General features: G+C 70.7%; 86 protein-coding genes, 1 tRNA gene, 2 rRNA genes and 4 pseudogenes. 62 read left to right on the forward strand and 31 right to left on the reverse strand.

The features are described from left to right. The 4 genes from CW359_RS30585 to CW359_RS30600 form a co-directional block, all read left to right on the forward strand. Window positions 1-232, forward strand: a 23S ribosomal RNA gene (locus tag CW359_RS30585); the annotation flags it as partial. Window positions 233-324: 92 nt separating this feature from the next. Continuing rightward, window positions 325-441, forward strand: a 5S ribosomal RNA gene (gene rrf / locus CW359_RS30590). A 114-nt stretch (window positions 442-555) separates the two neighbouring features. Continuing rightward, window positions 556-1218, forward strand: coding sequence for a DegT/DnrJ/EryC1/StrS family aminotransferase (locus CW359_RS30595; protein ID WP_105973432.1), 663 nt, complete (start codon window positions 556-558; stop codon window positions 1216-1218). A gap of 94 nt (window positions 1219-1312) precedes the next feature. Next, a tRNA-Thr gene (locus CW359_RS30600) sits at window positions 1313-1388 on the forward strand. A 55-nt stretch (window positions 1389-1443) separates the two neighbouring features. Here CW359_RS30600 and CW359_RS30605 read toward each other — a convergent pair. Next, on the reverse strand, window positions 1444-4191 hold the full coding sequence (locus tag CW359_RS30605; RefSeq protein ID WP_105973433.1) for a SpoIIE family protein phosphatase: 2748 nt from the start codon (window positions 4189-4191) through the stop codon (window positions 1444-1446). A gap of 316 nt (window positions 4192-4507) precedes the next feature. Between CW359_RS30605 and CW359_RS30615 the strand changes: the two genes are divergently transcribed. From CW359_RS30615 to CW359_RS30650, 8 genes and pseudogenes are all read left to right on the forward strand, one after another. Next, on the forward strand, window positions 4508-9982 hold the full coding sequence (locus tag CW359_RS30615) for a HAMP domain-containing protein (protein WP_105973434.1): 5475 nt from the start codon (window positions 4508-4510) through the stop codon (window positions 9980-9982). Between the two features lie 307 nt (window positions 9983-10289). After that, window positions 10290-10977 (forward strand): annotated as a pseudogene (locus CW359_RS30620) (response regulator). A gap of 123 nt (window positions 10978-11100) precedes the next feature. Then, on the forward strand, window positions 11101-13818 hold the full coding sequence (locus tag CW359_RS30625; RefSeq protein WP_105973509.1) for a DNA translocase FtsK: 2718 nt from the start codon (window positions 11101-11103) through the stop codon (window positions 13816-13818). A gap of 274 nt (window positions 13819-14092) precedes the next feature. After that, window positions 14093-14947: a helix-turn-helix domain-containing protein gene (locus tag CW359_RS30630; protein WP_105973435.1), complete on the forward strand. Its 855-nt coding sequence runs from the start codon at window positions 14093-14095 to the stop codon at window positions 14945-14947. 102 nt (window positions 14948-15049) lie between these two features. Further along, window positions 15050-16615 carry a 30S ribosomal protein S12 methylthiotransferase RimO gene (rimO, locus tag CW359_RS30635; RefSeq protein WP_105973436.1) on the forward strand — a complete coding sequence of 522 codons (1566 nt, stop codon included), beginning with the start codon at window positions 15050-15052 and terminating at the stop codon, window positions 16613-16615. Then, a complete protein-coding gene (pgsA, locus tag CW359_RS30640) occupies window positions 16612-17457 on the forward strand; it encodes a CDP-diacylglycerol--glycerol-3-phosphate 3-phosphatidyltransferase (protein WP_105973437.1) in 846 nt (281 codons plus the stop codon). The genes rimO and pgsA overlap by 4 nt, the downstream gene beginning before the upstream one ends. Further along, complete coding sequence (locus CW359_RS30645; RefSeq protein ID WP_105973438.1) at window positions 17454-17999, forward strand: CinA family protein; 546 nt, start codon at window positions 17454-17456, stop codon at window positions 17997-17999. The genes pgsA and CW359_RS30645 overlap by 4 nt, the downstream gene beginning before the upstream one ends. Before the next feature lie 109 nt (window positions 18000-18108). Continuing rightward, the gene (locus tag CW359_RS30650; RefSeq protein WP_105973439.1) at window positions 18109-18483 is read left to right on the forward strand and encodes a helix-turn-helix domain-containing protein; all 375 of its coding nucleotides are present in this window, start codon (window positions 18109-18111) and stop codon (window positions 18481-18483) included. A gap of 625 nt (window positions 18484-19108) precedes the next feature. On the opposite strand, the gene CW359_RS30660 is transcribed toward CW359_RS30650, so the two are convergent. The 3 genes from CW359_RS30660 to CW359_RS30670 all read right to left on the reverse strand — a co-directional run bounded on the left by CW359_RS30660 (window position 19109) and on the right by CW359_RS30670 (window position 25766). Further along, complete coding sequence (locus CW359_RS30660; RefSeq protein WP_105973441.1) at window positions 19109-19873, reverse strand: SDR family NAD(P)-dependent oxidoreductase; 765 nt, start codon at window positions 19871-19873, stop codon at window positions 19109-19111. A gap of 115 nt (window positions 19874-19988) precedes the next feature. Continuing rightward, entirely contained in the window at window positions 19989-20843 is an 855-nt protein-coding gene (locus CW359_RS30665) for an Fpg/Nei family DNA glycosylase (RefSeq protein WP_105973442.1), read from the reverse strand. A gap of 51 nt (window positions 20844-20894) precedes the next feature. After that, entirely contained in the window at window positions 20895-25766 is a 4872-nt protein-coding gene (locus CW359_RS30670) for an ATP-dependent helicase (RefSeq protein WP_105973443.1), read from the reverse strand. A gap of 136 nt (window positions 25767-25902) precedes the next feature. On the opposite strand from CW359_RS30670, the pseudogene CW359_RS30675 reads away from it, so the two are divergent. The 3 genes and pseudogenes from CW359_RS30675 to CW359_RS30685 form a co-directional block, all read left to right on the forward strand. Further along, window positions 25903-26652, forward strand: a pseudogene (locus CW359_RS30675) (AraC family ligand binding domain-containing protein); the annotation flags it as partial. 113 nt (window positions 26653-26765) lie between these two features. Next, the gene (locus CW359_RS30680) at window positions 26766-27503 is read left to right on the forward strand and encodes an AzlC family ABC transporter permease (RefSeq protein WP_105973444.1); all 738 of its coding nucleotides are present in this window, start codon (window positions 26766-26768) and stop codon (window positions 27501-27503) included. Further along, on the forward strand, window positions 27500-27808 hold the full coding sequence (locus tag CW359_RS30685) for an AzlD domain-containing protein (protein WP_105973445.1): 309 nt from the start codon (window positions 27500-27502) through the stop codon (window positions 27806-27808). Before CW359_RS30680 ends, CW359_RS30685 begins: the two co-directional genes overlap by 4 nt. Before the next feature lie 24 nt (window positions 27809-27832). Here the strand turns inward: CW359_RS30685 and CW359_RS30690 are convergent, their stop codons facing one another. After that, the gene (locus CW359_RS30690) at window positions 27833-28777 is read right to left on the reverse strand and encodes a prenyltransferase/squalene oxidase repeat-containing protein (protein WP_105973446.1); all 945 of its coding nucleotides are present in this window, start codon (window positions 28775-28777) and stop codon (window positions 27833-27835) included. An 80-nt stretch (window positions 28778-28857) separates the two neighbouring features. On the opposite strand from CW359_RS30690, the gene CW359_RS30695 reads away from it, so the two are divergent. From CW359_RS30695 to recX, 4 genes are all read left to right on the forward strand, one after another. Then, the gene (locus tag CW359_RS30695; RefSeq protein WP_105973447.1) at window positions 28858-29052 is read left to right on the forward strand and encodes a DUF3046 domain-containing protein; all 195 of its coding nucleotides are present in this window, start codon (window positions 28858-28860) and stop codon (window positions 29050-29052) included. Window positions 29053-29134: 82 nt separating this feature from the next. Continuing rightward, entirely contained in the window at window positions 29135-30427 is a 1293-nt protein-coding gene (locus tag CW359_RS30700) for an AI-2E family transporter (protein WP_105973448.1), read from the forward strand. 295 nt (window positions 30428-30722) lie between these two features. Further along, a complete protein-coding gene (recA, locus tag CW359_RS30705) occupies window positions 30723-31865 on the forward strand; it encodes a recombinase RecA (protein WP_105973449.1) in 1143 nt (380 codons plus the stop codon). Between the two features lie 3 nt (window positions 31866-31868). Beyond that, entirely contained in the window at window positions 31869-32792 is a 924-nt protein-coding gene (recX, locus tag CW359_RS30710; protein ID WP_105973450.1) for a recombination regulator RecX, read from the forward strand. A gap of 156 nt (window positions 32793-32948) precedes the next feature. Here the strand turns inward: recX and CW359_RS30715 are convergent, their stop codons facing one another. From CW359_RS30715 to CW359_RS30745, 8 genes are all read right to left on the reverse strand, one after another. Next, the gene (locus CW359_RS30715; protein WP_105973451.1) at window positions 32949-33347 is read right to left on the reverse strand and encodes a rhodanese-like domain-containing protein; all 399 of its coding nucleotides are present in this window, start codon (window positions 33345-33347) and stop codon (window positions 32949-32951) included. Further along, on the reverse strand, window positions 33338-33883 hold the full coding sequence (locus CW359_RS30720) for a cupin domain-containing protein (protein ID WP_105973452.1): 546 nt from the start codon (window positions 33881-33883) through the stop codon (window positions 33338-33340). Before CW359_RS30720 ends, CW359_RS30715 begins: the two co-directional genes overlap by 10 nt. Window positions 33884-33965: 82 nt before the next feature. After that, complete coding sequence (locus CW359_RS47640) at window positions 33966-34154, reverse strand: putative leader peptide (RefSeq protein WP_408647537.1); 189 nt, start codon at window positions 34152-34154, stop codon at window positions 33966-33968. Between the two features lie 394 nt (window positions 34155-34548). Continuing rightward, window positions 34549-36336, reverse strand: a complete 1788-nt coding sequence (locus CW359_RS30725) for an FAD-dependent monooxygenase (protein WP_105973453.1) — start codon at window positions 36334-36336, stop codon at window positions 34549-34551. A gap of 177 nt (window positions 36337-36513) precedes the next feature. Next, window positions 36514-37416: an amino acid ABC transporter permease gene (locus CW359_RS30730; RefSeq protein WP_105973454.1), complete on the reverse strand. Its 903-nt coding sequence runs from the start codon at window positions 37414-37416 to the stop codon at window positions 36514-36516. Then, entirely contained in the window at window positions 37413-38081 is a 669-nt protein-coding gene (locus CW359_RS30735) for an amino acid ABC transporter permease (protein ID WP_105973455.1), read from the reverse strand. Before CW359_RS30735 ends, CW359_RS30730 begins: the two co-directional genes overlap by 4 nt. Window positions 38082-38155: 74 nt before the next feature. Further along, window positions 38156-38995 (reverse strand): glutamate ABC transporter substrate-binding protein, encoded by an 840-nt coding sequence (locus CW359_RS30740; RefSeq protein ID WP_105973456.1) that lies wholly within the window; start codon window positions 38993-38995, stop codon window positions 38156-38158. Window positions 38996-39083: 88 nt separating this feature from the next. Beyond that, window positions 39084-39860, reverse strand: a complete 777-nt coding sequence (locus tag CW359_RS30745; RefSeq protein WP_105973457.1) for an amino acid ABC transporter ATP-binding protein — start codon at window positions 39858-39860, stop codon at window positions 39084-39086. Between the two features lie 276 nt (window positions 39861-40136). On the opposite strand from CW359_RS30745, the gene CW359_RS30750 reads away from it, so the two are divergent. After that, window positions 40137-40823: a response regulator transcription factor gene (locus CW359_RS30750; RefSeq protein WP_105973458.1), complete on the forward strand. Its 687-nt coding sequence runs from the start codon at window positions 40137-40139 to the stop codon at window positions 40821-40823. Window positions 40824-40838: 15 nt separating this feature from the next. Further along, window positions 40839-42251: a sensor histidine kinase gene (locus CW359_RS30755; protein ID WP_105973459.1), complete on the forward strand. Its 1413-nt coding sequence runs from the start codon at window positions 40839-40841 to the stop codon at window positions 42249-42251. Window positions 42252-42258: 7 nt separating this feature from the next. Here the strand turns inward: CW359_RS30755 and CW359_RS30760 are convergent, their stop codons facing one another. After that, window positions 42259-43257, reverse strand: a complete 999-nt coding sequence (locus CW359_RS30760; RefSeq protein WP_105973460.1) for a TAXI family TRAP transporter solute-binding subunit — start codon at window positions 43255-43257, stop codon at window positions 42259-42261. 83 nt (window positions 43258-43340) lie between these two features. Between CW359_RS30760 and CW359_RS30765 the strand changes: the two genes are divergently transcribed. Genes CW359_RS30765 through CW359_RS30780 form a run of 4 tightly spaced genes read left to right on the forward strand, consistent with a single transcriptional unit; the run spans window position 43341 to window position 46372 of the window. Further along, the gene (locus CW359_RS30765; RefSeq protein ID WP_105973461.1) at window positions 43341-43763 is read left to right on the forward strand and encodes a pyrophosphohydrolase domain-containing protein; all 423 of its coding nucleotides are present in this window, start codon (window positions 43341-43343) and stop codon (window positions 43761-43763) included. Window positions 43764-43803: 40 nt separating this feature from the next. After that, window positions 43804-45321, forward strand: a complete 1518-nt coding sequence (miaB, locus tag CW359_RS30770) for a tRNA (N6-isopentenyl adenosine(37)-C2)-methylthiotransferase MiaB (protein ID WP_105973462.1) — start codon at window positions 43804-43806, stop codon at window positions 45319-45321. Between the two features lie 36 nt (window positions 45322-45357). Then, the gene (locus tag CW359_RS30775) at window positions 45358-45627 is read left to right on the forward strand and encodes a hypothetical protein (RefSeq protein ID WP_105973463.1); all 270 of its coding nucleotides are present in this window, start codon (window positions 45358-45360) and stop codon (window positions 45625-45627) included. 34 nt (window positions 45628-45661) lie between these two features. Beyond that, window positions 45662-46372: a class III extradiol dioxygenase subunit B-like domain-containing protein gene (locus CW359_RS30780; protein WP_105973464.1), complete on the forward strand. Its 711-nt coding sequence runs from the start codon at window positions 45662-45664 to the stop codon at window positions 46370-46372. 79 nt (window positions 46373-46451) lie between these two features. Here CW359_RS30780 and CW359_RS30785 read toward each other — a convergent pair whose 3' ends face one another. Beyond that, window positions 46452-46727: an antitoxin gene (locus CW359_RS30785; protein WP_105973465.1), complete on the reverse strand. Its 276-nt coding sequence runs from the start codon at window positions 46725-46727 to the stop codon at window positions 46452-46454. A gap of 23 nt (window positions 46728-46750) precedes the next feature. Continuing rightward, a complete protein-coding gene (locus tag CW359_RS30790; protein ID WP_105973466.1) occupies window positions 46751-47026 on the reverse strand; it encodes a hypothetical protein in 276 nt (91 codons plus the stop codon). 181 nt (window positions 47027-47207) lie between these two features. Between CW359_RS30790 and miaA the strand changes: the two genes are divergently transcribed. The 6 genes from miaA to hflX all read left to right on the forward strand — a co-directional run bounded on the left by miaA (window position 47208) and on the right by hflX (window position 55386). Continuing rightward, window positions 47208-48146 carry a tRNA (adenosine(37)-N6)-dimethylallyltransferase MiaA gene (gene miaA, locus CW359_RS30795; RefSeq protein ID WP_105973467.1) on the forward strand — a complete coding sequence of 313 codons (939 nt, stop codon included), beginning with the start codon at window positions 47208-47210 and terminating at the stop codon, window positions 48144-48146. Window positions 48147-48254: 108 nt separating this feature from the next. Continuing rightward, on the forward strand, window positions 48255-48746 hold the full coding sequence (locus CW359_RS30800; protein ID WP_105973468.1) for a DUF1129 domain-containing protein: 492 nt from the start codon (window positions 48255-48257) through the stop codon (window positions 48744-48746). 38 nt (window positions 48747-48784) lie between these two features. Further along, on the forward strand, window positions 48785-49654 hold the full coding sequence (gene dapF / locus CW359_RS30805) for a diaminopimelate epimerase (RefSeq protein WP_105973469.1): 870 nt from the start codon (window positions 48785-48787) through the stop codon (window positions 49652-49654). A 297-nt stretch (window positions 49655-49951) separates the two neighbouring features. Continuing rightward, complete coding sequence (locus CW359_RS30810) at window positions 49952-52186, forward strand: RelA/SpoT family protein (protein WP_105973470.1); 2235 nt, start codon at window positions 49952-49954, stop codon at window positions 52184-52186. A gap of 69 nt (window positions 52187-52255) precedes the next feature. Further along, window positions 52256-53722 carry a M1 family metallopeptidase gene (locus tag CW359_RS30815; protein WP_105973471.1) on the forward strand — a complete coding sequence of 489 codons (1467 nt, stop codon included), beginning with the start codon at window positions 52256-52258 and terminating at the stop codon, window positions 53720-53722. 167 nt (window positions 53723-53889) lie between these two features. Further along, window positions 53890-55386, forward strand: a complete 1497-nt coding sequence (gene hflX / locus CW359_RS30820; protein WP_105973472.1) for a GTPase HflX — start codon at window positions 53890-53892, stop codon at window positions 55384-55386. Window positions 55387-55522: 136 nt separating this feature from the next. Here the strand turns inward: hflX and CW359_RS30825 are convergent, their stop codons facing one another. Next, window positions 55523-56749, reverse strand: a complete 1227-nt coding sequence (locus tag CW359_RS30825; RefSeq protein ID WP_198655449.1) for a trypsin-like serine peptidase — start codon at window positions 56747-56749, stop codon at window positions 55523-55525. 459 nt (window positions 56750-57208) lie between these two features. On the opposite strand from CW359_RS30825, the gene CW359_RS30830 reads away from it, so the two are divergent. The 4 genes from CW359_RS30830 to CW359_RS30845 all read left to right on the forward strand — a co-directional run bounded on the left by CW359_RS30830 (window position 57209) and on the right by CW359_RS30845 (window position 63648). Further along, the gene (locus CW359_RS30830) at window positions 57209-58630 is read left to right on the forward strand and encodes a diaminobutyrate--2-oxoglutarate transaminase family protein (RefSeq protein ID WP_105973512.1); all 1422 of its coding nucleotides are present in this window, start codon (window positions 57209-57211) and stop codon (window positions 58628-58630) included. A gap of 78 nt (window positions 58631-58708) precedes the next feature. Then, window positions 58709-60736: an IucA/IucC family protein gene (locus CW359_RS30835; protein ID WP_408647538.1), complete on the forward strand. Its 2028-nt coding sequence runs from the start codon at window positions 58709-58711 to the stop codon at window positions 60734-60736. Window positions 60737-60813: 77 nt separating this feature from the next. After that, entirely contained in the window at window positions 60814-61494 is a 681-nt protein-coding gene (locus CW359_RS30840; RefSeq protein ID WP_105973473.1) for a GNAT family N-acetyltransferase, read from the forward strand. Window positions 61495-61593: 99 nt separating this feature from the next. Beyond that, on the forward strand, window positions 61594-63648 hold the full coding sequence (locus tag CW359_RS30845; protein WP_105973474.1) for an ATP-dependent DNA helicase: 2055 nt from the start codon (window positions 61594-61596) through the stop codon (window positions 63646-63648). Between the two features lie 186 nt (window positions 63649-63834). On the opposite strand, the gene lexA is transcribed toward CW359_RS30845, so the two are convergent. Further along, a complete protein-coding gene (gene lexA, locus CW359_RS30850) occupies window positions 63835-64614 on the reverse strand; it encodes a transcriptional repressor LexA (protein WP_105973475.1) in 780 nt (259 codons plus the stop codon). A gap of 474 nt (window positions 64615-65088) precedes the next feature. Between lexA and nrdR the strand changes: the two genes are divergently transcribed. The 3 genes from nrdR (at window position 65089) to CW359_RS30865 (ending at window position 69647) form a co-directional block, all read left to right on the forward strand. After that, complete coding sequence (nrdR, locus tag CW359_RS30855) at window positions 65089-65640, forward strand: transcriptional regulator NrdR (RefSeq protein ID WP_105973513.1); 552 nt, start codon at window positions 65089-65091, stop codon at window positions 65638-65640. A 165-nt stretch (window positions 65641-65805) separates the two neighbouring features. Next, complete coding sequence (locus CW359_RS30860; protein WP_105973476.1) at window positions 65806-68703, forward strand: vitamin B12-dependent ribonucleotide reductase; 2898 nt, start codon at window positions 65806-65808, stop codon at window positions 68701-68703. Between the two features lie 98 nt (window positions 68704-68801). Further along, window positions 68802-69647, forward strand: a complete 846-nt coding sequence (locus tag CW359_RS30865) for a DUF2785 domain-containing protein (RefSeq protein ID WP_105973477.1) — start codon at window positions 68802-68804, stop codon at window positions 69645-69647. On the opposite strand, the gene CW359_RS30870 is transcribed toward CW359_RS30865, so the two are convergent. After that, window positions 69638-70171 carry a TerD family protein gene (locus CW359_RS30870; RefSeq protein WP_105973478.1) on the reverse strand — a complete coding sequence of 178 codons (534 nt, stop codon included), beginning with the start codon at window positions 70169-70171 and terminating at the stop codon, window positions 69638-69640. The genes CW359_RS30865 and CW359_RS30870 overlap by 10 nt on opposite strands. A gap of 154 nt (window positions 70172-70325) precedes the next feature. On the opposite strand from CW359_RS30870, the gene CW359_RS30875 reads away from it, so the two are divergent. From CW359_RS30875 to CW359_RS30885, 3 genes are all read left to right on the forward strand, one after another. Continuing rightward, window positions 70326-70931, forward strand: a complete 606-nt coding sequence (locus CW359_RS30875) for a YdbC family protein (RefSeq protein WP_105973479.1) — start codon at window positions 70326-70328, stop codon at window positions 70929-70931. 132 nt (window positions 70932-71063) lie between these two features. Beyond that, window positions 71064-71723, forward strand: coding sequence for a histidine phosphatase family protein (locus CW359_RS30880; RefSeq protein WP_105973480.1), 660 nt, complete (start codon window positions 71064-71066; stop codon window positions 71721-71723). Window positions 71724-71734: 11 nt separating this feature from the next. Continuing rightward, complete coding sequence (locus CW359_RS30885; RefSeq protein ID WP_105973481.1) at window positions 71735-72658, forward strand: ADP-ribosylglycohydrolase family protein; 924 nt, start codon at window positions 71735-71737, stop codon at window positions 72656-72658. A gap of 720 nt (window positions 72659-73378) precedes the next feature. Here the strand turns inward: CW359_RS30885 and CW359_RS30890 are convergent. Further along, window positions 73379-74935: an MFS transporter gene (locus CW359_RS30890; protein WP_105973482.1), complete on the reverse strand. Its 1557-nt coding sequence runs from the start codon at window positions 74933-74935 to the stop codon at window positions 73379-73381. A gap of 225 nt (window positions 74936-75160) precedes the next feature. Between CW359_RS30890 and CW359_RS30895 the strand changes: the two genes are divergently transcribed. The 3 genes from CW359_RS30895 (at window position 75161) to CW359_RS30905 (ending at window position 77303) form a co-directional block, all read left to right on the forward strand. Beyond that, window positions 75161-75784: a TetR/AcrR family transcriptional regulator gene (locus CW359_RS30895; protein WP_105973483.1), complete on the forward strand. Its 624-nt coding sequence runs from the start codon at window positions 75161-75163 to the stop codon at window positions 75782-75784. A 59-nt stretch (window positions 75785-75843) separates the two neighbouring features. Next, a complete protein-coding gene (locus CW359_RS30900) occupies window positions 75844-76545 on the forward strand; it encodes a ribonuclease HII (protein ID WP_105973484.1) in 702 nt (233 codons plus the stop codon). Window positions 76546-76613: 68 nt separating this feature from the next. Then, window positions 76614-77303: a hypothetical protein gene (locus CW359_RS30905; RefSeq protein ID WP_105973485.1), complete on the forward strand. Its 690-nt coding sequence runs from the start codon at window positions 76614-76616 to the stop codon at window positions 77301-77303. A gap of 476 nt (window positions 77304-77779) precedes the next feature. Here the strand turns inward: CW359_RS30905 and CW359_RS30910 are convergent, their stop codons facing one another. Together CW359_RS30910 and CW359_RS30915 are read right to left on the reverse strand one after the other, a co-directional pair. Further along, window positions 77780-78421 (reverse strand): hypothetical protein, encoded by a 642-nt coding sequence (locus tag CW359_RS30910; protein WP_105973486.1) that lies wholly within the window; start codon window positions 78419-78421, stop codon window positions 77780-77782. A 278-nt stretch (window positions 78422-78699) separates the two neighbouring features. Next, on the reverse strand, window positions 78700-80865 hold the full coding sequence (locus tag CW359_RS30915) for a RecQ family ATP-dependent DNA helicase (protein WP_105973487.1): 2166 nt from the start codon (window positions 80863-80865) through the stop codon (window positions 78700-78702). A gap of 356 nt (window positions 80866-81221) precedes the next feature. Between CW359_RS30915 and CW359_RS45480 the strand changes: the two genes are divergently transcribed. Further along, entirely contained in the window at window positions 81222-81695 is a 474-nt protein-coding gene (locus CW359_RS45480) for a hypothetical protein (protein ID WP_157968665.1), read from the forward strand. 424 nt (window positions 81696-82119) lie between these two features. Then, the gene (locus tag CW359_RS30930; RefSeq protein ID WP_105973490.1) at window positions 82120-82890 is read left to right on the forward strand and encodes a hypothetical protein; all 771 of its coding nucleotides are present in this window, start codon (window positions 82120-82122) and stop codon (window positions 82888-82890) included. A 347-nt stretch (window positions 82891-83237) separates the two neighbouring features. On the opposite strand, the gene CW359_RS30935 is transcribed toward CW359_RS30930, so the two are convergent. After that, window positions 83238-83564, reverse strand: a complete 327-nt coding sequence (locus tag CW359_RS30935) for a hypothetical protein (RefSeq protein WP_105973491.1) — start codon at window positions 83562-83564, stop codon at window positions 83238-83240. Further along, complete coding sequence (locus CW359_RS30940; protein ID WP_198655450.1) at window positions 83561-83905, reverse strand: hypothetical protein; 345 nt, start codon at window positions 83903-83905, stop codon at window positions 83561-83563. Before CW359_RS30940 ends, CW359_RS30935 begins: the two co-directional genes overlap by 4 nt. 892 nt (window positions 83906-84797) lie before the next feature. Between CW359_RS30940 and CW359_RS30945 the strand changes: the two genes are divergently transcribed. Beyond that, on the forward strand, window positions 84798-85268 hold the full coding sequence (locus CW359_RS30945) for a hypothetical protein (protein WP_105973515.1): 471 nt from the start codon (window positions 84798-84800) through the stop codon (window positions 85266-85268). Window positions 85269-85477: 209 nt separating this feature from the next. Then, window positions 85478-87499 carry a tetratricopeptide repeat protein gene (locus CW359_RS46760; RefSeq protein ID WP_232838677.1) on the forward strand — a complete coding sequence of 674 codons (2022 nt, stop codon included), beginning with the start codon at window positions 85478-85480 and terminating at the stop codon, window positions 87497-87499. 11 nt (window positions 87500-87510) lie between these two features. On the opposite strand, the pseudogene CW359_RS30955 reads toward CW359_RS46760, so the two are convergent. The 3 genes and pseudogenes from CW359_RS30955 to CW359_RS30965 all read right to left on the reverse strand — a co-directional run. Beyond that, a pseudogene (locus CW359_RS30955) lies at window positions 87511-87894 on the reverse strand (IS30 family transposase); the annotation flags it as partial. Between the two features lie 137 nt (window positions 87895-88031). Then, window positions 88032-88472: pseudogene (locus CW359_RS47645) on the reverse strand (zeta toxin family protein); the annotation flags it as partial. Further along, the gene (locus CW359_RS30965; protein WP_105973493.1) at window positions 88469-89257 is read right to left on the reverse strand and encodes a hypothetical protein; all 789 of its coding nucleotides are present in this window, start codon (window positions 89255-89257) and stop codon (window positions 88469-88471) included. The gene CW359_RS30965 and the pseudogene CW359_RS47645, both read right to left, overlap by 4 nt. A gap of 257 nt (window positions 89258-89514) precedes the next feature. Here CW359_RS30965 and CW359_RS30970 point away from each other — a divergent pair, with 257 nt between their 5' ends. Further along, window positions 89515-90549 (forward strand): hypothetical protein, encoded by a 1035-nt coding sequence (locus tag CW359_RS30970; RefSeq protein WP_105973494.1) that lies wholly within the window; start codon window positions 89515-89517, stop codon window positions 90547-90549. A gap of 137 nt (window positions 90550-90686) precedes the next feature. Here CW359_RS30970 and CW359_RS30975 read toward each other — a convergent pair whose 3' ends face one another. Continuing rightward, window positions 90687-91067: a hypothetical protein gene (locus tag CW359_RS30975; protein ID WP_105973495.1), complete on the reverse strand. Its 381-nt coding sequence runs from the start codon at window positions 91065-91067 to the stop codon at window positions 90687-90689. Between the two features lie 112 nt (window positions 91068-91179). Here CW359_RS30975 and CW359_RS30980 point away from each other — a divergent pair, with 112 nt between their 5' ends. Next, window positions 91180-92148, forward strand: coding sequence for a helix-turn-helix domain-containing protein (locus CW359_RS30980; protein ID WP_105973496.1), 969 nt, complete (start codon window positions 91180-91182; stop codon window positions 92146-92148). Next, window positions 92145-93254 (forward strand): tyrosine-type recombinase/integrase, encoded by a 1110-nt coding sequence (locus CW359_RS30985; protein ID WP_105973497.1) that lies wholly within the window; start codon window positions 92145-92147, stop codon window positions 93252-93254. The genes CW359_RS30980 and CW359_RS30985 overlap by 4 nt, the downstream gene beginning before the upstream one ends. Here the strand turns inward: CW359_RS30985 and CW359_RS45485 are convergent. After that, entirely contained in the window at window positions 93203-93949 is a 747-nt protein-coding gene (locus CW359_RS45485) for a hypothetical protein (RefSeq protein ID WP_157968666.1), read from the reverse strand. The two genes, CW359_RS30985 and CW359_RS45485, sit on opposite strands and share 52 nt — an antisense overlap. A gap of 250 nt (window positions 93950-94199) precedes the next feature. On the opposite strand from CW359_RS45485, the gene CW359_RS30995 reads away from it, so the two are divergent. The 5 genes from CW359_RS30995 to CW359_RS31015 all read left to right on the forward strand — a co-directional run bounded on the left by CW359_RS30995 (window position 94200) and on the right by CW359_RS31015 (window position 96902). After that, window positions 94200-94682, forward strand: coding sequence for a hypothetical protein (locus tag CW359_RS30995; RefSeq protein WP_105973498.1), 483 nt, complete (start codon window positions 94200-94202; stop codon window positions 94680-94682). 144 nt (window positions 94683-94826) lie between these two features. Then, window positions 94827-95456, forward strand: coding sequence for an RNA polymerase sigma factor (locus CW359_RS31000; RefSeq protein ID WP_105973499.1), 630 nt, complete (start codon window positions 94827-94829; stop codon window positions 95454-95456). Window positions 95457-95552: 96 nt separating this feature from the next. Further along, window positions 95553-95786, forward strand: a complete 234-nt coding sequence (locus CW359_RS31005; RefSeq protein ID WP_105973500.1) for a hypothetical protein — start codon at window positions 95553-95555, stop codon at window positions 95784-95786. A 151-nt stretch (window positions 95787-95937) separates the two neighbouring features. Beyond that, window positions 95938-96240, forward strand: a complete 303-nt coding sequence (locus CW359_RS31010; RefSeq protein ID WP_105973501.1) for a hypothetical protein — start codon at window positions 95938-95940, stop codon at window positions 96238-96240. Window positions 96241-96338: 98 nt separating this feature from the next. Next, the gene (locus CW359_RS31015; RefSeq protein WP_157968667.1) at window positions 96339-96902 is read left to right on the forward strand and encodes a hypothetical protein; all 564 of its coding nucleotides are present in this window, start codon (window positions 96339-96341) and stop codon (window positions 96900-96902) included. 76 nt (window positions 96903-96978) lie between these two features. Here CW359_RS31015 and CW359_RS31020 read toward each other — a convergent pair whose 3' ends face one another. After that, window positions 96979-98343: an NsdA family TPR-like regulatory protein gene (locus CW359_RS31020; protein ID WP_105973503.1), complete on the reverse strand. Its 1365-nt coding sequence runs from the start codon at window positions 98341-98343 to the stop codon at window positions 96979-96981. Between the two features lie 170 nt (window positions 98344-98513). Here CW359_RS31020 and CW359_RS31025 point away from each other — a divergent pair, with 170 nt between their 5' ends. Genes CW359_RS31025 through CW359_RS31040 form a run of 4 tightly spaced genes read left to right on the forward strand, consistent with a single transcriptional unit; the run spans window position 98514 to window position 102557 of the window. Further along, window positions 98514-99737 carry a glycosyltransferase family protein gene (locus CW359_RS31025; RefSeq protein WP_232838678.1) on the forward strand — a complete coding sequence of 408 codons (1224 nt, stop codon included), beginning with the start codon at window positions 98514-98516 and terminating at the stop codon, window positions 99735-99737. Beyond that, complete coding sequence (locus CW359_RS31030; protein WP_105973504.1) at window positions 99734-100441, forward strand: hypothetical protein; 708 nt, start codon at window positions 99734-99736, stop codon at window positions 100439-100441. Before CW359_RS31025 ends, CW359_RS31030 begins: the two co-directional genes overlap by 4 nt. Beyond that, on the forward strand, window positions 100438-101655 hold the full coding sequence (locus tag CW359_RS31035) for a glycosyltransferase family protein (protein WP_105973505.1): 1218 nt from the start codon (window positions 100438-100440) through the stop codon (window positions 101653-101655). Before CW359_RS31030 ends, CW359_RS31035 begins: the two co-directional genes overlap by 4 nt. Then, a complete protein-coding gene (locus CW359_RS31040) occupies window positions 101655-102557 on the forward strand; it encodes a glycosyltransferase family protein (protein WP_105973506.1) in 903 nt (300 codons plus the stop codon). Before CW359_RS31035 ends, CW359_RS31040 begins: the two co-directional genes overlap by 1 nt. Here the strand turns inward: CW359_RS31040 and CW359_RS31045 are convergent. Beyond that, window positions 102512-103045, reverse strand: a complete 534-nt coding sequence (locus CW359_RS31045) for a P-loop nucleotide/nucleoside kinase family protein (RefSeq protein WP_232838679.1) — start codon at window positions 103043-103045, stop codon at window positions 102512-102514. The two genes, CW359_RS31040 and CW359_RS31045, sit on opposite strands and share 46 nt — an antisense overlap. Before the next feature lie 89 nt (window positions 103046-103134). Between CW359_RS31045 and CW359_RS31050 the strand changes: the two genes are divergently transcribed. Then, window positions 103135-104067, forward strand: a complete 933-nt coding sequence (locus CW359_RS31050; RefSeq protein WP_232838680.1) for an FkbM family methyltransferase — start codon at window positions 103135-103137, stop codon at window positions 104065-104067. Window positions 104068-104727: 660 nt separating this feature from the next. Continuing rightward, window positions 104728-106212: a pentapeptide repeat-containing protein gene (locus CW359_RS31060; RefSeq protein WP_105973508.1), complete on the forward strand. Its 1485-nt coding sequence runs from the start codon at window positions 104728-104730 to the stop codon at window positions 106210-106212. Window positions 106213-106327 lie beyond the last annotated feature (115 nt).

Here is a 106327-nt window from a genome sequence, read left to right on the forward strand (position 1 = left end):
GACGGACGAACCTCTGGTGTGCCAGTTGTTCTGCCAAGGGCATGGCTGGTTGGCTACGTTCGGGAGGGATAACCGCTGAAAGCATCTAAGCGGGAAGCCTGCTTCGAGATGAGTGTTCCCACCCCCTTTGAGGGGTTAAGGCTCCCAGTAGACGACTGGGTTGATAGGCCAGATCTGGAAGCCCGGTAACGGGTGGAGGTGACTGGTACTAATAGGCCGAGGGCTTGTCCTCAGTTGCTCGCGTCCACTGTGTTGGTTCTGAAACCACGAACAACCCCACACCCAGGTCACGGGTGATGGTGCGGTTGATGTGTTTCATAGTGTTTCGGTGGTCATAGCGTGAGGGAAACGCCCGGTTACATTCCGAACCCGGAAGCTAAGCCTTACAGCGCCGATGGTACTGCAGGGGGGACCCTGTGGGAGAGTAGGACACCGCCGAACAAATATTGAAAGGGTTGGATCCTGAACTTCGGTTCGGGGTCCAACCCTTTTTTGTTGTGTGTCACTTGACGTTCACGTCGCGCGGCAACCATCCAGAGCATGGGTACTGCTGCAATGCTCAGGGCCGCCGGCGTCGGAGTCGGTGACGAGGTCGTCGTGTCGGCCTTCGGGAACGTCGAAGTCGCCGAGGCCGTCATCCAGGCCGGTGCGCTGCCGGTGTTCGCCGACATAGATCCGGTGACGTACTGCCTCGACGCGTCGGCTGTCGAGGCGGCCACAACTCCGCGTACGGCGGCTGTCGTTGTCGTACACCGCTTCGGGCGGCCGGCCGACATGGGGCGCATGCTCGACGTCGGGCAGCGGCACGGGCTGCTGGTGTTGCAGCACGGGGAGTCCGAGGCGCCGTACGACGAGATCGCTCAGCGGCGGCAGCGGGCGGCGTTTCTCGATCTCAAGTTGCGGGGTGTGCGCACGCCCGACGACGGGGACGGGCACACCTATCAGCAGTACGTAGTGCGGGTGCCCGGCAATGGGCGGCCCGATCGGGATGCCTTCGCTCGGGCCTTGCGGGCCAGGGGAGTTGACTGCCGGGTGCCCGTCAAGGCGCCGGTGCATCGTATGGCCGCGTTCCGGCGTTGTGTCTCGCTGCCCGAGACCGAGCTGGCCGCTTTCGAGACGCTCGCGCTGCCCGTGGACGCCTCGTTGACCAAGCGGGACATGCAGCGGATCGTGTCCGCGTGCAACTCGCTCGGGGGGCTGTTGCAGCCCGCGTTCTGATCTTTCGGGCGTCGGGCGGGCGTAGTTGGGAGCACGGCGCTGTTCGGGGTATGATCTATTTCGTTGCCGCGAGGGAAACCTCGTAAAGCAGCTGGCCCCCCTAGCTCAGTCGGCAGAGCGTCTCCATGGTAAGGAGAAGGTCAACGGTTCGATTCCGTTGGGGGGCTCCACGCAGAAGGCCCCGCCCAATTGGGCGGGGCCTTCTTTCTGTCTGCCGCTCTGTCGTCAGTCCTTCTGCAGGCCCGGGACACGCATTGCCAGGATTGCCATGTCGTCGGACGGGGCGTCGGAGGCGAAGCGTTCGACCGCGCGCATGATGCGGGCCGCCACTGCCCCGGCCGTGAGGCCCGTGCATGTCCTCAGGACGTCCGTCAGGCCGTCGTCGCCCAGCATGCGGGTGCCCTCGCGGCGTTCCGTGACGCCGTCCGTGACGCACAGGAGGACGTCGCCGGGGTCGAGGGTGATCGTCTGCTCGTACAGCTCCAGGTCCTCCAGGACGCCCAGGAGGGGCTGGGGTTCGGCTGCGGCTTCCACCGTGCCGTCCTGGCGCAGGCGGAGCGGGAGGGGGTGGCCGGCGCAGACCACCTTCAGTACGGCGCTGCCGTCCTCCTGCGGCCACAACTCGCCGTACAGGAGGGTCAGGAAGCGGCTGCGGGCGCCCTCGTCGAGGATCGCCGAGTTGAGGCGCTCCAGGACCGCCGGGCCACCGAAGCCCTCTCTCGCCAGCAGGCGCAGGGCGTGGCGGGCCAGGCCCGTCACCGCCGCCGCCTCCGGGCCCGTACCGCAGACGTCGCCGATGGCGAAGCCGTAGGCGCCGTCGCGGATGGGGAAGAGGTCGTAGAAGTCGCCGCCGACCTCGTTGCCCTCGCCGGCCGCGCGGTAGATGACCTCCACCTCCACTCCGTCGATCTCCGGCAACTCCGGGGGGAGGAGGCTGCGTTGGAGGGCCCGGCTGATGGCGGTGCGTTCCGAGTAGAGGCGGGCGTTGTCCAGGGCCAGGGCGGCCCGGCGGCTCAAGTCCTCGGCCAGTTCCAGGATTTCCTGGCGGAAGTGTTCGTCCGTCGGCTTGCCGAGGGTGAGCATGCCGATCACGCGGTTGCGGGCGACCAGCGGGAGGACGACCGTCTCGCCGCCGACTGCCGCCGCTGTGGCGAGAGTTGTGCCGATGCCCGAGCTGACCGTGGTGGGCGCGTTGAGGCCCAGGCTGCGCATGGAGGTGCGCAGGGCCGCATGGTGCGCCGCCTGCGCGGGGGCCGACCAGACGCGGGCGCCTGGCGTCGGGACCGGGTCCGGCGGGGAGATCTTCGAGAGCAGGGCCTTGAGGCCGTCGATGCGGTCCTCGTCCTCGTGCAGGACGTACGAGAGGTACGGCTCCGAGGCCTGGTCGGCGATCGTGTAGACCGCGCACCAGGTGGCCAGGGTCGGGACCGTCATCTGGGCCATCAGGGCCAGGGTTTGATCGCGGTCCAGGGTTCCGGCCAACAGGTCGGAGGCCTCCACCAGGAAGCTCAGTGAGCCTCGGCGCAGGCGTTCCAGTTCGCCGAGGCGGGCCGACTCCACCGCCAACGCGATGCGGTCGGCGGCGAATTGGAGGCGCAGGGCCTCTTCGTTCGTGTAGCGGCCGGGGGATTCGGCCGCGACGCCCAGCGAGCCGGTGAGGCGGCCCTCCACCTTCAGGGGGACCGTGACGACCGAGCGCATGCCCGTGCCGCTGAGGAGGGGGACCGCGCCCGGGACTGCCGAGAGGTCGTCGTGGACGGCCGGCATACGGGCCGAGCCGTAGCGGCCGGGACCCGCCTCTACGGGGACGCGGGCGAAGCGCTGGCGGGCGGAGGGGAGGCCGGTCGAGGCCCGTACCTCCAACTCCGTTTCGTCGTCCGTGGCGAGGAGGAGGAAGGCGGAGTCCGCGTCGAGCATGTCGCGGGCGCGTTCCACCGTGCGCTGGAGGAGGCCGTCGAGGTCGTCCGGGGCCGGGGAGCCGATGAACACCTCGAAGGGGTCGGTGTTCTGGCCCTCCGAGGACGAGTTGCTGTCGGAGGAGCTGCCGCGCAACGGGGTCTGCAGGACCGCCCGTTCGTGGTCGCGGACGAGGAGACAGACCGTCGAGGGCTCGCCGTCCGTGTCGCGGACGCGGAGGTGGGAGGCGTACACCGGCGTGACGCGGCCGTTGGCGCCCCTTATGCCGTAACTGCCTTCCCAGCGGGAGAGTTGGAGGGCCTCGACGACGCCGGTGCTGGTGCCCGGGGTGTGCGGCCAGGCGGCGAGGTCGGTGAGGGGCTTGCCGATGACCGACTCGGGGGCGTAGCCGAAGAGTTCGTCGGCGTCCTCGTTCCACGCCGCGATGGAACCGGCGCGGTCGATCTGGATGACCGCGACCCGGACCCGGCCGTCGGCCAGCGGGAGTAGGTCGGCGGGGAGGGACGGGCCCGCGGAGCGGGTGCCCACCGCGCGCTCGGGCAGCTCCAGTTGGAACCAGACCTGCTTCTGCGTGGGCGTGTACTCGACGCCCCAGCGGCGGGCGAGCGCCGCGCACAGCTGGAGGCCGCGGCCTCCCTCGCGGTCGGGGCTGCCCATGTTGGCGGGGGAGCCCTGGAGGGGGATCTCGCGCTCGGGGTAGCGGTCGGCCACCTCGATCCGGACGCCGTCGTCACTGCGTAGACACAGGACGTCCGCGGAGGTGCCCGCGTGGATCACCGCGTTGGTGACCAGCTCGCTCGTGAGGACCACGGCGTCGTCGACGATGTCCGCGAAGCCCCAGCCCTGGAGGGTGTCGCGGACGAAGGATCGGGCGGTCGCGACCGATCGCCCGACGGGGTCGAAGGTGGCTGCCGCGCGCGCGGTGATCACAGAACTCCTCGTCCGGTTGTCGGAGTGCGGCGTGCCGGGGGCGATCCGCTCCTGCCGGGGCAGGGTCTGGTTCCCCGTCGGCCGGGGATCCTGGGGTGTCTCCCCGGGATGCAGTCCGGTGGTCATGGTGCGGTGCCCCTCCGATGCCTGCCCGCTCGTGGTCGTGCCACCGCCCAGACCGGACGGGCCGGTGTGGCTGGACAGCCGCATGCAAGGTTACTTACCTTCGCGGTCCATGCGGATGCAGGTCTGCAGTGTTTACGTCCCCAGAGTGTGCGGACGGTGTGCGAAGCTGCCGAACTGTTATGGCCGGGTTCGGACAGGGTGAAACACTGGGCAGGCTCCAGGAGAAGGTCTACGCACGGCTGGCAGTATCCGGGTACGCCCGAGTGATGACAGAGCACGCAGAGCAGAAACGGTCGACCCCTTCGGGAGGGACACAGTGGAGTCTGGCGCAGCGACGCGGGGCACGAAAACGCGCGCGAAAGGCGGACAGTCCCTGAGTAACCGGCGCAAACCGCGCAATGGCACGACCGAGGTCGACACGGCCGCCCTGGACAAGCTGCTGTCGGCGCTGGAGTCGATGCGGGACGGCAACTTCCGCAAGCGGCTCACGGTGTCCGGCGACGGCGTCATGTCGGAGATCGCGGCCGTCTTCAACGAGGTGGCCGACCGTAATCTTCACTTGACGGGTGAATTGTCGCGCGTACGGCGCGTGGTGGGGCGCGAGGGGAAGCTGACCGAGCGGCTTGAGTCGGGCGCCAGCGAGGGCTCGTGGGCCGCGGCGATCGACGCCTCGAACGCGCTCGTCGACGATCTCGTACGGCCGGTCTCCGAGGTCGGCCGGGTGCTCAGCGCGGTCGCGGAGGGCGATCTGTCGCCCCGGATGGAGCTGCGGGCGCAGGCCGCCGACGGCAACGGGCATCCGCTGCGCGGGGAGTTCCTCAAGGTCGGGCGCACGGTCAACAATCTCGTCGACCAGTTGTCGACGTTCACCGACGAGGTCACGCGCGTGGCCAGCGAGGTCGGTACGGAGGGCAAGCTGGGCGGTCAGGCCCAGGTGCGCGGGATGTCCGGTTCGTGGCGTGACCTCACGGACTCGGTCAACACCATGGCGTACCGGCTGACCGCGCAGGTGCGGGACATCGCGCTGGTCACGACCGCCGTGGCCAAGGGTGACCTGTCGCGGAAGGTCACGGTTCACGTGGCCGGCGAGATGCTTGAGCTGAAGAACACCGTCAACACGATGGTCGATCAGCTGTCCTCTTTCTCCTCCGAGGTGACGCGAGTCGCGCGCGAGGTGGGTACCGAGGGCGAGCTGGGTGGCCAGGCACAGGTGCCCGGTGTGGCGGGAGTGTGGAAAGACCTCACGGATTCCGTGAATCTTATGGCCGGCAACCTGACGGCCCAGGTGCGCGGGATCGCACAGGTGACGACCGCGGTCGCCAACGGTGATCTGTCACAGAAGGTGACGGTTTCGGCGCGGGGTGAGGTCGCCCAGCTCGCCGAGACGATCAACCAGATGACGGAGACGCTGCGGACGTTCGCGGACGAGGTCACCCGCGTCGCCAACGAGGTCGGTGGCGAGGGGCGGCTCGGCGGGCAGGCGAACGTGCCGGGGGCGGCGGGGACCTGGAAGGACCTGACGGACTCCGTCAACACGGTCTTCCGGAACCTGACCACGCAGGTGCGGGACATCGCCGCCGTGACGACGGCTGTGGCCAGCGGTGATCTGTCGCAGAAGGTCAGCGTCGAGGTCGCGGGCGAGATGCTGGAGCTGAAGAACACCGTCAACGGGATGGTTGATCAACTGTCCGCGTTCGGTGCCGAGGTGACCCGGGTGGCCCGGGAGATCGGTGTCGAGGGTGAGCTGGGCGGCCAGGCGGAGGTGCCGGGGGCGGCCGGTACGTGGAAGGACCTGACGGACTCCGTCAACACGGCGTTCCGGAACCTCACCGGACAGGTGAGGAACATCGCCCAGGTGACGACCGCGGTGGCCAACGGCGACCTGTCGCAGAAGGTCACCGTCGATGTCTCCGGCGAGATGCTCCAGCTGAAGAACACCGTGAACACGATGGTGGACCAGCTGTCGAGCTTCGCCGACCAGGTGACGCGGATGGCGCGTGACGTGGGTACGGAGGGCCGGCTCGGCGGTCAGGCGCGCGTGGACGGCGTGTCCGGTACGTGGAAGGAACTCACCGACTCCGTCAACTTCATGGGTGGCAACCTCACCTCGCAGGTGCGGCAGATCGCCCAGGTGACGACGGCGGTGGCGCGGGGCGACCTGTCCCAGAAGATCGATGTTGACGCTCGCGGCGAGATCCTTGAGTTGAAGAACACGATCAACACCATGGTTGATCAACTCTCGGCCTTCGCCGACCAGGTGACCCGGGTCGCCCGTGACGTGGGTACGGAGGGCCGCCTCGGCGGTCAGGCGCAGGTGCCGGGCGTCGCCGGTGTGTGGCGCGACCTCACCGACTCCGTGAACGGCATGGCCGGCAACCTCACCGCCCAGGTGCGCAACATCGCCCAGGTGGCGACCGCGGTGGCCCGGGGTGACCTGTCCCAGAAGATCACCGTGGACGCGCGCGGGGAGATCCTGGAGCTGAAGAACACCCTGAACACGATGGTTGATCAACTGTCGTCGTTCGCCCAGGAGGTCACGCGTGTGGCCCGTGAGGTGGGTACGGAGGGCGAGCTCGGCGGGCAGGCGGAGGTGCAGGGTGTCTCCGGCACCTGGAAGGACCTCACGCAGTCCGTGAACTTCATGGCCAACAACCTGACGATCCAGGTGCGCAACATCGCCGAGGTGACGACCGCGGTCGCCAAGGGCGATCTGTCGAAGAAGATCACTGTTGACGCCAAGGGCGAGATCCTTGAGCTGGTCACGACGGTCAACACCATGGTTGATCAACTGTCGTCGTTCGCCGAGCAGGTGACGCGAGTCGCCCGTGAGGTGGGCACGGAGGGCATCCTCGGCGGCCAGGCCCACGCGTCCGGCGTCACGGGCATCTGGAAGGACCTCACCGACAACGTCAACCTGATGGCCAACAACCTGACCGTGCAGGTGCGGAACATCTCCCAGGTCGCGGCGGCCGTCGCCAACGGCGACCTGACGCGGACGGTGACGATCGAGGCGCGCGGCGAGGTCCAACAGCTCGCCGACACCTTCAACACCATGGTGAAGACGCTGAGTTCGTTCGCCGACCAGGTCACCAAGGTGGCCCGCGAGGTGGGTACGGACGGCATCCTGGGCGGTCAGGCGCATGTGCCGGGCGTGGCGGGCACCTGGAAGGACCTCACCGACTCGGTGAACGGCATGGCCTCCAACCTGACCGGTCAGGTGCGCAACATCGCGATGGTCACGACGGCCATCGCCAAGGGTGACTTGACCAAGAAGATCGACATTGACGCTCGCGGCGAGATCCTTGAGCTGAAGACGACGATCAACACCATGGTTGATCAGCTGTCGTCCTTCGCCGAGGAGGTCACCCGAGTCGCCCGCGAGGTGGGTACGGAGGGCCAGCTTGGCGGCCAGGCACGCGTGCGTGACGTCGACGGCACCTGGCGCGACCTCACCGAGTCGGTGAACGAGATGGCCGGGAACCTGACCCGGCAGGTGCGTGCCATCGCGCGCGTGGCGACCGCGGTGACCCGCGGTGACCTGAACCTGAAGATCGACGTGGACGCGTCCGGCGAGATCCAGGAACTGCAGGACTACATCAACAAGATGATCGCCAACCTGCGCGACACCACGATCGCCAACAAGGAACAGGACTGGCTCAAGGGCAACCTCGCCCGGATCTCCGCCCTGATGCAGGGCCGCCGGGACCTCGACGACGTGGCCTCGCTGATCATGAGCGAGCTGACGCCGGTCGTCACCGCCCAGCACGGCGCCTTCTTCCTGGCGATGCGGACGGTCGACGCCAAGGACCCGGGAGGCGTTCCGGAGAACGCGTACGAGCTGCGCATGCTCGGCTCGTACGGCTACTCCATGGGGTCCATGCCGACCTCGTTCCGGCCCGGTGAGGCGCTGGTGGGGACCGCCGCCGAGGAGAAGCGCACGATCCTCGTGCAGGACGCGCCGAGCGGCTATCTGAAGATCTCCTCCGGGCTCGGCGAGGCGCCGCCCGCGCAGGTGATCGTGCTGCCGCTGCTGTTCGAGGGCAAGGTGCTCGGGGTCATCGAACTGGCGTCGTTCACGCCGTTCACGCAGATCCAGAAGGACTTCCTCAGCCAGATCGCCGAGATGATCGCGACCAGCGTCAACACCATCTCCGTCAACACCAAGACGGAGGTGCTGCTGAAGCAGTCGCAGGAGCTGACCGAGCAGTTGAGGGAGCGCTCGGCGGAGCTGGAGAACCGGCAGAAGGCGCTTCAGTCGTCCAACGCGGAGCTGGAGGAGAAGGCCGAGCTGCTGGCCCAGCAGAACCGCGACATCGAGGTCAAGAACACGGAGATCGAGGAGGCGCGGCAGGTCCTGGAGGAGCGCGCCGAGCAACTCGCCGTCTCGATGCGCTACAAGAGCGAGTTCCTCGCCAACATGTCGCACGAGCTGCGTACGCCGCTCAACTCGCTGCTGATCCTCGCCAAGCTGCTGGCCGACAACGCGGACACCAACCTCACCCCGAAGCAGGTCGAGTTCGCCGAGACGATCCACGGGGCGGGTTCCGACCTGCTGCAGTTGATCAACGACATCCTCGATCTGTCGAAGGTCGAGGCGGGCAAGATGGACGTCTCGCCGACGCGTATCGCGCTCGTGCAGCTCGTCGACTACGTGGAGGCCACCTTCCGTCCGCTGACCGCGGAGAAGCGTCTGGACTTCTCCGTACGGGTCTCGCCGGACCTGCCCGCCACGCTGCACACCGACGAGCAGCGGCTGCTCCAGGTGCTGCGCAACCTGCTGTCCAACGCGGTGAAGTTCACCGACTCGGGAGCGGTCGAGCTGGTGATCCGGCCGGCCGGTGCGGAGGTGCCGGTGGCCATCCGGGAGCAGCTCCTGGAGGCGGGCTCGCTGCGGGACGCGGACGCCGACATGATCGCGTTCTCGGTGACCGACACCGGTATCGGCATCGCGGCCAGCAAGATGAGGGTGATCTTCGAGGCGTTCAAGCAGGCCGACGGTACGACCAGCCGGAAATACGGCGGTACGGGCCTCGGGCTGTCCATCTCGCGGGAGATCGCGCGGCTGCTCGGCGGCGAGATCCACGCGCAGAGCGAACCGGGCCGCGGCTCGACGTTCACGCTGTATTTGCCGCTGCACCCCAGTGAACTGCCCCCGCAGGGCTACGCGCAGCTGACGCCCTCCCTGGAGGTCGGCGAGCTGCTGGCCTCCGAGGCGGAGCTGGCCGGCGCGGACGTCGGGACGCCGGCCGAGGTGAGGTCGTACCAGGAGGCGCAGAACGGGCCCGCCGCGCTCTTCAGGCGGCGTCGCAGGGCCGTGTCGGTGGCCGAGCTGAACGCCTCCTCCAGGGCGAACGGCCAGTGGGCGGCGGCGGGTGAACTGGAGGCGGTGCAGCAGCCGCGCCGGGGCATCCGGTTCGACGGCGAGAAGGTGCTCATCGTCGACGACGACATCCGTAACGTGTTCGCCCTGACGAGCGTCCTGGAGCAGCACGGGCTGTCGGTGCTGTACGCCGAGAACGGCCGGGAGGGCATCGAAGTCCTGGAACAGCACGACGATGTGACGGTCGTACTGATGGACATCATGATGCCCGAGATGGACGGCTACGCGACGACCACGGCGATCCGCAGGATGCCGCAGTTCGCCGGGCTGCCGATCATCGCGTTGACGGCCAAGGCGATGAAGGGCGACCGGGAGAAGGCGATCGAGTCGGGAGCCTCGGACTACGTCACCAAGCCCGTCGATCCCGATCACCTGCTGTCGGTGATGGAGCAGTGGATGCGGGAGGAGTGATGGTTGAGCTGGGTGTTTCCGCTGAGGGGGCGGGAATCTCCGGTGTTCACGCGGAGTTGCTGACACAGTGTGGCCGACGCCGTGTAGAAGTACGGGATTCGGGGAACCTTCTGGTCTCCCGCTACGTTTCTGCTACGTGCACAGTGACATCGCGGTGACAGGGTGTGGCGACGGGCGGGGTGCGGCTACCATGACCGGCACGAGGACGGGCGGCGCAAGGGAGCCGTCCCCTGGGGCGGCGCCCGGTGGTGCTGCCCCAAGTCCTGAGGACAGGGGAGGCCCCAAGCCGGGGCGAGGAGGGCGGGCCATGGTGCAGAAGGCCAAGATCCTCCTGGTCGATGACCGGCCGGAGAATCTGCTGGCGCTGGAGGCCATCCTCTCTGCGTTGGATCAGACACTGGTGCGGGCATCGTCCGGGGAGGAAGCGCTCAAGGCACTTCTGACGGACGACTTCGCGGTCATTCTGCTGGACGTCCAGATGCCTGGCATGGACGGCTTCGAAACGGCCGCGCACATCAAGCGGCGGGAGCGGACGCGGGACATCCCGATCATCTTCCTCACCGCGATCAACCACGGTCCGCACCACACCTTCCGGGGGTACGCGGCGGGTGCGGTGGACTACATCTCCAAGCCGTTCGACCCGTGGGTGCTGCGGGCGAAGGTCTCGGTGTTCGTCGAGCTGTACATGAAGAACTGCCAACTCCGGGAGCAGGCGGCCCTGTTGCGCCTCCAGCTGGAGGGTGGCGGGGGGCAAGGCGGCGGTCGGCGCGGCCAAGGAGCCGGCGGGACTGCTCGCCGAACTCTCCGCGCGTCTCGCGGCCGTCGAGGAGCAGGCCGAGGCGCTGTCGAAGCAGCTCGACGACGAGTCGGCGGACGCGGCGGCGGTGGCCACGGCAGCCCATCTCGAACGCAAACTGACCGGCCTGCGCCGGGCTCTGGACGCGCTCGAACCGGGTACCGGGAGCGGGGCACCCTCGGTGCCGTCGCAGAACTGACCCGCCTTTCGAACGCAGTTGCGCGTGAGCGCGCGTCAGTTTCGCGCTCACGCAGGGGCGACACGAACGGGTGAAGCGGTGACACACGTGTCGGCCGTCGCCTCCACCGGTAACCTCACACACATGGCCCCACGTCCTTCCGCAGCCAAGAAGCCGCCCGCGAAGAAGGCAGCCGCGCCCGCGAAGGCTCCGGCGAGGAAGGCCGCGGCCAAAAAAGCCCCCGCGAAGAGGGCGCCCGCCAAGAAGACCACGGCGAAGAAGGCCGCACCCCCTCCGGCACCCAGCCCCACCGGGGGCGTGTACCGCCTCGTACGCGCCCTCTGGCTCGGCATCGCGCACGCCGTCGGCGCCGTGTTCCGCGGCATAGGGCAGGGTGCGAAGAACCTCGACCCGGCACACCGGAAGGACGGCGTGGCACTGCTGTTGCTCGCCCTCGCGCTGATCGTGGCCGCGGGCACCTGGTCCAACCTCCGCGGACCCGTCGGCGACCTCGTCGAGATGCTGGTCACCGGCGCGTTCGGCCGCCTCGACCTGCTGGTGCCGATACTGCTCGCGGTCATCGCCGTACGGTTCATCAGGCACCCGGAGAAGCCCGACGCCAACGGCCGGATCGTCATCGGGCTGTCAGCGCTCGTCATCGGGGTGCTCGGGCAGGTCCACATCGCGTGCGGCGCCCCCGCGCGCAGCGACGGCATGCAGGCGATAAGGGACGCCGGCGGGCTGATCGGCTGGGGAGCGGCGACCCCGCTGACGTACACCATGGGCGAGGTCCTCGCCGTACCGCTGCTGGTGCTGCTCACCGTCTTCGGGCTGCTCGTGGTCACCGCGACGCCCGTCAACGCGATTCCGCAGCGGCTGCGGCAGCTCGGGGTCCGGCTCGGCATCCTGCGCGACCCCGAGGACGACCGGTTCTCCGAGGACGACGAGCAGTACGAGGACCAGTGGCGCGACGCGCTGCCCGGGCGCCCCCGCAGACGCGGGTCCGCCCCCGAGGAGTACGACCCGGACAGCGCCGAGCAGGAGGCGCTCTCCAAGCGCCGGAGCCGCCCCAGGCGCTCCTCCGTACGGCAGCCCGACCCCGGGCGCCCGATGGACGCCGTGGACGTCGCCGCGGCTGCCGCCGCCGCCCTCGACGGGGCCGTCCTGCACGGCATGCCGCCCTCGCCGATCGTCGCCGACCTCACCCAGGGGGTGACCGCGGGCGGCGACCGCGAGGAGACGACCCGGACCCCCGTCCCGGGCGCGCGGCCCAAGCAGGAGAAGCTCAAGGCGGAGCCGGTGAAGCCCGCGGTCGCGGACCTCACCAAGGCGCCGCCGGACATGATGCGCGACCTGCCCCCGCGCGCGGAGCAGCTCCAGCTCTCCGGGGACATCACCTACTCGCTGCCCTCGCTCGACCTCCTGGAGCGAGGCGGCCCCGGCAAGACCCGCAGCGCGGCGAACGACGCGGTGGTCGCCTCCCTGACGAACGTCTTCATGGAGTTCAAGGTCGACGCCGCGGTCACCGGCTTCACCCGCGGTCCCACGGTCACGCGGTACGAGGTCGAACTGGGCCCCGCGGTGAAGGTCGAGCGGATCACCGCCCTGGCCAAGAACATCGCGTACGCCGTCGCCAGTCCCGACGTACGGATCATCAGCCCGATCCCCGGCAAGTCGGCGGTCGGCATCGAGATCCCCAACACCGACCGCGAGATGGTCAACCTGGGGGACGTGCTCCGGCTGGCCGACGCGGCGGAGGACGACCACCCGATGCTGGTCGCGCTCGGCAAGGACGTCGAGGGCGGCTATGTGATGGCCAACCTCGCCAAGATGCCGCACCTGCTCGTCGCAGGTGCGACCGGTTCGGGCAAATCATCCTGTATCAACTGCTTGATCACATCGATCATGGTTCGGGCGACACCCGAAGACGTCCGCATGGTGCTCGTCGACCCCAAGCGCGTCGAGCTGACCGCGTACGAGGGCATCCCGCACCTGATCACGCCGATCATCACTAACCCCAAGCGGGCCGCGGAGGCGCTCCAGTGGGTCGTGCGGGAGATGGATCTGCGGTACGACGATCTGGCCGCGTTCGGATTCCGGCACATCGACGACTTCAACGAGGCCATCAGGAACGGCAAGGTCAAGCTGCCCGAGGGCAGTGAGCGCGAGCTGTCGCCGTACCCGTATCTGCTGGTGATCGTCGACGAGTTGGCCGACCTGATGATGGTGGCACCCAGGGACGTCGAGGACGCGATCGTGCGCATCACGCAGCTCGCGCGCGCTGCCGGTATCCATCTGGTCCTCGCCACGCAGCGGCCCTCTGTTGATGTCGTGACCGGGTTGATCAAGGCGAACGTGCCGTCAAGGCTCGCCTTCGCCACGTCCTCCCTCGCCGACTCGCGGGTCATCCTGGACCAGCCCGGCGCCGAGAAGCTCATCGGCAAGGGCGACGGGCTGTTCCTGCCGATGGGCGCCAACAAGCCCACCCGTATGCAGGGCGCCTTCGTCACCGAGGACGAGGTCGCGGCGATCGTCCAGCACTGCAAGGACCAGATGGCGCCGGTCTTCCGGGACGACGTCACCGTGGGCTCCAAGCAGAAGAAGGAGATCGACGAGGAGATCGGCGACGACCTCGAACTGCTGTGCGCGGCGGCCGAACTCGTCGTCAGCAGCCAGTTCGGGTCCACCTCGATGCTCCAGCGCAAGCTGCGCGTCGGGTTCGCCAAGGCGGGCCGGCTGATGGACCTCATGGAGACGCGGGGCATCGTCGGGCCGAGCGAGGGGTCCAAGGCGCGTGACGTTCTTGTGAAGGCTGACGGGCTGGACGAGATGCTCGCGGTGATTCGCGGGGAGACTGAGTAGCAGGGGACTCACCGGACGCGCGGGTGTCCCTGTGTGCGGCAACCGGGTGGTCGAAAGTGACTCACTCGTAAGGGATCATTGAGCAACCGTTTCCCTTCGTCGTACGTCAAGTTGAGGGAGGCGACAGATCGTTGCCTCACCATGACCTGACCATCAGCGTGTCCTGGCCATTCTGATGGCGTACAAAGTCCCTCCGCCCAGTTGCCCCGACCTTCCCGAACCCCCCTAAACTGAACCTCCAGCACAGGTGGCTACACGCTCGAAAGGCGCCCCCGTGTCCATCGGCAACTCTCCACAAGACGAGCGTCCGTTCGAAGAAGACCGTGACGATCGCGAGGAAGCAGCCCGCCCTTCGATCGGCCGCGCCCTGCAGCAGGCGCGTATCGCGGCAGGGCTCACCGTCGACGACGTCAGCTCCGCCACCCGGGTCCGGATCGCCATCGTGCACGCGATCGAACAGGACGACTTCGCCCCCTGCGGCGGAGACGTCTACGCGCGCGGGCACATCCGGACCATCGCCCGTGCCGTCAACATCGATCCCGAACCCCTGCTCGCGCAGTTCGCCGACGCCCACGGCGGCGGGCGTCCGGCGCCGACCCCGGCCGCGCCCCTGTTCGAGGCGGAGCGCATCCGTCCCGAGCGGCGCGGGCCGAACTGGACCGCGGCGATGGTCGCCGCGATCGTCGCCGTGATCGGCTTCGTCGGCTTCACCCTGGTCAACGGCGGTGACGACGAGGGCGCGCAGGCCCAGGTCGCCGAGGGCTCCACGCCCACGACCAGTCAGCCGGCCTCGCCCACACCGAAGAAGGACAAGCCCGCCGACCCGAAGCCGGACCCGTCGGACAGCGCGATCGCGGCGGCGCCCCGCGACAAGGTGACCGTCCAGGTGAGCGCCACGGACGGGCGCAGCTGGATCTCCGCCAAGGACCACAACGGCCGGCTGCTCTTCGACGGCCTGCTCAAGCAGGGTCAGTCCCAGACCTTCCAGGACAACGAGGAGATCAACCTCGTCCTGGGCGACGCGGGCGCGATCCAGCTGTACGTCAACGGCAAGAAGATCGAGGACGAGTTCCAGCCGGGAGCGGTGGAGCGGCTCACGTACACGAAGGGCGACCCCGAGGTCGGCTGAGCGGCAGCAGCGCGCTTACACGGTTCACAGGTACGGGGCTGGCCCAGACGGGGTCAGCCCCGTCGACGTGGGGTGTCAGTGGGACGAAGTAGTCTTGAGCCCATGCCTGAACGCCGTACCGTCGCACTCGTCACCCTTGGCTGCGCCCGTAACGAGGTGGACTCGGAGGAGCTCGCAGGCCGCTTGGAGGCGGACGGCTGGCAACTCGTGGAGGACGCCGAGGACGCGGACGTCGCCGTCGTCAACACCTGTGGCTTCGTCGAGGCCGCCAAGAAGGACTCCGTCGACGCCCTCCTGGAGGCCAACGACCTCAAGGGGCACGGCAGAACCCAGGCCGTCGTGGCGGTGGGCTGCATGGCCGAGCGGTACGGCAAGGAACTCGCCGAGGCCCTCCCCGAGGCCGACGGCGTGCTCGGCTTCGACGACTACGCCGACATCTCCGACCGCCTGCAGACCATCCTCAACGGCGGCATCCACGCCTCGCACACCCCGCGCGACCGGCGCAAGCTGCTGCCGATCAGCCCGGCCGAGCGGCAGAGCGCGGGTGCGGGCGTCGCCCTTCCGGGGCACGGAGGCGAGACCGACGCCGCCGCGCCGGTGGAGCCCGTCGAGGCCCCCGCCGACCTGCCCGAGGGTGTCGCCCCGGTCTCCGGGCCGCGTGCGCCGCTGCGCCGGCGGCTCGACGGCTCGCCCGTCGCCTCGGTGAAACTCGCCTCCGGCTGCGACCGGCGCTGCACCTTCTGCGCCATCCCGTCCTTCCGCGGCTCCTTCATCTCGCGCCGCCCCAGCGACGTACTGAACGAGACCAGGTGGCTGGCCGAGCAGGGTGTCAAGGAAGTCATGCTCGTCTCCGAGAACAACACCTCGTACGGCAAGGACCTCGGCGACATCCGCCTCCTGGAGTCGCTGCTGCCCGAGCTGGCGGACGTCGACGGCATCGAGCGCGTGCGGGTGAGCTACCTCCAGCCCGCCGAGATGCGCCCGGGGCTCATCGACGTACTGACCTCGACGCCCAAGGTCGCCCCCTACTTCGACCTCTCCTTCCAGCACTCCGCGCCCGACGTGCTGCGCTCGATGCGGCGCTTCGGCGACACCGACCGCTTCCTGGAACTGCTCGACACCATCCGGAGCAAGGCCCCGCAGGCCGGCGTGCGGTCCAACTTCATCGTGGGCTTCCCCGGTGAGAGCGAGGCCGACCTGGCGGAGCTGGAGCGGTTCCTGAACAACGCGCGCCTGGACGCCATCGGTGTCTTCGGGTACTCCGACGAGGACGGCACGGAAGCGGCGACGTACGAGAACAAGCTGGACGAGGACGTCGTCGCGGCCCGGCTCGCCCGGGTCTCCCGGCTGGCCGAGGAACTGGTCTCGCAGCGCGCCGAGGAGCGGGTCGGCGAGACCGTGCAGGTGCTCGTCGAGTCGGTCGGCGGCGAGGAGGGCGCGTACGGCCGCGGTGCGCACCAGGCGCCGGAGACGGACGGCCAGGTGCTGTTCACCAACTTCGCCGATTTCGCGGACTTCGAGGGCCGCACGAGCGGCGAAGGTCCGATCGTCGGCCGTATCGTCGAGGCGAAGGTGGTCGGTACGGAAGGTGTCGACCTGGTGGCCGAGCTGCTCCCGGGCTCGTTCGGCTCGCTCGCGTGTTCGGAGTCAGAGGAGGCAGCCAGATGACCGGAGTCCCGGCATCCGCAGCGGGCGGCTCCTCCAGCGCGCGGAACGCCAAGAGCGTGCCGGGAGCTGTGGGTGTGCCGGGCGCGTTGGGTGCCGCCGGGGTCTCCGGTCCCTCGGTCGTCCCTGCGTCCGCCGGTTCCGCTGTCGGCTCGGCGGCGTCCGTGCCGCCGCCTCCGGTCGACTCCGGGGTCTCCGGCGTTCAGGACGGTGTGAAGACGGTGCGCGGCGGGAAGCTGGGCGCCGCGGCCGTGAATCAGGCCAGCCTCTGGAACATCGCGAACATTCTTACGATGATCCGGTTGCTCCTGGTGCCGGGCTTCGTGGCGCTGATGCTGGCCGACGGCGGCTACGACCCGGCGTGGCGCTCGCTCGCCTGGGCGGCCTTCGCGGTCGCCATGATCACGGACATCTTCGACGGCCATCTCGCGCGTACGTACGACCTCGTCACCGACTTCGGGAAGATCGCCGACCCCATCGCCGACAAGGCGATCATGGGCGCGGCGCTGATCTGTCTCTCCGCGCTGGGCGATCTGCCGTGGTGGGTGACCGGTGTGATCCTCGGGCGGGAGCTGGGGATCACCCTGCTGCGCTTCGTCGTCATCCGCTACGGCGTGATCCCAGCGAGCCGCGGCGGCAAGCTCAAGACGCTCACCCAGGGCGTGGCCGTCGGGATGTACGTCCTGGCACTGACGGGTCCGCTGGCGACCCTGAGGTTCTGGGTGATGGCCGCGGCGGTCGTGCTGACCGTCGTGACCGGGCTCGACTACGTAAGACAGGCCATTGTGCTGCGCAGGCAGGGAATCGCCGAGCGCGAGGCCGCGTCGGTGGAGGCGGAACGGTGAGTTCCGCGGCTGCCGACGTGGTGAGACTACTCACAGTGAGGGGCGAGACGCTCGCTGTCGCGGAGTCCCTCACGGGCGGTCTGGTTGCGGCGGAGATCACATCGGTGCCCGGGGCCTCCAAGGCCTTCCGGGGTGCGGTGACGGCATACGCGACCGAACTGAAGCATCAGGTGCTCGATGTCGACGCCACCCTGCTGGCCACCCGAGGAGCGGTGGATCCGCAGGTCGCGGCCCAGATGGCGGCCGGAGTCCGGAAGGTTCTCGGCGCCGACTGGGGCATCGCGACGACCGGGGTGGCCGGCCCGGAACCGCAGGACGGGCAGCCCGTCGGGACGGTCTTCGTCGCCGTGGACGGCCCTTTCGGAGCGGACGCCGGTGCCGAAGGTGGCGGAAAAGTGGCGTCGCTGCGGTTGAACGGCTCCCGGGCGGAAATTCGTATGGAGAGTGTACGGAGCGTGCTCGCACTCCTCCTTGAGGGGATTGTGGGCGAACAGACCGGGAATGAGCGGGCACAGGATACGGAACAGAACGGGGGGACCTGATGTTTGCAGCCCTGAGTGAACACGACATCGCTCCCCGCACGGCCGCGGCGCAAGGCGGTACGGTGGGGCGTGAAGGATGCGGCTACGCGGTCCGAGGAGGGAGCCACCGATGATTCTGCTCCGTCGCCTGTTGGGTGACGTGCTGCGTCGGCAGCGCCAGCGCCAGGGCCGTACTCTGCGCGAAGTCTCCTCGTCCGCCCGAGTCTCACTCGGCTATCTCTCCGAGGTGGAGCGGGGGCAGAAGGAGGCATCCTCCGAACTGCTGTCCGCGATCTGCGACGCGCTGGACGTACGGATGTCCGAGCTCATGCGGGAAGTGAGCGATGAACTCGCCCTCGCCGAGCTGGCCCAGTCTGCTGCGGTCAACGAGCCTGTACCCACGCCGGTGCGTCCCATGCTGGGTTCCGTCTCGGTGGCCGGTGTGCCACCGGAACGGGTGACCATCAAGGCGCCCGCCGAGGCGGTGGACGTCGTCGCCGCCTGAGGTGCACGAACAGCACGACCAGTGAGTGTGTGAGAGCCCCGGCCGGGGCTTCTCCGGGGAGACCCGGGGGAGTGCGGCCGGGGTTTTCGTTGTGCGCGCCCCCGGGTTGGCCCGTTTGCCGGTGTGTCGTGGGGCGGTCATGGTGGAGGTGCGTGCCTTGGGGCCGCCGCTCAGGACAGGGCGTGCGGTGCGCCTCTGTGCCGGTGATGCGCCCTTTTTATGGGTGAGTGCGGCGTTCTAGCGTGGGGCCGGAGGTGAGCCATGGCGGTGCGGATAGTGCGCTGGGGGGCGCTGCTGGGGCTCGGTGCCGTGTGGTGGTGGGCCGTACTGCGGCTCGCGCTGGCGCCTGGGGCGGGGGTGCTGGAGGGGGCGGTCGCGGCCGGGGGGTGGGGGCTGAGCCTGTTGCCGGTGCACTGTGTGCCGAAGGGGCGGGCGGTGCGGGCGGCTCGGGGCGCGGGGGCCGCGACGGTGGTGCGGGGCGCGGAGGTCGTGGCGGTGGTGCCGGGGCGTGTCGGGGGAGGCGCCGGCGAGGGTGCCCGGCGGGGTGTTGGTCAGGGCGCCGGGCGGGGGCTCGGTGGGGGTGTTGCCGGGGGCTCCGACCTGGGTGCCGGTGGGGGCGCCGGGTCTACCAAGGCATGGCCACGCCGCCGTTCGGGCGGAGGATCTGGCCCGTCGTGAACGCCGACGCGTCGGACGCCAGGTGCAGCACCGCGTGGGCGACCTCCTCCGGTTCGCCGACCCGGCCCAGCGGGGCCATGCGTGTCATCAGGGCTTCGGTGCGGGCCTGGGCCTCGCTGTCGTGGCGGTCGGTCATCGGCGTGCGGATCCAGCCCGGCGCGACCGCGTTGACGCGGATGCCGTGGCGGCCGATCTCGGCGGCCAGCGTCTTCGTCAGCTGGACGACCGCCGCCTTCGCCACGCCGTAGCAGAGCAGGCCGGGGTTGCCGGTGTCGACGGCGCCCGAGGCCATGGTGACGATGCTGCCCCTGGTGTTCCGGGCGATCATCAGCCGGGCCGCCTCCTGGCAGGCGTACAGCACGCCCTTGAAGTTGACGTCCAGGACCCGGTCGAGATCCTCGTCGCGGGTCTCCAGCACGGGGCTGCTGTGCATGATCCCGGCGACCGCCGCCATGACGTCCAGCCGCTCGCACGCGGCCACGGCCTGCCGGACCTGGGCCCGGTCGGTGACGTCCAGGTGGTGGGTACGGGCCGTGCCGCCCATGCCCTTGATCAGCGTCGCCGTCTCGTGCAGTCCCTGCGCGTCCCGGTCGGCGCAGTGCACGACGGCTCCCGCTTCGGCGAGCAGTACGGCGGATGCGCGTCCGATGCCGCTGGCGGCCCCGGTGACGAATGCGGTGCGTCCGGTGAGGTCGTACGCCTGTACGGGCATGCTGGGACGGTACGAGGGTTTCTGACGGGCCGTCAACAGGTCGGGTGAGGGTGTCGGTGGTGCGGGGGCGTTGGTTGTGCGGGGCGGTCTCAGCCGTGCGGCTCGGGCGCGCGGGTCAGATGTACGGGGGTGAGTTGCGCCGGGTTCGCACGGTGCCCGGGGCGGGGGCCGGGCCCGGTTGGCAGGTCGGGCACCAGTAGGTGGGGCGTTCGCGGGAGCCGTCGCCCTGGTCGGCCACGCGGATCGGGGTGTGGCAGCGCAGACAGGGGCGGGGTGCGCGGCCGTACACGAAGAGATCCTGGCCGCGCCGGTCCTGGCCGCGTCTGCCTGTCGTACTGCGGATCGGGCGGTCCCGGTTGGCTTCGAGGAGCTGTTTCGCGAGTGCGGGCAGCTTCGCGGCGCGGTCGGCGGGGAGGTCGCCGACCGGGAGCCAGGGGGTGACGCCCAGGAGGAAGCACAGCTCGCTCTTGTACACGTTGCCGATGCCGGCGAGGTTGCGCTGGTCGAGCAGGGCCTCGCCGAGGGGGCGGGCGGGGTCCGCGAGGAGGTTGGCGAGGGCCTGGTCGGGGTTCCAGTCCGGGCCGAGGAGGTCGGGGCCGAGGTGGCCGACGGCTCGGTGTTCGTCGGTGGTGCGCAGGAGTTCGAGTACGGGGAGGCGGTAGCCGACGGCAGTGCGGTCCGGGGTGCCGAGGATCACCCGGATCTGGTGCGCGGGGCCGCCGGTCCAGCGGCTGCCGTTCTCGTACACCTTCCAGGAACCGTCCATCCGCAGATGCGAGTGGAGGGTCAGGCCGCCCTCGACACGGGTGAGGAGGTGTTTGCCGCGCGGGGTGACGTCCAGGACGGTGCGGCCGGTGAGGTCGGCCGTGGCGTACTTGGGCACGCGGAGGTCGGAGCGGGTGAGCACCTTGCCGGCGAGCGCGGTGTGCAGTCTCCTCGCGGCCTGCCAGACCGTGTCACCTTCGGGCATGGGACCAGGGTGGCATGTCGGGGTGGGGAGGCGGTTGGAGGCGGCGACTGGTCATGCGCGTAGGCGCAGGCCACGGGGGGTAGCGATGAAGCCCGCTCCTTCCAGCAGGGTGCCGAGGGGGGAGGTCAGGGCCGCTGCGCCGTTCACCCGCTCCACTGTGACCGTGCCGAGGGAGCCCGCGCGGGCGGCTGCTGCCAGGGCTTCCGCCGCCGCGCGCAGGCGGGGGTCCTCGGTGGGGGCGAGGTCCGGTTCGGCGGGCCAGGCCAGCAGGGTCTTGCCGCCGCGCTCCATGTAGAGGGTCAGCTCTCCGTCGACCAGGACCACCAGCGAACCTGCCTTGCGGCCCGCCTTGTGTCCGGCGCCGGTCGGGGGTTCGGGCCAGGGGAGTGCGGCGCCGTACGCGTTCGCCGGATCGGCGGCTGCGAGGACCACGGCGTGGGTGGTGTCGGCGGGGGCTTGGGGAGCGGAGTAGGGGGAGCGGGAGCGGGCGTTTTCGGCGAAGCCGTGGGGTGTGGTGCGGGTTGAGGCGTGCGCGGAGGCGGCGTGTGTGTTGCGGGTGTCGGGGGCATCGGGGCTGAGGTCGAAATCGAAGTCGAGGTCCGCTGCGAAGTCGTGGTCCGTGGGAGAAGCGGTGCCGTGTGTGTCGGTCGGGCCGAAGGGCGAGGCCGGGCGGGAGTCGCCGCGTTCGCGGGCGGTCGCTGTCGCCCGGAGGCGGTCCACCGCGCCGTCCATGGCGAACTGGGCGGCGCCGAGGCCTTCCACCACGTAGCCGCGCCGGGCCTGGCCGCTGTCCTCGAAGGCGGACAGGACGCGGTACACGGCGGAGAAACCGCCCTCGACGCCCTCCGCGGACACCGCTCCCCGGGTCACCACCCCGTGGCGGTCGAGCAGGGTGCGGGCCAGGGCGTGGGCTCGGACGGTGAGGTCGGGCTCGGCGGCGGGGAGCAGGGACCAGCGGCCGGCGACGGTCGGGGGGCCGCCGCGTGAGGCGGGGCGGGCGGCGGCCGTCAGCGAGCCGTACCGGCCGCGCGGGACGGCGCGTTTGGCCCGGTGCGCCGTCGAGCCCGCCGTGCGGCCCGAACCGAGGAGGGAGCGCATCGGGGCCAGCGTGTCGTTGGTGAGGCGGCCCGACCAGGCCAGGTCCCAGACGGCGTCGGCCAGTTGGGGGTCCGTGACGTCCGGGTGCGTGGTGGCGCGGACCTGGTCGGCGATCTGGCGGAAGAAGAGGCCGTAGCCGCCGGTGAGGGTGTCGAGGACGGACTGGTGGAGTGCGGTCGGCTCCAGAGGGTGGGGCGGTGGCAGGAGCAGCGGGGCCGCGTCCGCGAGGTACAGGGAGATCCAGCCGTCCTTGCCGGGGAGGGCGCCCGCTCCGGCCCAGACGATCTCCCCGGCCGCCGTGAGCTCGTCGAGCATCGCGGGGGCGTAGTTCGCCACCCTGGACGGCAGGACCAGCTTCTCCAGGGCGGACGCTGGCACGGAGGCGCCCTGCAACTGCTCGACCGCCCGCACCAGCCCGTCGATGCCACGCAGCCTGTGACCCTTGCCGATGTGCTGCCACTGCGGCAGGAACTGCGCGAGCGCGGCTGGAGGCACCGGCTCCAGCTCGTGCCGCAGGGCGGCGAGCGAACGGCGCCGGAGGCGGCGCAGGACCGTCGCGTCGCACCACTCCTGGCCGATGCCCGCCGGGTGGAACTCGCCCTGTACGACACGGCCGGTCGCCGCCAGCCGCTGGAGCGCGCCCTCGGTGACCGCGACGCCCAGGCCGAAACGGGCAGCCGCCGTCGCCGAGGTGAACGGGCCGTGGGTGCGGGCGTGGCGGGCCAGGAGGTCGCCGAGCGGATCCTTGACCGGCTCGGTGAAGGCCTCCGGGACACCGACCGGCAGTGCCGTGCCGAGCGCGTCGCGCAGTCGGCCCGCGTCCTCGATCGCCGCCCAGTGGTCGGCGCCGCCGATACGGACCCGGATCGCCCGGCGGGCCCCGGCCAGCTCCCTGGCCCACTGCGGATCGGCGCCGCGCTCGGCCAGCTCGGCGTCGGTGAGGGGGCCCAGCAGCCGCAGCAGGTCCGCGACGCCTTCGGCGTCCTTCGCGCGCCGGTCCTCGGTGAGCCACCGCAGCTCCCGCTCCAGCTCGGCCAGCACCTCGGCGTCCAGCAGCTCGCGCAGCTCCGCCTGGCCCAGCAACTCGGCCAGCAGCCGCGAGTCCAGCGACAGGGCGGCGGCGCGGCGCTCGGCCAGCGGTGAGTCGCCCTCGTACAGGAACTGGGCGACGTACCCGAAGAGGAGGGAGCGGGCGAAGGGGGAGGGCGCGGGGGTGGTGATCTCGACCAGGCGGACCTTGCGGGACTCGATGTCGCCCATCAGCTCCACGAGGCCGGGTACGTCGAAGACGTCCTGGAGGCATTCGCGGACCGCTTCGAGGACGATCGGGAACGAGCCGAACTCGCTCGCCACCTGGAGCAGTTGGGAGGCCCGCTGGCGCTGCTGCCACAGGGGGGTGCGCTTGCCGGGGTTGCGGCGCGGGAGCAGCAGGGCGCGGGCGGCGCACTCGCGGAAGCGGGCCGCGAACAGGGCCGAGCCGCCGACCTGGTCGGTGACGATCCGGTCGACCTCGCCCTTGTCGAAGGTCACGTCCGCGGCGCCCACGGGGGCCTGCTCCGAGTCCCACTCCGTGCCGGCCTTGAGCGGCTCCTGGTCGAGCAGGTCCAGGCTCATCAGGTCGGCGTCCGGGAGGCGCAGCACGATGCCGTCGTCGGCGTGCATGACCTGGGCGTCCATGCCGTACCGCTCGGAGAGCTTGGCGCCCAGAGCGAGGGCCCAGGGGGCGTGGACCTGGGCGCCGAAGGGGGAGTGGACGACGACCCGCCAGTCGCCGAGTTCGTCCCGGAACCGCTCCACGACGATCGTCCGGTCGTCCGGGACGTGGCCGCAGGCCTCGCGCTGTTCGGCCAGGTAGGAGATGACGTTGCCCGCGGCCCAGGTGTCGAGTCCGGCGGCGCGGAGGCGGCTGCGGGCGTCGGCCTCGGGCAGCGAGCCGACCTCGCGGAGGAACGCGCCCACCGCGCGGCCCAGTTCCAGCGGGCGGCCCAGCTGGTCGCCCTTCCAGAAGGGGAGGCGGCCGGGGACACCGGGAGCGGGGGACACCAGGACGCGGTCCCGGGTGATGTCCTCGATGCGCCAGGAACTCGTACCGAGCGTGAAGACGTCCCCCACGCGGGACTCGTACACCATCTCCTCGTCCAGCTCGCCGACCCGGCCGCCGCCCTTCTTGGGGTCGGCGCCGGCGAGGAAGACCCCGAAGAGCCCGCGGTCCGGAATCGTGCCCCCGGAGGTGACGGCGAGCCGCTGTGCGCCCGGGCGGCCGGTCACGGTCCCCGTGACGCGGTCCCACACCACGCGCGGGCGCAGCTCCGCGAACGCGTCCGACGGGTAGCGGCCCGCGAGCATGTCGAGGACCGCGGTGAACGCCGACTCGGGGAGGGCGGAGAAGGGTGCCGCACGGCGGACCGTGGTCAGCAGGTCGTCGACCTGCCAGGTGTCCAGGGCCACCATCGCGACGAGCTGCTGGGCGAGGACGTCCAGGGGGTTGGCGGGCACCCTCAGGGACTCGATGGAGCCGGTGCGCATCCGCTCGGTGACCACGGCCGCCTGGACCAGGTCACCCCGGTACTTGGGGAAGACGACGCCTGTGGAGACCGCGCCCACCTGGTGCCCGGCGCGGCCCACGCGCTGCAGTCCGGAGGCCACGGACGGGGGTGACTCGACCTGGACGACCAGGTCGACCGCGCCCATGTCGATGCCCAGTTCGAGGCTGGAGGTGGCCACCACGGCGGGCAGTCGGCCCGCCTTGAGGTCCTCCTCGACGAGCGCGCGCTGCTCCTTGGACACCGAGCCGTGGTGGGCCCGGGCGATGACGGGCGGTGCCCCCTGGGCCGCGCCCGAGCCGCCCATCAGCTCCGCGGGCGCGTGGTGTTCGGCGAGGGGCTCGCCGGTGGCCCGCTCGTACGCGATCTCGTTGAGCCGGTTGCACAGGCGCTCCGCGAGCCGGCGGGAGTTGGCGAACACGATCGTCGAGCGGTGTGCCTGGACGAGATCGGCGATCCGCTCCTCGACATGCGGCCAGATGGACGGGCGCTCGGCTCCGTCGTTCGCGTCGGCGACCGGGGAACCGCCCAGCTCGCCCAGGTCCTCGACCGGGACGACGACCGAGAGGTCGAACTCCTTGCCGGACTTGGGCTGGACGATCTCCACCTTGCGGCTGGGGGAGAGGTAGCGCGCGATCTCGTCCACCGGGCGGACCGTCGCGGAGAGGCCGATGCGCCGGGCGGGCCTCGGCAGCAGTTCGTCCAGCCGCTCCAGGGAGAGCGCGAGATGTGCGCCGCGCTTGGTGCCCGCGACCGCGTGCACCTCGTCCAGGATCACCGTCTCCACGCCCGTCAGCGCGTCGCGCGTGGCCGACGTGAGCATCAGGAACAGCGACTCCGGGGTGGTGATCAGGATGTCCGGCGGACGGGTGGCCAGGGCGCGGCGCTCGGCGGGCGGGGTGTCGCCGGAGCGGATGCCGACCTTGACCTCGGGCTCGGGCAGGCCCAGACGTACGGATTCCTGGCGGATGCCGGTGAGGGGGCTGCGGAGGTTGCGCTCCACGTCGACCGCGAGGGCCTTGAGCGGTGACACATAGAGCACGCGGCAGCGTTTGTGTGGGTCGGCCGGTGGGGGTGTCGAGGTCAGCTGGTCGAGTGCGGCGAGGAAGGCGGCCAGTGTCTTGCCGGAGCCGGTCGGGGCCACCACCAGCACGTCAGAGCCCTCGCCGATGGCTCGCCACGCGCCCGCCTGGGCCGCGGTGGGCGCGGAGAAGGCCCCCGTGAACCAGCCGCGGGTCGCGGGGGAGAAGCCGTCGAGGGCTCGGTGCGTGGAGCTGACCATGCGTCCATCCTGCACCTCGGCACTGACAATCACGCTGACCTGCGGGTTTGCCTCCGGCGGTGGGGCGGGGGCGCGCCGGGGGTGTGCGTCGGGGTGCGGCTCGGCGGGCTCGTCGCCTTCGGGGGAGAATGGGGGGATGGCAGGTTCGGGGGAGCTGGCTCGGCACTGGCGGTACGTGGAACTGCCTGGTGTCGATCTTTTGCGTGCTCGGTACATTCAGAAGACCTTTGTTCGGCACACCCACGAGAACTTCGTCATCGCCGCCATCACCGAAGGGGCGGAGGTCTTCCGCCATCGGGGGGTCGATCAGTACGCGGGGTCGGGGGCGCTCGCGCTGGTCAATCCCGATACGCCGCACACGGGGCGGGCGGCGGTTCCCGAGGGGTGGCGGTACGGGGCTGTCTATCCGGCGCCCGAGGTGGTGGCCGGGATCGCCGCGGAGACCACGGTGATTCGGGGGACCCCGGGGTTTGTCGCTCCCGTGTTCGATGATCCTTACTCGGTCAGCCTTGTTCATGAGGTGCTGCGTGCTGCTGAGGAAGGGAATGCCCTGGCCGCCGACACGCTGCTGCGGGTCGCGGTGACCCGGCTGCTCCGGCTCAACGGTGGGGTTCGTCAGGAGCGGGTGGTGCGTACCGCCGGTGGGCGGATCGCGGCACGCGCGCGTGCCGTGCTGGAGGAGACGATGGCCGCGCCGCCGACCCTGGAGAGGCTCGCCAAGGATCTGGGCACCAGCCCCTTCGCGCTGCTGCGGGCCTTCCGGGACACGTACGGACTGCCCCCGCACGCCTGGCTGACCGACGCGCGCGTGCGTCGGGCGCGGCGGTTGCTGGACGCGGGCACCGCGCCCGCCGAGGCGGCCGTCGCCGTCGGCTTCACCGATCAGCCGCACCTCAACCGGCACTTCGCCCGGATCGTGGGCGTGCCCCCGGGGGCGTACCAGCGCGAGCGCAAGAACGTACAAGACCCGTCGGGGCAGCCGCCCCTATTGTCCGACGGGTGGCAGAACAGACAGCTCTCGCAGACACACGTGCCGACGACGAAGGCAAACCGGACGCCGCCGTCGTACGAGACGCCCTCGGAGTCGGGGTCGCCGTCGGACTGTCCGGTTTCGCCTTCGGGGTGACCTCGGTCGGCAGCGGGCTCACCCTGCTGCAGACCTGCGCGCTCAGCCTGCTGGTGTTCACCGGGGCCTCCCAGTTCGCGCTCGTGGGCGCCCTCGCGGCCGGCGGCAATCCGCTCACCGCGGCGGCGGGCGCCTTCTTCCTGGGGGTGCGGAACGCCTTCTACGGGCTGCGGCTGTCGCAGTTGCTGGCCCTCCCGCGCGCAGTGCGGCCGTTCGCCGCCCAATGGGTCATCGACGAGACCACGGTGGTCGCCCTGGCGCAGCCCACGCGGCGCGGTGCCCGGATCGGGTTCGCCGTCACCGGGGTGACCCTGTACGTGCTGTGGAACCTCACGACCCTGCTCGGCGGACTGGGCGCCGAGGCCATCGGGGACACCGACGCGTGGGGGCTGGACGCCGCCGGACCCGCCGTCTTCCTGGCGCTGCTCGCCCCGATGCTGAAGTCCGGCGTCGAGCGCGCCGTCGCGGGCCTCGCCGTGGTGCTGGGGCTCGGGCTGCTGCCCGTACTGCCGGGCGGGGTGCCGGTCCTGGTGGCCGCGCTCGCGGCGCCCGCCGTGCTGTACGTACAGGGTCGCCGTGAGGCCCGGGACGGGAAGGGCGAGGCCCGGTGAACATCTGGATCGCGATCGGCGTGACCGCCCTCGGCTGCTACGTCGTCAAGCTCGCCGGGCTCCTCGTGCCCGCAGGGGTGCTGGAACGCCCGCTCGTCAGGCGGCTCGCCGCGCTGCTGCCCGTCGCCCTCCTGGCCGCTCTCACGGCCCAGCAGGCCTTCGCCGACGGACGGGTGCTCGTCCTGGACGCGAAGGCCGCAGGGCTCGCCGCAGCCGCCGTGGCGCTGGTGCTGCGTGCTCCCTTCCTGATCGTCGTCGCGGCGGCCGTGGTGGTGACGGCGGGGGTGCGGGCACTGACCGGCTGAGCGCCGTGCCGGTGGCTCCTGGGGTCAGCCGACGGAGCGGCCGTACGCCTTCAGGGTGCGCAGCGCCTCGACCGTCACCAGGGGGCGGGTCTCCAGGGCGGTACCCGGTGCCCACGCGCGCGTGCGCAGGGGCCAGCCGCCGTCCTCGCGCTGCTCGCTCGCCAGGAAGTCCAGGGAGCGGGTCATCTCCTCGTCCGTGAACCACGCGCGCGCGAGTGAGCCCGGCGTCTTCGCGAAGTCGTACGGGAAGTGGTGCCCGCTCGGGGCGCAGCCGGGCGGCACCGGGTGGGCGTCGAGTCGCTCCGGGTCGAGTGCCACGAGCCGGTGCTCGCGTACCAGGCGGCCCAGCCGGTCGGCCGCCGCCTGCGCGCGTGAGCGGTCCGGAACCGAGTCCAGGAAGGCCACGGCGGCCTGCACCTCGTACGGATGGGACTTCTCCAGGGACCCGATCGCCCGCCAGCAGAAGTCCGTGGCCCGGAACAGCCAGGCGTGCCACACCTCGTTGCGGTGCAGCAGGCCCACCACCGGGCCGGTGGCGAGGAGTTCGCTCGGGGGGTCGGCCACGATCGGCACGAACGGTGCCGCCGGATAGCCGTGCAGGCTGGGATGGATCGCCGGCAGCGCGCCGTCCGGTGTGGAGACGGAGGTCAGATAGCGGCACACGCGCTCCACCCGCTGCCCGCCGCAGCGTCCGATGGCGTCCAGGACCCGCAGCGCGTGCCCGGTGTGCAGGGGCTGGCTGACGGGGCCGCGCAGATCGGGTTCCAGCGCGTGGCCGTAGCCGCCGTCCTCGTTGCGGTAGGCGTCCAGCGCGGTCTCGACCGCGTCGGCGCCCCCGTTCAGGAAGTGGTACGCGAAGCGGCGCTGCTCCAGCACGCGCGCGGTGAGCCACACGAAGTGCTCGGCGCGGAAGAGCGGGGAACGCGCCGGGGACGTCGGGGAGAGTGGGGGTGCTCCTGTTTCGGCCATGCGTCTGACCGTAGGGCGCGAAGCGGTCCCGGTGAGCGGTCCGGGCCCGGGCCCACTCTCAGGGGCGGGATACTGAAGTCATGCGGTTGACGGTCTTCTGGCAGCGGATGGCGGATCACTTCGGTACGGGGTACGCCGACACCTTCGCGCGCGATCACGTGATGACGGAACTCGGCGGACGGACCGTGCACGAGGCCCTGGACGCCGGCTGGGAGGCGAAGGACGTGTGGCGTGTGGTGTGCGCGGCCATGAACGTTCCGCTGGAAAACCGGTGAAAACGGCCTGAAACGGCGTCGGTCGGCCGCGAAGATCGTAGGGCGGCGACCGATTCCCGAGGGCGTGGGCGAGACTTGCCCCGTGGCATCCACAGACGAGACCGGGCAGCTCGGACAGCAGGCGTCCCCGTTCGGCACTACGCCGCCCACACCCCCGGCCGGGTACGCCGCCGGGCAGGGCGCGCGCATGCCGCGCTGGCTGCCGCGCGCCATGATCCTGGCGCTCGCCCTCGTCGGCCTGTTCCAGCTGGGCAGTTGGGCCTTCCATCAGCTCACCGGCCTGTTGATCAACATCCTCATCGCGTTCTTCGCCGCCCTCGCGATCGAACCCGCGGTGAGCCGGATGGCCTCGCGCGGGATGCGCCGGGGCCTGGCCACCTTCCTGGTCTTCATCGGCCTGCTCATCGCGATCGCCGGGTTCATCACCTTGCTCGGCTCCATGCTCGCGGGCCAGATCATCAAGATCGTCGAGGACTTCCCGGACTACCTCGACTCCGTCATCAACTGGATCAACGCACACTTCAACACCGACCTGAAGCGCGTGGACGTCCAGGAGGGCCTGCTCCGCTCCGACTGGCTGCGCAGTTACGTGCAGAACAGCGCCACCGGCGTCCTGGACGTCTCCGCCCAGGTGCTCGGCGGACTCTTCCAGCTGCTGACGATCACCCTGTTCTCGTTCTACTTCGCCGCCGACGGGCCGAGACTGCGCCGCGCGCTGTGCTCCGTACTGCCGCCCGCCCGGCAGGCCGAGGTACTGCGCGCGTGGGAGATCGCCGTCGACAAGACCGGCGGCTATCTGTACTCGCGCGGCCTGATGGCGCTCATCTCCGGGGTGGCCCACTACGTCCTGCTGGAGTTCCTGGACGTGCCGTACGCGCCCGTGCTCGCGGTCTGGGTGGGCCTGGTCTCGCAGTTCATCCCGACCATCGGCACCTATCTCGCGGGCGCCCTGCCGATGCTGATCGCCTTCACCGTCGATCCCTGGTACGCGCTGTGGGTGCTGGTCTTCGTCGTGGTCTACCAGCAGTTCGAGAACTACGTGCTGCAGCCCAAGCTGACCGCCAAGACCGTCGACATCCACCCCGCGGTCGCCTTCGGCTCGGTCATCGCGGGCACCGCCCTCCTCGGTGCCGTCGGCGCCCTGATCGCCATCCCGGCGGTCGCCACGCTCCAGGCGTTCCTGGGGGCGTACGTGAAGCGGTACGACGTCACGGACGACCCGCGTGTCCAGGGGCACCGCGAGCGGGGCCGGGGCGCGAGCGTCGTCACGCGGGTACGGAGCCTGCTGGAGGGGCGGCGGGGCGTCGACGCCGGCGAGCCGGGGCCGCAGTCGGGCTCCGGTTCGGGGCCGGGGGAAGGCTCCACGCCCTCCTGAGGCCGAGGGTGCGCCCCCGCTTCATGTGTTCCCGGGGGTGTCGAACCCGACATCCGGGTCGTTGTCGGACCGTGGACGTAATCTCGCGGGTGCCGGGTGTCGCGCTTGACACGAAAATCGAACATCCATTCTGATTGGGGTTCCGGCAAGACTCTCGACGGGGATTTCGTCAGGGTTTGCATGGAGATGTGCCCGAGTTATCCACAGGCCGGACGGGCGTCGGGGCGCATTGTCAGTGGCAGGCGTTAGCGTCTTTGACGTGAAGCGATCGACTCAAGCAAACCGGGTGGAACCCATGGCAGGAACCGACCGCGAGAAGGCGTTGGACGCCGCGCTCGCACAGATTGAACGGCAGTTCGGCAAGGGCGCGGTGATGCGCCTGGGCGAGCGGCCGAACGAGCCCATCGAGGTCATCCCCACCGGGTCGACCGCGCTCGACGTCGCCCTCGGCGTCGGCGGCCTGCCGCGAGGCCGAGTGGTGGAGGTGTACGGCCCGGAGTCCTCCGGCAAGACGACCCTGACCCTGCACGCGGTGGCGAACGCGCAGAAAGCCGGTGGCCAGGTCGCGTTCGTGGACGCGGAGCACGCCCTCGACCCCGAGTACGCGAAGAAGCTCGGCGTCGACATCGACAACCTGATCCTGTCGCAGCCGGACAACGGCGAGCAGGCCCTGGAGATCGTGGACATGCTGGTCCGCTCCGGTGCCCTCGACCTCATCGTCATCGACTCCGTCGCGGCGCTCGTCCCGCGCGCGGAGATCGAGGGCGAGATGGGAGACAGCCACGTCGGTCTCCAGGCCCGGCTGATGAGCCAGGCGCTCCGTAAGATCACCGGTGCGCTGAGCCAGTCCCAGACCACCGCGATCTTCATCAACCAGCTGCGCGAGAAGATCGGCGTGATGTTCGGCTCCCCGGAGACCACGACCGGTGGCCGGGCGCTGAAGTTCTACGCCTCGGTGCGGCTCGACATCCGGCGCATCGAGACGCTGAAGGACGGCACCGACGCGGTCGGCAACCGCACCCGTGTCAAGGTCGTCAAGAACAAGGTCGCGCCGCCCTTCAAGCAGGCCGAGTTCGACATCCTCTACGGGCACGGCATCAGCCGCGAGGGCGGTCTGATCGACATGGGCGTGGAGCACGGCTTCGTCCGCAAGGCCGGCGCCTGGTACACGTACGAGGGCGACCAGCTCGGCCAGGGCAAGGAGAACGCCCGCAACTTCCTCAAGGACAACCCCGACCTCGCCAACGAGATCGAGAAGAAGATCCTGGAGAAGTTGGGCGTCGGCGTGCGGCCCGAGAAGCCGAGCGCCGAGCCGGGCGCGGACGCGGCGGTCTCGACGGGCGCGGGCACGACCACGGACGAGGCCGGAAAGACGGTCCCGGCTCCCGCGTCGGCGGCCAAGACCACCAAGGCCAAGGTCACGGCGGCCAAGGGCTAGCCCATGACACGACGAACCGACTGGGCCGAGTACGCCGACCCCGGTGCCTCGGAGGACCGGGGCGGCGGGGGCCGCGAGGGCTCCGCCGGGCGTGGTGACGGCGCGTTCGCGGACACCGGGCCGTACGGGGGTGGCCGCGGGACCCACGAGGGCGACGGGTGGTACGGGGGAGACGGAGGCTCCGGTGCCGGATCGCGCCGGAGCGAGGGGCTGTCGGGGGACGGCCCGCACCGGGGCGACGGCGCTCCGGGAGACGGACGGCGCCGTGGCGAAGGCGGCCTGGGCGGCGAGAGCGGTGCGTACGGCGAAGGCGGCTCGCGTGGTGGTCGTGGCCGGCGTCGCCGGCGCGGCTTCGGCGAGTCGGGCGGCGACCCACAGGACGGAGGTTCCGTCTCCTCGTCGAGGGCCGAGAAGGCGGAGCCCCCAGCGGACCCGGCTGAGCGGGCGCGGGCGATCTGTCTGCGCCTGCTCACCGGGACCCCGCGTACGCGCAAGCAGCTCGCGGACGCCCTGCACAAGCGCGAGATCCCGGACGAGGTGGCCGAGGAGGTGCTGTCGCGGTTCGAGGAGGTCGGACTGATCAACGACAGCGCGTTCGCGGACGCCTGGGTCGAGTCCCGCCACCACGGCCGGGGACTGGCCCGGCGGGCGCTCGTACAGGAACTGCGCACCAAGGGCGTGGACGCGACGCTCATCGACGAGGCGGTCGGACAGCTCGACTCCGAGCAGGAGGAGACGACCGCGCGTGAACTCGTCGCCCGCAGACTGCGCGCGACCCGAGGGCTCGACCGCGACAAGCGGATACGCAGGCTCGCGGGGATGCTCGCCCGCAAGGGCTACTCCCAGGGCATGGCCCTGAGGGTCGTCCGGCAGGCGCTGGAGGCGGAGGGCGAGGACACCGAGTTCCTCGCGGACGACGGGTACTGACCCGGGCCCTTCGCCGTGCCGAGATTCGGCGTCCCGAGCGGTGGTTGACGGCTCGGGAGGTCTGCGTCCCCGGCCCCGGACACGGTAGACGCGCGGGGGCGCCGATCGTGTCCGGGGCCCGGCGGACGGTATGTCGGCACCGGGTGCCGAGCGGGCCTACGGCGTGACGGGAAGTCCGGCCGCCCGCCATGCCTGGAAGCCGCCGACCAGGTCGGTCGCCCGGTGCAGCCCCAGCTGGTGCAGGGACACGGCCGCGAGGCTCGACGCGTACCCCTCGTTGCAGATCACCACGATCCGCAGGTCATGACCGGTCGCCTCCGGGACCCGATGGCTGCCCCGGGGATCCAGCCGCCACTCCAGCTCGTTGCGCTCGACCACGAGCGCGCCGGGGATCAGGCCGTCGCGCTCCCGCAGGGCCGCGTACCGGATGTCGACCAGCAGGGCCGCGCCGGTCTGCGCGGCCTCGTACGCCTCGTGGGGCTCCACGCGCGCGTAGGTGTCGCGTACGCGGTCAAGGAACTCGTCGATGCCGACGGGCTGTTCGCTCACTGCCAGTCCTGCGGGCGCTCGACGTGCTCCAGGCGCAGCACCTGGCCCGTGCGGCTGTAGCGGCGGATCTGGGGCAGCGGCGGGTAGTAGGCGTGGACCGAGATCGCGTGCTCGTCGCGGGACTCGTTGAGGACCTCGTGGACGTGGTGGCGGCCGAAGGCCCGGCCCTGGCCGGTCGGCAGCCGCCGCTCGCGGTCGACGCCCTCGGTGAGTTCGAGGGTCTTCCAGCCGTCGGCGGGCAGCCGGGCGGCGAGCGAGTTCTCCTTGAGTTCGCCGGTCGCCGTGGTGAAGGCACCGACCGACTCGGCGTGGTCGTGCCAGCCCGTACCGGTGCCGGGCGGCCAGCCGATCAGCCAGGCCTCGCTGCCACCGGGCCCCTCAAGACGCACCCAGGTGCGGCCCTCGGGGTCGAGCGGCAGGGAGGCGATCAGCTCGGCGTCGGCGGCGGTACGGCGTACGAAGTCGAGGAGTTCCGCCTGCGTCGGGGTCTTCGGGGTGCCGGAGACCTGGGCGGGCGCGGATACGGAGGGTGACACAGACACGGGTACCGTCCTGGTGAACGTTCGCGGGAAGCGCGCGACTTCGCGGGAGAGCGGCGCACGCGGGAAGGTCGAGAAGGCGAATTCAGCAGGACGGACGACACACGCAGCCCGCATAGCGGACGAGGTCCATATGGACCCTCCGCCACAGGCGCACATCGGTGTCGGCATCGGTCACGTTCCGGAGTACAGCATGACGGTGCGGAGTGGTCAACTCGTTGTCACCATGTGGACGGGGCGCTGGTGGGACGGGGTGGCCGGGGCGGGGGCGCACGACAAGCGGACGCGACCCGCGCGCGGGCGCGCGGGTCGAACTCCGCTTCGAACGCGCCCAGTAGGGACGCGGCCCACGCGCGCGTGCGAGTGCGCGACGGCGCCTTCATGAGCCTTCGTGGGGAGGGTGCCCGGCGGGCAGGCGACCCCCGTGTGCGGAGCGCGGCGCCCACCCGGGCAAGGTGCTGCGGCGCTGCCCATGCGCGCGGAGTGCGCGTGAGCGCGCACGCTCAGGACGCGCCCCGGCTCGCGCGGCCCACGCGCGCGGGAGGCGTCGGACGTATTCCGGGCCTGTAGGCGAGCGTGGCCGACGTGGCTCCCGCCTGCGGGACGCGTCAGCTGTGTGCCCGATGGACGGGAGGAGGGGAAACCGCGGCCCCCGCGCGCGGGCCACGTCAGCGGGTGCTCGCCGCCGCCTCCGTGTTCGCCGAGGTGTTCGACGCGCCTGCCCTGCCGGGCCCGTCCGCCGTCGCCCCGCCTGCCTTGTCCGTGGGGCCCCCGGTCTCCCCGGTGACGTCGTCCGACGTGGCGCGCGCGGAGCCGCCCAGTGTCGCCTCGGCCGCCGAGTACAGGTCGGCCGGGCGTACTCCGCTCAGCGCCGTGACCAGGTGCCCGTCCGGGCGGATCAGGAGCACGGTGTGGGCGGCGGCGCCCGGGTAGCTCTCGGTGACCAGCAGCTCGGCGGGGTGCGGCAGCGCGGCCACCGCGGCGGCCAGCCGGGGCATGATCCCGGCGCCCACCCAGTGCTTGCGCTCCCACACACCCGTACCCGGCGCGACCAGCAGCACCAGCAGCGCACCGCGCCCCAGCCGCTCCCGCAGCCCCACGAAGGAACCGTCCTCCGCGGTGACCCGTACGTCCGTCACCTGTGCGCCGGGCGCGGTGTCCACCGCGATCTCCGCCTCGATGTGCCGGGGCGCCAGCGGTGAGTGGGCGTATGCCCCCGGCGTGCCCAGGATGCCGCGCCCCAGGTGACCGTCCGTCAGCAGTCCGTCGTGGCCGCGGGCCGACCCGGGGACGTACGCCCGCAGTCCCCCGCCGCCGCGCAGCAGCGGCAGTGCCTGGTCGGCGGCGCGCAGCCGGGCGGAGACGGCCGCGCGCCGCTCGGTCTGGTAGCTGTCCAGCAGCGCCTCGTGCGGCCCGTGGTGCCAGGCCAGGGCCAGTTTCCAGGCGAGGTTGTCGGCGTCCCGCAGCCCCTCGTCCAGCCCCTGGGTGCCGAGCGCCCCGAGCAGGTGTGCGGCGTCCCCGGCGAGGAAGACGCGGCCGGCCCGCCAGCGCCGGGCGAGCCGGTGGTGGACGATGTGGACGCCGGTGTCGAGCAGGTCGTACGGCGGTGTGGTCCCGCCGCTCCAGCCCGCGAGGGTCTCCCGGACCCGGGTCACCAGGAGTTCGGGCGTGACCAGGTCCTTGCCGGGCGGCAGCAGCCAGTCCAGGCGCCACACGCCGTCCGGGAGCGGGCGGGCGGTGATCTCGCCGGCCGTGGGCCCCGATGTCCGCCACGGCGGCATCCGGTGCAACAACGCCTCGCCGGGCCACGGAAGTTCCGTACGCAGTGCCGCTACGGCGTGTCGTTCGACGGCCGTACGTCCGGGGAAGCGGATGTCCTGGAGTTTGCGGACGGTGGAGCGCGGGCCGTCGCAGCCGACCAGGTAGCTGCCGCGCCACCAGGTGCCGCCGGGGCCGCGGGTGTGGGCCGTGATGCCGGAGGGCTCCTGCTCGACGGAGTCGAGGCGGCTGTTGACGGCCACCTTGACGAGGCGCTCGCGCGCGATTGCGGTGCGCAGGGCGCCGGTCAGGACGTGCTGGGCGACGTGCAGGGGGATGTCGTACTCGGTGTCGGGCTCTGGTCCTGCAGCGGGTCCCGCACCCGGTCCGAGGCCCGCCGGGAGCGCGTCGGCCGGCCCGTCGGTCTCCTCGGCCCCGAAAGAGATCCGGCGCATCACCTGCTTGCGCCGCATGGACCGCCATCCGGCCCAGTGGAACCCGGCCTCGGTGATCGGCACACCGGTCAGCCGTTCCAGGAGCGCGGCGGTGTCCTCGCGCAGCACGACGGTGCGCGCGGGGCGCTGGTCGTCCTTGCCCGGCCCCTCGTCGAGGACGACGGAGGGGACCTCCTGACGCGCCAGCGCAAGCGCCAGCGTGAGCCCGACCGGCCCCGCTCCGACGATGATCACCGGGTCCATGGCGCGGCGCCCCCTGCCCAGAGCGACGTCTTCATCGACACAAGTGAACAGGAAGTTGGAGCGGGGTGCACGATCACAGAACGTATGCAACAGATTGCCGGTGCTTGCGTCAAGTGACGGAGGGCAGTGGCGATCATGCCACTGCCCTCCGGGCGGTATACGGAGATTGACTGAGCGTCAGATGCCGCCCACGCCGCCGCCCGCTCCTGTTCCCATGGTGCCGCTGATCGACGCGTCGTTCGGGTCCAGCACCGCCCCGGTGCTCTTCTTGCCGCGCCTGAGACGCCGCTCCAGCCAGCTCGCGAAGGTCGTGAGCGCGAAGTTGATCGCGATGAAGATCAGGCCGACGACCGTGAAGCTGGCGATGATGTTGGCGCCGTAGTACGAGCTCATCGGGCTCACCGCGGCGATCAGGTCGGAGAAGGTGAGGACGCCGCCGCCGAGGGCGGTGTCCTTCACGATCACGACGGTCTGGCTGACGATCGCCGGCAGCATCGCCGTGACCGCCTGCGGCAGCAGGATCGTCCGCATGACCTGGCCCTTGCGCAGACCGATCGCCATGGCGGCCTCGGACTGCCCCTTGGGCAGGGCCAGGATGCCCGCGCGGACGATCTCCGCGAGGACCGCCGCGTTGTACAGCACCAGGCCCGTGACGACCGCGTACAGCGGCCGGTCTTCGGTGCTGATGTTCGTGTACTCGGAGTACAGCGCGAGTCCGAAGATCATCAGGACCAGCACCGGGATGGCGCGGAAGAACTCCACGATGATCCCGGCCGGCACCCGCACCCAGACATGGTCCGAGAGCCGTGAGATACCGAGCACGGCACCGAGCGGCAGCGCGATGACCATGGCGAGCGCCGCGGCCTTCAGCGTGTTCTGCAGACCGGGCCAGATGTACGTGGACCAGGCCTCGGTGTGGAAGAAGGGCTCCCACTTCGCCCACTCCAGCTGCTGCTTGTCCTCAAGGGCGCTGAACACCCACCACAGCACCGCCGCGAGGGCGATCAGGAAGCCGACCGTGAAGACGACGTTGCGCCTCTTGGCACGGGGCCCCTGGGCGTCGTAGAGAACGGAACTCATCGCTTCACCGCCACCTTCTTGCCCACCCAGCCCAGGATCAGACCGGTCGGCAGCGTCAGACACACGAAACCGAAGGCGAAGACCGCGGAGATCAGGATCAGCTGAGCCTCGTTCTCGATCATCTCCTTCATCAGCAGGGCCGCCTCGGCGACGCCGATCGCCGCGGCCACCGTGGTGTTCTTGGTGAGGGCGATGAGGACGTTCGCCAGTGGGCCGACCACCGAGCGGAACGCCTGCGGCAGCACCACCAGGGTCAGCACCTGGGTGAAGTTCAGGCCGATCGCCCGCGCCGCCTCCGCCTGGCCGACCGGCACCGTGTTGATGCCGGAACGCAGGGCCTCGCACACGAATGCCGAGGTGTAGAGGGTCAGACCCAGCACGGCGAGCCGGAAGTTCTGGGTCTCGAAGTTGTCGGCGGCGCCCATGGTGACGCCGAGCGTCTGGCTCAGGCCCAGCGAGGTGAACAGGATGATCACGGTCAGCGGGATGTTCCGCACGGTGTTCACGTAGAACGTGCCGAAACCGCGCATCAGCGGCACCGGGCCGACGCGCATGGCGGCCAGCAGAGTTCCCCACACCAGTGAACCGACGGCCGAGAGCAGGGTGAGCTGGATGGTCACCCAGAAGGCACCCAGCAGGTCGTAACCTTCAAGAAAATCGAACACGATCTCCCGCGCTTCCGCGTGTCGAGGGCCCCGGTGCGCCGGTCCGGGAACCGGCGCACCCGTCAGGCGCTGCTTCAGCTGACGATGTTGCCGATCTTCGGCGCGGGCTCGTTCTTGTAGCCGGCCGGACCGAAGTTCGCGTCCACGGCCTTCTGCCAGGAACCGTCGGAGACCATCTTCTCCAGGGCGGTGTTGATCTTCGCCTTCAGATCGCTGCCCTTCTTGACACCGATGCCGTAGTTCTCGTTGGTCATCTTGAAGCCGCCGAGCTTGAACTTGCCCTTGAAGGCGTCCTGCGAGGCGTAACCGGCAAGGATCGAGTCGTCCGTCGTCAGGGCGTCGATGGCCTTGTTCTGCAGACCGGTCAGACAGGCGGAGTACGTCGGGTACTCCTGCAGCTGGGCCTTGGGCGCCAGCTTCTCCTTGACGTTCTGCGCCGACGTCGAACCCGTGACCGAACACAGCTTCTTGCTGTTGAGGTCGGCCGGCGACTTGATCGAGTCGTCGTCGGAACGGATCAGGACGTCCTGGTGGGCCAGCAGGTACGGACCGGCGAAGTCGACCTTCTTCTGGCGCTCGTCGTTGATCGAGTACGAGGCGGCGATGAACTCGACGTCACCACGCTGCAGCATGGTCTCGCGGTCGGCGCTCTTCGACTCCTTCCATTCGATCTGGTCCTCGCTGTAGCCGAGCTCCTTGGCGATGTATTTGGCGACGTCGACGTCGAAGCCCGAGTAGCCCTGCGGGGTCTTCTGGCCGATGCCGGGCTGGTCGAACTTGATGCCTACGGTGATCGACTTGCTGTCGCCCGAGCCGCTGCCGGAGCTGTCCTTGTCGTCGGAGCCGCACGCGGTGGCCGTGAGGGCGAGGACGAGGGCGGCGGCCGAGGCCGCGGTGACCTTGCGGAGCTTCATGCTGAACATCCTTTGGCTGATGAGAGACGCGGACCATTGGTGCCGTGCGGGCCTGACAAGTGGGCGTTCTTCGGATACGCGCAGGTCGTCAGTGGTGCAGGATCTTGGACAGGAAGTCCTTCGCGCGGTCGCTGCGCGGGTTGCTGAAGAACTGGTCCGGCACAGCCTCTTCGACGATGCGGCCGTCGGCCATGAACACCACTCGGTTGGCCGCCGAACGGGCGAACCCCATCTCGTGGGTGACGACGATCATGGTCATGCCCTCGCGGGCGAGCTGCTGCATGACCTCAAGGACCTCGTTGATCATCTCCGGGTCGAGCGCCGACGTGGGCTCGTCGAAGAGCATGACCTTGGGGTCCATGGCCAGGGCGCGCGCGATGGCGACACGCTGCTGCTGGCCGCCGGACAGCTGTGCGGGGTACTTGTCGGCCTGCGTGGCCACGCCCACCCGGTCGAGCAGGGCGCGGGCCTTCTCCTCGGCCACCTTCTTGTCGGCCTTGCGGACCTTGATCTGGCCCAGCATCACGTTCTCGAGCACGGTCTTGTGCGCGAACAGGTTGAAGGACTGGAACACCATGCCGACGTCGGCCCGCAGCCGGGCCAGCGCCTTGCCCTCCTGGGGCAGCGGCTTGCCGTCGATGGTGATGTCGCCGGAGTCGATCGTCTCCAGCCGGTTGATGGCGCGGCACAGGGTGGACTTTCCGGACCCGGAGGGTCCGATCACCACGACCACCTCGCCGCGGGCGATGGTCAGGTCGATGTCCTGGAGCACGTGCAACGCGCCGAAGTGCTTGTTGACGCTCTTCAGGACGACCAGATCGCCGGTCGCGGCCACGTCGTCCTTGGCCACCGATACTTCGGTCATCGCTTACTGGCTCCGTCCTCCTCGGTTTCGGTGGACAGTAGTGAGCCCGTGAGACCAGCGTCATCACATCTGAGCGAGAATTGAGGATAACGATCCGATGTCAGGTCAACACAATCCGTAGCGCCATTCGAAAGAGGTGTACCGGCTGGATAACGGAAGCGGCCCGCGGCCGGAACCGCACGCACGCGTGCGTGTGTCCACATGGTGTACTCCGCTGGTGCACCGCCGTGGTGTACAAGTCGAAGCGGTACGGCCGATGAACCGAAGGAGGCCGCGATGCGACTGCTCCTGGTCGAGGACGACAACCATGTCGCCGCCGCGCTCTCCGCGGTCCTGGCGCGGCACGGGTTCGACGTCACCCACGCGCGCAGCGGCGAGGAGGCCCTCCAGGCGCTCGTCCCCGAGGGCAACGGCTTCGGCGTGGTGCTGCTCGACCTGGGCCTGCCCGACCAGGACGGCTACGAGGTCTGCGGCAAGATCCGCAAGCGCACCAGCACCCCGGTGATCATGGTCACCGCGCGCTCCGACGTCCGCTCCCGCATCCACGGCCTCAACCTCGGCGCCGACGACTACGTGGTCAAGCCGTACGACACCGGTGAACTGCTCGCCCGTATCCACGCCGTCAGCCGGCGCAGCGTCCACGAGGACGCGGGCGAGGCCGGGGAGAACGCGCTGCTCCTGGGGTCCCTTCGGATCGAGCTGTCCACCCGGCAGGTGCTGGTGGACGGGTCGGTGGTCCAGCTGACCCGCAAGGAGTTCGATCTGCTCGCCCTGCTCGCGCAGCGCCCGGGAGTGGTGTTCCGCCGCGAGCAGATCATCAGCGAGGTCTGGCGCACCAGCTGGGAGGGGACCGGCCGCACCCTGGAGGTGCATGTCGCCTCCCTGCGCGCCAAGTTGCGCATGCCGGCGCTGATCGAGACCGTGCGCGGCGTGGGCTACCGGCTCGTCGCCCCGGCGCGGTAGCGGGTACGAACAAGGGTGCGTACTCGTCTTCTCCCGCTGCTCATCGTCCTGATGGCGGCCGTGCTGCTCGCGCTCGGCATCCCGCTCGCCGTGAGCGTGGCCGCCGCCCAGCAGCAGACCGTGGTCGTCGACCGGATCGACGACACCGCGCGCTTCGCGGCGCTCGCCCAGTTCGTCACCGACCGGCCCACCGGTTCCCGGGTCAAGGACATGCCCGCCGACGAGCGCCGCGAGACCCTCCAGCGGGAGCTGGAGAGCTACTACGACGTCTACGGCATCCGTGCCGGTGTCTTCTACCGCAACGACGTCCCGATGGCCAACGCGCCGAACGACTGGTACCTGCCGGAAACGGGCGAGGTGCGCGACGCGTTCGCCGAAGCGCTCCTCTCGCGCCGCAGCCACGATCCGCAGCAGGTCTGGCCCTGGCAGCGCAACCGGCTCGTCGTCGCCTCGCCGGTCATCCGGGACGGCGACGTCGTGGCCGTCGTGGTCACCGACTCGCCCACCGGGCACATGCGTTCGCAGACACTGCACGGCTGGATCGTCATCGGCGTCGGCGAGATCGCCGCGATGCTGCTGGCCGTGGGGGCGGCCCTGCGGCTGACCGGGTGGGTGCTCAAACCCGTACGCGTGCTCGACGCCACCACGCACCACATCGCGACCGGCAGCCTGAAGTCCCGGGTCGCGGTGGCCGGCGGGCCGCCGGAACTCAGACGGCTGGCCCGGTCGTTCAACGAGATGGCGGACAACGTCGAGGACGTGCTGGAGCAGCAGCGCGCCTTCGTCGCCGACGCCTCGCACCAGCTGCGCAACCCGCTCTCGGCGCTGCTGCTGCGCATCGAACTGCTCGCACTCGAACTGCCGGAGGACAATGAGGAGATCGCCTCGGTCCGCACCGAGGGAAAGCGCCTGGCCGAGGTCCTGGACGACCTCCTCGACCTGGCGCTGGCCGAGCACGCCGAGGCGCACCTCGGACTCACCGACATCGGCGCGCTGACCGCCGAGCGCGTCGCCGCCTGGGCCCCGCTCGCCGAGGCCAAGGGCGTCCGCCTGGACGGCGACTGCCCGGCCACCACCGCGTGGGCCGACCCGGTCACGCTGTCCAGCGCCCTGGACGCGGTGATCGACAACGCGGTGAAGTTCACGCCCGCCGACGAACGCGTGCGGGTGTCGGTCGCGTCGAACGGCGGCACCTCGACGGTCGTCGTCACGGATGGCGGCCCGGGCCTCACCGACGAGGAACTCGCCCGGATCGGCGACCGATTCTGGCGCAGCGGCCGGCACCAGAACATCAAGGGCTCGGGCCTCGGCCTGTCCATCTCCCGGGTCCTGCTGGCGGCGGGCGGCGGCACGATCTCGTACGACCATCACGAACCGCACGGCCTCAAGGTGACCGTCCGGGTGCCCAGGTCGGGCCCGGCGGCCTGAGGGGGCCCTACGGCTTGACGGAGCGGTAGTAGCGCCGGGCGCCCTCGTGCAGGGCCAGGGGGTCGGTGTAGATGGCGGTCCGCAGGTCCACCAGCTGTGCCGAGTGGACGTGGGCGCCGATGCCGTCCCGGCTGTTGATCACCGACCGGGTCAGCCATTCCGTGAGCCTCGGGTCCATGTCCTCGCGGGTGATCAGCAGGTTGGACACCGCGATCGTGGCCACGGTCGAGCCGTCCTGGACGGTGGGGTAGGCCGACTCGGGCATGTTGGTGGCCCGGTAGTAGCGGGACGCGCCGCCCTTCTCGTGCAGCTTGGTGACCAGGTCCGTGCCGATCGGGACGAAGCGGATGGGGAAGTCCTTCGCCAACTGCTCCAGACCGTTCGTCGGGAGCCCGCCCGACCAGAAGAAGGCGTCGATCTGGCCCTGCCGCAGCCGCCCGGGCCCGGTGTCGATGCCGTCGGCGAAGGGCTTGATGTCCTTGACCGGGTCGAGCCCCGCGGCGGCCAGCACCCGGTTCGCGATCAGCCGTACACCGGAGTTGTCCAGCCCTATGGCCACCCGCTTGCCCCGCAGATCCTCCACGGTCGAGATCTTGGAGTCGCGCGGTACGACAAGCTGCACATAGTCGTCGTAGAGCCGCGCGACGCCGCGCAGTGTGTCGGCGCCCCGCAGATTCCTCAGTTTGTACGTCTCCACCGCGTCGGCCGCCGCGATGGTGAAGTCGGCGTCGCCCGTGGCCACCCGCTCGACGTTCTCCTGCGACCCCTGGCTGTTCAGCAGCCGCACGTCCAGCTTCGGCATGTCCTTGGCGAAGGCGGCGCTGAGCCGCGAGCCGTACTGCTGGTAGACGCCCGCCGGGGTCCCGGTGCTGAACGTGATCGTGCCGTCCGGCGGCTCCTCGTCCAGCGGCAGCAGCCACCACAGCAGCAGTCCGAAGACCACGAAACCGGCGACCGAGCCCATGAGGGCCTGCCGCCTGCCGATCCGGGGGAGCACCTTGAGCATGCGCGCGATCCTGCCAGTACGGCCCTGGTGCTGGCCAGGGGAGCGGCCCCGGAGGCCCGCCGCGAGATCGCTAGAGTCGCCGCATGCGCCCCGCTCACGCCTCCGCCACGTCCCCCGCCGACCTCGTCCGGGAGTTCCACCTCGCCTTCGGCCTCGACGCCCGCAGCACGCCGGCCGAGGTCTCCCCCGAGCTGGCGGCGCACCGCGGCGAACTGCTCGCGGAGGAGGCCGCGGAGGTCGCCGAGGTGGCCGTCACGGGCCCGCTGGACCGGCTGGCGCACGAGCTGGCCGATGTCGTGTACGTCGCCTACGGCACCGCCCTGGTCCACGGCATCGACCTCGACGCGGTGATCGCGGAGATCCACCGCGCCAACATGACGAAGCTGGGCCCCGACGGCCTGGTCGCCCGCAGGGCCGACGGCAAGGTGCTCAAGGGCGACCACTACCGCGCCCCCGACGTGGCGGCCGTCCTGCGCCGCCAGGGCTGGGACACGGGCGAGCGGTAACCCGTACGGCCCAGCTCCACGCACCGCCTACCCTTGTCGCATGAGCAGCAGTGACCGGAGCGGGGCCGTGGACGTCAAGACCTATGAAGTGCGCACCTACGGGTGCCAGATGAACGTCCACGATTCCGAGCGATTGTCCGGTCTGCTCGAAAACGCCGGTTATGTTCGTGCGCCCAAGGACGCCGACGGCGACGCGGACGTCGTCGTCTTCAACACCTGCGCCGTGCGCGAGAACGCCGATAACCGGCTCTACGGCAACCTCGGGCGGCTCGCCCCGATGAAGACCAAGCGCCCTGGGATGCAGATCGCGGTGGGCGGCTGCCTCGCGCAGAAGGACCGCGACACCATCGTGAAGAAGGCGCCCTGGGTGGACGTCGTCTTCGGCACGCACAACATCGGCAAGCTGCCCGTCCTGCTGGAACGCGCGCGCGTGCAGGAAGAGGCGCAGGTCGAGATCGCCGAGTCGCTGGAGGCGTTTCCGTCGACGCTGCCGACCCGGCGCGAGAGCGCGTACGCGGCCTGGGTGTCGATCTCCGTCGGCTGCAACAACACGTGCACCTTCTGCATCGTCCCGGCCCTGCGCGGCAAGGAGAAGGACCGCCGTACCGGCGACATCCTCGCCGAGATCGAGGCGCTGGTCGCCGAGGGCGTCTCCGAGATCACCCTGCTCGGCCAGAACGTCAACGCGTACGGCGCCGACATCGGCGACCGCGAGGCGTTCGGCAAGCTGCTGCGGGCCTGCGGGAAGATCGACGGCCTGGAGCGCGTGCGCTTCACCTCCCCGCACCCGCGCGACTTCACCGACGACGTCATCGCCGCCATGGCCGAGACACCGAACGTGATGCCGCAGCTCCACATGCCCATGCAGTCCGGCTCGGACACGATCCTCAAGGCGATGCGCCGCTCGTACCGCCAGGAGCGCTACCTGGGGATCATCGAGAAGGTGCGGGCGGCCATCCCGCACGCGGCGATCACCACCGACATCATCGTCGGCTTCCCCGGGGAGACCGAGGAGGACTTCGAACAGACGATGCACGCGGTGCGCGAGGCGCGGTTCGCACAGGCGTTCACCTTCCAGTACTCCAAGCGGCCCGGCACGCCCGCCGCCACCATGGAGAACCAGATCCCCAAGGAGGTCGTCCAGGCGCGCTACCTGCGTCTCGCCGCGCTCCAGGAGGAGATCTCCTGGGACGAGAACAAGAAGCAGATCGGCCGCACCCTGGAGCTGATGGTCGCCGAGGGCGAGGGCCGCAAGGACGGCGCCACCCACCGCCTCTCCGGCCGCGCCCCCGACAACCGGCTGGTCCACTTCACCAAACCGGACACCTCGGTGCGTCCCGGGGACGTCGTCACGGTCGAGATCACCTACGCCGCCCCGCACCACCTCCTCGCCGAGGGCGCCGTCCTCGACGTGCGCCCCACGCGCGCGGGCGACGCCTGGGAGAAGCGCACCACCGCGGAGGCCGCGAAGCCCGCGGGCGTGCTGCTCGGCCTGCCGAAGATCGGCGTTCCCGCGCCGCTTCCGGCGGCCACGGGAAGCGGCTGCGGCTGCGACTAACGTCCTGGCACAATACGGACAGGGAAGGAGCCGTACATGCTGCCGTACAGCGTCGCTTTCACCGAGCAGGCCGCCAAAGTGCGCGACAGCCTGACCGCCGACCGGCGCGACCTGCTGGAGCGCGGCCTGGCCATACTGGCGACCGATCCGCGGCACAAGCTCTCCCACTCCGTCCTCGGCGACGAGTCCACCCGCGGGCTCGCCCTCTCGCGCAATCTCTTCATCGAGTACGTGATCACCGAGGGCAAGCTCGTGGTCCTCGTACTGACGGTCATCGACCTGACGGACGTCCTCTTCGAGGAGTGACACCGGGCCGCCCTCCGGGGTTACGCTGCCGATCATGCTCGTCGCCGCCGCAGTCTGCCCCTGCCCGCCCCTCCTCGTGCCCGACGTGGCCGCGGGCGCCGCTCCCGAACTGGACGCCGCCCGCACCGCCTGCACAGACGCGCTGGGCCTCCTCGCGGCCTCCCGCCCCGACCGCCTGCTCGTCGTCGGCCCCGCCGATCAGGACGGCCATGGACCGCACCCGGCGGGCACGCGGGGCACCTTCCGCGGCTACGGCGTCGACCTCGACGTACACCTGGGCACGGGACCGGCACCGGCGGACCGGCGGCTGCCGTCGGCGCTCGCCGTCGCCGCGTGGCTGCTGGAGCGGACCGGCTGGTCCGTGGCACCCGTCGAAGGCCTGGGCGTCGAGGAGTCGCTGGCGGCCGGGCGGTGCGTCGAGGCCGGGCGGGAGATCGGCGGGCGGCCGGAGCGGGTGGCCCTGCTGGTGATGGGCGACGCCAGCGCGTGCCGGACGCTCAAGGCGCCGGGGTACTTCGACGAGCGGGCGGCCGGCTTCGACGAGGAGGCCGGCCGGGCCCTGGGTACGGCGGACGTGGCCGCGCTCAAGGCGCTGGACGCGGAACTGGCGTACGAACTGAAGGCATCGGGCCGGGCCCCCTGGCAGGTCCTCGCGGGCGCGGCCGAGGACGCCGGCCTCGCCGGCACGACGCTGTACGAGGACGCGCCGTACGGCGTGGGGTACGTGGTCGCGGCCTGGTCCTAGGCCATGACACGGCGGACGGCCGGGAGCGGCTGCTCCGCGGCCGTCCGCCGATGTGTTGTGACGGTGCTTCTGGTACCGGTCAGGAAGCCGGGGGCGGGGTGCCCGGCGGTGGCGTGAACGTGTCGTCCGGGGTGTCGCCGTCGCCGTCCTTGTGCGCGAGACGGTCCACGGCGCCCTTCGCCTTGCCGGTGCCCGTATGGATCTTGTCGCTGTACTTGCCCCTGGTCTTCTCGTCGACCACCTTGGCGGCCTTGTCGAGACCCCGCTCGATCTTGTCCCCGTGCTGCTGCGCGAGGTCCGAGACCTTGTCCTTGGCCGGGGTGAGCTTCGCCTTCAAATTGTCCAGCAGACCCATGGTTCGCCTTCCCTCGCGGGCCGTTACCTGCGGGCGCCCTCACCGGCCTCGCTGTCGGCGGCCTCCTCGGCGGACTGCTGCTTGGGGATCTCGACGCCCTCGGTGGCGGCCACGGCCACGGTTTCCGGCTTCGCCGCCGTGCTCTCCGTCCCGGCACCGCCGCCGGCCTCGGGCGACCCCTTCGCCGCTTCCGTCTCCTCCGCCGCGGACCCGTCCGTCACGGCGACGGACTGCTCCTCGGCGGCCGACGCCTCCTCCGCGGTCTTCGACCGTCCGAGAAGCCGTGCAAAAACACCCATATCCACTCCATACGTTACTCGTGCGGACGAAATCCCGCGTCGCCCGGTGCGTCCGTTTGCGTCGCCCCCGCTGCGGCCTGCCGAAACCGGCGGCGCCAACCTCGCAACTGGCAACGACCCCGGACCCCCGCCGTCACGTAACTCGTTCGAGGAGGGGTTGCGGGTTTGGGAGACTGGGACGGTGAGCAGCGCACCTTCCAACCCCCGAGTCATCGCCGTCGTCGGCCCCACCGCGGCCGGAAAGTCCGATCTGGGCGTTTTTCTGGCTCAGCGTCTCGGCGGGGAGGTCGTCAATGCCGACTCGATGCAGCTCTACCGAGGGATGGACATCGGTACCGCCAAGCTGACGCCCGAGGAACGCGGGGGTGTCCCGCACCACCTCCTGGACATCTGGGACGTGACCGTCGCCGCCAGCGTCGCCGAGTACCAGCGCCTCGCCCGCGAGCGGATCGACGCCCTGCTCGCCGAGGGCCGCTGGCCGGTCCTGGTCGGCGGCTCCGGCCTGTACGTCCGGGGCGCCGTCGACAAGATGGAATTCCCCGGCACCGACCCCGAGGTCAGGGCCCGCCTGGAGGAGGAGCTGGCCCTGCGCGGCTCCGGCGCCCTGCACGCCCGGCTGGCCGCCGCCGACCCCGAGGCCGGGCTGGCGATCCTGCCCAGCAACGGCCGCCGGATCGTCCGGGCCCTGGAGGTCATCGAGATCACCGGCAAGCCCTTCACCGCCAACCTGCCGGGCCACGACTCCGTGTACGACACCGTCCAGATCGGCGTCGACGTGTCCCGCCCCGAGCTGGACGAGCGGATCGCCCGCCGGGTCGACCGGATGTGGGCGGCGGGGCTCGTGGACGAGGTGCGCGCGCTGGAGGCGCACGGTCTGCGCCGGGGGCTCACGGCATCGCGCGCGCTGGGCTACCAGCAGGTGCTCGCGGCGCTCGCGGGGGAGTGCGGCGAGGACGACGCGCGCGCGGAGACCGTGCGTGCCACCAAGCGCTTCGCGCGCCGTCAGGATTCATGGTTCAGGCGCGATCCCCGGGTGCACTGGTTGAGTGGGGCTGCGGCGGATCTCACAGAACTTCCGCACCTCGCACTGGCGTTGGTCGAACGACCGGTCACAGCCTGATCACGTCATGGCATCGGGACGCTCCGGCCGTCATCCAGGCCTCCGGCGCCGTGCCATCATCGAGCTTCGATCGACCAAGTGGAGTCCGAGTTGGGAGGGCGCGTGGCGATGGAGGCCGGCCCTCGCGACACCGCACAAGGCGCGGGACACGTCACCGGAGACGGTGGCGAAACGGAACAGGGCGAGGACCGTCTGAGCCCGGACGGGCCCGACGACACACAGGGCGGCGTGACCGCCGACGGACCCGGACCGGACGAGATGTTCCTCGGCCCCGAGGTCGAGGTCGAACTGCGCCCGCAGCGTCGGCTGCGCATCTGGCAGCTCGCCCCGATCGTGGTCCTGGCCGCCGTCGGCTCCCTGATGTTCGCCTTCCCGCTGGCCTTCGACTTCGGCGACAGCGGAGCGGTCATCGCCATGCTGGGGCTGCTCATCTGCTCCTGCGCGGCGGGCTGGGGCATGATGGCCGCGCGCCGGGTCGGGTACACGGCGCCTGGGCTGGGTGACGGCCGTCGGCGGGGCTGGTGGATCGTCCTGGCCTACGTCGTGACGGTGACCGTGGTGATCGGGCTCGCCGTGTGGCGCGTGGCCCGGCTCCGCTAGCCGCTCAAGGTGTCGTACCCACCCCGTACGATCGAGGAATGAGCACGCGGATCGCCTTCCTCAAGGGGCACGGGACCGAGAACGACTTCGTGATCGTCCCCGACCCCGGGAACCTCATCGACCTCCCCCCGGCCGCCGTCGCCGCCCTGTGCGACCGGCGTGCGGGCATCGGGGGAGACGGGCTGCTGCACGTCGTGCGGTCCGCCGCGCATCCCGAGGCCAGGGCGATGGCGGGCGAGGCGGAGTGGTTCATGGACTACCGCAACGGCGACGGTTCGATCGCGGAGATGTGCGGCAATGGGGTGCGGGTCTTCGCGCGCTACCTCCAGCGGGCCGGACACACGGCCGAAGGGGACATCACCGTCGCCACGCGCGGGGGCGTCAAGCGGGTGCACATCGCCAAGGACGGTGACGTCACCGTCGGCATGGGCAAGGCACTCCTCCCCGAAGGGGAGGTCAGTGTGCGCGTCGGCGAGCGAGGCTGGCCCGCGCGGAACGTGAACATGGGCAACCCGCACGCGGTCGCCTTCGTCGACGACCTCGCGCACGCGGGGAACCTGCTCACCGCGCCGCCCGTCAGCCCCGCCTCCGTCTACCCGGACGGCGTCAACGTCGAGTTCGTGGTCGACCGGGGCCCCCGCCATGTCGCCCTGCGCGTGCACGAGCGCGGATCCGGTGAGACCCGGTCCTGCGGCACGGGCGCGTGCGCCGTCGCCGTGGCCGCCGCCCGGCGCGACGGCGCCGACCCGGCCGTGACCGGGACGCCGGTGACGTACACCGTCGACGTGCCCGGCGGGCGCCTGGTGATCACCGAGCGGGCCGACGGCGAGATCGAGATGACCGGACCCGCGGTGATCGTCGCCGAGGGCGAGATCGACGCGGAGTGGCTGGAAAACGCGTCGAGCTGACGCGGTTGGCGGCTGGACATCGAAGCCTGTGTGTCCTAAGGGCTGTGGAACCGTAGCCGGTGAGGGTGATCCGGCTCGGAATCATGGCCGGTCCCGGATCGGGCGGCTCGAATGCATGAGCCACCGAACCGTCGCTCGAATGGGTGATCCGTTTCACGCTCGACGAGAGGTGGTCAGTCGCGCGTGGTGGGCTCGGTAGCATCAAGCACCGGCCCGGACGGGGGAACAACGTCATCCCCTGAGCCGCCGTCCGCCATGGGGCATCCCGTCCGCCGGTCCAGGTAGCCGGAGGTGCCCATGAGTGCGGAGGCCACGAATCCCGCGAGTCCAGGTGCTGTGACGTCCACCTCGCTGGAGCAAGGTGGGACGCCCGCGCCCCGCCGCCGGGCCCGCCCCCGGATCGACCTGCGCAGGCTCGGCAGAGCGGCGTTCCTGGGCTCCGCCGCCCGCGACCGGCTCCCCGACGCCATCGGCCATGTCGCCGAGGCACACCGCGCCCACCACCCCGACGCCGACCTCGAACCGCTGCGCCGGGCCTACGTCCTGGCCGAGTCCTCGCACCGCGGCCAGATGCGCAAGAGCGGCGAGCCGTACATCACGCACCCGCTCGCCGTGACGCTGATCCTCGCCGAACTCGGCGCGGAGACCACGACCCTGACGGCCTCTCTGCTCCACGACACCGTCGAGGACACCGACGTGACGCTGGATCAGGTCGGCGAGGAGTTCGGCGCCGAGGTCCGCTTCATCGTCGACGGTGTGACCAAGCTGGAGAAGGTCGACTACGGCGCCGCCGCCGAGCCCGAGACCTTCCGCAAGATGCTGGTCGCCACCGGGAACGACGTCCGCGTGATGTCGATCAAACTCGCCGACCGGCTGCACAACATGCGCACACTGGGCGTGATGCGCCCCGAGAAGCAGGAACGCATCGCCAAGGTCACCCGGGACGTCCTCATCCCGCTCGCCGAACGCCTCGGCGTCCAGGCGCTCAAGACCGAACTGGAAGACCTCGTCTTCGCGATCCTGCACCCCGAGGAGTACCGGCACACCCGTGAGCTGATCCTCGGCAACGCCTCCCGCGAGGACGACCCGCTCGCCGAGATCGCCGACGAGGTACGCGCGGTACTGCGCGACTCGGGGATCCAGGCCGAAGTCCTCATCCGGCCACGCCACTTCGTGTCCCTGCACCGGACCGCGCGCAAACGCGGCACCCTGCGCGGCTCCGACTTCGGGCGGGTCCTGGTCCTCGTCAACGAGGACGCCGACTGCTACGGCGTACTGGGCGAGCTGCACACCTGTATGACGCCGGTCGTCTCGGAGTTCAAGGACTTCATCGCCGTCCCCAAGTTCAACCTGTACCAGTCGCTGCACACGGCCGTCGCCCGCAAGGACGGTCAGGTCGCCGAAGTCCTCATCCGTACCCACCAGATGCACAAGGCCGCCGAGGCCGGCGTGATCGCCCTCGGCAATCCCTACGCTCCTCCTTCGGAGGAGCAGTCCGACAGCGACGGAGCGCGGGCCGACCTCGCGGGCGACGGCGAGCGCGTCGACCCCACCAGGCCCGGCTGGCTCTCCCGCCTCCTCGACTGGCAGGAGGCCGCGCCCGACCCCGACACCTTCTGGTCCACCCTGCGCGAGGACCTCGCCCAGGACCGCGAGATCACCGTCTTCCGGGCCGACGGCGGCTCGCTCGGGCTCCCCGAGGGCGCGAGCTGCGTGGACGCGGCCTACGCCCAGTACGGCGAGGACGCGCACGCGTGCATCGGCGCCCGGGTCAACGGCCGGCTGGCGACGCTGAGCACCGTTCTGCGGGACGGCGACACGGTCCAGCTCCTCATGGGCCAGGACCCGGCCTCCGAGCCCTCCAGGGAGTGGCTGGAGCACGCGCACACCCCCGTCGCCAGGATCGCCATCCAGCGCTGGCTGGCCGCCCATCCGACGCACGACGAGCCCGCCGACGGGCCCGGCACCCCAGGTGACCTCCCGGAGGCCGAGGAGACCGCCGTGGAGCCCGCCCGTGAGGCCGTCGGCGCCCGCCCGGCCCAGGACGGCTCCAAGCCCGCCCCGGACGCCTCCCCGGCCGCCGCCACCGCCGTCGTCGACCAGCCCGGCGCGACCGTCCGCCTCGCCGGCTGCTGTACGCCCGTACCGCCCGACGAGGTCACCGGCTTCGCCGTACGCGGGGGAGTCGTGACCGTCCACCGCGTGGAGTGCGCCGGGGTGGCCCGCATGAAGGCCACCGGGCGCGCGGAGGTCGGCGTGCACTGGGGGGACACCACGGAGGCGCGGGTCACCCTGGTCGCCGAATCGTTCGGGCGGCCCCATCTGCTGGCCGACCTCACCGAGGCCATCGCCCTGGAGGGCGTCGCGATCGTCTCGGCGACCGTCGAACCCCCCAGCCAGCAGCGCGTACGCCACACCTACACGCTCCAACTCCCGGACGCGGCGCACCTTCCGGCCCTCATGCGGGCCATGCGCAACGTCCCCGGTGTGTTCGACGTCAGTCGCGCGCAGCATCACGTGGCGGTTCCCTGAGGTACCCGTTCGGGTGGGCCCGGCGCGAGTCGCCGCCCTCCGGCGGGCGGGCGCTGGTAGCGGTGGTGCATGCTGCTCAACCCCCGCGCCCGGTTCACCTCGGCGCTGCTCGCCTCCGCCGTCTCCGTCTGCCTCGTCGCCGCGAGTGCCCCCGCGGTCCCCTTGGGCGTCGGCGACCGCCTCTTCCCGCACCTGGGCAACCCCGGGTACGACGTGGCGTCGTACGACCTCGCCCTCAGCTACCCCGGAACCAACAGCAAGCCGCTGTCCGCCGTCACCACCATCGACGCCTGGACGACCACAGAGCTCGAACAGATCAACCTCGACTTCGCCCACGGGAAGGTCGACTCGGTCGAGGTCGACGGTGAACCGGCGTCGTTCACCAGTGCGGGCGAGGACCTGGTGGTGACGCCCAGGGAGCCGCTGTCCGCCGGGAGCTGGACGCGGATCACCGTGCGGCACACCAGCGACCCGGTGTCCCCGGACGGCCGGGACGGCGGCTGGGTGCGCACCAAGGACGGGCTCGCTATGGCCAACCAGGCCGATGTCGCGCACCTGGTGTTCCCGTGCAACGACCACCCCTCCGACAAGGCGATGTTCACCATCAGGGTCACCGCTCCGAACGAGTACACCGCGGTGGCCAACGGGCTGCCCACCGGTGTCGACCGGGTCGGCGGCGCCACGACCTGGACCTACCGCACCCAGCACCCCATGGCCACCGAACTGGCCCAGGTGTCCATCGGCCGCTCCACGGTCGTGCACCGCACCGGACCGCACGGGCTGCCCGTGCGCGACGTCGTGCCCACCAAGGACCGCGCGCTGCTGGAGCGCTGGCTGAAGAAGACGCCCGCGCAGATCGAGTGGATGGAGGGCAAGGTCGGCCGCTACCCCTTCGAGACGTACGGGGTGCTCATCGCCGAGGCGTCCACCGGTTTCGAGCTGGAGACACAGACCCTCTCTCTCTTCGAGAGAGACCTGTTCACCGAGCCCGCCTTCCCCGAGTGGTACGTCGACTCGATCATGGTGCACGAACTGGCCCACCAGTGGTTCGGCGACAGCGTCAGCCCGCGCAGCTGGTCCGACCTGTGGCTCAACGAAGGACACGCCACCTGGTACGAGGCCCTGTACGCGGAGGAGAAGGCGGGCCGGAAGCTCGCGGACCGCATGAAGGCCGCGTACGGCGCCTCCGACCGCTGGCGGGCCTCCGGCGGACCCCCGGCCGCTCCCAAGGCGCCCAAGCCCGGGCAGAAGATCGGCATCTTCCGTCCGAACGTCTACGACGGCGCCGCCCTCGCCCTCTACGCCCTCCGCCAGGAGATCGGCCGCCCGGCCTTCGAGCGCGTGGAGGAGGCCTGGGTCGGCCTCCACAAGGACGGCGTCGCGGGCACCGCCGACTTCGAGCGGCTCGCCTCCGACATCGCGGGGCGCGATCTGAGCGCGTTCTTCCAGGCCTGGCTGTACGCCGAGAAGACGCCGCCGATGCCTGGTCACCCCGACTGGAAGTCCGTCGCACCTGTGAAACAGGCCGCGAAATAACACCGTGACGAGACGAGGCGTGCCGTGCGACCATCGTCGGGTCGGCGGCACTGCCACCGGCCCCGCAGGACGGGTTCCGGGAATCTCCCGGGACGCTCGTGCGTTGTGGTGGATGACGGGGCACGCTCCGTCACCGCACACGGCATCCCTTTCGACGTAAGGACCCAATGACCTCCTCTTCTTCCCCTTCCCAGGACACTGAGCGCCTCGCGCACACCTACCCCGAAGGTCTTCGGGCCGATGCCCTGATGGAAGAGGACGTCGCCTGGAGCCACGAGATCGACGGAGAGCGGGACGGCGACCAGTTCGACCGCTCCGAGCGCGCGGCCCTGCGCCGCGTGGTCGGCCTCTCCACCGAACTCGAGGACGTCACCGAGGTCGAGTACCGCCAGCTCCGCCTGGAGCGGGTCGTGCTCGTCGGCGTCTGGACCACGGGGACCGTCAAGGACGCGGACAACTCGCTCGCCGAGCTGGCCGCCCTCGCGGAGACCGCGGGCGCCCTGGTGCTCGACGGTGTCGTCCAGCGCCGTGACAAGCCCGACGCGGCCACCTTCATCGGCTCCGGCAAGGCCCTGGAGCTGCGCGACATCGTCGTCGAGTCCGGCGCGGACACCGTCATCTGCGACGGCGAGCTGAGCCCCGGCCAGCTCATCGCCCTCGAAGACGTCGTCAAGGTCAAGGTCATCGACCGTACGGCCCTGATCCTCGACATCTTCGCCCAGCACGCCAAGTCCCGGGAGGGCAAGGCGCAGGTCGCGCTCGCGCAGATGCAGTACATGCTGCCGAGGCTCCGAGGCTGGGGTCAGTCGCTGTCCCGTCAGATGGGCGGCGGCAAGGGCGGCGGCCTCGCCACCCGTGGTCCCGGTGAGACCAAGATCGAGACGGACCGGCGCCGGATCCGCGAGAAGATGGCGAAGATGCGCCGGGAGATCGCGGAGATGAAGACCGGCCGCGACGTCCAGCGCCAGGTGCGCCGCCGCAACAAGGTGCCCTCGGTCGCCATCGCCGGCTACACCAACGCGGGCAAGTCCTCGCTGCTCAACCGCCTCACGGGCGCGGGCGTCCTGGTCGAGAACTCCCTGTTCGCGACCCTCGACCCGACCGTGCGCCGGACCGAGACACCGGGCGGACGCGTCTACACGCTGGCGGACACCGTCGGCTTCGTACGGCACCTGCCGCACCACCTCGTCGAGGCGTTCCGCTCCACGATGGAGGAGGTCGGCGACTCCGACCTGATCCTGCACGTGGTCGACGGCTCGCACCCGGTGCCGGAGGAGCAACTGGCCGCCGTGCGCGAGGTGATCAGGGACGTCGGTGCCACCGGCGTACCCGAGATCGTCGTGATCAACAAGGCCGACGCGGCCGACCCGCTGACGCTCCAGCGGCTGATGCGGATGGAGCCGCGGTCCATCGCGGTGTCCGCCCGCACCGGTCAGGGCATCGACGAACTGCTCGCGCTGATCGACAACGAGTTGCCCCGGCCCTCGGTCGAGATCGAGGCGCTCGTGCCGTACACCCACGGCGGGCTGGTCGCCCGTGCCCACACCGAGGGCGAGGTGATCTCCGAGGAGCACACCGCGGAGGGCACGTTGCTGAAGGCGCGGGTGCATGAGGAGTTGGCGGCGGATCTGTCGCCGTACGTTCCGGCGGCAGCGGCGCTCTAGGCTCCGCCGGGTGGGTGTGTTGTTTGGCTGCGGGTGCGTGGGGGTTGTTCGCGCCCCGCGGCGGAGCCGCAAATCGAATACAGCCCCGCGCCCCTGAGGTGGGCCCCATGCCGAAGGCATGGGGCCCACCTCACTGCTAACGGGCGAACTTCGCGCTCACCTCGTCGTACACGCCCTTCGCCACCTCGCCCAGCCTCGGGCCCGCCAGCCAGCCTGAGCTGACCGGGCCGATCGAGGTGTTGGAGATCAGGGCCGGGTTGCCGTCGGCGCCCGTGGTGACCCAGCCGCCGCCCGAGGAGCCGCCGGTCATGGTGCAGCCGATGCGGTACATCGTCGGGTCCGCCTTGGCGATCGACAGGCGGCCCGGGGCGTCCTGGCACTGGTACATCGTCTCGCCGTCGAACGGCGCCGCCGCCGGATAGCCGGTCGCCGTGATGCTCTCCACCTGCGTCACCGCGGGCGCGTCGAAGTCCACCGGAAGCGCCGAACCGACCGTCTCCTCCAGCGACTTGCCGCTCCCGCCCTTCTCCGGCGTCACATGGATGACCGCGAAGTCGTACGGAGCGCCGTCGCCGCCCGTCGCACCGCCCTGCCGGATCCACTGGTCCGAGGTCTGCGCCCAGTCACCCCACCAGACGCCGTAGGGGGCGATCTCCGCGCGCGGGGCGTTCTCCACCTCGGTGCTCGACCTGGCCGCGTCGTTGTACGACGGCACGAAGGCGATGTTGCGGTACCAGCCGCCCTTCTTGCCCGCGTGCACGCAATGGCCCGCCGTCCAGACGAGGTTGGACTTCCCGGGGTTGGCGGGGTCCGCCACCACGGTCGCCGAGCAGACCATTGTGCCCTCGGGGGCGTCGAAGAACACCTTGCCCGCCTCGGGCACGCTGGAGTGGTAGTCGGGTGCCACGGCCTTCGCCTGCACCGCCCTCGGCGTGGGGTCGGTGACGCCCTGGTCGCCCGTGAGGTCGTTCGTGTCGACGCTCTTCTCCGGGTCGTCGGCGTCCCGCATCCGGTCCGCGTCCCAGAGGCCCTCGATGATCGGGTTGACGTAGTCCTCGGCCTCGCGCAGCCAGTCGTCCTTGTCCCAGTTCTTCCAGGCGCCGTTCTTCCACTTGTCGATGTCGATGCCGTGCTCTTTGAGCTTGTCCTTGAGGCCGTCCGGGATCGTGATCTTCCCGTCGCCGCCGTCGGCCGCCGACGCGGAGGCCGGCCCGTCCGCGGCGGCGTCCCCGGAGTCGGAGCCGCAGGCCGTGACGGTGAGCGCGAGCACCACGGCGAGGCCGACGACGGCCGGTACGGGGGCGGTTCCACGGCGCGCTCCCCTCCCGTGTCGGGCGATGAAGGGTGGGCGTATGCGTCGCATTGTCTGACTCCCCCTGGCGTGGTCGAACCGTGTGCTTTCCCCGCACGGCACCACACACTATGCGTTCCCCATGGGGGCCATCCGCCGGAACGGCAACTGTTTCGCAACAGGGTCCCCGGTCTGCCGATCGCCTCCCAGAGGGCCGGTGTGACGTCCTGTCACGGCTGATTCCGGAGCGCCCGCACGATGCCTACGGGTTGCCTACGGGGTGTCCACGGGGGTGTGCCGTAGCAGCGGGATCCCCATCCCCGTAAGGATCTTGAAGCGACCCGTGACCCGGACCGGGCGCCGGGTGTTGGTAACGGGAGGAGTGTCTCGGCGAGTTGGCGGCCGGCGGGGCGGCAGAGCGGTTGAGCAGGGGGAGTTGGGACATTGGGGCTGCGGGAGTCCATCGAGACCGGAGAGCGCGCGGGGGCACGGGAATCCCGGACGTCCGCCGAGGTGGACGCGGATACCGAGATGTGCGCGGGCGCGCGCGGGGCGCACGAGGGGATTCTGCGGCGCCAGTCGGCGCGCGAATCGGCGGCACGCACCTATGCGCGCGCCCTCCCGATCGTGCCCGTACGCGCGCGCGGGCTGACGATCGAGGGCGCCGACGGCCGCCGCTACCTCGACTGCCTCTCCGGCGCGGGGACCCTGGCCCTCGGGCACAACCACCCCGTCGTCCTGGAGGCGATCCGCAAGGTCCTCGACTCGGGGGCGCCGCTGCACGTCCTCGATCTGGCGACGCCCGTCAAGGACGCGTTCATCACCGAGCTGTTCCGCACTTTGCCGCCCGGACTCGCCGACCACGCGCGCGTGCAGTTCTGCGGACCGGCCGGGACGGATGCCGTGGAGGCCGCGTTCAAGCTCGTGCGCGCCGCGACCGGCCGCACCGGCATGCTCGCCTTCACCGGCGCCTACCACGGCATGACCGCCGGATCGCTCGACGCCTCCGGCCACGCGGCCGACGTACGGGTCGCCCGGCTGCCCTTCCCCCAGGACTACCGCTGCCCGTTCGGCATGGGCGGCGAGCGGGGCGCCGAACTCGCCGCCCGCTGGACCGAGTCGGTCCTCGACGACACCAAGTCGGGCGTGCCCCTGCCCGCCGGGATGATCCTCGAACCCGTCCAGGGCGAGGGCGGGGTGATTCCCGCGCCGGACGTCTGGCTGCGGCGTATGCGGCGGATCACCGAGGCCCGCTCGATCCCGCTGATCGCCGACGAGATCCAGACCGGCGTCGGCCGCACCGGCGCCTTCTGGGCGGTGGAGCACAGCGGGGTCACCCCTGACGTGATGGTGATGTCCAAGGCCATCGGCGGCAGCCTGCCGCTGGCCGTCGTGGTCTACCGCGACGACCTCGACGTCTGGGAACCCGGCGCCCACGCGGGCACGTTCCGCGGCAACCAGCTCGCCATGGCCGCCGGTACGGCCACCCTGGCGTACGTCCGCGAGCACGGCCTCGCCGAGCGGGCGGCCACCCTGGGCCCGCGCATCCTCGCCCGGCTCAGGCAACTCGCCGCCGAGTTCCCGATCATCGGCGATGTGCGCGGACGCGGTCTGATGATCGGGGTGGAGCTGGTCGAACCGGGGGCGGAGCGGGCCGCCTCCGACCCCGCCGACGCTGACCCCGAGGTGTTCCCCGGCCCGGCCGAAGGAGGGCCGCACCCCGCGGCGCCCGAGCTGGCCGCCGCCGTACAGCGGGAGTGTCTGCGCCGGGGACTGATCGTCGAACTCGGCGGACGACAGGCCAGCGTCGTCCGGCTGCTGCCGCCGCTGACCATCACCGACGAGCAGACCGACGCGGTGCTCGACCGGCTGTCCGACGCCGTGGCGGCGGTGGCCCGCGGCCACACCGAGGGGCGTCCGCAGGCCGGCACGCACTCCGGGCGAACGGGGTAGCCAGGCCCGACTCACACCCGTACCGCCCCTGTCCGCCCTCCCCGCACGCGCACCCGAACAACCCCACGAGGAACCGTCTTGAACAGCACCCCCGTACCCGAAGGCCGTTCCCACGCCGTGCCCGCGAGGGAGACGGTGCCCCGGCAGAAGGGGGCGGCCGGGGGCGCCGGGTGGGCGCGCGGTGCCACGGCCGATCTGCTCGAACACCTCGACCCCCACACCGCGGCCCAGGCCGCCGCCACCGAGAACCTGCTGCGCTGCTGGGTACGGGAGAACGACCTCGCCGCCCCCACCGACGGCACCCTCCGCATCCCCCTCCCCACCAGCGGCACCGCCCTGCTCGCCCCGGTCCACTACTGGTCCCCGACCGGCTGGCACCGCTTCGGACTCCCGCACCTGGCCGACGCCCCCGCAGGAGCCCCGGCGGCCGACGCGGTCACCGTCGCGACACTCCTCGCGCGGGAGGCGTACGACGGTCCCACGCGCGCGGGGACGACGGCACCCACGTACAAGGGCGACGACGGGAGTGGGGACGGCCTCCCGCGCGCGGGTACGGAGGGCGGCCAAGGCGGTCGTGCAGACGGCCTCCCGCGCGCGGGGACGGTGAGTGATCCGGGGCGCGATGCCTCGCGCGCGCCCTCCGTCCTGCCCCCCGACGCCGTCGACCTGGTCGCCCGGGTCGCCGACTCCGTCCGCCGTACCGCCACCTTCATCAGTGACCGGCGAGCCCAGCCCGCCGACGGGCCCGACCTCTTCCTCGCCGCCGAACAGGCGCTGCTGCTCGGCCACCCGCTGCACCCGACCCCGAAGAGCCGCGAAGGGCTCGCCGAGGCCGAAGCCCGGCTCTACTCGCCGGAGTTGCGCGGCTCCTTCCCGCTGCACTGGCTCGCGGTGGCCCCCTCCGTGCTCGCCACCGACTCCGCCTGGACCGAGCGCGGTCGCCCCATCCGCGCCGAGCAGCTCACCGCCCAGCTCATCGGCGCCGCCCTCCCGCTCCCGCTGCCCGACGGCTACGCCGCCCTCCCGCTGCACCCCTGGCAGATCCGCGAGACCCGGCACCGCCCGCAGACCGCCGCCCTGTTCGAAGCCGGGCTGCTCCGCGACCTGTGCACCCACGGCGCCCCCTGGTACCCCACCTCCTCCGTGCGCACCGTCCACCGCTCCGGGGCCCCCGCGATGCTGAAACTCTCGCTGGGGCTGCGTATCACCAACTCGCGGCGCGAGAACCTCCGTAAGGAACTCCACCGGGGTGTCGAGGTGCACCGGCTGCTGCGCGGCGGGCTGGCCAAGCAGTGGCAGGCCGCGCACCCGGGCTTCGACATCGTCCGCGACCCGGCCTGGCTCGCCGTCGACGACCCGGACGGCAACCCCGTCACCGGCCTCGACGTCGTGATCCGGCACAACCCCTTCCACCCGGCCGACGACGTGGCCTGCGTCGCCGGACTCGTCTCGCCCCGCCCGCACGCCCACCCGGAGGACCCGGGCCCGCGGTCCCGGCTCGCCGCCGTCATCACGCGGCTGGCGGCACGGACCGGCCGCCCGCGCGGTGCCGTCGCCGCCGAGTGGTTCCTGCGGTACCTGGAGCAGGTCGTACGGCCCGTGCTGTGGCTGGACGGCGAGGCGGGCATCGCCCTGGAGGCCCACCAGCAGAACACCCTGGTCCTGCTGGACGCCGACGGCTGGCCCAGGGGAGGCCGCTACCGCGACAACCAGGGGTACTACTTCCGTGAGTCCCACCGCGCCGAACTCGACGCCAGGCTGCCCGGCATCGGCGAACAGAGCGACACCTTCGTCTCCGACGAGGTGACCGACGAACGCTTCGCCTACTACCTCGGCATCAACAACGTCCTCGGCCTCATCGGCGCGTTCGGCTCCCAGCGCCTCGCTGACGAACAGCTGCTGCTGGCCGCCTTCCGCCGCTTTCTCGGCGACATCGCCTCCGGTCCCGCCCGACCGCGTACGTCCCTGCCCGCCCGCCTGCTGGACTCACCCGTCCTGCGCTGCAAGGCCAACATGCTCACCCGGCTGCACGGCCTCGACGAACTGGTCGGCCCGGTCGACACCCAGTCCGTCTACGTCGGTATCGCCAACCCCCTGCATTCCTGATTGATGTCCCCGACGCCGGAAACCCCCTTTCACCCCCGAGGAACCCGACACACCCCATCTCCTGAGAGGAGCGTCCCGTGCCTCCTGCCGACGCGCGCACCGCTGACTTCCCCACCGATACCGACACCGACAGCGAGGCCACGCTGGAGCTGCGCCTGCCCGACGAGTTCGTCGCGAGATTCACCGACGACCTCCTCGACCGGGTCGAGGACTGGGGGCCGCGCGCCACGCCCGCGGGCTCCTTCCGGCTCGTCCCCGTGGCGGTCGAACGCGATCTGCCGCTGATCGGCCGCTGGATGAACGACCCCATGGTGGCCACCTTCTGGGAACTCGCCGGCACCGACGGCGTCACCGAGGCCCATCTGCGGGCCCAGCTCGACGGCGACGGACGCAGCGTGCCCTGTCTCGGCGTGCTGGAGGGCACCCCGATGAGCTACTGGGAGATCTACCGCGCCGACCTCGACCCCCTGGCCCGGCACTACCCCGCCCGGCCGCACGACACCGGGGTGCACCTCCTGCTCGGCGGGGTCCCCGACCGCGGGCGCGGGCTGGGCAGCACCCTGCTCAGAGCCGTCGCCGACCTGGTCCTCGACAACCGCCCCTCCTGCGCGCGGGTCGTCGCGGAACCGGACCTGCGCAACACCCCCTCCGTGTCGGCCTTCCTGACCGCCGGTTTCCGGTTCTCCGCCGAGCTGGACCTGCCCGGGAAACGGGCCGCCCTCATGGTCCGGGACCGAGGCGCGCGCGATGCGTTGTAGCGCCCTCGCCTCTCCGGCCTCGATCACCTCCCCTGCCCCGACCGCCTCTCCAGCCTTGATCGCCCGATTGTCAGTGCCGCCCCGTAGGGTGGTCGCGCTATGACGAAGCCCTCACTCCCCGAACTCCTGCACGCTGCCGTCACCGCCGTCGGCGGCACGGAGCGCCCCGGCCAGATGACCATGGCCGAAGCCGTCGCCGAGGCGATCGACGACGGCTCCCATCTGCTGGTGCAGGCAGGCACCGGCACCGGAAAGTCGCTCGGCTACCTCGTGCCCGCGCTCGCCCACGGGGAGCGGGTCGTCGTCGCGACGGCCACCCTCGCCCTGCAGCGCCAGCTCGTCGAGCGCGATCTGCCGCGCACGGTCGACGCCCTGCATCCGGTGCTGCGCCGCCGCCCCGAGTTCGCGATGCTCAAGGGGAGATCGAACTACCTGTGCCTGCACCGCCTCCACGAGGGCGTGCCGCAGGACGAGGGGGACAGTCTCTTCGATCCGTTCGAGGCGGCGGCACCCACCAGCAAGCTGGGCCAGGACCTGCTGCGCCTGCGCGAGTGGTCCGACGAGACCGAGACCGGCGACCGCGACGGCCTCACCCCCGGTGTCTCCGACCGCGCCTGGGCCCAGGTCTCCGTCTCCTCCCGCGAGTGCCTGGGCGCCTCGAAGTGCGCGTACGGCGCCGAGTGCTTCGCCGAGATGGCCAGGGAGCGGGCCAAGCTCGCCGAGGTGATCGTCACCAACCACGCCCTTCTCGCGATCGACGCCATCGAGGGCGCCCCGGTCCTCCCGCAGCACGAGGTGCTGATCGTCGACGAGGCGCACGAACTGGTCTCGCGGGTCACCGGAGTCGCCACCGGCGAGCTGACCCCCGGCCAGGTCAACCGCGCCGTACGCCGTGCCGCCAAGCTCGTCAACGAGAAGGCCGCGGACCAGCTCCAGACCGCCGCCGAGGGTTTCGAGCGGGTCATGGAACTGGCCCTGCCCGGACGACTGGAGGAGGTCCCTGAGGACCTCGGGTACGCCCTGATGGCGCTCAGGGACGCGGCCCGTACGGTGATCTCCGGGATCGGCGCGACCCGCGACAAGTCCGTCCAGGACGAGGACGCGGTCCGCAAACAGGCGCTGGCCTCGGTGGAGTCCGTGCACGACGTCGCCGAGCGCATCGCGAACGGCTCCGAGTGGGACGTCGTCTGGTACGAGCGGCACGACCGCTTCGGTGCCTCCCTGCGCGTGGCCCCCATGTCGGTGTCGGGCCTCCTCAGGGAGAAGCTCTTCACGGACCGATCCGTGGTCCTGACCTCGGCCACCCTCAAGCTGGGCGGCGACTTCAACGGCGTCGGGGCCTCCCTGGGCCTCGCCCCGGAGGGCACCGCGGGTGACGACCTCCCGCAGTGGAAGGGCGTCGACGTCGGCTCGCCCTTCGACTACCCCAAGCAGGGCATCCTGTACGTCGCCAAGCACCTGGCGCGTCCCGCGCGCGACGGTGACCGCGGGGACATGCTCGACGAGCTGACGGAGCTGATCCAGGCGGCGGGCGGGCGCACGCTCGGCCTGTTCTCCTCGATGCGGGCGGCCCAGCTCGCGGCGGAGGAACTGCGGTCCCGTATCCCCGAGTTCCCGATCCTCCTCCAGGGCGAGGAGACGCTCGGCGAGCTGATCAAGAACTTCGCGGCCGACCCGAAGACCTGCCTCTTCGGCACGCTGTCGCTCTGGCAGGGCGTCGATGTCCCGGGCGCCAGCTGCCAGTTGGTCGTCATGGACAAGATCCCGTTCCCGCGCCCGGACGACCCCCTGATGAGCGCCCGCCAGAAGGCCGTCGAGGACGCCGGGGGCAACGGCTTCATGGCCGTCGCCGCCACGCACGCGGCGCTGCTGATGGCGCAGGGTGCCGGCCGCCTCGTACGCGCGACGGGGGACCGCGGTGTGGTCGCCGTACTGGACCAGCGGCTCGCCACCGCCCGGTACGGGAGCTATCTGAAGTCGTCCCTGCCGAACTTCTGGTCCACCACCGACCCCAATGTGGTCCGGCGGTCGCTGGCCGCGATCGACGCGACGGCGAAGCAGGCGGAGGCGGAGTCGTCGAAGGAGGCCGAGGAGGCTCCGGAGACCGAGGCAGCGAAGGGCCCTTCGGAGACCGAGTCGGCGGAGGAAGCGTAGACACGCCTGTGCCGGTCACCGACCTCGGTCGGTGACCGGCACAGGCGTGCGCCTGGCCCCGGGAGACACAGGCCTCGGGTCGGGACAGCACAGGTTCCCGGGAAAGCGCAGGGCCCCGGAACCGGCGCAGGGGTTCCGGGGCCCGGTCGGGGGCGGGTCCGTACGACCCGCCGCCTCCCGCAGTTCTCACACGCGGCGGAGGACCGCCACCACCTTGCCGAGGATCGTCGCCTCGTCGCCGGGGATCGGCTGGTACGCGGAGTTGTGCGGGAGGAGCCAGACATGGCCGTCCTCGCGCTTGAAGCGCTTGACCGTGGCCTCGCCCTCCAGCATGGCGGCCACGATGTCGCCGTTCTCCGCCACCGGCTGGCGGCGGACGGTGACCCAGTCGCCGTCGCAGATCGCGGCCTCGATCATCGAGTCACCGACGACCTTCAGGACGAACAGTTCGCCGTCGCCCACCAGTTGGCGGGGGAGCGGGAACACGTCCTCGACCGATTCCTCGGCGAGGATGGGACCGCCGGCGGCGATCCGTCCCACAAGTGGGACATAGGACGCCGCGGGTTTGCCCGCGGTGTCCGTGGGCTGCACGGTAGCCCCCTGGTCGGAACCGCGGACCTCATAGGCGCGCGGGCGGTGCGGATCGCGGCGCAGGAATCCCTTGCGCTCCAGGGCCATGAGCTGGTGTGCGACCGATGAGGTACTGGAGAGGCCAACTGCCTGCCCGATCTCGCGCATCGACGGCGGGTAACCGCGTCGCTGCACGGAGTCCCTGATGACCTCGATCACGCGCCGTTGCCGGTCGGTGAGGCCCGAGCTGTCCGCTCGGATTCCTGGAGGTCGTCCAGGGAGGGACCGCTTGTGTCCCTCGGGATTCGTGGCTTCGTTCATCGAATGCACCGGCTCGAGTCGGCCCTGGGAGCGGTCCTGGGCAGTGATGGTGGCACTGTCTGCGGTGGTGGTCACGTCGGCCCCTCTCGATGGTCTCCCGTGCAGTGCAACGGTAGTTGCTTTCGAAAGGTTGCGCCAAACACACGTTCGAGTGAAAAATTAAGGATGGCCTGCCGCGATCGGGCGTTTGGGTGTATGGCTGCCTTCGTCGGCGGGGCGGCGGCCTCGTGGGCCGGTGGTCGATTCTGCCACCCGGAGTCCCGTCAGTAGGGGATCGACCCCCGCGGTACGAGGTTCTCACCGTATCTCCGCATGTCCCGCGGCGGTACGGCCGCGCGGCGCGTGTCCTTGTCGGTGCGACACGCGCACGTGATGGATGAATGTGCGGGCCGATTCCCACATCTTGTGGCTAGGCTGCGGCCTGATCCCAGAAGTTGTGGTCCCTGGGGTCTTCGGTCTCCCCGGGCATCGCCTATGCTGGGGTCTGCTTCGAGGGGTCCGAGGGTCCCGAGAGGCCATTGAGTCTGCTGTGAGGGAGGGTTGGAGAACATGCACTGCCCCTTCTGCAGGCACCCCGACAGCCGCGTCGTCGACAGTCGTACGACCGACGACGGCACGTCGATCCGCAGGCGCCGCCAGTGCCCCGACTGCTCCCGCCGGTTCACCACCGTCGAGACGTGCTCGCTCATGGTGGTCAAGCGGTCCGGAGTCACCGAGCCCTTCAGTCGTACGAAGGTCATCAACGGTGTGCGCAAGGCATGCCAGGGACGACCTGTCACCGAGGACGCACTCGCCCAACTCGGCCAGCGGGTCGAGGAAGCGGTGCGGGCCACCGGAAGCGCCGAGCTGACCACCCACGACGTGGGGCTGGCCATACTCGGTCCGTTGCAGGAACTCGACCTCGTCGCCTACCTGCGATTCGCGTCCGTCTACCGGGCGTTCGACTCGCTGGACGACTTCGAGGCCGCCGTCGTGGAGCTGAGGCAAGCTTCGCGCCGCCCCGCCGTGGACGACGAAGACCCGGATGTGGGGCGCCAGGAAGACGACCGCGGGTCCGGAGCGACTGCCGAGGTCCCCGTACCCGCCAACGCCGCCGACTGACCGGCGGGCCGGACCCGGACGACTTGGTCCGGCCCTGGCCGGTGACGGCGATCCATATACCTGCTGCGGGCGGCGACAAGAGGGTGCCCGCAGCGCGTGAAACAACATCGTGCCATGGGAACAACGTGGCACTTCTGGGCGTTTTGCCCGATACAGGGAGGCGGCATGACAGAGACGGCGAGCGGTCCGGCACGGAGTTCCCGAGCCAAGGGCAGCACCAAGGCGAGCAAGGGGCTGCGCATCGAGCGCATCCACACCACCCCCGGCGTGCATCCGTACGACGAGGTCGAGTGGGCGAGCCGTGACGTCGTCATGACCAACTGGCGCGACGGCTCGGTCAACTTCGAGCAGCGTGGCGTCGAGTTCCCCGCCGAGTGGGCGGTGAACGCGGTCAACATCGTCACCAGTAAGTACTTCCGCGGTGCGGTCGGCACCCCGCAGCGCGAGGTGAGCCTCAAGCAGCTCATCGACCGCATCGTGAAGACGTACACGAAGGCCGGTGAGGAGCACAGGTACTTCGCCTCCCCGGCCGACGCCGAGATCTTCGAGCACGAGCTGGCGTACGCCCTCCTGCACCAGGTCTTCAGCTTCAACAGCCCCGTCTGGTTCAACGTCGGGACGCCGCAGCCCCAGCAGGTCTCGGCCTGCTTCATCCTGGCCGTCGACGACTCCATGGAGTCGATCCTCGACTGGTACAAGGAAGAGGGCATGATCTTCAAGGGCGGCTCCGGCGCCGGCCTGAACCTCTCCCGTATCCGCTCCTCCAAGGAACTGCTCTCCTCCGGCGGCAACGCCTCGGGTCCGGTCTCCTTCATGCGCGGTGCCGACGCCTCCGCGGGCACCATCAAGTCGGGCGGCGCCACCCGCCGCGCGGCCAAGATGGTCATCCTGGACGTCGACCACCCCGACATCGAGGACTTCATCGAGACCAAGGTGAAGGAGGAGGAGAAGATCCGCGCCCTGCGCGACGCGGGCTTCGACATGGACCTGGGCGGCGACGACATCACGTCCGTCCAGTACCAGAACGCCAACAACTCGGTCCGGGTGAACGACACGTTCATGAAGGCCGTCGAGTCGGGCGGCAAGTTCGGCCTCACCTCCCGGATGACCGGCGACGTCATCGAGGAGGTCGACGCCAAGTCCCTCTTCCGCAAGATGGCCGAGGCCGCCTGGGCCTGCGCCGACCCGGGCATCCAGTACGACGACACGATCAACGCCTGGCACACCTGCCCGGAGTCCGGCCGTATCAACGGCTCGAACCCGTGCAGCGAGTACATGCACCTGGACAACACGTCCTGCAACCTCGCCTCGCTGAACCTGATGAAGTTCCTCAAGGACGACGGCAAGGGCCGCCAGTCCTTCGAGATCGACCGCTTCGCCAAGGTCGTCGAGCTGGTCATCACCGCCATGGACATCTCCATCTGCTTCGCCGACTTCCCCACCCAGAAGATCGGCGAGAACACGCGCGCGTTCCGCCAGCTCGGCATCGGCTACGCCAACCTCGGCGCCCTGCTGATGGCGACCGGACACGCGTACGACTCCGTGGGCGGCCGTGCCCTGGCCGGTGCCATCACCTCCCTGATGACCGGTACGTCGTACCGCCGCTCCGCCGAACTCGCCGCGGTCGTCGGCCCGTACGACGGCTACGCCCGCAACGCGCAGCCGCACCTGCGGGTCATGAAGCAGCACGCCGACGAGAACGACAAGGCCGTCCGGATCGACGACCTGGACACCCCGATCTGGGCCGCCGCCACGGAGGCCTGGCAGGACGTCGTCCGCATCGGTGAGAAGAACGGCTTCCGCAACGCGCAGGCGTCCGTCATCGCCCCGACCGGCACCATCGGTCTCGCGATGTCCTGCGACACCACGGGACTCGAGCCCGACCTCGCGCTGGTCAAGTTCAAGAAGCTCGTCGGCGGCGGCTCCATGCAGATCGTCAACGGCACGGTCCCGCAGGCCCTGCGCCGCCTGGGCTACCAGGAGGAGCAGATCGAGGCGATCGTCGCCCACATCGCCGAGCACGGCCATGTGATCGACGCCCCGGGCCTCAAGCACGAGCACTACGAGGTGTTCGACTGCGCCATGGGCGAGCGGACCATCTCCGCGATGGGTCACGTCCGGATGATGGCCGCGATCCAGCCCTGGATCTCCGGTGCGCTCTCCAAGACGGTCAACCTGCCGGAGACGGCGACCGTCGAGGACGTCGAAGAGGTCTACTTCGAGGCCTGGAAGATGGGCGTCAAGGCGCTCGCGATCTACCGCGACAACTGCAAGGTCGGCCAGCCGCTCTCCGTCAAGAAGAAGGAGGACGAGAAGACCGCGGTGACCGCGAAGACCGAGGCGACGATCCGTGAGGCCGTCGAGAAGGTCGTCGAGTACCGCCCGGTCCGCAAGCGCCTCCCCAAGGGCCGCCCCGGCATCACCACGTCCTTCACGGTCGGCGGCGCCGAGGGCTACATGACCGCCAACTCCTACCCGGACGACGGTCTCGGCGAGGTCTTCCTGAAGATGTCCAAGCAGGGCTCCACCCTCGCGGGCATGATGGACGCCTTCTCGATCGCCATCTCGGTGGGCCTGCAGTACGGCGTGCCGCTGGAGACGTACGTCTCGAAGTTCACGAACATGCGCTTCGAGCCGGCCGGTATGACGGACGACCCCGATGTCCGCATGGCCCAGTCGATCGTCGACTACATCTTCCGTCGCCTCGCGCTGGACTTCCTCCCCTTCGAGACGCGCTCCGCCCTCGGCATCCACTCCGCCGACGAGCGCCAGCGTCACCTGGAGACGGGCTCCTACGAGCCGACCGACGACGAGGTCGACATCGAGGGCCTCGCCCAGTCGGCGCCCCGTGCCCAGGAGTTGAAGGCGGTGGCGGCCCCGAAGGCCGCCGCGGAAGCGCCCCAGCCGGTTCTCCAGCAGGTCCACACCAGCGCCGAACTGGTGGAGATGCAGCTGGGCATCCAGGCGGACGCCCCGCTGTGCTTCTCCTGCGGTACGAAGATGCAGCGGGCGGGGTCCTGCTACATCTGCGAGGGGTGCGGGTCGACGAGCGGCTGCAGCTGACGCCGACGGACAGCGCCTGACCAGTGAGTGAGGGAGGGGCACCGGCTTCGCGCCGGTGCCCCTCCCTTCCGCTGTCCTGGGCCGAGTAACCTCCGCTCATGGACGACGAGTCGCGGCGCCATGACGGGGACATCGGTGAGCTTGCGGGAGCGGCCAGAGCCGCCGCTCTCGACGCGCTGGTCGCGGATCTCCGCTCCCCGGACCCCGTAGTGCGGGACGAGCGGGCGTACGGCGCGGTCGTCCGCTGGACACCCGGCCTCGACGCGGCGGAGCGCCGGTGGCTCGGGGACCGTATGGCCGGGTTGTTCGACGATCCCGAGGTGCAGGCGCGTGCGTTCGCGCCCCTCGTCCTCGCCCGGATCGCCGACGCGGGGGAGTGGCGGCGGGAGTGGTGGGAGGCCTTCGCCGGGTGGTACCCCGGGGAGAGCGATCTGCGCGGGTACGACACCACGCTCGGCTGGGTGCACGCCGCCGCGCACGGTGCCGATCTGCTGGCGGCCCTCGCGCAGCGCCGGGAGCAGGAACCCGGCCCGCTGCTCGAACTGGCCGTCGCACGGCTGCTGGCCAACACCGGGCACGTCTTCGACGCCCAGGAGGACGACCGGATCGCCCGTGCGCTGGCCCGGATCCTGTGCCGGCCCGGGCTCGGGGTCGCCGAGTCGGTGGGGTGGCTGGACGCCATCGCGGCGGCCTTCCGGACGGGGGAGCCGGGGCCGGTTCCCCCGTGGGCGTCCAACACCATGCGCACGCTGCGCATGCTCTATCTGCTGACGGACCGCGGACTGCTGACACCGGCAGGGGACGGCCCGCCGAGCACGGTCGCCCAGCGGGAGGCCGTACTCGACACCCTGGCCGTCACCCTCGCGATCGTCACCCCTTACCTGCCCTCTCCTTCGGAGAGGGACTGTGCGCAGAAGGCGCCCGCGGAGAGGGATCAGGCCTGACTGGTGCGGCCCATCGTCCTGGTGAACGTCGCGGGGTCGTCCTCGAAGCCCTGGACGACGGAGTGGAAGTCCCACGACCCGGTCTCGTCCCGGACGAACTCCGCGACGGTGGCCGCCGTCGACCCCAGTACGCCGCCGAAGTCCTCCTCGGCGAGCACGGCGTACCCCTCGCGAATGCGCAGGGCGGGCTTGACGACGCTGACGAACGTCCGGGGCGTGGAACGCTGCTGGATGATGACGCCGACCACCACGCGCGCGTACTGCGCGGCCAGCCGCTCGAACTCCAGCGTCATGACCTCGTCCCAGCCGAAGCCCTTGCCGTCCTTGCTGTCCCGGTTGAGCGTGATCGTGCCGTCCGGGGAACGGCTGTCGAAGTGCACCACGTAGGCGGGATCGCCGTACGGATCGGTCGCCGGATAGGTCGCGGCAACGATGTCGAGATCGGTGGGCGGCTGTCCCGCCGGACTCGGATCCCACTTCAGTGAGACCTCGGCCTTGCGGATCCCCTTGTTGAGGGCCTTCACCAGACTTCCCTTCCCCGTTCGCCGTGTGCTGTCAGGCCAACTGCCGGTACATCACAGCTGGTTGTCCATCGTGCCACGCGAGCGGGGGCGTTCGCGCGGTTGTACTCCGCCCGAGCGTGACCGGCGCCACGGTCCGTGGCCTTACGATGGCGCGGTGCTGGTCAAGTGGATTCGCTGCACCGTGGTCGACCGCCGCGGTTTCGAACGGGGGCAGCGAAAGTGGGCGGGACTTCTGGGGGAACCGGGATTCCGGGGGCAGGGCGGGGGCTGGAGCCGGGGGCGTCCCGGTGTGGCACACGTCTTCGCCTTCTGGGAGAGCCGGGCCTTCTACGACTCCTTCATGGCCCGGTCCCATGACCGGCTCGCCAACGCTCAGTCGGGCACGTTCAAGGAACAGCAGGTCAAGCTGTTCGACCACCGTTTCGACGTGAAGACGGGCTTCGAGCCGCGCTTCACGGACTCCGACCTGGTCCGGGTCGCGCACTGCCGTGTCCACGAGGAGCGCGCCGAGCACTTCGCGCTGATGCAGGAGAAGGTCTGGAACCCGGCGATGGCGGGCTCCCCCGGCATGGTGCGCGGACTGTTCGGCGAGGCGCCGGGACACGAGTTCCTGATCCTCTCGATGTGGCAGTCGGCCGCCGAGCACGGCAAGTACCGGGAGGAACGCGTGGAACGCCTCGCACTGCGGGCCCAGCTGGAGGCGGACGTCGCGGCGCTCGCCGGCGACATCGTCGAGCTGGAACCGAGCTGGATAGTCTGACGATCCGGACAACCTGAAGATCCGGATCGGATGTGCACTCTGTGTGCTTCAGCGCGCACGACATGTGTGACATACGCCGTATAGAGACCGCACGAGTGCCCGCTCGGCGCCGACCCGATCTAGGGTTTTGACATGGTAAGACCACGGCGCATCGTCCTTGTCCGGCACGGCGAGTCAATGGGCAATGCCGATGACACCGTCTACGAGCGGGAGCCGGACCATGCCCTGGCCCTCACCGAACGCGGCTGGCGGCAGGCGGAGGAGACGGGCAAACGGCTGCGCGAGGTGTTCGGGCAGGAGCAGGTCAGCGTGTACGTCTCCCCGTACCGCCGGACCCACGAGACCCTCCGCGCGTTCAGTCTGAACCCCGACCTCATACGCGTACGTGAGGAGCCCCGGCTGCGCGAGCAGGACTGGGGCAACTGGCAGGACCGGGACGACGTACAGCTGCAGAAGGCGTACCGGGACGCGTACGGGCACTTCTTCTACCGCTTCGCCCAGGGGGAGTCCGGCGCCGATGTGTACGACCGGGTGGGCGGCTTCCTGGAGAGCCTCTACCGCAGCTTCGAGGCGCCCGACCATCCGCCGAACGTGTTGCTGGTGACCCATGGGCTGGCCATGCGGCTGTTCTGCATGCGCTGGTTCCACTGGACGGTCGCGGAGTTCGAGTCGCTGTCGAATCCGGGGAACGCGGAGATGCGGATGCTCGTTCTCGGGAGTGACGGGAGGTACACGATTGACCGGCCGTTCGAGCGCTGGCGTGATCCGGAATCGTATGGAATCACCGGTTAGGGTGGCAGGCGATGACCGTTGACCCCTCCATTCACTCCTCCTGCTCCTCCGACGAGCGCCTGGAGCGCGCCCTGGCCAGCCTGCGCGGGCTCGCGGTGGGGGACGCGCTGGGGTCGCAGTTCTTCGTGCCCGTGAACCACCCGCTGCTGAGGCTCCGCGAGCTGCCGCCCGGCCCGTGGCAGTGGACGGACGACACGGAGATGGCGTGCTCCGTGGTGGCGGTCCTGGCCGCGCACCACCGCATCGACCAGGACGCGCTGGCCCACTCCTTCGCGGACCACCACGACTTCGACCGCGGATACGGCCCCGCGGTGAACCGACTCCTGCGACTGGTCCGGGAGGGCGGCGACTGGCGCGAGCTGGCGTCCGCGCTGTTCAACGGGCAGGGGTCCTGGGGCAACGGCGCGGCCATGCGCATCGCTCCGCTGGGCGCCTGGTACGCGGACGACCCCGAGCAGGCGACCCACCAGGCGGAGATCTCGTCCTACCCCACGCACCAGCACCGCGAGGCCGTGGTCGGCGCCATGGCGGTCGCCGCAGCCGCCGCGCTGGCGGCCTCTCCGGACGGCCCACCGAGCCCGGCCGCACTTCTGGACGGCGTCATCGCGCTGGTCCCGAGAAGCGCCGTCGCCGCAGGCCTGCGCCGCGCCCGGGACATGCTCGACTACGCCGACGCGGGCACGGTAGCGGCGGTCCTGGGCTGCGGTCGCCGCACCTCGGCCCACGACACGGTGCCGTTCGCCCTGTGGTCCGCCGCGCGCGCCCTGGGCGACTACGAGGAGGCCTTCTGGACGACGGCCCAGGCGGGCGGCGACGTGGACACGAACTGCGCGATCGTGGGCGGGGTGCTCGCGGCGGGGAAGCCGGGGGCACCGCCGGGGGCGTGGGTGGAGCGGACGGAAGTGCTGCCGGGGTGGGTGCCGGCGGGGGCGTAGGCCTGCTGTGGGTGGGGCTCGGGGGCGGGCTGGGTTGGGCTCGGGCTGGTGTGGGGGCGGGCGTGGATGCGCGGGGCACGCGTGCGCGTGCGTGGAGCGGCCACGTCAGGCTCGTCGGCTCCTGGTCCGTGCGGGCTCCGCGTGGTGAGTGCGAGTGGGGCGAGAGGCCTTCAGGGTGTGGCCGCCGGGGTTGCGCAGCACCCCGCGCGCGGGGTGCGAGACCCCGCGTTCTGCCGGGCGTCCGGGCGTGCGGCTCATGCGTGTGTGTCTGGCCGCCGAGGCGACCTGTTCTGCGCGCGGCGCGGCGCGGTGTAGTCGCGTGTGCGGGACGTCGGGCGGGTGGGAGTGGGCGTGCAGTGCCGCCCACTCACGCGCGTGAGGCTAGAAACTTCGCTTCGGCGCGGCGGCCGACACGCGCGTGTGCCCCACGTCGGCCAGGCGGGCGTCGGAGTGCCGTGCCGCTCACCCACGCGCGTGCCTCTGAGGCGGCGCCCTACGACGGCGTGCCGCACGTGGGCGCCAGGCACTGAGCCCTCACCCGGCCGCGCGGCCGGGTGAGGGCGCCGCACGCGCGCGACAGGGCGACCGCGACCGCCTCGCGAAGTCCGCAGAGCAGAGCCGTACGTCACCCCGTGCACCCGGAGCGACGTACGGTGACGTACGGCTGCCGCAGTCGGCCGCGGCCCCGGCAGTCGGGCCTGCTGGCCCGCTGCCGGGAGATCAGCCGCCCGCCGGGCCCGTGGTGCTTGCCGTGCCTGACAGGGCCTCCAGGTCGCTCTTGCGGACGCGGATGACGAACCAGGCGGTGGCCAGGGCCAGTACCGCCATCGCGGCGGCCGGGATGAAGGCCGTGGAGATGCCGTGGGCCAGGACCTCGTGGCTCCAGGGGGCGGGGAGCTGGTTCGTCCTCGCGAACTCCGCCTTCTGCTCGGGCGTGGCCTCCGCGAGGAACTTCGGGACCTGTTTCGTCGCCTCGTCGCGACTGGCCGAGCCGAACACCGTCGTCAGGATGGACAGGCCCAGCGAACCGCCCACCTGCTGCGTGACGTTGAGCAGCCCGGACGCGGCGCCCGCCTCGTGCGCGGCGACCCCGGAGACCGCCGTCAGGGTCAGCGTCACGAAGTTGAGGCCCATGCCGAAGCCGAACACCACCATCGGGCCCAGCACCCCGCCGACGTACGAGCTGTCGGGGGTGATGAAGGCCTGCCAGACGAGGCCGAGCGCGGCCAGCGCCGATCCGACCACCATGAAGGGTTTGGGCCCCAGGACGGGCAGGAACCGCTGCGACAGGCCCGCGCCGATGGCGATGGCCACGGTCACCGGGAGGAAGGCGAGGCCCGCCTCGATCGGCGTGTACAGCAGCACGTTCTGCACGAACAGGACGATGAAGAAGAACATGCCGAACATCGCCGCGGCCAGGCTCAGCATGATCACGTACGTGCCGGAGCGGTTGCGGTCGGCGAACATCCTCAGTGGGGTGATCGGCTCCTTCGCGCGCATCTCCACGAACACGAAGGCGGCCAGCAGGATCACCGCCGTGCCGAAGGACGCGAGGGTCAGGCTGTCCCGCCAGCCCTGCTCCGCCGCGCGGATGAAGCCGTAGACGAGAGACGCCATGCCCAGCGTCGAGGTCAGTGCGCCCACGATGTCGAAGCGGCCCGGGTGGCGTTCGGACTCGCCGATGTAGAGCGGCGTGAGCACGGCGATCAGCAGGCCGATCGGGACGTTGACGAAGAGCACCCAGCGCCAGTCGAGCCACTCCGTGAGCATGCCGCCCGCGAGCAGACCGACGGCGCCGCCGCCCGCCGAGACGGCGGCGAAGACCCCGAACGCCCGGTTGCGCTCCGGGCCTTCGGGGAACGTCGTGGTGATGAGCGCAAGCGAGGTGGGCGAGGCGATCGCGCCACCCACGCCCTGGAGGGCGCGTGCGGCCAGCAACTGCCAGGGTTCCTGGGCGAGTCCGCCGAGCAGCGAGGCGGCGATGAACAGCAGGATGCCGGTCAGGAAGACCCGGCGGCGGCCCAGGATGTCACCGGCCCGGCCGCCGAGCAGCAGCAGCCCGCCGAAGGTCAGCGTGTACGCGCTGACCACCCAGGTGAGGTCGGTGGTGCTGAACTTGAGGGCGTCTTGAATGTGCGGCAGCGCGATGTTCACAATCGTCGCGTCGAGTACCACCATGAGTTGGCAGGCCGCGATGACGGTGAGCGCTATGCCGGGATGCCCCTCCCGGCGGGCCGCACCTGGCTTGTGGTCCTTCAGTATTGAAGAGGTAGTCACTATGGGTCCCCCATAAGAGCACTAGTGAACGCTCGCGTTCACTGTCGCGTCGAACGGTAGTGAGTCCCCGACAGTGAACGCAAGCGTTCACTGAAGTCGCCGCCGCGTCGCGCACCGGTTACCCGGGTAATCTCTGCGATTCACCCCGTCGGCGATCCCCTCAATACCGACAATCCAGATAATCCTCGCACCGCCCGCTCATCCCTGCCCGCTGGAGACACTCAGATGGTTACCTCGCGCTGGACGGCCGCCCCCGCTCAGCCGGCCTCCCCCCGCCGGCGCGGCGCCGTACTCGAACGCGCGATCCTCGACGCCGCGCTGGAGCAGCTCAGTACGGTCGGCTGGAACGGCCTCACCATGGAGGGCGTCGCCGCCGGTGCCCAGACCGGCAAGGCCGCCGTCTATCGGCGCTGGCCCTCCAAGGAGGACCTCGTCATAGACGCGCTGCGGGCCGGACTGCCGCGCTTCGACCTGGCGCCCGACCTCGGGAACGTGCGGGACGACCTCCTCGCGCTGTGCCGGCAGGTGCGCGAGGCGATGTTCTCGCGCCCCGGGTTCGCGCTGCGCTCGGTGATTCACGAATGCGACACCCCGCAGGCGGAACGCTTCCAGGGCGTGATCTTCGGAGGGCTGGTCGAGCCCACGGTGCGCCTCCTCCGGGAGATCATCGACCGCGGAATCGCACGCGGCGAGACCCGTCCCGACGCCGTCAACGGCTATGTCCTGGACGCCATTCCGGCGATGATGATGTACCGCACGAAGATGTGCGCGAGCGAATGGGGCGTGCGGGACATCGAGGAGATGATCGACCAGTTGATGGTCCCGCTGCTGCGGCCGGGAAGTGTCTGAAGTCGCTTGGGGGCACCGGGTGTCGCGCGGGGTTCCGGGCGGCGTAGGCTGAGACCGCCATGCCGTACGAAGCACCCACCCACACCGTCGAGCGCTCCCTGCGCGCCACGACCGGAGCGAAGGTCATCGCCGGCGTCGACGAGGTCGGGCGGGGCGCGTGGGCCGGTCCCGTCACCGTCTGCGCGGCGGTCACCGGTCTCCGGCGGCCCCCCGAGGGGCTCACCGACTCCAAGCTCCTGGCCGTCAAGCGGCGTACCCAACTCGCGGAAGAACTGCGGAAATGGGTCACGTCGTACGCGCTGGGGCACTCCTCCCCGGAGGAGATCGACGACATGGGGATGACGGCCGCGCTGCGGCTCGCAGCGGTGCGCGCGCTGGAGGCCTTGCCGGTCCGCCCCGACGCGGTCATCCTCGATGGCAAGCACGACTACCTGGGGTCGCCGTGGCAGGTCCGCACGGTGATCAAGGGTGACCAGTCGTGCGTGGCGGTCGCGGCGGCGTCCGTGATCGCCAAGGTTCAGCGCGACAAAATGATGGCCGAACTGGGTATCGACCATGCAGACTTCGGTTTTGCGGCCAATGCCGGGTATCCGTCGCCCGTGCACAAGGCCGCGCTGGAGGAGCGGGGTCCCACCCCGTACCACCGGCTGTCGTGGGCTTATCTTGATGCGCTGCCCCAGTGGCGGCACCTCAAGAAGGCCCGCAGTTGGGCGAACGGGAACGCTCCGGAGATCGAGGGCCAGCTCGGCTTCGACTTCTGACGGTTCCGTTCGCACTCATGTGCCACCCGCCGAGGCGAGTCGCACCGGCGTTTGATAAATATCAGGTCATGCCTCTCATTCCCGAGGAGCCTCAGATTCACGAGAGTGCCCAGGGTCCCCGCGTCACTCCGGCCAGTGGCCGCACCGCGCCGACCCCCCGTCCCGTACCAGGCCCCCGCCCCGTGGCTCCGCCGCGTCCAGGCCGTCCGGGTCCGTTCCGGCCCACGGCGCCGGCCCAGCGCGCACCGCACGACGCGCCCGCAGCCGTCGCCGCGACCGCGGGCGCGGTCAAGCCCGGCCCGTCCGCGGCTCCGGCCGCCCCTGTCCCTTCCGCCACTCCTGCCCCGGCCTCCACGGCTTCGGCGGCGGCCCCGCAGATCCAGCTGATCCCGGCCTCGGCCGAGGGTGCGCTGGACGCCGCGGAGGAGGCCGTCGACCTGCTCCTGGATTCGGGCCGGGCCCCCGGTGAGGTGCTGGTGATCACCACCGGCGATCCGCACCCGTGGGCCGCGCACGAGCTGTCCTTCGGTGAGGCCCCGTACTGGGCGCAGCACGACGCGGGCGACGACGTCTTCTACGCCGACGCCGCCGCTCTGGGCCGGGCCGGTGCCCGTCCCGTGGTCGTGGTCGCGGTCAACGGCGGTGCCGACGGTACGGCCGCCACGGCCCTTCCCCTGGCCCTCGGCCGGGCCGGCGCCCTGCTGATCGTCTGCGGCGACCCGCAGCAGATCAACTCGGTGCTGGGCGCGGGCGTCTGAGCCGGTCCGCCGACATCGGACCGGCCGACGGGCCGACGGAGGACCGCTGAAGCGGTATGTGTACGGCGGCTGATTCGCCGTGCCCCGAAGCGGCCCGGAGTGCCCTGACGCGTCGGGCTCTCGTGCGTCGGTGATGTCATGAGCCCGGCAACAGTGGCGGGGTCTCAGGGGGCCCCAGGGGGCCGACAAGGGTCCCTATGGGCAAGGTCGTACGGTCGACGGGGGCACGCGTGCGCGTGCGCCCGTCGTTGTGCGTTGAGCGCCCGGCTGACGGGCCGACCGACTTGCTGCCTGGCCGCCGACTTGCCGCGAGGCCCGGCCGTGTGGCCGTGCTTGGGGTGATCCCTGCCGAGTGTCCTGGTGCGTCGTCGTACGTCGTGCCGGGCGGACGCCGTTGTCCGCGGTGGCAGTTCGTGTTCGGGTACGACGGGGACGTCACCCGTGGCCGTACGGCGCGGCCCTGTGGGACGCCGGGGTCAGCGGGCCGCCGCGCGGCGCAGGATGTCCGAGGCGGCGCCTCCGGTGCGGGGCATCGGCAGCGGTGGCGGTGCCTCGGACATGGCGAACGGCTCCGGAGGCGAGTCCGCGTTCGGACGGCGCCCGCCGCGGCCCTCTCCGAGGACCTGCCAGCCGTCGTGGGTCAGCGTGATGTACGCGCCGCAGCGCAGCCCGTGCAGGGTGCAGGCGTCGCGAAGACCCCACATCCACGCGCCGTCCTCCTCCGTCCAACGGGCGTCGCCGTCACGGCAGTAGAGCAGCACGGCCGTGCGTACCGGAGTGCGGCGGCGCAGGTCGTGCGGGATGACCCGGCGCAGCTGCGCGAGCAGCGAGTTGCGGAACATCCAGCCGTCGGCCGGTGCCGAGCGGCGGGTGAACGAGGCGCTCGCGCGCACCCGTTCGTCCGTGTCGAGGACGGCCACGATGGCGGTCGCGGGCCTGGGGCGATGTCTGGAGTGCAGTCCGCTGACGACCTCGCGAGGGTTGCGCAGCAGGGGAATCCCGGCCGCGGCCCACTCCGAGGGTTCGAGCATGCGGGCTGCTGAGTTGGCGGAAGCGGCGGACAGGTCGGCAGACGTCGACATGGATGCCGCGGTGGACGGAGCGAATCCGAAGGTCACGGTCCTCCCTTCGGCTACGCGCCCGCACTGCGGGCGGGAGATCGGACTTGGGGAGCGCACACCGCAGCGGAGCCCTGCCGGACCACGGACATGCCGTGCGGGAGCGGACTCCAATTCTTGCTGCCGAACTGGGTTGCGGCAACGAGCAAATGGGGCCACCGACCGTCTTCTGGTGATCTGTGGATTATATCCCTGCCGGGTGTGTCATTTGTAGATGCCTGGGGTGGCCGGGAACCTGCCGTTGGTCCGGTCGTCCGCCCCGGTTCATGTGCTCGTCATCAGCCCTGCAGGGCGAGAACCAGTGGCAGGACCCCTCGCGCACCGGCCCGACGGAGCATCCGGGCACCCACCGCGAGGGTCCACCCGGTCTCCGTGAAGTCGTCCAAAAGGAGGACTGGCCCCTGCGCCTCGGCGAGGGCGGCGGCCAGCGCGGGCGGTACGGTCAGGGCGCCGTCGAGCGCCTTCAGCCGCTGGGCGCTGTTGCTGCGGGACACGGGCGGGGCGTCACCGGCGTACTCCAGGCTGCCCAGCAGGGGCAGTCGGCCGACCTCCGAGATCCGCGCGCCCAGGGACGTGATCAGCTGTGGGCGGGTGCGCGAGGCGACGGTGACGACGCCGACCGGGCGCGGCTGGGTCGCCGCGGCTCCCGATGCCCAGCCGTCGGGCCCCTTCGCCCAGTCGATCAGGACACCGACGACGGCCTTGGCCACATCGTCCGGCACCGGTCCGTCCGGAGCCTGCGGCGCGAACATCGGGCGCAGCCGGTTGCCCCAGCCGATGTCCGACAGACGGCCCAACGCGCGCCCCGTGGTGGCCTGTTCCCCGGCCGGGATACGTCCCTTCAGCTCGACTCCGATCGCCGGCAGCCCGGTCGGCCACATCCGCCGGGGCTCGACCTCGACACCGGCCCGGCCCAGGTCCGCGCGCGCGGCGTCCACGGCGGTCGTGGAGGCGTCGGCGGTGAAGCGGGCGCCCGCGCAGTTGTCGCACCGGCCACAGGGCTTGGCGCCCTCGTCGTCCAACTGGCGCTGCAGGAACTCCATCCGGCAGTCGGTGGTCGACGCGTACGCGCGCATCGCCTGCTGCTCGGCCTTCCGCTGACGGGCCACCCACTCGTACCGCTCCGTCTCGTACGTCCAGGGCCGGCCCGTGGAGACCCAGCCGCCCTTGACCCGGTGGACGGCGCCGTCGACGTCGAGCACCTTCAGCATGCTCTCCAGCCGGGAGCGGCGCAGCTCCACCAGGGGTTCCAGGGCGGGCAGCGACAACGGCCGCTCCGCGCGCGCGAGGACGTCGAGAGTGCGGCGCACCAGCTCCTCCGGAGGGAAGGCGAGCGAGGCGAAGTACTCCCAGATCGCCTCGTCCTCCTTGCCCGGCAGCAGCAGCACCTCCGCGTGCTCGACCCCGCGTCCGGCACGGCCGACCTGCTGGTAGTAGGCGATCGGGGAGGCGGGCGAACCGAGGTGCACGACGAACCCGAGGTCGGGCTTGTCGAAGCCCATCCCGAGCGCGGATGTCGCCACCAGGGCCTTCACCTTGTTGCCGAGCAGGTCGTCCTCGGCCTGCTGCCGGTCGGCGTTCTCCGTCTTCCCGGTGTACGAGGACACGGTGTGCCCGCGCTGCCTGAGGAAGGCGGTGACCTCCTCGGCGGCGGCCACCGTGAGCGTGTAGATGATCCCGGAGCCCGGCAGTTCGGACAGGTGGTCGGCGAGCCACGCCATCCGGTGGGCCGCGTCCGGCAGCCGCAGTACACCGAGGCTGAGGCTCTCCCGGTCCAGCGGGCCGCGCAGCACCAGCGCGTCCGAGGTGCCCCCGGTGCCCAGTTGCTCGGCCACATCGGCGGTCACGCGCGCGTTGGCCGTGGCGGTGGTGGCCAGGACGGGTACGCCCGGTGCGAGGTCGGTGAGCATCGTGCGCAGCCGGCGGTAGTCGGGGCGGAAGTCGTGGCCCCAGTCGGAGATGCAGTGGGCCTCGTCCACCACCAGCAGGCCCGTCGCGGCGGCGAGCTTGGGGAGCACCTGGTCGCGGAAGTCCGGGTTGTTGAGGCGCTCGGGGCTGACCAGCAGGACGTCGACCGTGCCCTCCGCGATCTCCTCCTGGACCGTGTCCCACTCCTCGGTGTTCGAGGAGTTGATCGTCCGGGCGTGGATGCCCGCCCGGGCCGCCGCGTCCACCTGGTTGCGCATCAGCGCCAGCAGCGGCGAGACGATCACGGTGGGCCCGCTGCCCTGGGCCCGCAGCAGGGAGGTCGCCACGAAGTACACCGCGGACTTGCCCCACCCCGTGCGCTGCACGACCAGGGCCCGGCGCTTGTCGGCGACCAGTGCCTCGATCGCCCGCCACTGGTCCTCGCGCAGCCGGGCGGCGCCCGTGGCGTCCCCGACGAGGCGGGCGAGGACCGTGTCGGCCGCCGCCCGGAGATCCGCGTTGCTCGTGTGCTCCATGAACCCATACAACAGGACGCCAGTGACAACCGGGACGCGGGACGACGCATCACGGCCACCCGCAGGCACGTCCGCCCACCACCTTGACGTGCCCCTGATTGGAGTTATCCACAGGCTCAAGCGGAGTCCGGAATTCCGCGAGATCGTCACGGCATGACGAATCACAGCGAAACGCATCAGGTCACCCTGCGCACCCCGGCCGAACTGGCCGACGCCCTGCCCTATCTGCTCGGCTACCGCCCCGAGGTTCCCTGTCAAGTCATGCGTGTTGAGGCAAGGGGGCGATGCGGCGAAGGCCTCGGTTCCCCACGGTTCGAACTGGGGAAGCCCGCCACACCGCCGACCCCGTCCACCTCATGCGCGTCTTCGGCATCGTCGCCGACCGCATCGCCGAGCCCAAGCAGGCCGTGGACACCGCGGCGTCTGCACCGTCGAACGCCGTAGTCACGGATGCTCAGCAGTCGTCAGAGCAGCCGGGGAAGGACCGGCCGTGGGGCGACGGACGCGAGGTTCTTCACCGCATTGTCGAGAACGGATTGACCTTCGCCTACAGCGGCTACACCCGGCAACGACACGGCGGCAGACAAGCCTGGGTCGAGAGACGGGAGCAGATCCACGCTGGCTACCCGTACTACGTGGTCGCCCCGGACGGCAGCGAGACCCCCGTGTACGTCGCCGACGACCGCGACCTGGCGGCCACCGCTCACGGACGAGATCTCCTGAACGACCTCCTCGAGGCAGGCGACCTGCCCGGGCGGGACCGCGCCACGTTCGAGCTGTATCGAGAGCATCCGGACTTGTACCGGGCCATGCGCGCCGGTCTGCGTTGAACCCGGCCCCGACGATGCGCGTCGGGGGCGACCGACTGTCCCGTCGAATTGAGCCTGTCTGTGGATCTTCTGCTGAGCTGCGGGGTTGCCAGGTCGGATGAGAACACCCCGACCGGGATTCTCGGTGTATTTGGCTTGTGCGGAACCCCGCGTGGGGCCGTCGGCTGCGCACCGACGTGGCAGCACAGCCGAGCAACACCGAGGGGCCATCGCGTCGGGCCGAAGTGTGCAGTGAACCTGCATCACATGATTGGCCACGCACGCTTGCCAGACCAGGATGGGCCGTACCCGCGAGAGAGTGGGGCCGCTTTCGGCTGCCCCAGCTAGAGTCACAACCACCCCGGTAAGGGGGCGGCGTTGCGGGACCACCGCGTCGGCGCAACCGAGGTCAGGCCGCCGATACGGCGGCCGGGCAAGGACAGCCATGGCACAGCAGCGTCGTGACGAACTCTTCGCCTTCGGGATCGTAGGGGGTCTGCTGGGCGCAGAGGTGGAGCCCTACGACATCGAGGGGCGGCAGAAGGCCGTTGACGCGATGCTCCACTATCCCGACAGGCCGGATGCGGCTCTTGAGATCTCTTCCGTGGGAGAACAGGACGAGGCGCGTATCACCAACGTTCTTAACCGAGCGAAGAACCGTCGAGACATTCCGGGCTTGACCCACCTCTGGTCCGTCGTGGTGCCGAAGGACTTCCACCCGCAAGACCTCCCCCGAATCGACGCGGCACTGCTGCGCTGCGAGGCGCAGGGCGTCGACCGCTTGGGATTCATGGCCCAGGACTCCGACAGCTGGGATCTCCTCACCAGAGGCGTAAGCGCCGACAGCATGCCGGTTCGAGGCGGGACAACTCCCCGTGCGTATGTCCAGGTCCGCGGTGTCGGAGGCTTCCTGCGTGACGGGATCGAACCGTTGGCCGACGAACTCGCCGACGCACTGACAAGCCCTAAGGTGCAAACGAAGATTGCCAAGCTGGTCGACACCGGACTCGACGAGCTTCATCTCTTCCTCTGGGTGCGCCCATCGGCATTCACCTTCCCGGTCTACGACGGGTTGTCCTTCGGAGAGCAGCTGCCCAGCAGCCCACCACGTCTACCTGAGGAAATCAGTCAAGTGTGGCTGCTGAGCGGCATCGCGGCCGGCGGCGTGGTGCGGGCCATCACTGGGAATGGATGGCGCCGGGATCCTGTCCGCTGACGGCCACTCAGGTGTCAGTCGTGTTGAGCTTGTCTGTGGATCTTGTGCTGAGCTGCGGGTGCCAGGTCGGATGAGAGCACTCGTCTCTGGATTCTTCGTGTCCCGTCTCATTAGATCTTGCAGAGGCGGGGCCCTGACCTGCGGGGTGACAGGTTGAACCGCGACTTACTGGTGGAATGACAAGGCGTCGCGGAAGACCTGCGGGCGGTGCCGATGTTGCGTCTCATTGATCATGCCGAGGGCGATGCGGCCTCAGCAGGGCCTTGCCGGGATGGTGAGACGCTTGATGCCCGGTTTCGCGTTGAAGCTGGCAGATTCCTGGTCAGAGGCCGTAGCAGTGGACGCGTTCAGGAAGGACGTCGCGGCTGAGAATCCTGAAGCTGCCGACGGGCGGTCGACCAAACGATCTCGAACTCATTGGCCGACAACCACTGCGGGTCGTGCCCCTCCCACTCAGAGATAGGCGGTTCCGCGGTCAGACCGTAGACACTCTCGTATTCAGACAACCGACCGGCACCTTGGGCTTCTTGCCCCTCGACCAGCGAGGCAGCGGCCAAAGCCTTGCTTCCGAGCTCCTGCAACTCGACTTGCCGGATCACGTACCCATCGGTGTCCAGCTCGAAGTAGAACCAGACGGCTTCCTCGTCCCAGAAGCAGCGAACCCAGCGCGTCACTGGTTCACCGCGTCGAAGGGCTCGTCGTGCCAGCGCCAGCCAGCGGTGCTGTCGTCGTGGATGTGCAGCATGAACTCAGCGACCGGACTGCCGTCGGGAATCGTCATGGTGAGCGCACTGCGGATCTGGGTGTAGCAGGCGTCGGCCCGCTCCCAGTCCTCCTCGTCGACAGCCCGCTCTTGCTCAGCGAAGAGGGGGCGGAACTCTTCAAAACCAGGCAGCGTCTCAACTTCGGCGTGAGTCCAGGGCATGTCGGCGCCGGTCACGGTCAGCCGGGCAATCTCCTGGTCGCCGTGGTGGAGCCGCCAGATACTGCCGGTGGTCAGGTTTGGGTTGGTCACATCCCCATGATGGCGATCACCACTGACAGGCGGGGAGCGAGATCATCGCATCTTCTCGATCATGGGCACGACCATCTTGCTCAGCCGAAGTGAGACAGGCCACCTGTACCGAGACAAGAGCCATCCCAAAACGGGACACCGTCTCGCTCAAACCCGTTCCAGCACCCTGCATCGCGAGATCCGCGCACAGACCAGTGCGACAAGCCGCGGTTCGCTGAGACGGGACACTTCGTGCATCTGGCTTCGACGGAATCCGGGAATCCGACAGCTCGGATGAGACCGAGTGAGAATCCGCCAGCTGCACTACGACAGGACACCGACGATTGCCCAGATCCGAGTCCAATTGGTCAGCCGCTGGACACGGTGGCCCGGAATTGGACACCAAAGCGCGGAACCTACAGGCCCATGGTGACGTGTCGGCCCAGCCGTCGACCGGCGATGGTTATCTAGGGTGTCAACCCGATGATGCAGGTCAGCACCGGGCAAGCAGTAAAAGGCAGGTTAGGCAAGTTGTTCGCGCTCAGCTCGTCACCGGCCGCTGTGGGGCCGAGGTGTCCCTCCCCTCGTAGCGTGGAGTCCGTGAGTGCAGGGGAAGTTGAGGTTCATGGGGTCCAGGCAACGGACGTACACACCTGAGTTCCGTGAGGGTGCTGTACGCATTGTGATCGAGACCATCAGGCCGACCCCACAATGGAGTTGGCCGCTTGAAAGATCTCCACGGCGCAAGGGGATTGACAGAGGCGTCGAAGACCGGGCAGACGCCTGACGGGCGTTGCACGATCTTCCCGCGATTCAAAGTCTGCCGAGGCGGTTTGGTGAGGTGCCCGGCTCGGTACGCTTTACCGGCATAGGGGCATGTGGGCTGGCCGCCTTGCGGGGGGAGGGGGATGACATGTTGGATCAGGCGTTGGTTGTTCTGGCTTCGGCGTTCGGGGCGGCGGTGGCTTCGGCGGCCGGCACCGAGGTGTGGTCGGGATTCCGGGACCGGGTGGCCCGGATCTTCGGCCGCCGGGACGCGCGGGAGACCCAGGTGGTCCTGGAGCGGCTGGACCAGGCGGCCCTCGAACTGGACCGCGCCGACCCCGGTGGCGCCGACCAGGTCCGTACCCGGCTGGAAGCATCCTGGCAGGCCCGGTGCGAGGACCTACTGGAGAGTCTGGGCGAGGCGGACCGCGAGGAAGCCGCCGGGCAACTACGCGAACTGGTGGCCCGGCAGGCCGCCGGCGGAGTCGCCGCCGGGGACGACGGCATCGCCATCGGCGGCAACGCCGACATCAAGGCCGACCGCGGGTCGGCGGCCGCCCTGCGCATGGGCGACGTGACCCTCCAAAACCCTCCGATGCCGGGTCCGGAGCAGCGCTGACCGCACCCGGCGTCAGCCAGGCCCCGCACATCTCTGCACAGACATCGCTGTACGCGCAGTCCGGCGCTCTGGTGGTCGGCCGCGCCGATTCGGTGACGCACCATGCCGCGCCGCGGGCGCCGCTCTCCTGGCCGCGGCTGGTCGGCGTGGTCCCGCGCCAGGCGGACTGTTTCCAGCACCGTGATGCCGTCTATGCCTTGGAGCATGCGGTGGCCGGGGGTGGGACGGCGGTGCTGTGCCAGGTGCTGTCCGGGACCGGTGGGGTCGGTAAGACTCAGCTCGCCGCCCACCACGCCCGCACCGCGTGGCAGGCCGGGGCGGTGGATCTGCTGGTGTGGGTCACCGCGACCAGCAGGGACGCGGTCCTGAGCGCTTACGCCGAGGCCGCTGTCACGGTGAGCGACCCCGACGACCCTCAATGCGCCGGTCTCGACGACCCTGAGCGGGCCGCTGTCCGCTTCCTGGCCTGGGCCCAGTCCACGGACCGGCGATGGCTGATCGTGCTCGACGACGTGAGTGACCCGGCGCACCTGAATGGCACGGGCGGACGGGGTGACCTGTGGCCGCCCGCGCCCGCGAACGGCCGCACGGTGGTCACCACCCGCCGCCGCGATGCGGCCCTGCCCGGCCGCCTCATCGACGTCGGCTTGTTCACCAAGGGTGAGGCCGTCGGCTACCTGAGGACCAAACTCGCCGCCCAAGGCCGCCACGACGACCCCGGGCAGGTCGAGGAGCTCGCCCGCGATCTGGACCATCTGCCGCTGGCCCTGGCCCAGGCGGTCACCTATCTCCTCGACCTCCACCTGGACTGCGCCACCTACCGCAAGCGGCTGGCCGACCGCGCCCGTACGCTGCCCGACCTGGTCCCCGAGGACAGCGGCCTGCCCGACGCCCACCGCACCACGGTGGCCGCCACCTGGTCCCTGTCCATCGAACACGCCGACCGGCTCCGCCCGACGGGCCTGGCCCGCCCCATGCTTCACCTGGCGGCCCTGCTCGACCCCAACGGCATCCCCGCCACCGTCCTGACCTCACCCCCAGCCCTCGCCTACCTCACCGAACACCGCACCCCCGACGGTGGCACCGACCCCGACGTATCCCCGCGCGCGGTCGGGGCGGACGATGCGACCGACGCACTGCGCTGCCTGCACCGGCTCAGCCTGGCCGACCACACCCCCAACACCCCTCACCAGGAGGTGCGCGTCCACAATCTCGTCCAACGTGCCGCCCGCGAAGCCCTCAGCCCCGCCGCACGCGAACTGGCGGCCCGTACCTGCGCCGACGCCCTGTACGAGGCCTGGCCCGAGGTCGAACGCGACACTGCCCTCGGCCAGGCTCTGCGCGCCAACACCGCCGCCCTGACCGCCCACGCCGCAGACGCCCTGTGGCAGCCCGACGGCCACCCAGTTCTCTTCCACACCGGAAACAGCCTCGGCCACACCGGACTCGTCACCGGCGCCCGCGCCTATTTCCAGGACCTGCACACCGCCGCCCGCCAGAAACTAGGCCCCGACCACCCCGACACCCTGACCGCCCGGCACTACCTCGCCTACTGGAGGGGAGAGGCAGGGGATGTGGCCGGGGCCGCCACCGCCGCCGCCGAACTGCTGGCCGACCGGCTGCGGGTGCTGGGCCCCGACCACCCCGACACTCTGGCCGCCCGGCACTACCTCGCCTACTGGAGGGGTGCGGGGGCGGCGGGGGATATGGCAGGCTCCGCCACTGCGTTCGCCGAACTGCTGGCCGACCGGCTGCGGGTGCTGGGCCCCGACCACCCCGACACCCTGGACACCCGGCACGACCTCGCCCACTGGCGGGGTATGGCGGGGGATGCGGCCGGGGCCGCCACCGCCACCGCCGAACTGCTGACCGACCAGCTGCGGGTGCTGGGCCCCGACCACCCCGCCACCCTGGCCGCGCGGCACAACCTCGCCCACTGGCGGGGTATGGCGGGGGATGCGGCCGGGGCCGCCACCGCCCAAACTGAACTGCTGGCCGACAAGCTGCGGGTGCTGGGCCCCGACCACCCCGACACCCTGCTCGCCCGGAACAACCTCGCCCACTGGCGGGGTATCGCGGGGGATGCGGCCGGGGCCGCCACCGCCACCGCCGAACTGCTGACCGACCAGCTGCGGGTGCTGGGCCCCGACCACCCCGACACCCTGGTCACCCGGTACTACCTGGCCCACTGGCGGGGGCAGGCTGATGGCGCGAGCGGTGGTGTCCGATAACGAAGGCGAGCTCAAGCGGTCAGCGCATCACTGCTGTTCAGGAGGTCAGCGTAGACGTCTGCCGGAGAGCGGTAGCCGTGGGTCTTGCGTGGACGGTGGTTGAGTTCGTGGGCGATGGAGTCCAGGTCTACCTGGCCGAACGTGCGGAGGTTCGCGCCCTTGGGGAGGTACTGCCGAAGCAGCCGGTTGGTGTTCTCGTTGGTGCCGCACTGCCACGGGCTCCGCGGCTTGCAGAGGTAGATCGGCATCCCAGTCTCGGCGGTGATGGACTGGTGCTCGGCGATCTCCCGGCCGCGGTCCCAGGTGAGCGTCCGCCGCAGTCGGGGCGGGATGCCGAGGAGGCTCCTGGTGAGGTGCGGGGTGACCTGCTCGGCCTTGATGCCGTCCGGCAGCGCTGGTCAGTTCGCGGCGGCGGGCGTTGAGGGCCGCCGCGATGTCCTTGAGCGAGACGGTGGTTCCCGTCAGTTGGGGGCAGACGGCGCGTGACCTGGTCGTGGTTGCCCCAGGACACGTACTGTCCAGCGCCGGTCTCGGCGACCTGGACCAGATAGCGCTCCAGCACGCTCAGCTGCGTCACGGCCAAGGCCTCGGCCAGCACCACCACATCGACGCGATACCCCGCATCCTGGTAGGCGCGGGCCTGCTCCGGGTCGACAACGGGGGCTTCGACCAGCGCGCCGAACCGGTGCCCGCGCACGTACTCCTCGACCTCCGCCTGCCACCGCAGAACGGCCGTACCCGTACCCGTACACCGGCGGTGCGGTCGTCGCTGCGCAGGAGACCCCGGTAGGCGGGGTGGTCGGTCTGGCAGAGGTCTGGGCCGATCAGTACCGCGCCGCCGCGCCGGTTCCAGCACCGCCTTCATGTCATTGCGTTGCCTCGTTCCCGGTGCCCCTGCCTGGCTCGGGGCATCGGGAGCCACGACCCGTTCGGTGAGCTGGTCGTACCTGCGCATCTCGTCGAAGTCGCTCATTGGTCGTGTTCCTTCCCGCCGCCGGTGGCGGCGCGCAGGGCCTTGGCGCGGGTCCGGTCGCTGGCGAGCGACTGGTGGAAGCCCTTGGGGAGAGGTTCGCCCCCGCGCTCGCTCTCGCGGAGCATCCGCTCCTGCAGATCGGCACGGAGGTCCCACAGGTCGGCCTCCGTCTGAGGGTCGGGCACCAGTTGGTCCATCCGCATGCGGTGGGCCGCTTCACCGACGAGCAGCACCATTTCGATGGTGGAGTGCCGGGGAAGGCCGCCGCTGACCGGGTGTTCCTGGTCGGCCCAGCCGTCGTGCCGTCGCAACCACCGGTCCAGATCGCGGGCGGTCTTCTCTGCGCTGCCGTTGGCCGGGACGGCGTTGCCTGGGGCGTAGCGGGCCCCGTAGGGGATGCGCTTGTCGTCGGGGGTGCCGTCGGGGTGTCGGCGCTCGGGCGTGGCAAGCGGCTTGCGCCACGCCTTGACGGGGTCGGTGAACTTGGTGTGGGCGGACTGACGGGTGATGCCCAGTGCCTCGCCGATCGCTTCCCAGCTGGTACCGCGCTCGCGCTCGTAGATGACGGCCTGCCGCTGTGCGTGCTCGGCGAGACGGATCAGGCTGGCCGCCTCGCGTACGAAGTCGCCCGGGCTGGAAGAGTCGTCTTCGGTACCGATGCGGCCGAGCGCGGTCTCGGCGACGTTGCGGTAGGCGTCGGAGAGCACGAGGCGCGCGAGGGCAGTCGGGGTATACGGGTGCGGCGGATCGGGAGTCGTGTCGGCCTGCGGACTGGTTTCGGTCATGATGTCAGCGTAAGGATGTCAGGGCATGAATGTCAGCTAAATAATGACAGTCAATTGATGTCAGGTAATAACTGACTGATCCTTGATCGATGCTTGCCGCTGACTGAGCGATTCTGCAACGTTTGAACTGACGTGATGCCGATGTCAGTTAGCGGATGACGTTCGGCGCACTCGTAAATGTACAGGATAATTACGGTTATCCTGTGCCTATGCTGACGCCGGATCAGGACCCCGCCCATACCTGCGAACCAAGCCCCGTGCTGCAGCAAGCGATGGAAGCAGCGGCCGATCCCTGGCACGTGCCGCCGGGGCGTCCGTCCGGACCGCCGCAGCTGGACTTCCCGCCGGTCCGCAACGGCATCGACTACCTCGCCAGCGTCGTCGAGCACCTGGACGAGAACGCCTCGGACGTCGGGCCCCGGGACCTCAAGTACGCCGTCCTGCACCTACAGGCCGCGGTCGAGGTGCTGCTGAAGGCCCGCCTGCAGCGCGAGCACTGGAGCCTGGTCTTCAAGGACCCCGGGAGGGCGGCCAGGAAGGACTTCGAGAGCGGGGACTTCGAGAGCTGTGGGACCGACGCCGCCATCGAACGCCTGCGCGACATCGCGGAAATTGCCATCGACCGCAAGGAGGCCGAGGCGCTGAAGGACCTAGCGAAGGACCGCAACGCGCTGCAGCACTACGGCCTGACGCACAACGCCCACGCGGTCGAGGCCCGCGCCGGCCGGGTGCTCGACTTCCTCATGCGCTTCCTGGACACGCAGCTCCTGCCGCTGCTCGAAGGGCAGGAACGTGAGCGGGCAGGGCGGGACATGATTCCGGTGGAAGCGGGGGTGAAGAACATCAGCTCCTACGTCAAGCGGCGCCTCAACCGGCTGCGCGGCGAGCTGGCCGGGCTGGAGGGCCGGACCATCATGTGCCCCCACTGCGCGCAGATGACCCTCGTCGTCGCCCCGCACAGCGGAGACTGCCGCTTCTGCGGCGCGTCCTGGGACTCGGCCGAGCTGCTGGTCTACGACTATCTCGGCTGCCCTGACGGTGAGTTGGCTCTGACATTTCCCTGCCCCCAGTGCAGCAGCTCCGCCTTCGTCGAGGGCGTCAACTTCGCGGACGGCGCCAGGCTGTCCGACACCCTGTACTGCTTCGGCTGCAGCGTCCGTCACGAAGCGCGGGACCTCGCAACCTGCGTCGGCTGCAGCCGCCCGTGGCCCGTCGAGCCCGACGCCGACCGCTTGGGCGCCACCCTGTGCCCGGACTGCTGGGGCCAGTTCACGCAGGAGGACATCGCGTGACCACGGCACTGGAGCGCTCGGCCAACACGCTGAAGTCGTACGCCTGGGGCATACCGGAGCGGATCGTGCGCGTCGTTGTGTCACTGCCACACGGTGGGACGCGCCCGGCACCGGGGACACAATCACCAGCGCGGCCGTCAGGTCACCATGTTCGTCACCACGGTGAGCACGCCCATGGCCGCGGTGAAGGCGACGGCCGTGGTGCGCCAGCGCGGGCCGCGCCCGGCGCCCCGGTCCAGGGTGTACGCGACCAGCGCGACGAACACGGCGCACAGCACGCCGATGCCGACCGCTCCGGCCCGCCCGGCGTCCGGTGAGCCCCCGTGCAGCCCCAGCAGATCCTGCAGCATGCCCAGGTCCGCCATCACGGCCGCCGCCGCACCCCCGGTCCAGCTCCACGCCCGCTTCGGCGGCACGCTGCCGTCGGTGTCGGCCGGGGCGAGCTGGAAGCCCACGAACGCCGTGGTCGCCGCGGCGACCACGGCGAAGGCCGTGAACTCGATCTGGAACACCGTCATCCGTCCCCCTTGGAGGGTGCACCTGTGAGGGCGTCCGACGCCCCCGCGACGCAGGTGTCCCGCAATAATAGGGACGGTGCAATAATTCCAACAAACGAGGAGGTCATCCCACATGCCGGTACGCCCCACGGGCCGCCCCAGGAGGCCCGTTACCCCGGACAGCCCGCCGGCTGTGCGGGAGTTGGCCGTGCGCCTGCGGGAGTTGCACAAAGCCTCGGGCCTGACTCTCGGGGAACTGTCCCGACTGCTTCCGACGCACATCTCGACGTTGTCGCGGGCCTCCTCCGGTCGGATCGTGCCGAGCTGGGAGATCGTCGAGGTCTTCGCCGACGGCGCACAGTTGGACGCGCCAGACCGCGCCGACCTGAGGCTGCTGTGGGAGCGAGCGAGAGAACAGACGGGGCGGAGCACGGAGGTGCCGGAGACTGCCGGGGCCGGGAGCGGCTCGGATCCGGCGCACGCGCTCCTGGGCCACCACCAGGACTTCGACCGCTCGGCCGCACTGATGAATCTGTATCAGGCGGCGGGCGCGCCCTCCCTGCGCCAGTTGGCGGACGAGTCCGGCCACCCGCGCTCCACCGTCCATCGCGCCGTCACAGGGCGGTCCCTGGCAGGAGCGGCGAACATCGCCGAGGCCCTACTGTCCCGCCTCCCGGAGGAACGCCGCCCCTCATGGGCAGCCGAGATCAAGGTCCTCTTCGGGCCGCCCCCCGCTATCCCCGCACCGGTACCGCCACCGTTCGAGGTCAAGGAGGGCAACGCAACTTCGCAGGCACACCAGGCCTTGGTCGAATTCAGGCGAGCACTCCGGGAATTGCGAAATCTCGTTGCGCACGGCGACATCGAACTCAGCCCGGAGATCGCCCATAAGGTCCTGCTGCTTCAGGCCGAACTCGAAGTGGCAGACGCAACCGTCACCGCTACCGCAGGCAGCGGAAAATCGGAGACCTTCATCCGTGGGGCTCTCAACGGCCTGCGGGAAGAAGACCAGCCCGGGTCCAACGACCACTCCGTCGGGGACGGCCTGCGCCCCGCAAAGACGACCAGGTCCACGCAGACGGACACCGGGTGGGAAGCATGACCGCGCTGGCCAGTTCCGTGCTCGTCCCGCCGACGGCCGCGCAGTCGGCACCGGTCAGGCTGCGGCTCGATCCGCGCGACCTGTGGCCGGAGCACGCCCGGAAGCTGTACGACCACCTGGTCGGGCTGTACGGCGAGGACGACGTGCTGCCCACCCTCGCGGCCTCCTGGATCGCCCACCAGCGCTCGGCGAACACGCAGCGCGCGTACGCCCGGGGCTTCAAGGTCTTCGAGGAGTTCACCCGGGAGCACGGCGCGCACCCGATGGCGGTGAGATTCCGCCTCGCCGACACCTTCCGCCTGTACCTGCAGAACACGCCCACCTGGGTGCGGGTCAAGGGCGGCCGGCGCGGCGAGCTAGCCCGCACCGGCAAGCCGTACTCGGACGCGTCCCGGGCGAACGCCCTATCGTCGGCCTCCTCCTTCTTCACCTACCTGGACACGGTCAGCGACGACGGGGTGAAGAACCCCTTCGACGCCGTGCAGCGCCCGGTCATCGACCCGGACTTCTCCCCGACCGAGGGGTACACCGAGCAGCAGTGGGTCGCGCTGCTGGTCACCGCGAGGGACCACCACCGGGTCGCCGCGTATCGCAAGCGCGCGTACGCGCTGCTGCTCGTCCTCTACACTTGCTGCCTGCGCATCGACTCTCTACTGACCGCGAAGGTCGAGCACCTCGGCTACGACAAGGGCCACCACGTCATCAAGGTGAAGGTGAAGGGCGGCGGCTGGAAGAAGAAGCCGATCCCGCCGGTGGCCTGGGACGCGCTGCAGGACTACCTCGACGGTCGCACCGACGGCTGGTTGTTCGAGACGGCGACCGGCGGACAGCTCGACGAACCGGCCGTGTGGCGGCTGCTGCGCTCCCTGGCGAAGCGGGCCGGGCTCGGCGACATCCTGCACCCGCCCCACGGGGTCAAGGTCGACGCCATCACCCACGCCCTGGCGAAGAAGGACGCGCGACCGGACAAGATCCAGCGCTGGGCCGACCACAGGGACAGCCGCACCACCCAGCGCTACAACCGGCGCAGGGAACTCCTCGACGACAGCCCCGGCTACGGCCTCGCCGCCGACGTGGCCGGCGCCTTGGACCACGGCACGGCCTGACCGAAGTGATGGACGGCGGTCGTCACTGGGCGGGGGTGCGGGCGGCCTGGGTAAGCAGGCGCTCCCATGTATGGGTGGAACTGCCGAGCTGCTTGGCCAGGGCAGCAGCGAGGTGTGAGCGAGGGGGGTTCCAGGGCAGGGCGCAGCGCTTCGTGGAACGCGCGCAGGGCCCCGGTGATCCGGTCGTCGTCTGCGTAGTTCTCGCCGACCGCCGTGAACACATCTTCCACCGCTGCGGCGAGTCCCGGCTCCTGGCGCCTCATCAGCGGCGTGACGGCCGCCGCCGCACGGCTGAGGGGTGCCGTCAGCTCGGCCGCCGCTGCCGTGCTCTCCCGATCCCACTGGTTGATCACGGTGGATACGGCGTGGTTGGCCTCCGCGAAGGCCAAGTTCCCTGGAGACCGGGCGTAGGCCGCGGTTCCAGCGATCAGCAACCGCATGACGAGCACCGCCTTCGCTCTCCGTCCGCCATACAGATGGTCATGGGTGTTGCCCGCGAGCTTCACCGAGAGCACCGCCGCAACGAACTCGTTGGCCTGGGCTTCGAGCGCGGCCCGGTCCTCCGCAGCCTCCTTGCGGGCCTCCGCCCGTCGGTTACGTCTTTCGTTCTCCCACGCTCCTAGGAACCAGGAGAACCACGGCGCCGACCGCGCCGACCGCGCCGACCGCGCCGGGCACCGCGTCGAGAAGTGCATCGTCCATGTGCACCTGGACACCGCAACGGGCCTGCAAGGTTCCAGCGACACCTACGCCGGTCGGACAGGACGTCGCACGTCACGCCCGGCAGCGCGGTACGCTCTCGCCCGGCAAGATGCGTACGCCGCCCGCCGACACCAGCGCCCACGCCGCGAGGTGATCGACCGGCCAAGGTCCTGCGGGGCCCGCTTCCCCCGGCAGCACCTCGATCCGGCGGAAGCGTGGGAGACCGCCAGGAGCGAGCATCAGATGCCACGGAACCAGTCGACCGCCGCACAGCGGGCCCGTCAGCGACAGGCTGCCGCCGGTACGAAGTACACAGCCGCCCTCCGAGCCGAGACCCGGCCCACCGTCGTGCACACCATTTTCAGTGCGGCCGGCGCGGGCTGGGCGCCCATCATCCGGCGGGCGGAGCGTGAGCTTGACGAGGTATGGCCCGGCCACCCCACACCGCACTGGGAAGAGAAGTACGGCGACCTGGTCTGGAAGAGGTATCTCGGTGACCAGAGCCGCGAGGTACGGGCAGTGATCCACCGGGCGACCCGGGAAGCGGCATCCGCCTGCCAGACCTGTCCGTCCCCCGGCCGCAAGCGCGTCGTCTGGAGCGGTGAGGACTGGGGCGGCATGCCGTGGGTGAAGACCTGCTGCGACACCTGTTATTACGTACCGCCGCACGAGCGTTCCGGCCAGGAGTACCGGTGGCTCGTCGAGAACTACGAAGACCGGAGCTGACGGCCAGACGTCCGGCGACCCCGAGGCGATGTGACGCACGTCACGCAAACACCCGGGAGGGCCCGGGGCCTGACATGGGTGTCAGAGCACTCTGGTGCTCCTCTGCCCTTCGGGCAGGGGTCTCGACCGTGAAGGACAACCGCAGTGAGCAAATCCAAGCGCTGGCGAAGGCCCGACCAGGAGCCGCACACCCTGGGTGAGCCCTCGCCCTCGCTGTCCCCACTGGCGCGGGAGCAGTGGGAGGAGGTCAGGCGCCACGAGACGGCCCTCCGCCGGTACACGCGGGCGTGGGCGACGGCCGAACACGAGACCGAGGTCTTCGCGGAGGCCACGAAGAACCTGCACACGAGGCTGGAGAACACCGGCCCCGTCACGGGCAGCGTGATCGCCTACATGAAGACGATCTGCCGGCACGAGGCGGGCCAGCTCCGCAAGAAGATCGCGGAGCGGCATAAGCGCCTTCTCCTCGTCGGGGACGACACCGACCTCCCGGAGACGGAGGACTCGGTCACCGCCGAGGACACCGTGGTGCTGAAGGAGATCGGGGAGTCGCTGGCCGGGAAGCTGCTGCTCCTCAAGAAGGTGCTCAGCGGCCAGCAGTACATGGTCTTCGTGCTCGCCGAGGCCGAGGGCATGAACTCCTTCGAGATCAGCAGGGCGTTGGGCGGGGAGGTGTCGCCGGGCGCGGTCCGCCAGTCATTGAAGGCGGCCCGGGACAAGCTGAAGCACCCCGTGACCCGCGCGCGTCTGGGGGTGTCGCCCCCGGTGAAGTAACTGTTCCCCCGGGTGCACGGGGCGCTGGCCGGGCAGCGTTCCGCGCACGCCGGGGGTGGGTTGCTTCACCCACCGCTCGTGAAGGAGAGAACGAGAATGAAAACGAAATTGGCCGCCTGCTCTGTGGCAAGCGTCGCCCTGTTGGTCGGGTCGCGCCTAACGCTCGTCGGGGCCATGGCCGCGGACGTGGTCGACCGGGTGCTGCTGTTCTTCACCCCGGTGCCGCGGAAACGGCCCGCGCGTGACTCGACGATGACCTTGACCGCGCTCACGCTCACCGCGCTGCACGCCTCGCGGGGGGCCGGGGAGGGCAACGGCAGGAACAACTGATCCACCCCTCGGGCCGGGGTCCTCCTCACACAGGAGGGCCCCGGCCCACTGATATGTGTGCCGGCGCGCAACGTGCGGGACCGGGCTCGCGGCGAGCCAGGCAGAGGGGCCGCTCGGATGCCGGGCGCCCCCGACTAAGGGGTCAGGACCAGTGCACATCACGTTCGACTTCGGCACCGTCGTATGGACGGTCGTGGGGATCCTCACCGGGTTCGGCGTCTACCAGTGGACCCAGCCGACCGCCCCCACCGCGCCGACGACGCCGCCCGTGGGCATGACCAAGGGCGAGCGGCTGGTCTTCGCGCTCACCGCGGCCGTGGCGGTCATCACGATCGGCGGCTACCTCTCGGGCGGCGTCGAGAAGATCGAGATCGACAAGCCCGTGCCGACGGCCACCGTGACCGCCCAGTCCAGCCCCGGGGCCCGGTCTCCGCACGGCTGGCCAGGGCGCTGAGCGCACCTAAGGGCCTTCCCCAAACGCCCGTTTTTGCTTCGACGGGCCAAGGAAGCAATCACACTGTTGTCCACTACTGGACATGTACAGTAGTGGACATGTTGAGAACCTATGCCGTGCTCGTCACCCCGCAGGACCGCCCCCCGGCCCTCATCGGTCCGTTCATCGCCAAGACCAACGCCGAGCGCTACGCCGAGCGGATCGGGGCGTTCGAGAGCCGACGCACGGCGAGCAAGGTCGACGCCTTCGTCGTCGTCGCCCACCCGAGCCACGAGCACCTCGACCCGCGGCTGCCCACCGATCCCTGGACCCTGGGCCAGCTCATCGACGAGGAAGAGGACCAGGACGTCTTCCCCGATCTGTACTCCCGCCTCACTGCCCAGCTCGGGGGCGACGTCGCGGCGGAGGTCTGGAGCCGCGCCACCGGGTGGGACGCGGGCGAGGACTCCGGCCGGGAGCAGCTCCTCGCCTCGGCCGAGGACTGGCGCACCCAGCGCCTCGGCGCCGCCCGCGCCCTCAAGAGCATCGCGGTCGAGCTGTGGAACGACGGCATGGAGAACGTCCAGGACATCAGGCGCGCGACCGGCCTTTCACGGACCACCGTCTACGAAGTTCTCCGCGCGTCCGGCATCGACCCCGCCGCGCGTGATGGCGGACAGTGAGAAGCCTTGTCGATCGCACGCAGGAGTGGCCGCCGGGTCTTCCCGGCGGCCACTCCCGTTACTGCCGGACCGGGCGTCAGGCGGTGCTCTCCAGGAATTCACGGACGACCGGCACGCCTTGGCGTACGGCGAGTTTGGAGCGCAGGTCTCCTAGGGTGGATGTGCCGCGTGCGGAGGTGACGCCGCCCATGTGCTCGACGGCCCGGTGGGCGGTGTCGACGGCGCCGTCGAGGTCTCCGAGCGCGATCCGGGCCTCGGCCTCCCTCGCGAGGTAGATGGCCGCGCCGCGGGGGAAGTCGTCCTCGCGGTAGGTGTCGCTGCTGCGCCGGCGGTCCTCGGCGGCGGTGAACTGGGTCAGCGCCTCGCCCGGGTGGCCGAGGTTGAGGGCGCAGGACCCGGCCAGCATCCGCAGTTCGCCGAGGTTGACCCAGTACACGCAGTCCGGGTCCTCCTCCGGGGAGTGGTCGCGAGCGCGGTCGTAGGCGTCGAGGGCGGCGTTCTGGGCATGGGCAGAGGCCCGGGTCTCCCCGGCGTGCGCGTGGGCGCGGGCGAGCCGGGCGTGGAGCATCGCCGTCATCCTCGGTGAGCCGATCCGGCGGGCCTGGGCGAGCGCGCCGTTGACCAGGTCGGCCGCGCCGTGCGGGTCGCCGGTCGAGTAGCGCATGATCGCCCAGAAACCAAGGGTGTTGGCGGTGACGACCGGGTCGCCGGACGAGGCGGCCGACCGCAGGGCGCCGAGGTAGTACTCCTCGGCGAGGGCGTGATGGCCGGAGTCGTACGCGGTCCACGCGCAGATCCGGGCCGCTTCGGCGGCGGCGCCGTACAGCTGGCGGGCGGTCTGCTCGGTGTGTGCCCTCGTTTTGAGGGTGGTGGTGATCAGCCGGAGCTGTGCGCGGGCGGAGGCGTGGACGTGGCCGGAGCCGAGCTGGTCGTCCTGGCGTCGCAGGATGGCGAGGGCCTTGTCGAACAGTGCGGGTGTCTGCGGGCCGATGCGGCGGCCGTGGGAGCGGGCGGTGGCTGGCTCGGCGGTGGCGGCACCGGCGAGCAGCGGGGCTATCCCCGTGACGACCAGGAATCCCCTGCGTTCCATAGGCCCTCCTGTGGAGGCGACGCGGTCCAGTAACTCGATCGTGGTCTGCGGGGTCCATGCGGCGTCAAGCAGCTGCCGCTCCCGGATGCATGCCAGTTTCAGGAATTCGGGCCAGGGTCGGGCCGTGAGTTCCTCCGCCGGGATGCGGTGCAGGGCCGCCATGGCTCGCTGGGCGGGCATCTCCGGGGTGATGCCGTACCGCGTCCAGCGAGTGACCCGCTTGCGGTCCTTCGTCGCGATCCGCCCGTACCCGAGCCTGCGGTACTCGGCGTCCAACCGCGTCAAGTAGTCGGTGGCCGACCAGCCGTTGAGGTGGAGCAGGTAGGTCAGCGGATGCCCGTCGGTCTCCACCCCCTCATGGTGCCCGCTCCGGCCAGGGGCCGACACCAGACGTACCGATCCCGTCCCCGGCATGGGAACGCCTGGTAACGCCGTGGGAACACCTGGGCACGGCGGACCGCCTTCCGGACCTGCGGGAACACCGGCGAAGGTGACCGCCACGCTCGTGGAAGGAGAGGTCAGTGCAGATCACCCCGCAAGCCGCCCGCCGCCCTGTCGGCGCCGCCCCGGACGGTCAGGATCGATACCCGACGCGCCTGCTGTACCTGCTCAACGTCTCGAATCCGGACCGGCTGTCGGCCGACTCGGGCTTCACGTTCGCCGACCTGCTCGCCCCGGCCCTGACGGACGCCGGAGCGGAGGTGACCGTGGCGGCCCCGGTCCCGGCCGGGGACCGGAGGGTGGGCTTCGAGCCCACGGTGTCGCCGGCCACGAAGTACCGGGCCCGCTTCGACCCCGGCATCCACGACCTGGCGGACCTGGTGCGGCGTACGCGGCCGGAGGTGGTGGTGGCCAACCAGATCGAGGCGGCCCCCGCCGTCCGCGCCGCACTGCTCGAAGCCGGAACGGACGCGCTGATCGCCGGGTACTGCCACTACCTGCCGTTCTCCTTCTCCGGTGACGGGCGGCTGGTGGCGGACCCGTCGCTGGACGACGGCGGACTCGGGCCCGCCGTGATGCTGGCGTTCGCCGCCGGGCTCGCCGCGTGCGACCGCGTCCTCGTGCACTCGGCGACGTCCGCGTCCTGGACGACGGCCGCCGCCGCCCGGATGGGCGTGGACCTCGCCGGGAAGCTGCACGTCGTGCCCGCCCCCCGTGACGGGCGCCTGGTCCGCGACCCGGCCGACGTCGCCGTACCGCAGGGCCGGGCGGCCGGCGTCTACGGCCACCGGCTCTACGCCCACTACGGCACCGCCGACTTCACCGCCCTGGCCCGCCGCCTGGCGGCCGAAGCACCGGTGACGCTGACCGTGCTGGACCTGTTCGGGACCCGCAGCCCGGAGCGCGTCCGGCTGGACGCGAGCCCCGAGCGGCACCGCGACGAACTCGCCTCCCTCGACGGCGTCACGATCGCCTCCGACCGCGGCGACCGCGTCCGCTACCGCGATCTGCTGGCCGGCGCCCATTTCGGGATCGCGCCGTTTCGGCCGGGGTGCCCGTGGTCGATGAGCGTCATCGACTGCCAGGGCATGGGCCTGCCGGTCATCGCCCCGCGCACCGGGTGGCTGGCCGAGCACATCGACGAGGACCTCCTCTTCGACACCGGCGACCAGGCCGTGGCCATCGCCGTCCGGCTCGCCACCGACGGCGAGTTCTACCGGCTGCACGCCAAGCGCGCCCACGCCTCGACCGCCGACCTCACCCCCGCCCGCGTGGCGGCCCGCTACCTGGAGGCACTGCGATGACGACGCTGTTCGACGCGGTGATGCTGTCGTACGACGAGCCCCTCGCCGACCAGCTGCACGCCCGCCTCCAACGGATCCTCGGCATCCGCGTGAAACGGCTGCACGGCGTTCAGGGGATGCGCCGGGCCTACCGGCTGGCCGCCGAAGTCGTCGACCACGATCAGTTCCTTCTCGCCGACGGCGACTTCGTCCTGGACGACGACTTCGCGCTAACCGCCGTGGGGCCGCTCGCGGACGGGGTGTCGATGCGGGTGTGGCGGGCCCGCAACCCGCTCAACGGCCTGATCTACGGCTACGGCGGGCTCAAGCTGATCCGCTGCTCCGCGCTGCGCGACCTCGGCGACGCGGTCGACGTCCTGGCCGCGCTGCCCGGCCGGGTCGAGTTCACCCCCGGCATCGCTGGTACCACCCGGATCAACCAGTCCCCGTATCACGCCTGGAAGGCGGGTTTCAGGGAGTGCGCGATGCTCTCGCGCGGCAGCGAGTACGGCATGGGCGACGCGGAGACCGCCGAGCGGATCGCGGCGTGGACGGCGGGCGGGGAAGGCGAGTTCGCCGAGTTCGCCGTCGCCGGGGCCCGCGAGGGCATCGCCTTCGCCCGCGAAGCCGCCCGCGCCCCGGCCCTGTTCGGCCAGCTCAACGACCCCGGATGGCTGGTCGCGCGGTTCACCGCCGGCCACGAACGTCAGGCCCTCGCCGGATGACCGCCCTGGTCGCCCTGGTGCTCATCGAGCCCGGCGCCCACCGTCCGGGCGGACACCGTGAGCACACTCTGACCGCGCTGGCCGCCGCGCACGGCAACGCGGTGGTCATCGCTCCGTACGGCGTCGCCGGACAGCTGCGGGCCGACCTCGCGGCGGCCGGGGCCCGCGTCACCGGTCCCACCGGGACGGTGCCCGCGCTGCTGGCGGCGGCCGGGACGCACACCGCGGCGCTCGCGGCGTCCGGTCGGCGGGCGTTCTCTTCCCGCCGCTGGCCCGGCGCCGTGCGCCGCCTCCCGCACCAGGTCATGGCGCTGTCGCGCTGCTTGACCGAGGCCGCCTGTGTCCGCACCGGCCACCGCCTCACCGGCGGCGCCGCGACCGTGGTGGTGCTCAGCGCGAGCGAGGCCCTGCACGGCACGGCCGGGCTGCTGGGCGGGCCGCACGTCCGGTTCGTGCACGAGGTGGTCACCACTGAGGACGCCCCGCTCCGGATGTTCGGACGGCTCACCCGCCGCGGTGAGCGGCGGGTCCTGACCCTCGCCCCCACCGCCGCCATACAGGACGACCTGCGCCGCCGCTTCTCCCGACTGCCGCTGACGGTGCGGCCGTTCGCCGTCGCCGACCCGGGCGACCGGCTCACCGACACCGAACGCGCGCGGGCCCGGGACGCCTTCGGCATCCCGGCCGACGCGACGGCGGTGTGCCTGGTCGGCGGCTGGTGGCCCTACAAGGACCCGGGCGTCGTGGGCGCCGCCCTCGCCCGCCTCGACGTCCCCCTGCACGTCCTGGTCGCGGGCGGCCCGGCCACTCACGCCCTGCTGAAGACCTGGGCGGCCCTGCCGCACGTCCGCCTGCACGTGTGGCCCGGCCCGCTGCCCGGGGCGGCCGTCCGGGAGGTGTACGCCGCGTCCGACGCCGCCCTGGTCACCCGGCGGCCCGGGGTGGCCAAGGAGAGCGGCCTGGTGGTCGACGCCGTACGCCTCGGCCTCCCGCTGATCGTCTCCGACCACGACCCGGCGCTCACCAAGGCTCTGGCCGGGCACGACTGGGTCCGCCTCGTCCCGGCCGGCGACAGCCGCGCCCTGTCCGACGTCCTGCGCGACCTGACTCGCTCCCCGCTGCCCCGGCCCGCCGAGAGCACGGCCGCGGGCCTCGGCGTGCCCACGGCCGCCGGACAGGCCGCTTTCCTCACCGAGCTGAAGGAGCCGTGCTGATGCCCGCCCTGCCTCCGCTGGTCGCCGTGGTCGGCGCCGTCGAACCCGCCCTGCTCACCGCGTGGGTGACCCACTACCGCGAGCTCGGCATCGAGCGGTTCCACCTCGCCTTCCACTTCCCCGACCACGTCACCCCCGACCGGCGCCACCAGGTACAGGCGGCCTGCCGGGAACTGGGGATCGCCCCCGGCCTGGTGAGCTGCGGGCCGTGGCACGAACACACCAACCCCCGGCTGCGGGACGCCCTGCGCGAGCGCGCCGGCGCCGGGTGGCACCTGCTCGCCGACGCCGACGAACTCCACACCTACCCCGCCCCCCTCGCCGAGGTGATCGCCACGGCGGAGGAATCGGGGACCGGCACGGTGGGCGGGCTGATGCTCGACCGGGTCACGGCCGACGGCCACCTGACCGGCTGGGACCCCGGACAGGGCCTGGACGCCGCGTATCCGCTCGGCGGCTTCCTCACTCACCGGCTGCTGCGCGGCGACCCCCGAAAGATCGTCCTCGCGCACTCCAGCGTGCCCGTGGCGTCCGGCAACCACCGCGCCGAGGGACACCGTCCCGCCAACCGGCCGCCGATCGTGGTCCATCACTTCAAATGGCGCGACGGCGTCCGCGAGGACGTCGAACGGCGCGCGGCGTACTCGGCGGACGGCACGTGGGAGACGACCTCACCGGCCCGTCTGGCGGAGGCCCGGCGCGTCCTGGGCCACCTTCGGCGGCACGGCGGCCGGATCGCCGTCGGCTCCGTCCGGCTGGGCTTCCGGCCCGTCACGCTCGCCACCGTGCCCACCTGGTGGGCGGCGGAGGCCACCCGGCTGGTGACCACCTGGCGGCCGACCGGCGGCGCGGCGGGTCAGAACGAGCCGGGCTCGATGACCTCGACCTCACCCTCGTCATGAGGGGCCTCGAACCGGGCGTAGAAATCGTCAAGTGCCTGGGGGGAGACGGTGAGAGCGTTGCCGTCCTCGCGCCGGTTGCGCTCCTCCAGGCGCCGCAACAACTCCTCGCGGGGGACCGGGAAGTACAGCGTCCGGGGCCGCCCGCCGGCCTCGACGACGAGCTTGCGCCACTCCTCACGGTCCGAGCGCAGCCACAGCCCGTGATCCAGCACCACGTCCCGCCCGCCCGCGACCAGCGCGACCAGCTCCTCGCGGACCTCGGCGACCACCGGGGCCTCCAGCGCGAAGTAGTCCCGCTCCGGATAGTCGACGCCGTAGCGACCGTGCCGCTCGTACACCCGCTCGTCCACCGACAGCCGCACCGCACCGCCGGGCTCCAGCCGCCGTACCGCGAACGTCGTCTTGCCCGACCCCGTCAGCCCCACCAGCAGATACACCACCGGCCCCGACTCCCCGGACACCGCCGCCTTCACCCGCGTTCCTCCCACGTCCGCCGGAATGCTCCCGCACTCCAGCCTGCCACCCTCCCTCCCGCCGCGCGGCCGGATCGGCCACGCCCCCACCCGGAAGGCCAGCCGTGATCTCGCCCTTGCTGCACGCCTTGCGCGCCTACGTACGGCACCTGCCCGCCGGCCCCGGCACGCCCCGGCTCGCCGCCCGCCTGAGCAACCACCTCAAGCACCACCCCCTCACGACGACCGCCCGCACCGTCGACGGCACGGTCTTCCCCGTGGTGACCAGCGACGTCATCCAGCGCTACCTGTGGCTGTTCGGGGTGTGGGAGCCGCACCTGACCGCCTGGATGCGCTCCCGCCTCGCCCCGGGCGACATGGTCGTGGACGCGGGCGCCCACACCGGGTACTTCACGGTGCTGGCCTCCCGCCTCGTCGGGCAGACGGGCCGTGTCGTCGCCATCGAGCCGTCCCCCGCCTTCCACCAGGCCCTGACGGAGAACGTCGCGGCCAACGGGTGCGGCAACGTCCGCACCGTCAACGCCGCCGTCTCCGACGCCCCCGGACGGCTCACCTTCTACCTGGAACGCTCCACCAACCTCGGCGGCACCACCTCCGTCCGCCCACGCACCGTGGAAGCCGAGTTCGAGGCCGACGCGGCACCCCTGCCCGATCTCCTCACGAAGGAGGAACTCGCCACCGCCCGGCTGATCAAGATCGACGTAGAGGGCGGCGAGGCCGCCGCCGTACGCGGACTCGCTCCCGCCCTGAACCGGCTACGGGACGACGCCGAACTCGTCGTCGAGGTCACTCCCCGGACCCTGGCCAAGCAGGGACAGAGCCCCGACGACGTCCTCAACCCGCTGCGCGAACACGGCTTCCACGCCTACCGGATGCCCAACGACTACACCGCGTCCAGCTACCCGGCCGCCCTCCGCCACCCCGCGCCGCCGGTACGGTGGCGCGGGCCCATCATGGAGATGAGCGACCTGGTCTTCTCCCGCGCGGACGCCGAGATACTCCCGCCGGAGCGGCATCAGGCCGGGCAGCAGTCCTGATCCGCGAGCAGCCGACCGGACGTGTGCACCGCTCAGCGGAACTCCGGTGACCGTGCCGGACACCCGGGGGAAGCTGTGCCCCTCGGTTACGCCGCCAGCTCGGGGTGGCGGGCCTTCCTCCGGACCGCCGCCTCGACTCCGAACCGGGGCTCTTCCTTCTGCACCGCATACGTGCTGACCGCGAGTTGGGCCTCCCTCGCCCGTGTGCGCCACTCCGCCCAGGCATCCTCGTACGCAATCGTCTGCTCATCACTCCACGCTGCCGCCGCCGGGGACATCGGCCTCCGCCCCGCCAGCCGTACGGATGTCCAGGAGCCAGGCACCCGAGATCTGCGACGCGGCCGACCCCGGAGCCGAAGGAGCCCCTCCCGAGGGAGGGGCTCCTTCCGTCGGGTACGCCGTCGGCGTCGCTGAGCACGGCCTGGCCCGGTGATGCCCCGCTATCTCGGGGGCCGAGAAAGTGACAGGCATGTGAGGCACGCAGCCCTCACTGTCCGTGCCTGACAGATATCTGTGGGCTGTTCAGACACGTACGGCACGTTCGGAGCACGTAGCAGGCTCGGCAACACTCCCTGTCACGGCCGTTGCTCGAACCGCCACGGGTTCAGAGCACGTCTTGGTTCGTGCCTGCCCGACACACACCCGCGGAGCCGCAACACCATGAGCACACCCCCACCGCCCTCCTGGCCCCACTGCGGGCACGGCGCGGAACCGGTCACCGACCCGGTCGGCTGCCGCGGCATCCACGTTCCCGGCCGCACCTTATGCCTGGCCCATCTCACCGAGGCTGACCGCACTGCCTTCCTGGCCAGCCTGGCACCCGGCGCCGACATCGACCACCGCGGCACTCCCTTCACTCCCCAACTGTTGACCGCCCTCCTGAACGCCCTCGAAGACCCCACCACCAACACCCCCCACGTCGGCATCGCCTGGTTCGACGAGGCGCAGTTCTCCGGCGACGCCCGGTTCGGCAGGGCGCGGTTCTCCGGCGACGCCTGGTTCGTCAGGGCGCAGTTCTCCGGCGACGCCGGATTCGACGCGGCGCAGTTCTCCGGCGACGCCCGGTTCATCGCGGCGCAGTTCTCCGGCGACGCCCGGTTCGACGAGGCGCAGATCTCCGGCGACGCTTGGTTCATCGGGGCGCGGTTCTTCGGCAACGCCCGGTTCGTCAGGGCGCAGTTCTCCGGCATCGCCCGGTTCATCGGGGCGCGGTTCTCCGGCATCGCCTCGTTCGACAGGGCGCAGTTCTCCGGCATCGCCTGGTTCATCGGGGCGCGGTTCTCCGGCATCGCCTCGTTCGACAGGGCGCAGTTCTCCGGCGACGCCGAGTTCGACAGGGCGCAGTTCTCCAACAACGCCCAGTTCGACAGGGCGCAGTTCTCCGGCGGGGCCGGGTTCAGTGGGGCGCAATTCTCCCTCGGGGCCGGGTTCAGTGGGGCGCGGTTTGAGGGTGTGTCGGTGTTGGGTCCGTTGGTGTGTGCGGGGCGGGTGGTGTTGTCGGGGGTGGTGTTTGTACTGCCGGTGACACTGGAGATGGCTGCGCGGTGGGTGGTGTGCGAGCGGACGAGGTGGGAGTCGACGGCGACCGTGCGGGTGCGACATGCGGCTGTGGATCTGAGTCACGCGGTCCTGACCGCGCCCACCGCGGTCATCGCCCACCCCACTCCCTTCATCAATTACGGCAGCGCGGTCAGCGAGGCGCTGCTGGCAGGGTCCGGCCCGGGGCCGGTCCTCACAGACCGGGTGCGGGTTGTCTCGGTGCAGGGCGTGGATGCCGCGCACCTGGTGCTGACCGACACCGATTTGACCGAGTGCCTGTTCTCCGGCGCCTTTCACCTCGACCAGATCCGTCTGGAAGGCCGCACCACCTTCGCCGACGCCCCCACCGGCTGGCGCCGCCGCGGAGTGCGGCCCGTCCGCTTCACCCGTCGGCGGGTCCTCGCCGAGGAACACCACTGGCGTGCCCATACCGCCGGCCCCGCACCCCACGGATGGCATCCCGGGCCGCACCCCACCGACCCCGCCCACACCCCCGACCCGGAATACGTCGCCGCGCTGTACCGGCAGCTGCGCAAGGCGTTCGAGGACGGCAAGAACGAACCCGGCGCCGCGGACTTCTACTACGGCGAGTGCGGTGCGGCCTGAAAGCCGCTCAGGTCCAGTGAAGACATTCCAGAGGAAGGAGATCTTCCCCGCCAAGTGACCAAGGTGGCGGGCCCCCGGCGAGGCGTGCAGGACTGGTAACGGACCTGTGCGAAGC

This window comes from Streptomyces geranii (assembly GCF_002954775.1).
Lineage (GTDB): Bacteria > Actinomycetota > Actinomycetes > Streptomycetales > Streptomycetaceae > Streptomyces > Streptomyces geranii.

What these genes read in the sequence shown, in the direction of transcription:
- CW359_RS30665 (WP_105973442.1), bottom strand. Translation starts at nt 20,843, where the DNA reads ATGCCCGAAGGTGACACGGTCTGGCAGGCCGCGAGGAGACTGCACACC.
- CW359_RS30730 (WP_105973454.1), bottom strand. Translation starts at nt 37,416, where the DNA reads ATGAGTTCCGTTCTCTACGACGCCCAGGGGCCCCGTGCCAAGAGGCGC.
- CW359_RS30765 (WP_105973461.1), top strand. Translation starts at nt 43,341, where the DNA reads ATGCGCCCCGCTCACGCCTCCGCCACGTCCCCCGCCGACCTCGTCCGG.
- CW359_RS31005 (WP_105973500.1), top strand. Translation starts at nt 95,553, where the DNA reads ATGAAAACGAAATTGGCCGCCTGCTCTGTGGCAAGCGTCGCCCTGTTG.
- CW359_RS30845 (WP_105973474.1), top strand. Translation starts at nt 61,594, where the DNA reads ATGACGAAGCCCTCACTCCCCGAACTCCTGCACGCTGCCGTCACCGCC.
- CW359_RS30810 (WP_105973470.1), top strand. Translation starts at nt 49,952, where the DNA reads ATGAGTGCGGAGGCCACGAATCCCGCGAGTCCAGGTGCTGTGACGTCC.
- CW359_RS30900 (WP_105973484.1), top strand. Translation starts at nt 75,844, where the DNA reads ATGCCGTACGAAGCACCCACCCACACCGTCGAGCGCTCCCTGCGCGCC.
- CW359_RS30740 (WP_105973456.1), bottom strand. Translation starts at nt 38,995, where the DNA reads ATGAAGCTCCGCAAGGTCACCGCGGCCTCGGCCGCCGCCCTCGTCCTC.
- CW359_RS30865 (WP_105973477.1), top strand. Translation starts at nt 68,802, where the DNA reads ATGGACGACGAGTCGCGGCGCCATGACGGGGACATCGGTGAGCTTGCG.
- CW359_RS31015 (WP_157968667.1), top strand. Translation starts at nt 96,339, where the DNA reads ATGTTGAGAACCTATGCCGTGCTCGTCACCCCGCAGGACCGCCCCCCG.
- CW359_RS45480 (WP_157968665.1), top strand. Translation starts at nt 81,222, where the DNA reads ATGCGCGTCTTCGGCATCGTCGCCGACCGCATCGCCGAGCCCAAGCAG.
- CW359_RS30650 (WP_105973439.1), top strand. Translation starts at nt 18,109, where the DNA reads ATGATTCTGCTCCGTCGCCTGTTGGGTGACGTGCTGCGTCGGCAGCGC.
- CW359_RS30785 (WP_105973465.1), bottom strand. Translation starts at nt 46,727, where the DNA reads ATGGGTCTGCTGGACAATTTGAAGGCGAAGCTCACCCCGGCCAAGGAC.
- CW359_RS30975 (WP_105973495.1), bottom strand. Translation starts at nt 91,067, where the DNA reads ATGACGGTGTTCCAGATCGAGTTCACGGCCTTCGCCGTGGTCGCCGCG.
- CW359_RS30830 (WP_105973512.1), top strand. Translation starts at nt 57,209, where the DNA reads ATGTGCGCGGGCGCGCGCGGGGCGCACGAGGGGATTCTGCGGCGCCAG.
- CW359_RS30885 (WP_105973481.1), top strand. Translation starts at nt 71,735, where the DNA reads ATGACCGTTGACCCCTCCATTCACTCCTCCTGCTCCTCCGACGAGCGC.
- CW359_RS30965 (WP_105973493.1), bottom strand. Translation starts at nt 89,257, where the DNA reads ATGACCGAAACCAGTCCGCAGGCCGACACGACTCCCGATCCGCCGCAC.
- CW359_RS30595 (WP_105973432.1), top strand. Translation starts at nt 556, where the DNA reads ATGCTCAGGGCCGCCGGCGTCGGAGTCGGTGACGAGGTCGTCGTGTCG.
- CW359_RS30800 (WP_105973468.1), top strand. Translation starts at nt 48,255, where the DNA reads ATGGAGGCCGGCCCTCGCGACACCGCACAAGGCGCGGGACACGTCACC.
- CW359_RS31035 (WP_105973505.1), top strand. Translation starts at nt 100,438, where the DNA reads ATGACCGCCCTGGTCGCCCTGGTGCTCATCGAGCCCGGCGCCCACCGT.
- nrdR (WP_105973513.1), top strand. Translation starts at nt 65,089, where the DNA reads ATGCACTGCCCCTTCTGCAGGCACCCCGACAGCCGCGTCGTCGACAGT.
- CW359_RS30780 (WP_105973464.1), top strand. Translation starts at nt 45,662, where the DNA reads ATGCTCGTCGCCGCCGCAGTCTGCCCCTGCCCGCCCCTCCTCGTGCCC.
- CW359_RS30790 (WP_105973466.1), bottom strand. Translation starts at nt 47,026, where the DNA reads ATGGGTGTTTTTGCACGGCTTCTCGGACGGTCGAAGACCGCGGAGGAG.
- rimO (WP_105973436.1), top strand. Translation starts at nt 15,050, where the DNA reads ATGCCTGAACGCCGTACCGTCGCACTCGTCACCCTTGGCTGCGCCCGT.
- CW359_RS30690 (WP_105973446.1), bottom strand. Translation starts at nt 28,777, where the DNA reads ATGGCCGAAACAGGAGCACCCCCACTCTCCCCGACGTCCCCGGCGCGT.
- CW359_RS30825 (WP_198655449.1), bottom strand. Translation starts at nt 56,749, where the DNA reads ATGCGACGCATACGCCCACCCTTCATCGCCCGACACGGGAGGGGAGCG.
- CW359_RS30895 (WP_105973483.1), top strand. Translation starts at nt 75,161, where the DNA reads ATGGTTACCTCGCGCTGGACGGCCGCCCCCGCTCAGCCGGCCTCCCCC.
- CW359_RS30945 (WP_105973515.1), top strand. Translation starts at nt 84,798, where the DNA reads ATGTTGGATCAGGCGTTGGTTGTTCTGGCTTCGGCGTTCGGGGCGGCG.
- CW359_RS30985 (WP_105973497.1), top strand. Translation starts at nt 92,145, where the DNA reads ATGACCGCGCTGGCCAGTTCCGTGCTCGTCCCGCCGACGGCCGCGCAG.
- CW359_RS31060 (WP_105973508.1), top strand. Translation starts at nt 104,728, where the DNA reads ATGAGCACACCCCCACCGCCCTCCTGGCCCCACTGCGGGCACGGCGCG.
- CW359_RS30625 (WP_105973509.1), top strand. Translation starts at nt 11,101, where the DNA reads ATGGCCCCACGTCCTTCCGCAGCCAAGAAGCCGCCCGCGAAGAAGGCA.
- dapF (WP_105973469.1), top strand. Translation starts at nt 48,785, where the DNA reads ATGAGCACGCGGATCGCCTTCCTCAAGGGGCACGGGACCGAGAACGAC.
- CW359_RS30745 (WP_105973457.1), bottom strand. Translation starts at nt 39,860, where the DNA reads ATGACCGAAGTATCGGTGGCCAAGGACGACGTGGCCGCGACCGGCGAT.
- CW359_RS30670 (WP_105973443.1), bottom strand. Translation starts at nt 25,766, where the DNA reads ATGGTCAGCTCCACGCACCGAGCCCTCGACGGCTTCTCCCCCGCGACC.
- CW359_RS30995 (WP_105973498.1), top strand. Translation starts at nt 94,200, where the DNA reads ATGCCACGGAACCAGTCGACCGCCGCACAGCGGGCCCGTCAGCGACAG.
- CW359_RS30775 (WP_105973463.1), top strand. Translation starts at nt 45,358, where the DNA reads ATGCTGCCGTACAGCGTCGCTTTCACCGAGCAGGCCGCCAAAGTGCGC.
- CW359_RS30750 (WP_105973458.1), top strand. Translation starts at nt 40,137, where the DNA reads ATGCGACTGCTCCTGGTCGAGGACGACAACCATGTCGCCGCCGCGCTC.
- recX (WP_105973450.1), top strand. Translation starts at nt 31,869, where the DNA reads ATGACACGACGAACCGACTGGGCCGAGTACGCCGACCCCGGTGCCTCG.
- CW359_RS30905 (WP_105973485.1), top strand. Translation starts at nt 76,614, where the DNA reads ATGCCTCTCATTCCCGAGGAGCCTCAGATTCACGAGAGTGCCCAGGGT.
- CW359_RS30930 (WP_105973490.1), top strand. Translation starts at nt 82,120, where the DNA reads ATGGCACAGCAGCGTCGTGACGAACTCTTCGCCTTCGGGATCGTAGGG.
- CW359_RS30915 (WP_105973487.1), bottom strand. Translation starts at nt 80,865, where the DNA reads ATGGAGCACACGAGCAACGCGGATCTCCGGGCGGCGGCCGACACGGTC.
- CW359_RS31040 (WP_105973506.1), top strand. Translation starts at nt 101,655, where the DNA reads ATGCCCGCCCTGCCTCCGCTGGTCGCCGTGGTCGGCGCCGTCGAACCC.
- CW359_RS30760 (WP_105973460.1), bottom strand. Translation starts at nt 43,257, where the DNA reads ATGCTCAAGGTGCTCCCCCGGATCGGCAGGCGGCAGGCCCTCATGGGC.
- CW359_RS30815 (WP_105973471.1), top strand. Translation starts at nt 52,256, where the DNA reads ATGCTGCTCAACCCCCGCGCCCGGTTCACCTCGGCGCTGCTCGCCTCC.
- pgsA (WP_105973437.1), top strand. Translation starts at nt 16,612, where the DNA reads ATGACCGGAGTCCCGGCATCCGCAGCGGGCGGCTCCTCCAGCGCGCGG.
- hflX (WP_105973472.1), top strand. Translation starts at nt 53,890, where the DNA reads ATGACCTCCTCTTCTTCCCCTTCCCAGGACACTGAGCGCCTCGCGCAC.
- CW359_RS30695 (WP_105973447.1), top strand. Translation starts at nt 28,858, where the DNA reads ATGCGGTTGACGGTCTTCTGGCAGCGGATGGCGGATCACTTCGGTACG.
- CW359_RS45485 (WP_157968666.1), bottom strand. Translation starts at nt 93,949, where the DNA reads ATGCACTTCTCGACGCGGTGCCCGGCGCGGTCGGCGCGGTCGGCGCGG.
- CW359_RS30660 (WP_105973441.1), bottom strand. Translation starts at nt 19,873, where the DNA reads ATGCCCGTACAGGCGTACGACCTCACCGGACGCACCGCATTCGTCACC.
- CW359_RS30980 (WP_105973496.1), top strand. Translation starts at nt 91,180, where the DNA reads ATGCCGGTACGCCCCACGGGCCGCCCCAGGAGGCCCGTTACCCCGGAC.
- CW359_RS31030 (WP_105973504.1), top strand. Translation starts at nt 99,734, where the DNA reads ATGACGACGCTGTTCGACGCGGTGATGCTGTCGTACGACGAGCCCCTC.
- CW359_RS30605 (WP_105973433.1), bottom strand. Translation starts at nt 4,191, where the DNA reads ATGACCACCGGACTGCATCCCGGGGAGACACCCCAGGATCCCCGGCCG.
- CW359_RS30880 (WP_105973480.1), top strand. Translation starts at nt 71,064, where the DNA reads ATGGTAAGACCACGGCGCATCGTCCTTGTCCGGCACGGCGAGTCAATG.
- recA (WP_105973449.1), top strand. Translation starts at nt 30,723, where the DNA reads ATGGCAGGAACCGACCGCGAGAAGGCGTTGGACGCCGCGCTCGCACAG.
- miaB (WP_105973462.1), top strand. Translation starts at nt 43,804, where the DNA reads ATGAGCAGCAGTGACCGGAGCGGGGCCGTGGACGTCAAGACCTATGAA.
- CW359_RS30725 (WP_105973453.1), bottom strand. Translation starts at nt 36,336, where the DNA reads ATGGACCCGGTGATCATCGTCGGAGCGGGGCCGGTCGGGCTCACGCTG.
- CW359_RS30860 (WP_105973476.1), top strand. Translation starts at nt 65,806, where the DNA reads ATGACAGAGACGGCGAGCGGTCCGGCACGGAGTTCCCGAGCCAAGGGC.